The 115,343-nt window shown below is 61.9% G+C and carries 101 protein-coding genes and 1 tRNA gene (1 of these 102 running past the window's edge); 61 read left to right on the top strand and 41 right to left on the bottom strand.

Translation table 11 applies throughout. The features are described 5' to 3' along the window. Both OKC44_RS19665 and OKC44_RS19660 read right to left on the bottom strand, forming a co-directional pair. A protein-coding gene (locus OKC44_RS19665; protein ID WP_270814678.1) for an amino acid ABC transporter permease crosses the window boundary here: on the bottom strand, nt 1-577 show its 5' portion. 89 nt of this gene lie to the left of the window's left edge; the window shows 577 of its 666 coding nt (coding positions 1-577); its start codon is at nt 575-577; the stop codon falls past the left edge of the window. Next, complete coding sequence (locus OKC44_RS19660) at nt 574-1,785, bottom strand: threonine synthase (RefSeq protein WP_016349494.1); 1,212 nt, start codon at nt 1,783-1,785, stop codon at nt 574-576. Before OKC44_RS19660 ends, OKC44_RS19665 begins: the two co-directional genes overlap by 4 nt. Nucleotides 1,786-2,021: 236 nt before the next feature. On the opposite strand from OKC44_RS19660, the gene OKC44_RS19655 reads away from it, so the two are divergent. From OKC44_RS19655 to OKC44_RS19645, 3 genes are all read left to right on the top strand, one after another. Next, nucleotides 2,022-4,169, top strand: a complete 2,148-nt coding sequence (locus tag OKC44_RS19655) for a prolyl oligopeptidase family serine peptidase (protein WP_270814676.1) — start codon at nt 2,022-2,024, stop codon at nt 4,167-4,169. A 203-nt stretch (nt 4,170-4,372) separates the two neighbouring features. Further along, nucleotides 4,373-6,532: an AsmA family protein gene (locus OKC44_RS19650; RefSeq protein ID WP_270814674.1), complete on the top strand. Its 2,160-nt coding sequence runs from the start codon at nt 4,373-4,375 to the stop codon at nt 6,530-6,532. A gap of 175 nt (nt 6,533-6,707) precedes the next feature. After that, the gene (locus OKC44_RS19645) at nt 6,708-7,244 is read left to right on the top strand and encodes a GNAT family N-acetyltransferase (protein ID WP_270814672.1); all 537 of its coding nucleotides are present in this window, start codon (nt 6,708-6,710) and stop codon (nt 7,242-7,244) included. A 62-nt stretch (nt 7,245-7,306) separates the two neighbouring features. Here OKC44_RS19645 and OKC44_RS19640 read toward each other — a convergent pair whose 3' ends face one another. The 4 genes from OKC44_RS19640 to OKC44_RS19625 form a co-directional block, all read right to left on the bottom strand. Beyond that, nucleotides 7,307-8,398: a type I restriction endonuclease gene (locus OKC44_RS19640; protein WP_016349498.1), complete on the bottom strand. Its 1,092-nt coding sequence runs from the start codon at nt 8,396-8,398 to the stop codon at nt 7,307-7,309. 245 nt (nt 8,399-8,643) lie between these two features. Further along, nucleotides 8,644-11,517, bottom strand: coding sequence for a bifunctional [glutamate--ammonia ligase]-adenylyl-L-tyrosine phosphorylase/[glutamate--ammonia-ligase] adenylyltransferase (gene glnE, locus OKC44_RS19635; RefSeq protein WP_270814669.1), 2,874 nt, complete (start codon nt 11,515-11,517; stop codon nt 8,644-8,646). A 130-nt stretch (nt 11,518-11,647) separates the two neighbouring features. Next, nucleotides 11,648-12,088: a GNAT family N-acetyltransferase gene (locus OKC44_RS19630; protein ID WP_270814667.1), complete on the bottom strand. Its 441-nt coding sequence runs from the start codon at nt 12,086-12,088 to the stop codon at nt 11,648-11,650. A 77-nt stretch (nt 12,089-12,165) separates the two neighbouring features. Next, a complete protein-coding gene (locus OKC44_RS19625; protein WP_270814665.1) occupies nt 12,166-13,416 on the bottom strand; it encodes a methyl-accepting chemotaxis protein in 1,251 nt (416 codons plus the stop codon). A gap of 31 nt (nt 13,417-13,447) precedes the next feature. Here OKC44_RS19625 and OKC44_RS19620 point away from each other — a divergent pair, with 31 nt between their 5' ends. The 10 genes from OKC44_RS19620 (at nt 13,448) to OKC44_RS19575 (ending at nt 26,768) form a co-directional block, all read left to right on the top strand. Further along, the gene (locus OKC44_RS19620; protein WP_011704725.1) at nt 13,448-14,269 is read left to right on the top strand and encodes a potassium channel family protein; all 822 of its coding nucleotides are present in this window, start codon (nt 13,448-13,450) and stop codon (nt 14,267-14,269) included. A gap of 152 nt (nt 14,270-14,421) precedes the next feature. Next, a complete protein-coding gene (locus OKC44_RS19615) occupies nt 14,422-15,027 on the top strand; it encodes a TIGR04211 family SH3 domain-containing protein (protein ID WP_270814663.1) in 606 nt (201 codons plus the stop codon). A 269-nt stretch (nt 15,028-15,296) separates the two neighbouring features. Then, nucleotides 15,297-18,461, top strand: a complete 3,165-nt coding sequence (gene putA / locus OKC44_RS19610; RefSeq protein ID WP_270814660.1) for a bifunctional proline dehydrogenase/L-glutamate gamma-semialdehyde dehydrogenase PutA — start codon at nt 15,297-15,299, stop codon at nt 18,459-18,461. 200 nt (nt 18,462-18,661) lie between these two features. Then, nucleotides 18,662-19,441 (top strand): NAD(+) diphosphatase, encoded by a 780-nt coding sequence (gene nudC, locus OKC44_RS19605; RefSeq protein WP_270814658.1) that lies wholly within the window; start codon nt 18,662-18,664, stop codon nt 19,439-19,441. 142 nt (nt 19,442-19,583) lie between these two features. Continuing rightward, nucleotides 19,584-20,651: a uroporphyrinogen decarboxylase gene (hemE, locus tag OKC44_RS19600; protein ID WP_270814656.1), complete on the top strand. Its 1,068-nt coding sequence runs from the start codon at nt 19,584-19,586 to the stop codon at nt 20,649-20,651. 180 nt (nt 20,652-20,831) lie between these two features. Then, nucleotides 20,832-21,761 (top strand): ROK family protein, encoded by a 930-nt coding sequence (locus OKC44_RS19595; protein ID WP_044799224.1) that lies wholly within the window; start codon nt 20,832-20,834, stop codon nt 21,759-21,761. A 49-nt stretch (nt 21,762-21,810) separates the two neighbouring features. Then, a complete protein-coding gene (epd, locus tag OKC44_RS19590) occupies nt 21,811-22,821 on the top strand; it encodes an erythrose-4-phosphate dehydrogenase (protein ID WP_010635047.1) in 1,011 nt (336 codons plus the stop codon). A gap of 62 nt (nt 22,822-22,883) precedes the next feature. Then, nucleotides 22,884-24,047, top strand: a complete 1,164-nt coding sequence (locus OKC44_RS19585) for a phosphoglycerate kinase (protein ID WP_011704731.1) — start codon at nt 22,884-22,886, stop codon at nt 24,045-24,047. A 116-nt stretch (nt 24,048-24,163) separates the two neighbouring features. Next, nucleotides 24,164-25,243: a class II fructose-bisphosphate aldolase gene (gene fbaA / locus OKC44_RS19580; RefSeq protein ID WP_011704732.1), complete on the top strand. Its 1,080-nt coding sequence runs from the start codon at nt 24,164-24,166 to the stop codon at nt 25,241-25,243. A gap of 220 nt (nt 25,244-25,463) precedes the next feature. Further along, a complete protein-coding gene (locus OKC44_RS19575) occupies nt 25,464-26,768 on the top strand; it encodes an NAD(P)/FAD-dependent oxidoreductase (RefSeq protein WP_270814653.1) in 1,305 nt (434 codons plus the stop codon). A 180-nt stretch (nt 26,769-26,948) separates the two neighbouring features. Here OKC44_RS19575 and OKC44_RS19570 read toward each other — a convergent pair whose 3' ends face one another. From OKC44_RS19570 to cutA, 3 genes are all read right to left on the bottom strand, one after another. Continuing rightward, entirely contained in the window at nt 26,949-27,362 is a 414-nt protein-coding gene (locus OKC44_RS19570; RefSeq protein ID WP_270814651.1) for a hypothetical protein, read from the bottom strand. A gap of 123 nt (nt 27,363-27,485) precedes the next feature. Next, a complete protein-coding gene (locus OKC44_RS19565; protein WP_270814649.1) occupies nt 27,486-29,258 on the bottom strand; it encodes a protein-disulfide reductase DsbD in 1,773 nt (590 codons plus the stop codon). After that, on the bottom strand, nt 29,255-29,572 hold the full coding sequence (cutA, locus tag OKC44_RS19560) for a divalent-cation tolerance protein CutA (protein ID WP_039214661.1): 318 nt from the start codon (nt 29,570-29,572) through the stop codon (nt 29,255-29,257). Before cutA ends, OKC44_RS19565 begins: the two co-directional genes overlap by 4 nt. Nucleotides 29,573-29,765: 193 nt before the next feature. Here cutA and OKC44_RS19555 point away from each other — a divergent pair, with 193 nt between their 5' ends. Continuing rightward, complete coding sequence (locus tag OKC44_RS19555; protein ID WP_029302400.1) at nt 29,766-30,107, top strand: hypothetical protein; 342 nt, start codon at nt 29,766-29,768, stop codon at nt 30,105-30,107. 95 nt (nt 30,108-30,202) lie between these two features. Here OKC44_RS19555 and OKC44_RS19550 read toward each other — a convergent pair whose 3' ends face one another. Further along, nucleotides 30,203-30,640: a PACE efflux transporter gene (locus OKC44_RS19550; protein ID WP_011704738.1), complete on the bottom strand. Its 438-nt coding sequence runs from the start codon at nt 30,638-30,640 to the stop codon at nt 30,203-30,205. A 124-nt stretch (nt 30,641-30,764) separates the two neighbouring features. Between OKC44_RS19550 and OKC44_RS19545 the strand changes: the two genes are divergently transcribed. Beyond that, a complete protein-coding gene (locus tag OKC44_RS19545) occupies nt 30,765-31,643 on the top strand; it encodes a LysR family transcriptional regulator (RefSeq protein ID WP_011704739.1) in 879 nt (292 codons plus the stop codon). A gap of 13 nt (nt 31,644-31,656) precedes the next feature. Here OKC44_RS19545 and ygfZ read toward each other — a convergent pair whose 3' ends face one another. Next, on the bottom strand, nt 31,657-32,562 hold the full coding sequence (gene ygfZ, locus OKC44_RS19540) for a tRNA-modifying protein YgfZ (protein ID WP_270814644.1): 906 nt from the start codon (nt 32,560-32,562) through the stop codon (nt 31,657-31,659). A 113-nt stretch (nt 32,563-32,675) separates the two neighbouring features. On the opposite strand from ygfZ, the gene OKC44_RS19535 reads away from it, so the two are divergent. Then, nucleotides 32,676-32,945, top strand: a complete 270-nt coding sequence (locus OKC44_RS19535) for an FAD assembly factor SdhE (RefSeq protein WP_011704741.1) — start codon at nt 32,676-32,678, stop codon at nt 32,943-32,945. 19 nt (nt 32,946-32,964) lie between these two features. Further along, nucleotides 32,965-33,342 (top strand): protein YgfX, encoded by a 378-nt coding sequence (locus OKC44_RS19530; protein WP_270814642.1) that lies wholly within the window; start codon nt 32,965-32,967, stop codon nt 33,340-33,342. Nucleotides 33,343-33,565: 223 nt separating this feature from the next. Here the strand turns inward: OKC44_RS19530 and nadB are convergent, their stop codons facing one another. Next, the gene (nadB, locus tag OKC44_RS19525) at nt 33,566-35,173 is read right to left on the bottom strand and encodes an L-aspartate oxidase (protein ID WP_139703178.1); all 1,608 of its coding nucleotides are present in this window, start codon (nt 35,171-35,173) and stop codon (nt 33,566-33,568) included. Between the two features lie 182 nt (nt 35,174-35,355). Here nadB and rpoE point away from each other — a divergent pair, with 182 nt between their 5' ends. From rpoE to pdxJ, 10 genes are all read left to right on the top strand, one after another. Next, nucleotides 35,356-35,937, top strand: a complete 582-nt coding sequence (gene rpoE / locus OKC44_RS19520) for an RNA polymerase sigma factor RpoE (protein WP_005309371.1) — start codon at nt 35,356-35,358, stop codon at nt 35,935-35,937. A 22-nt stretch (nt 35,938-35,959) separates the two neighbouring features. Beyond that, the gene (locus OKC44_RS19515) at nt 35,960-36,550 is read left to right on the top strand and encodes an RseA family anti-sigma factor (RefSeq protein WP_029305152.1); all 591 of its coding nucleotides are present in this window, start codon (nt 35,960-35,962) and stop codon (nt 36,548-36,550) included. Nucleotides 36,551-36,569: 19 nt separating this feature from the next. Next, a complete protein-coding gene (locus OKC44_RS19510; RefSeq protein WP_016349517.1) occupies nt 36,570-37,550 on the top strand; it encodes a MucB/RseB C-terminal domain-containing protein in 981 nt (326 codons plus the stop codon). Nucleotides 37,551-37,643: 93 nt separating this feature from the next. Next, nucleotides 37,644-38,105, top strand: a complete 462-nt coding sequence (locus OKC44_RS19505; RefSeq protein ID WP_011704746.1) for a SoxR reducing system RseC family protein — start codon at nt 37,644-37,646, stop codon at nt 38,103-38,105. 120 nt (nt 38,106-38,225) lie between these two features. Further along, on the top strand, nt 38,226-40,019 hold the full coding sequence (gene lepA / locus OKC44_RS19500) for a translation elongation factor 4 (protein WP_016349519.1): 1,794 nt from the start codon (nt 38,226-38,228) through the stop codon (nt 40,017-40,019). A 3-nt stretch (nt 40,020-40,022) separates the two neighbouring features. Further along, nucleotides 40,023-40,946, top strand: a complete 924-nt coding sequence (lepB, locus tag OKC44_RS19495; protein WP_011704748.1) for a signal peptidase I — start codon at nt 40,023-40,025, stop codon at nt 40,944-40,946. Then, entirely contained in the window at nt 40,947-41,618 is a 672-nt protein-coding gene (gene rnc / locus OKC44_RS19490) for a ribonuclease III (protein ID WP_011704749.1), read from the top strand. Between the two features lie 61 nt (nt 41,619-41,679). Then, nucleotides 41,680-42,579 (top strand): GTPase Era, encoded by a 900-nt coding sequence (era, locus tag OKC44_RS19485; protein WP_011704750.1) that lies wholly within the window; start codon nt 41,680-41,682, stop codon nt 42,577-42,579. Continuing rightward, nucleotides 42,580-43,287, top strand: coding sequence for a DNA repair protein RecO (gene recO / locus OKC44_RS19480; protein ID WP_039214654.1), 708 nt, complete (start codon nt 42,580-42,582; stop codon nt 43,285-43,287). A gap of 162 nt (nt 43,288-43,449) precedes the next feature. After that, entirely contained in the window at nt 43,450-44,187 is a 738-nt protein-coding gene (pdxJ, locus tag OKC44_RS19475; protein ID WP_016349522.1) for a pyridoxine 5'-phosphate synthase, read from the top strand. 84 nt (nt 44,188-44,271) lie between these two features. Here pdxJ and ast read toward each other — a convergent pair whose 3' ends face one another. From ast to kbaZ, 9 genes are all read right to left on the bottom strand, one after another. Further along, a complete protein-coding gene (ast, locus tag OKC44_RS19470; protein ID WP_270814636.1) occupies nt 44,272-46,182 on the bottom strand; it encodes a thermostable cytotonic enterotoxin Ast in 1,911 nt (636 codons plus the stop codon). A 102-nt stretch (nt 46,183-46,284) separates the two neighbouring features. Further along, on the bottom strand, nt 46,285-47,139 hold the full coding sequence (locus OKC44_RS19465; protein ID WP_029305154.1) for a tagatose bisphosphate family class II aldolase: 855 nt from the start codon (nt 47,137-47,139) through the stop codon (nt 46,285-46,287). After that, nucleotides 47,130-48,329 (bottom strand): N-acetylglucosamine-6-phosphate deacetylase, encoded by a 1,200-nt coding sequence (gene nagA / locus OKC44_RS19460; RefSeq protein ID WP_270814634.1) that lies wholly within the window; start codon nt 48,327-48,329, stop codon nt 47,130-47,132. The genes OKC44_RS19465 and nagA overlap by 10 nt, the downstream gene beginning before the upstream one ends. Beyond that, complete coding sequence (agaF, locus tag OKC44_RS19455; protein WP_042064174.1) at nt 48,330-48,764, bottom strand: PTS galactosamine/N-acetylgalactosamine transporter subunit IIA; 435 nt, start codon at nt 48,762-48,764, stop codon at nt 48,330-48,332. It lies immediately after the preceding gene. Nucleotides 48,765-48,810: 46 nt separating this feature from the next. Continuing rightward, the gene (gene agaE / locus OKC44_RS19450; protein WP_017764753.1) at nt 48,811-49,689 is read right to left on the bottom strand and encodes a PTS N-acetylgalactosamine transporter subunit IID; all 879 of its coding nucleotides are present in this window, start codon (nt 49,687-49,689) and stop codon (nt 48,811-48,813) included. Next, nucleotides 49,679-50,455, bottom strand: a complete 777-nt coding sequence (gene agaW, locus OKC44_RS19445; protein WP_270814631.1) for a PTS N-acetylgalactosamine transporter subunit IIC — start codon at nt 50,453-50,455, stop codon at nt 49,679-49,681. Before agaW ends, agaE begins: the two co-directional genes overlap by 11 nt. 15 nt (nt 50,456-50,470) lie before the next feature. After that, the gene (gene agaV, locus OKC44_RS19440) at nt 50,471-50,944 is read right to left on the bottom strand and encodes a PTS N-acetylgalactosamine transporter subunit IIB (protein ID WP_005309404.1); all 474 of its coding nucleotides are present in this window, start codon (nt 50,942-50,944) and stop codon (nt 50,471-50,473) included. After that, nucleotides 50,944-52,113, bottom strand: a complete 1,170-nt coding sequence (locus tag OKC44_RS19435) for an SIS domain-containing protein (protein WP_017780936.1) — start codon at nt 52,111-52,113, stop codon at nt 50,944-50,946. The genes agaV and OKC44_RS19435 overlap by 1 nt, the downstream gene beginning before the upstream one ends. A gap of 12 nt (nt 52,114-52,125) precedes the next feature. Then, nucleotides 52,126-53,439, bottom strand: a complete 1,314-nt coding sequence (gene kbaZ / locus OKC44_RS19430; RefSeq protein ID WP_270814629.1) for a tagatose-bisphosphate aldolase subunit KbaZ — start codon at nt 53,437-53,439, stop codon at nt 52,126-52,128. A gap of 272 nt (nt 53,440-53,711) precedes the next feature. Here kbaZ and OKC44_RS19425 point away from each other — a divergent pair, with 272 nt between their 5' ends. Next, a complete protein-coding gene (locus tag OKC44_RS19425) occupies nt 53,712-54,509 on the top strand; it encodes a DeoR family transcriptional regulator (protein ID WP_005309410.1) in 798 nt (265 codons plus the stop codon). 69 nt (nt 54,510-54,578) lie between these two features. On the opposite strand, the gene OKC44_RS19420 is transcribed toward OKC44_RS19425, so the two are convergent. From OKC44_RS19420 to barA, 3 genes are all read right to left on the bottom strand, one after another. Next, nucleotides 54,579-55,499 carry an N-acetylmuramoyl-L-alanine amidase gene (locus OKC44_RS19420; protein WP_270814627.1) on the bottom strand — a complete coding sequence of 307 codons (921 nt, stop codon included), beginning with the start codon at nt 55,497-55,499 and terminating at the stop codon, nt 54,579-54,581. 3 nt (nt 55,500-55,502) lie between these two features. Further along, nucleotides 55,503-55,982, bottom strand: a complete 480-nt coding sequence (locus OKC44_RS19415; protein ID WP_043125137.1) for a DUF1456 family protein — start codon at nt 55,980-55,982, stop codon at nt 55,503-55,505. A 72-nt stretch (nt 55,983-56,054) separates the two neighbouring features. Then, on the bottom strand, nt 56,055-58,766 hold the full coding sequence (gene barA / locus OKC44_RS19410; protein WP_270814625.1) for a two-component sensor histidine kinase BarA: 2,712 nt from the start codon (nt 58,764-58,766) through the stop codon (nt 56,055-56,057). Nucleotides 58,767-58,919: 153 nt separating this feature from the next. On the opposite strand from barA, the gene rlmD reads away from it, so the two are divergent. The 14 genes from rlmD (at nt 58,920) to rpoS (ending at nt 73,547) form a co-directional block, all read left to right on the top strand. Beyond that, nucleotides 58,920-60,242, top strand: coding sequence for a 23S rRNA (uracil(1939)-C(5))-methyltransferase RlmD (gene rlmD, locus OKC44_RS19405; RefSeq protein WP_270814623.1), 1,323 nt, complete (start codon nt 58,920-58,922; stop codon nt 60,240-60,242). Between the two features lie 267 nt (nt 60,243-60,509). Beyond that, complete coding sequence (gene relA / locus OKC44_RS19400; RefSeq protein ID WP_016349532.1) at nt 60,510-62,720, top strand: GTP diphosphokinase; 2,211 nt, start codon at nt 60,510-60,512, stop codon at nt 62,718-62,720. An 84-nt stretch (nt 62,721-62,804) separates the two neighbouring features. Then, the gene (mazG, locus tag OKC44_RS19395; RefSeq protein ID WP_077096099.1) at nt 62,805-63,602 is read left to right on the top strand and encodes a nucleoside triphosphate pyrophosphohydrolase; all 798 of its coding nucleotides are present in this window, start codon (nt 62,805-62,807) and stop codon (nt 63,600-63,602) included. A gap of 141 nt (nt 63,603-63,743) precedes the next feature. Continuing rightward, nucleotides 63,744-65,381, top strand: coding sequence for a glutamine hydrolyzing CTP synthase (pyrG, locus tag OKC44_RS19390; protein WP_017410643.1), 1,638 nt, complete (start codon nt 63,744-63,746; stop codon nt 65,379-65,381). Between the two features lie 89 nt (nt 65,382-65,470). Beyond that, entirely contained in the window at nt 65,471-66,772 is a 1,302-nt protein-coding gene (gene eno, locus OKC44_RS19385) for a phosphopyruvate hydratase (protein ID WP_011704769.1), read from the top strand. Nucleotides 66,773-66,950: 178 nt separating this feature from the next. After that, nucleotides 66,951-67,268 carry a cell division protein FtsB gene (ftsB, locus tag OKC44_RS19380; protein WP_011704770.1) on the top strand — a complete coding sequence of 106 codons (318 nt, stop codon included), beginning with the start codon at nt 66,951-66,953 and terminating at the stop codon, nt 67,266-67,268. Further along, on the top strand, nt 67,261-67,992 hold the full coding sequence (gene ispD / locus OKC44_RS19375; RefSeq protein WP_270814621.1) for a 2-C-methyl-D-erythritol 4-phosphate cytidylyltransferase: 732 nt from the start codon (nt 67,261-67,263) through the stop codon (nt 67,990-67,992). The genes ftsB and ispD overlap by 8 nt, the downstream gene beginning before the upstream one ends. Next, the gene (gene ispF / locus OKC44_RS19370; RefSeq protein ID WP_065479376.1) at nt 67,989-68,465 is read left to right on the top strand and encodes a 2-C-methyl-D-erythritol 2,4-cyclodiphosphate synthase; all 477 of its coding nucleotides are present in this window, start codon (nt 67,989-67,991) and stop codon (nt 68,463-68,465) included. The genes ispD and ispF overlap by 4 nt, the downstream gene beginning before the upstream one ends. Further along, entirely contained in the window at nt 68,465-69,523 is a 1,059-nt protein-coding gene (gene truD / locus OKC44_RS19365; protein ID WP_043125122.1) for a tRNA pseudouridine(13) synthase TruD, read from the top strand. The genes ispF and truD overlap by 1 nt, the downstream gene beginning before the upstream one ends. Beyond that, the gene (gene surE / locus OKC44_RS19360) at nt 69,504-70,265 is read left to right on the top strand and encodes a 5'/3'-nucleotidase SurE (protein WP_270814615.1); all 762 of its coding nucleotides are present in this window, start codon (nt 69,504-69,506) and stop codon (nt 70,263-70,265) included. The genes truD and surE overlap by 20 nt, the downstream gene beginning before the upstream one ends. A 4-nt stretch (nt 70,266-70,269) precedes the next feature. Beyond that, nucleotides 70,270-70,887 (top strand): protein-L-isoaspartate(D-aspartate) O-methyltransferase, encoded by a 618-nt coding sequence (locus tag OKC44_RS19355; RefSeq protein ID WP_011704775.1) that lies wholly within the window; start codon nt 70,270-70,272, stop codon nt 70,885-70,887. After that, on the top strand, nt 70,884-71,465 hold the full coding sequence (locus OKC44_RS19350; protein WP_016349540.1) for a YqaA family protein: 582 nt from the start codon (nt 70,884-70,886) through the stop codon (nt 71,463-71,465). The genes OKC44_RS19355 and OKC44_RS19350 overlap by 4 nt, the downstream gene beginning before the upstream one ends. 10 nt (nt 71,466-71,475) lie before the next feature. Continuing rightward, on the top strand, nt 71,476-72,516 hold the full coding sequence (locus OKC44_RS19345) for a peptidoglycan DD-metalloendopeptidase family protein (protein ID WP_042064195.1): 1,041 nt from the start codon (nt 71,476-71,478) through the stop codon (nt 72,514-72,516). A gap of 47 nt (nt 72,517-72,563) precedes the next feature. Then, the gene (gene rpoS, locus OKC44_RS19340; protein WP_011704778.1) at nt 72,564-73,547 is read left to right on the top strand and encodes an RNA polymerase sigma factor RpoS; all 984 of its coding nucleotides are present in this window, start codon (nt 72,564-72,566) and stop codon (nt 73,545-73,547) included. Between the two features lie 84 nt (nt 73,548-73,631). Here the strand turns inward: rpoS and tsaD are convergent, their stop codons facing one another. After that, on the bottom strand, nt 73,632-74,645 hold the full coding sequence (gene tsaD / locus OKC44_RS19335) for a tRNA (adenosine(37)-N6)-threonylcarbamoyltransferase complex transferase subunit TsaD (RefSeq protein ID WP_024946180.1): 1,014 nt from the start codon (nt 74,643-74,645) through the stop codon (nt 73,632-73,634). A 179-nt stretch (nt 74,646-74,824) separates the two neighbouring features. Between tsaD and rpsU the strand changes: the two genes are divergently transcribed. The 5 genes from rpsU (at nt 74,825) to OKC44_RS19310 (ending at nt 79,726) form a co-directional block, all read left to right on the top strand. After that, complete coding sequence (rpsU, locus tag OKC44_RS19330) at nt 74,825-75,040, top strand: 30S ribosomal protein S21 (RefSeq protein ID WP_005309452.1); 216 nt, start codon at nt 74,825-74,827, stop codon at nt 75,038-75,040. 15 nt (nt 75,041-75,055) lie between these two features. Next, a complete protein-coding gene (locus OKC44_RS19325; RefSeq protein WP_016349543.1) occupies nt 75,056-75,499 on the top strand; it encodes a GatB/YqeY domain-containing protein in 444 nt (147 codons plus the stop codon). A gap of 88 nt (nt 75,500-75,587) precedes the next feature. Then, the gene (dnaG, locus tag OKC44_RS19320) at nt 75,588-77,375 is read left to right on the top strand and encodes a DNA primase (RefSeq protein WP_270814613.1); all 1,788 of its coding nucleotides are present in this window, start codon (nt 75,588-75,590) and stop codon (nt 77,373-77,375) included. A gap of 183 nt (nt 77,376-77,558) precedes the next feature. Continuing rightward, nucleotides 77,559-79,454 carry an RNA polymerase sigma factor RpoD gene (gene rpoD, locus OKC44_RS19315; RefSeq protein WP_263642045.1) on the top strand — a complete coding sequence of 632 codons (1,896 nt, stop codon included), beginning with the start codon at nt 77,559-77,561 and terminating at the stop codon, nt 79,452-79,454. Between the two features lie 195 nt (nt 79,455-79,649). Next, nucleotides 79,650-79,726 (top strand) — tRNA-Ile (locus OKC44_RS19310). A gap of 464 nt (nt 79,727-80,190) precedes the next feature. Here the strand turns inward: OKC44_RS19310 and OKC44_RS19305 are convergent. From OKC44_RS19305 to purH, 5 genes are all read right to left on the bottom strand, one after another. Continuing rightward, entirely contained in the window at nt 80,191-82,767 is a 2,577-nt protein-coding gene (locus tag OKC44_RS19305) for an alpha amylase C-terminal domain-containing protein (protein WP_270814611.1), read from the bottom strand. A 274-nt stretch (nt 82,768-83,041) separates the two neighbouring features. After that, complete coding sequence (locus OKC44_RS19300) at nt 83,042-83,596, bottom strand: cytochrome b/b6 domain-containing protein (RefSeq protein WP_103829262.1); 555 nt, start codon at nt 83,594-83,596, stop codon at nt 83,042-83,044. After that, on the bottom strand, nt 83,577-83,951 hold the full coding sequence (locus OKC44_RS19295; RefSeq protein WP_011704785.1) for a cytochrome b562: 375 nt from the start codon (nt 83,949-83,951) through the stop codon (nt 83,577-83,579). Before OKC44_RS19295 ends, OKC44_RS19300 begins: the two co-directional genes overlap by 20 nt. Nucleotides 83,952-84,214: 263 nt before the next feature. Next, complete coding sequence (purD, locus tag OKC44_RS19290; RefSeq protein WP_270814608.1) at nt 84,215-85,504, bottom strand: phosphoribosylamine--glycine ligase; 1,290 nt, start codon at nt 85,502-85,504, stop codon at nt 84,215-84,217. A 110-nt stretch (nt 85,505-85,614) separates the two neighbouring features. Then, complete coding sequence (purH, locus tag OKC44_RS19285) at nt 85,615-87,207, bottom strand: bifunctional phosphoribosylaminoimidazolecarboxamide formyltransferase/IMP cyclohydrolase (protein WP_041217117.1); 1,593 nt, start codon at nt 87,205-87,207, stop codon at nt 85,615-85,617. Nucleotides 87,208-87,618: 411 nt separating this feature from the next. On the opposite strand from purH, the gene zntR reads away from it, so the two are divergent. From zntR to OKC44_RS19270, 3 genes are all read left to right on the top strand, one after another. Beyond that, nucleotides 87,619-88,056, top strand: a complete 438-nt coding sequence (gene zntR, locus OKC44_RS19280) for a Zn(2+)-responsive transcriptional regulator (protein WP_005309469.1) — start codon at nt 87,619-87,621, stop codon at nt 88,054-88,056. Then, nucleotides 88,046-88,582, top strand: a complete 537-nt coding sequence (locus OKC44_RS19275) for a dihydrofolate reductase family protein (protein ID WP_139749697.1) — start codon at nt 88,046-88,048, stop codon at nt 88,580-88,582. The genes zntR and OKC44_RS19275 overlap by 11 nt, the downstream gene beginning before the upstream one ends. A 129-nt stretch (nt 88,583-88,711) precedes the next feature. Then, a complete protein-coding gene (locus tag OKC44_RS19270) occupies nt 88,712-88,930 on the top strand; it encodes an alternative ribosome-rescue factor A (protein ID WP_270814602.1) in 219 nt (72 codons plus the stop codon). 116 nt (nt 88,931-89,046) lie between these two features. Here OKC44_RS19270 and hemW read toward each other — a convergent pair whose 3' ends face one another. After that, nucleotides 89,047-90,192 (bottom strand): radical SAM family heme chaperone HemW, encoded by a 1,146-nt coding sequence (gene hemW / locus OKC44_RS19265; protein ID WP_016349551.1) that lies wholly within the window; start codon nt 90,190-90,192, stop codon nt 89,047-89,049. A gap of 134 nt (nt 90,193-90,326) precedes the next feature. Then, a complete protein-coding gene (locus OKC44_RS19260; RefSeq protein ID WP_011704791.1) occupies nt 90,327-90,923 on the bottom strand; it encodes an XTP/dITP diphosphatase in 597 nt (198 codons plus the stop codon). 222 nt (nt 90,924-91,145) lie between these two features. Between OKC44_RS19260 and OKC44_RS19255 the strand changes: the two genes are divergently transcribed. The 3 genes from OKC44_RS19255 to OKC44_RS19245 all read left to right on the top strand — a co-directional run bounded on the left by OKC44_RS19255 (nt 91,146) and on the right by OKC44_RS19245 (nt 94,022). Next, nucleotides 91,146-92,309: a multidrug effflux MFS transporter gene (locus OKC44_RS19255; RefSeq protein WP_024946189.1), complete on the top strand. Its 1,164-nt coding sequence runs from the start codon at nt 91,146-91,148 to the stop codon at nt 92,307-92,309. A gap of 108 nt (nt 92,310-92,417) precedes the next feature. Further along, the gene (locus OKC44_RS19250) at nt 92,418-93,467 is read left to right on the top strand and encodes an oxidoreductase (protein WP_270814600.1); all 1,050 of its coding nucleotides are present in this window, start codon (nt 92,418-92,420) and stop codon (nt 93,465-93,467) included. Between the two features lie 309 nt (nt 93,468-93,776). Beyond that, the gene (locus tag OKC44_RS19245; protein WP_005309486.1) at nt 93,777-94,022 is read left to right on the top strand and encodes a hypothetical protein; all 246 of its coding nucleotides are present in this window, start codon (nt 93,777-93,779) and stop codon (nt 94,020-94,022) included. Between the two features lie 102 nt (nt 94,023-94,124). On the opposite strand, the gene rimJ is transcribed toward OKC44_RS19245, so the two are convergent. Beyond that, nucleotides 94,125-94,676: a ribosomal protein S5-alanine N-acetyltransferase gene (gene rimJ / locus OKC44_RS19240; protein ID WP_270814599.1), complete on the bottom strand. Its 552-nt coding sequence runs from the start codon at nt 94,674-94,676 to the stop codon at nt 94,125-94,127. Further along, on the bottom strand, nt 94,676-95,230 hold the full coding sequence (locus OKC44_RS19235) for a GNAT family N-acetyltransferase (RefSeq protein ID WP_270814597.1): 555 nt from the start codon (nt 95,228-95,230) through the stop codon (nt 94,676-94,678). The genes rimJ and OKC44_RS19235 overlap by 1 nt, the downstream gene beginning before the upstream one ends. Nucleotides 95,231-95,581: 351 nt before the next feature. Between OKC44_RS19235 and OKC44_RS19230 the strand changes: the two genes are divergently transcribed. Further along, nucleotides 95,582-97,351 (top strand): M4 family metallopeptidase, encoded by a 1,770-nt coding sequence (locus OKC44_RS19230; protein WP_270814595.1) that lies wholly within the window; start codon nt 95,582-95,584, stop codon nt 97,349-97,351. 51 nt (nt 97,352-97,402) lie between these two features. Here OKC44_RS19230 and OKC44_RS19225 read toward each other — a convergent pair whose 3' ends face one another. Beyond that, nucleotides 97,403-98,302, bottom strand: coding sequence for a LysR family transcriptional regulator (locus OKC44_RS19225; protein WP_024946193.1), 900 nt, complete (start codon nt 98,300-98,302; stop codon nt 97,403-97,405). 208 nt (nt 98,303-98,510) lie between these two features. Here OKC44_RS19225 and mdtH point away from each other — a divergent pair, with 208 nt between their 5' ends. After that, nucleotides 98,511-99,704: a multidrug efflux MFS transporter MdtH gene (mdtH, locus tag OKC44_RS19220; protein ID WP_011704798.1), complete on the top strand. Its 1,194-nt coding sequence runs from the start codon at nt 98,511-98,513 to the stop codon at nt 99,702-99,704. A gap of 64 nt (nt 99,705-99,768) precedes the next feature. Here mdtH and OKC44_RS19215 read toward each other — a convergent pair whose 3' ends face one another. The 3 genes from OKC44_RS19215 to aspA all read right to left on the bottom strand — a co-directional run bounded on the left by OKC44_RS19215 (nt 99,769) and on the right by aspA (nt 103,950). Further along, nucleotides 99,769-100,860, bottom strand: a complete 1,092-nt coding sequence (locus tag OKC44_RS19215) for a porin (protein ID WP_016349559.1) — start codon at nt 100,858-100,860, stop codon at nt 99,769-99,771. A gap of 200 nt (nt 100,861-101,060) precedes the next feature. Next, nucleotides 101,061-102,380, bottom strand: coding sequence for an anaerobic C4-dicarboxylate transporter (locus OKC44_RS19210; protein ID WP_011704800.1), 1,320 nt, complete (start codon nt 102,378-102,380; stop codon nt 101,061-101,063). Between the two features lie 127 nt (nt 102,381-102,507). Further along, nucleotides 102,508-103,950: an aspartate ammonia-lyase gene (gene aspA / locus OKC44_RS19205; protein ID WP_011704801.1), complete on the bottom strand. Its 1,443-nt coding sequence runs from the start codon at nt 103,948-103,950 to the stop codon at nt 102,508-102,510. Between the two features lie 449 nt (nt 103,951-104,399). On the opposite strand from aspA, the gene OKC44_RS19200 reads away from it, so the two are divergent. Beyond that, complete coding sequence (locus OKC44_RS19200) at nt 104,400-104,876, top strand: FxsA family protein (RefSeq protein WP_270814593.1); 477 nt, start codon at nt 104,400-104,402, stop codon at nt 104,874-104,876. Nucleotides 104,877-104,899: 23 nt separating this feature from the next. On the opposite strand, the gene OKC44_RS19195 is transcribed toward OKC44_RS19200, so the two are convergent. After that, entirely contained in the window at nt 104,900-106,300 is a 1,401-nt protein-coding gene (locus OKC44_RS19195) for an MATE family efflux transporter (RefSeq protein ID WP_270814591.1), read from the bottom strand. 182 nt (nt 106,301-106,482) lie between these two features. Between OKC44_RS19195 and OKC44_RS19190 the strand changes: the two genes are divergently transcribed. The 5 genes from OKC44_RS19190 (at nt 106,483) to OKC44_RS19170 (ending at nt 111,247) form a co-directional block, all read left to right on the top strand. Further along, entirely contained in the window at nt 106,483-106,776 is a 294-nt protein-coding gene (locus OKC44_RS19190) for a co-chaperone GroES (protein ID WP_005309514.1), read from the top strand. Nucleotides 106,777-106,817: 41 nt separating this feature from the next. Continuing rightward, nucleotides 106,818-108,452 (top strand): chaperonin GroEL, encoded by a 1,635-nt coding sequence (gene groL / locus OKC44_RS19185; protein WP_011704804.1) that lies wholly within the window; start codon nt 106,818-106,820, stop codon nt 108,450-108,452. 95 nt (nt 108,453-108,547) lie between these two features. After that, nucleotides 108,548-109,045: a hypothetical protein gene (locus tag OKC44_RS19180; RefSeq protein ID WP_016349563.1), complete on the top strand. Its 498-nt coding sequence runs from the start codon at nt 108,548-108,550 to the stop codon at nt 109,043-109,045. 23 nt (nt 109,046-109,068) lie between these two features. Beyond that, nucleotides 109,069-111,000, top strand: a complete 1,932-nt coding sequence (locus OKC44_RS19175; RefSeq protein WP_039214446.1) for a putative bifunctional diguanylate cyclase/phosphodiesterase — start codon at nt 109,069-109,071, stop codon at nt 110,998-111,000. Between the two features lie 58 nt (nt 111,001-111,058). After that, nucleotides 111,059-111,247: a hypothetical protein gene (locus tag OKC44_RS19170; protein ID WP_073348952.1), complete on the top strand. Its 189-nt coding sequence runs from the start codon at nt 111,059-111,061 to the stop codon at nt 111,245-111,247. Nucleotides 111,248-111,320: 73 nt separating this feature from the next. On the opposite strand, the gene rluA is transcribed toward OKC44_RS19170, so the two are convergent. Together rluA and rapA are read right to left on the bottom strand one after the other, a co-directional pair. After that, on the bottom strand, nt 111,321-111,977 hold the full coding sequence (gene rluA / locus OKC44_RS19165; RefSeq protein WP_270814589.1) for a bifunctional tRNA pseudouridine(32) synthase/23S rRNA pseudouridine(746) synthase RluA: 657 nt from the start codon (nt 111,975-111,977) through the stop codon (nt 111,321-111,323). Nucleotides 111,978-112,086: 109 nt separating this feature from the next. Beyond that, nucleotides 112,087-114,954: an RNA polymerase-associated protein RapA gene (gene rapA / locus OKC44_RS19160; protein ID WP_270814587.1), complete on the bottom strand. Its 2,868-nt coding sequence runs from the start codon at nt 114,952-114,954 to the stop codon at nt 112,087-112,089. Nucleotides 114,955-115,343: the final 389 nt, after the last annotated feature.

Below are 115,343 nucleotides of genomic sequence, written 5' to 3'. Positions count from 1 at the left end.
TCAGCACCGCCAGCATCTCGTAGGTCTTGTAGTAGAGGGCGATGTAGTTCTTGGTGGTGTAGAGCAGCTCCGGCACCGCCACCGCCGAGGCCACCGTAGTTTCTTTGAGCAGAAAGATGAAGTTGGCAAACAGCGCCGGCAGGCTGGCGAGCCAGGCCTGGGGCAACTGCACGTGGCGCAGCAGTTGCCAGCGGGAGAGGCCGATGGCTCGCCCCGCCTCCAGCTGGCTGGGGGGGACAGCCTGAATGCCCGCCCGCAGCGCTTCGGTCAGGTAGCCGCCGCCGAGGAAGGTCATGGCGATCACCGCCGTGGCAAAGCCCGACAGAGACAGGCCGAGCGCCGGCAGCCCGAAGTAGAGAAAGAACAGCTGGATCAAGAGCGGCGTGTTGCGGGCCAGCTCCACATAGGCGCGGATCACCCTGTTCAGCCAGGGCCTGTGCAGGCTTTGCAGCGTCACATTGAGCAGCGCCACGGCGAGCGAGGTGAGGATCACGATGGCGCCGAGCTGCAGGGTGATCCAGACCGATTGGCCGAACGCCGGCAGGGTGGTGAGAACAAAGGACCAGTCGAAGCTCATGCCGGGATCCTCCCGTCGCGGCGCAGCCGCTGGGGCACGACAGTGATGGCGTCCGGGTACTTGATGCCGGCGCCGGTGTTGAGCACCACCACCCGCTCGCCCCCCTGGATCCAGCCCGCTTCCCGCAACTGGCGGGCGGCGGCGAAGGCGGCCGCCCCTTCCGGGCAGACGAAGCAGCCCTCCTGGGAGGCGAGCTGACGCAGCTCACGCTGGATGGCGCCGTCTTCCACCGCAACGGCGCAGCCCTCGGTGCGATAGAGGGCGTCCAGCACCAGAAAATCCCCCAGCGCCTTGGGCACGTTGATGCCGAACGCCAGGGTCTGGGAGTCGGGCCAGAAGCGCGATTCGCGCTCCCCCTGCTGCCAGGCCTGGACGATGGGGGCGCAGCCGCTCGCCTGCACCGCCACCAGGCGCGGCAGCGGCCCCTGCACCCAGCCCAGCTCCTGCAATTCCCGCAGCGCCTTGTAGATGCCGATGAGGCCGACTCCTCCGCCGGTGGGGTAGAGGATCACGTCCGGCAGGGTCCAGCCGAGCTGTTCGGCTATTTCGAACCCCATGGTCTTCTTGCCCTCGATGCGATAGGGCTCCTTGAGGGTGGAGGCATCGAACAGCCCCTGCTGCGCCACCGCCTCGGCCACCTGGCGACCGGCGTCGCTGATGAGACCGTCCACCAGATAGAGGCGGGCACCGGCCAGGGCGCTCTCCAGCCGGGTGATGGCAGGGGCCGCCTGCGGCTGGACTATGGTGCTGCGCAAGCCGGCGCGGGCACCGTAGAGTGCCCAAGCCGCGCCGGCGTTGCCGTTGGTGGGCATGGCGAAGTGGGTGACGCCGAGTTCGCGGGCGCGGGAGACGCCGACCGCGGCACCGCGGGCCTTGAAGGAGCCGGTGGGGGTGAGGCTCTCATCCTTCATCCAGAGATCCGGAATGCCGACCTGCTTGCCGAGGCGTGGCAGCGGCAACAGCGGGGTGAAGCCTTCCCCCAGGGTGACCACCTGGGCGGGGTCGCGTACCGGCAGCAGCTCGTGGTAGCGCCACAGACTGGCGGGACGACCCAGCAGGGCGGCCGGATGCCAGGCCTGCTTCAGGGCCTCGAGGTCGTAGCTGGCCAGCAAGGGGGCGCCGACCGGGCTCAGCTGCTGGGGCTGATCGGCATCCACAATCTCGCCGGTCTTGCTGCAACGCAGATGTGATAGGTAGCTGTACGGCATGCTTTATCCTGAAATGAGTCGAGATGGTCAGTCGCTTATTCCATCCTGTGACCCAAGTGCCGGATAACAAACAAAATAAACTGGCAAACCTAAGCGAAAAAATTCATATGACTCCGATTGGTCAGGGTTGTGGCGGCTTACCGCTCATGTCGCGTGTTCACCCGCTGGGGGGTTGGGCCGTCCGGCACTCTTTGCTAACCTGCCCGCTTCACCCGAAATCGCAGGGAGCCGCATCGATGCGAGCCATTGTCAGCCTGCTGGCCCTGTCACTGCTGTGTGCGTGCAGTGGCCAGTCAACCAAAGAGGATGCCATGTCAGGGAAAGCGCGCCTTCACTACCCCGTCACCCGCCAGGGTGAGCAGGTGGATCACTACTTCGGCCAGGCCGTGGCCGACCCCTATCGCTGGCTGGAGGATGATCGCAGCCCCGAGACCGAGGCCTGGGTCAAGGCCCAGAACGCCGTGACTCAGGGTTACCTGGCACAGATCCCGTATCGCGCCGCCATCAAGGAGAAGCTCGCCTCTTCCTGGAACTACGCCAAGGAGGGGGCGCCATTTCGCGAGGGGCGTTACCACTACTTCTTCAAGAACGACGGTCTGCAGAACCAGAACGTGTTGTGGCGCCAGCTGGAGGGCAAGCCGGCCGAGGTGTTCCTCGATCCCAATACCCTCAGCCCCGACGGCACCACGGCGCTGGATCAGCTGAGTTTCTCCCGCGATGGCCGCATCCTGGCCTACTCCTTGTCGCTGGCGGGCAGCGACTGGCGCGAGATCCACCTGATGGATGTGGAGAGCAAGCAGCCGCTGGAGGCGCCCCTCAAGGACGTGAAGTTCAGCGGCATCAGCTGGCTTGGCAACGAGGGCTTCTTTTACTCGAGCTACGACAAGCCCGACGGCAGCGAGCTGTCGGCCAAGACCGATCAGCACAAGGTCTATTTCCACCGGCTCGGCACGGCGCAGGAGGATGACCGGCTGGTGTTTGGCGCCATCCCGGCCCAGCACCACCGCTACGTGGGGGCGACCGTCACCGAAGATGACCGCTTCCTGCTCATCTCGGCGGCGAACTCCACCTCCGGCAACCGCCTCTATGTGAAGGATCTGAGCCAGGAGAACGCGCCGCTGCTGACGGTGCAGGGGGATCTGGATGCGGACGTGAGCCTGGTGGACAACCAGGGCAGCACCCTTTACCTGCTGACCAATCGGGACGCCCCCAACCGCCGGCTGGTGACGGTGGATGCCGCCAACCCGGGACCGGCCCGCTGGCGCGATCTCATCCCCGAGCGCCAGCAGGTGCTGACGGTGCACAGTGGCAGCGGCTACCTGTTCGCCGAATACATGGTGGATGCCACCGCCCGGGTCGAACAGTTCGACTACGAAGGCAAGCGGGTGCGCGAGGTGGCGCTGCCCGGCCTTGGCAGCGTCAGCGGCTTCAACGGCAAGCACGATGATCCCGCGCTCTACTTCGGTTTCGAGAACTATGCCCAGCCGCCCACTCTTTACCGGTTCGAGCCAAAAAGCGGCGCCATCAGCCTCTATCGCGCCTCGGCAGCGCCGTTCAAGCCGGAGGATTACGTCTCCGAGCAGCGCTTCTACCAGAGCAAGGACGGCACCCGGGTGCCGCTCATCATCAGCTACCGCAAGGGGCTGAAACTCGATGGCAGCAACCCGACCATCCTCTACGGCTATGGCGGCTTCGACGTGAGCCTGACTCCGAGTTTCAGCGTGTCGGTGGCCAACTGGCTGGATCTGGGGGGCGTCTATGCGGTGGCCAACCTGCGCGGGGGCGGCGAGTACGGCCAGGCCTGGCACCTGGCGGGCACCAGGATGAACAAGCAGAACGTGTTCGACGACTTCATCGCGGCGGCCGAGTACCTCAAGGCCGAGGGCTACACCCGCACCGATCGGCTGGCGATCCGCGGTGGCTCCAACGGCGGTCTGCTGGTGGGGGCTGTGATGACCCAGCGGCCGGATCTGATGCGGGTCGCCCTGCCGGCGGTGGGGGTGCTCGACATGCTGCGCTACCACACCTTCACCGCCGGGGCTGGCTGGGCCTATGACTACGGCACCAGTGCCGACAGCGAGGCGATGTTCGACTACCTGAAGGGCTACTCGCCGCTGCACCAGGTGCAGCCCGGGGTCAGCTATCCCTCGACCCTGGTGACCACTGCGGATCACGACGATCGGGTGGTGCCGGCCCACTCCTTCAAGTTTGCCGCCACCCTGCAGGCCGACAATGTGGGCCCCCATCCCCAGCTCATCCGCATCGAGACCAATGCCGGGCACGGGGCGGGTACGCCGGTGGCCAAGCTTATCGAGCAGAGTGCGGACATCTATGCCTTCACCCTGTACGAGATGGGCTATCAGCAGTTGCCGCGTCAGCCTTGATCCGGGCGAGACGGGCGCCAGCCATCCACTATCATCAGGGCCCTGCGGGGCCCTTTTCATTGCCGCGCGTTGGCAGGGCTGCGCTGGAAACACTCGCTGCGACCATCCCTGTCTCGCCGCAGGCCCGTTTTGGCAGACGGGCCCCATCTGTCATCCCCCCGGTGGTATAGTCAGCAACAAGATCCGCATTCAAGGAGTCCATCGTGAAGAAGATCATCTACATCCTGCTGGGGTTGGCGCTGGCGGCCGTGGTGGCCATCGCCGCCCTGGTGTCCCTCATCGATCCCAATCAGTTCAAGCCCCAGCTGGTGGAACAGGTGCGCAAGAGCACCGGTCGCGAGCTGGTGATACAAGGGGATATCGGTTGGCGTTTCTGGCCAAGCCTCGGCCTCTCCCTCGAGCAGGTGGCGCTGCGCAACCCCGCCGGCTTTGCCGAGCCCGACCTGGTGCGCTTCACCCGCGGGGAGGCCTCGGTGGGTCTGCTGCCGCTGCTCTCCCACAAGCTTGAGATCGGCAAGGTGACCCTGAGCGGCGCCCATCTGTTTATCCAGACCAAGGCTGACGGCAGCTCCAACCTGAGCGATCTGCTCAAGGCCTCCGCCGAGCCCAAGGGGGAGGCGGTGACCTCCGAGCCTGCCGCAACGACGCCCCCGCCCGCCAGTGACAAGCAGCCCTGGCAGATCAGCCTGCAAGGGGTGGAGCTGCAACAGGCCAGCGCCCTGCTGCAGGACGATCGCAACGGCACCGTCTCCCGCCTCGAGCAGCTGGACCTGAACCTGGGCCAGCTGGCCGTGGATCAGTGGGTGCCGGTGACCCTGGCCGCCAAGGGGGCCCAGGGTGAGCTGGCGTTTGATCTCAAGGGGTCGGCCCAGCTCAAGCTGGCGCCCGATGCCAGCCGCAGCGAGCTGAAAGATGTCGCGCTGGCGGGGAGCCTGAGCGAACCGACCCAGCGGCTGGATGCCTTCTCCCTCAAGGCCGACCGGCTGACGCTGGGACAGTGGAGCAGCCTCACCCTCAGTCTGCAGGGGGCACAGGGGGCGGCGGACAAGCCGACCCTGGCCGGTACGCTGGAGGGAACCCTCAAGGCGCGGCTCGATGAAAACCGGCAACTGCTGGAGGTCTCGGATGCCGTGCTGGCCGCCAAGCTGAGCGGTGATGCCCTGCCGCGCCCACAGATGCAGGTGAAGCTGGCGGGCTTTGCCCGCGCCGAGCTGGGCAAACAGGCTGTCACCCTCAGCAACCTGGTGATGGGGGTGGATGATGCCCTGCTGAGCGGCAACGGCAGCGTGCAGCTGGGCGCCGTGCCCAGGGTGGGGTTCGACCTCAAGGGGGAGAAGCTTGACCTGGACAGTTGGCTCGGTCAGCCGGCCAAGACTGCGCCTGCGACCGCTACCTCGGGCGCCGCAGCGCCGGCCGGAGCACAGGCGCAGACCGCCGCGCCCGCCACCAAGGCGCTCTCAACCCAAGAGCCCGACCTGACCGCCCTCAAGGCGGTGGACCTGGCTGGCCGGCTGCAACTGGGCAGCCTGCGATTGAAGGGGTTGGATCTGAGCGCCGTCGATCTGCTGCTGGCCCTGGCCGGTGGCCAGCTCACCCTCAAGCAGTTCAGCGCCGGGGTGGCCGGCGGCCAGGTGACCGCCAGCGGCGTGCTCGATGCCCGTCAGCAGCCGGCCCGCTATCAGGTGCACAAGCGGGTGCAGGGGGTCGATGTGCGGCCGCTGCTGCAGACCCTGGCCCAGACCGACCTGCTGGAAGGCAAGGGTGATCTGGAGGTCGAGGCGCAGGGCTCAGGACTCTCCGAGCAGGCGCTGCGCAGCCGGATGCAGGGCAAGGTGAGCCTCAGACTGAGCGATGGTGCCCTGCACGGCATCAACCTGGCGGAGATGATCCGCGAGGCGCGGGCCACCCTGACCGGCAAGGGGGCGGATCAGGTGAAGGAGGTGCGCAAGACCGATTTCAGCGCCCTCACCGCCAGCTTCCGGATTGCCGACGGGGTTGCCAGGAGCGACGACATCCAGCTGTTTGCCCCCGCCCTGCGGGTGAAGGGGCAGGGCCAGACCGCTCTGGTGCCGGAGACCCTCGACTTCCTGTTCCTCACCTCCGTGGTGGAGAGCAGCAAGGGGCAGGGGGGCAAGACGGTGGACGAGCTCAAGGACATCACCATACCGGTGCGCATCGGCGGCCACTGGCAGGTGCCGAGCTACCGGCTCGACGTGAAGGAATTGCTCAGCAACAACAAGCTGCTGGAGGAGAAGGCCCGCAAGGAGGCCGAGCGCGGTCTCAAGAAGCTGCTGGGTGACAAGGCCGACAACGAAGGGGTGAAGGGGGTGGCCGATCAGCTGCTCAAGGGCTTGTTCAAATAGCCCCAGCCTCTCGCTTTATCGCCATGCAGAGCCCGCCCCGTGCGGGCTCTGTGCATTTTTGGCTGCGCTTGGGCAAGGCATGAAAACTCGATGCAGCCTGCGCTGGTAGCGAAAGAGAGGGGTGTTTGGGCCGGACAAAGATGGTATCACTGTAGTTTTACCAAGGAGCAGATGAATGAGTCGAAGTGAAATCGCAAGAGAGGTATCCCATCCGGACTGGCCGCTGGTCTGGCAGATCTACGGCAGCAGCTTTCCCCGCTACGAACAGCGCCAGCCGCAGCATCAAGAGCTCAAGATGGGAGACTCCCGCTTTCACTGTCAGCTCTTTTATCAGGGCGAGCAACTGCTCGGCTTTATCTTCTGGTGGGACTGCGGCGAGCAGATCTACATCGAACACCTGGCCATCAACCCGGCCCTGCGTGGCCATAACCACGGCTCACGCCTGCTTGCCGCCTTCTGCGAGACGGCGGGGCACCCGGTCATCCTGGAGATAGATCCGCCAGAGGACGAGATCGCCCTGCGTCGGCTGCGCTTCTATCAGTCACTGGGTTTTTACCTGAACGAGCATGACCATGTGCACCCGCCCTATCAGCCGGATCATCAAGGCCATGTGCTGCGGGTGCTGAGCTATCCGGCCCCGCTCGATGAGCAGGGCTATCGGCGTTTCAACAAGGTGCTGGTGGAGACTGTGATGGATCACGACCCGATTTAAATAAGGTGACGGATATTTGTATTGTGAATTAAAGGGGGAGGAATCTCCCCCTAATAGCAGGATTATTCGTAAACAGCAGTGGTATGAAGTAATTGATCTGCAAAAGTGAAAATTTCATCTATTGAGTCAATCGGGTGTCTAGTTTCTTTCTTTTCAGCGTCAAACAGCCCTATATACTTTTGGCGAGAGTTAAAATGTAATCTGCAAAGTGGTTTTCGGTTATTATCATCAAGCAGAATCCCAAAATAACTCTGGGTATCCCTCGGCGCAATTCTGGCAACATCAAATTTCTGTCTGAGAATAGCTTTTACAACGTTGAATGCTTCCATTTCTTCAATAGTTGTATCTACTCTAGATTTTTCTTTGTTGTTATCATTTTCACTGTTGTCATTCGGTAGCTCACTCTCTGAGGCTGATGAGACAGACGAGGTGCTGACACTGTTACCTATTGCAGATTTCAATCTGGCATTGATGCTATCGTTGAGGAACTGATTCAGTGCTTTCTTGGTGATATCCGTGAACGACTGTTTTACCCTGGCAGTAAGTACACCATCATAAATTCGAGACGCAAAAAATTTGACAAAATCTTCCTCTGGAGAGGCGAACTGCTCAGCAAGTAGTTTCTTTATCTGGCTAAGATATTTAAGTTCTCCAGCAGCATCAACAACTGACTCAACATCGAAAGCTGTTTTAGTCAGTTTTAATACCTCAGGAACTACATGCTCATCTATGTCCTCAAGATCAAGTGTCAGAAAAGGTTTTTCATCCATTTTATTCGGCGCATCCAAGTCGGTATAAAACTCATATTGAGCGCCATTAGTGAGAATGCCAATTCTGGCATTGGTTACCGAGAAATAACGGAAGAGTTGACCTGAGTGCTTTGCAGACAGTTTTTCACTGTATTTTTTACATTCAACCAAAATTTGAACTTGACCATCCTTGAGGATGGCATAGTCAACCTTTTCTCCCTTTTTGATACCGGTGTCTGCGGTGAACTCAGGGATTACCTCGGTGGGGTCAAAGACATCGTAACCGAGAACGCGGTTAAGAAACGGCATGACAAAGGCATTTTTGGTCGCTTCTTCAGTCGTGATCATCGATGACTGTTGAGCAATTTTCTTGGATAGACTCTGTAGCTGTTCTGAAAAATCCATTTCTTCCTCTCTGTATGGCGGCAAAGTTCTACTTTTTAACGCTATATTCCCCACTATCATCCCTGGTCAGAATAATGTGGGGCAGATACTCATAACCTCTGCTTATATTCAGCAAAGCGCCATACGATTCCAAGGCTTGTATTCTTGAAACAGGATCTAGCTCACCGCTATTGAGTTTTATATGGAGAATATTTGTCCATTGTTGCCCCGAGCAATGAGAAGGGGCGCCTCGGCGCCCCTGCTGTTTATTCCCCCAGCAGGGTTTGCCAGACGGCGAGCACATGGCTGCGCTCACTCTGCAGCTGATCGTCGCTTACCTTGCGGGAGATCTCCGAAAGGTTGAGGCGATGGCCGAGGTTGCGGATCTCCAGATAGGCCTGTTTCAGCCCCTCCGCCTGCTCCAGGGTCAGCACCCCCGCCATCACGCACTCGTCGAAGATCCGCACGTTATCGGACCAGCGGGTGAGGGCATCGGGCTCGCCGCAGGCGTGGGCCAGCACCAGATACTGGGCGATAAACTCGATATCCACCATGCCGCCGGGGGACTGCTTGAGGTCGAACTCGCCGGCACCCGCCTTGAGCAGGTGATCCCGCATTTTGTGGCGCATCTCGCGGACCTCGCGGGCCAGAGTCGGCAGGTCGCGTTCCTTGGCCAGCACGGCGCGGCGGATACGGGCAAACTCGGCTTTGATCGCATCATCGCCATAGATGGGACGGGCCCGCACCAGCGCCTGATGTTCCCAGGTCCACGCCTCGTTTTGCTGATACTGCTCGTAGGCCGAGAGGGACGACACCAGCAGGCCGGAGTCGCCGGAGGGACGCAGCCGCATATCGATCTCGTAGAGAATGCCGGAGGGGGTGCGGGTGCTGAACAGGTGCAGGATCCGCTGGGCGAGGCGCAGGTAGAACTGGCGGCTGTCGATGGGCTTGCGACCATCGGTGTAGCTGTTGGGGTCGCCGCCGTGCAGGAACACCAGGTCGAGATCCGAGCCGTAACCGAGCTCGATGCCGCCCAGCTTGCCATAGGCCACCACCGCAAAGCCGCGCTGGCCGCTCACCGCCACCTCGGGCGGCACCCCGTAGCGCTCGCTCATCTGGGCCCAGGCCTGATTGACCACCTCCTCGGTGATCGCCTCCGCCAGCCAGGTGAGGTGGTCGCTCACCTTCATTAGCGGCAGGGCGCCGGCGATGTCGGCCGCTACGATGCGCAGCAGCTGCACCTGCTTGAACTGGCGCAGCGCCTCCATCTGCTGCTCCACGTCCTCTTCGGGGATGCGCAGCAGGAACTGGCGCAGTTGGGGCTTGTACTGATCGAGCGGGGTGGGGTGATAGAGGTGCTGGGGATCGAGCAACTCGTCCAGCAAAATGGGGTAGCGGGCCAGCTGCTCGCTCACCAGATGGCTGGCATCGCACAACCGCACCAGCTGGCGCAGGGCGCCCGGGTTCTCCGCCAGCAGCTGCAGATAGGCGCTGCGGGTGAAGATGCGGGTCAGCAGCTCGCACACCCGCTCGAACAGGCGGGCGGGTTGCTCGCTGGCCACCACCAGCCGCAGCAGCTCCGGCATCAGCCAGTCCAGCGCGATGCGCCCCTGCGGCCCCACCTGACGGCGCTTGTACTCCTCCTTGAAACGCAGCAGGGCGGCGCAGAGCGGGGCGGGCTCGGCCACCCCCTGCGTGGTCAGCAGTTTTTCCAGCTCGGCGGCATCGAGCTCGGTGCGCCAGAGATCGAGCCAGAGCTGCTCCAGATGGGCGGGGGCCTCCTTCTCTTCGCCAACAACGGCGGCAAACTCCTGATGGACGGCGGCCATCTCCTCATCCAGATGAGCCATAAAGGCGCCCCAGTCGGCAAAGCCGAGGGAGGCGATCAGCCGTTGGCGATCCCGCTCCTCGGTGGGCAGGGTTTGGGTCTGCTGATCGCCAATCTCCTGCAGAATGTTCTCTACCCGGCGCAGGAAGCGATAGGCATCCAGCAAGCGGTCGCAATGGGCGGATTCGAGGGCGCCGCACTGGGCGATGGCGGCCAGCGCCTCTGGCAGGTGGCGCACCCGCAGCGCCGGCTCACGCCCGCCGCGAATAAGTTGCAGCGCCTGGGCGATGAACTCCACCTCGCGAATGCCGCCAGCCCCCAGCTTGATGTTGCCCTCCAGCCCCTTGCGGCGCACCTCGGCGGCGATCATCGCCTTCATCTGGCGCAGGCCGTCGATGACGCCGAAGTCGATGTAGCGGCGAAACACGAAGGGGCGCAGCATCTCGGCGAGTTCAACGGCGTGCTCGCACTGGGGCCCCAGTACCCGCACCTTGACCATGGCGTAGCGCTCCCAGTTGCGGCCGTGGTGCTGGTAGTAATCCTCCATGGCGGCAAAGGAGATGGCGAGCGGCCCCGCGTCGCCGAAGGGGCGCAGCCGCATGTCGACCCGGAACACCTGACCATCCTGGGTGGGCTGGTGGAGGGCGTTGATCAGCCGCTGCCCCAGCTTGATGAAGAAGGGCTGGTTGGCCAGCTCGCGCCGTCCGCCGACCGTGTAGCCGTTCTCTGGGAAGGTGAAGATAAGGTCGATATCCGAGGAGAAGTTGAGCTCGCCACCGCCAAGCTTGCCCATACCAAGGATCAGCAGTGGCTGCGGGTTGCTGTTGCCGTCCATCGGGGTGCCCAGCTCGCCGCACTGTTTGGCGTAGAGCCAGTCGCGGGCGGTGCAGATCAGCGCATCCGCCAGCTTGGTGAGATGGATAAAGCTCTCTTCCACCGCCGCCTGGCCCAGCAGCTCGCGCCAGGCGATCACCAGCATGCGGCTGCGGCGGAACTGGCGCAGGATGCGCTTGAGCGCCTCTTCATCGCTTACCTCGGCGAGCAGGGCAGTGAGGTCACTCTGGTAGGCGGGCCAGCGTTCGGCCCGTTCGAGATCCCCGGAGGCGAGCAGCTCGGTCAGCAACTCCGGCTGTTTGAAGAGAGAGTCGGCGACAAAATCGGAGAGACCAAGCAGGGTCAGCAGGGGGTGGCGAACGGGCTCGGGCTGCGTGCCGTAGTCGGGGGCCAGTTCAATCAGCCGTTGCCAATGGCGCTGGGCCAGCTCCTGCAGCAGGGGGGAGAAGGCGGAGAAAGAGGGAGAGTGCTGGGCCACGGTTGCCGTCCTTGTGATTAACGAAACTGCCGGATAAAAAGCTGGCTGCCAATCTAGCACTGTCGGGCCCCCGCGTCACAGCGCAGGGGCGAGAAGCATGATCCGGCGGGAATTATCGGCAGCCAGTGATTCAGGTGCGCTGGTAGATATCGGGGTGGTAGATCTCCATCAGGCTGCCGGGGCTGGCGGGCGGTACGAAGCCGAAACCGGCGTAGAGGCCGTGGGCGTCGGAGGTGGCGAGGGAGAGGCGACGCAATCCCTGCAACTCGGGATGGTCGAGCATGGCCGCCACCAGCGCCTTGCTGTAGCCGCGGCCGCGATGCTCAGGCAGGACAAACACGTCGGCCAGATAGCCGAAGGTGGCCTTGTCTGTGATGACCCGGGCGAAGGCGACCTGCTGAGCGCCGAGGTAGCCGCCAAAACAGAGCGAATGGTTGATGGCCCGCTGCAGGGTGGCAAGGGGAATGCCGCGACACCAGTAGGCCTCCTCAGACAAGAAGCGGTGGATCAGCGGCACGTCGAGCCGTCCCTTGTCGGCGCTGATTTCAAGCGCAAGTTCTGTGGTCCGCATCCTGGCTCCTTGCCGCGATGAAAAAAAGAAAGGCCCCTCGTGGGGCCTTCCAGTCTAACCAGATTGCTGTGTGAAAGTCAGGCCAGTTTGAAGGCCTGAATATGGGTATCCAGGGTCTGGCTGTGGCGCTCCACCAGTTCGGAGGCCTCCTGCAGCTCGCGCAGGACGACCACGGAGCCCTCCACCACCTGCTTGACCTGCTCCAGGTTACTGCTCATCTCCTCGGCCACCGAGCTCTGCTGCTCGGAGGCGGCGGCGATCTGGCGGTTCATGTCGGCCACCCCCTGCACCCGCTGCACTATGGTGGCGAGCTGGTCGCCGGCCTGGGTCACCTGCTCCACCCCCTTGTCGGCCTGTTGCACGCTCTGGGCCATCAGTTCGGCGGCCTGGCGGGCGTTGCCCTGCAGTTGCTCGATCATCTTCTGGATCTCGACGGTGGCGGCCTGGGCCCGGTTGGCCAGTTCGCGCACCTCGGAGGCGACCACCGCGAAGCCGCGGCCGGCCTCGCCGGCGCGGGCGGCTTCGATGGCGGCGTTCAGTGCCAGCAGGTTGGTCTGCTCCGAGATGCCGCGAATGGTATCCACGACGGAACCGATCTGCTCGACCCCCTGTTCCACCTGATTGACCACGGTGGAGGAGCGCTGAATGTTGCCGGAGAGGGTGTCTATGGTGTTGACGGTGGCGGCCACGCAGCGGCTGCCCTCCTCGGCCAGCAGGCTGGTCTCGGCGGTGGCATGGGAGGCCTGCTCCGCATGGGCGGCCACCTCGCGAATGGCGCCCACCATCTGGCTCATGGCGCTGGCCAGCTGCTCAATCTGGGTGAACTCCTCGCTGATGGCCTCGTTGGCCTCCTCCATGCAAAGGGTGACCTGGGAGGCGATGTCGTTGAGCTCCTTGCAGGCGACGCGCTGGGTGCCGAACACCTCCTTGAGATTCTCCTGGGAGTGGGCCACCGCCTTGGCGATGTCACCGAACTCGTCACGGGACTTGAGCAGTACCCGGTGGCTCAGATCCTTGCGGGCGAAGCGCTCCAGCAGGCCTACCAGATAGTGCACCTGCTTGACCATCAGGCGCGAGCCGGTCAGCAGCAGCACCACGAACAGCAGCCCCATGATGGCGGTCTCCATCAACCCGGTCCAGAGCAGGCTGTTGGCGATAGTGTCCGCCTTGTCGGGCGCGATGCCTTCGCTGAGCAGGGTGGTTTCCAGATTGCTGGCGTCGAACCAGAGCTTGACCAGCAGCAGCACAGTACTGAACACCATGAGCAGTACCACTTTGGGTACCAGCCGGATATTGCTCATTCGCCTCTCCAGCGGGTTTAACTGCATAATATTTCTCCTTTTAATGACCGGTTTTCCTTTGTCCTCAGGACTATCGGCATTATCTTCCTTTTTATTAATTCGCACCGTGCCTAAAGTGGGAAAATGTATGCGACATCACTTAACTCATCTGCGCGCCATGGATCTGCTGATGGCGTTTCTGTCGGTGATCTCGGTTTTGCTGGTCACGGCCCGCTGGTGGGGACATGCCCAGCTCACCCCCCAGACCCTGCAGCTGTTCTATGACGTCGACAGCCTGATCTGTTACTTCTTCCTCGCCCACTTCGCCTATGGCTGGGCCCGCGCCTCCGACCGGATGGCCTTCTTCAAGGCCAACTGGTTCTATCTGCCGGGTAGCCTGCCGATGGTGGAGCAGCTGCGCTGGGCCCGTCTGCTGCAGCTGTGGCGGGTCTATCAGCTGTTCAAGGAGCACCCGGACCTCTGGGCCATGTTTCGTCGCGAGCGCAACGAGACCACCCTCTCCGGCATCCTGTTCCTGTTCTTCCTGTTGCTGGGGGTCGGTTCCGGGGTCATGTATCTGATCGAATCTGGCCAGCCCGGCAGCCAGATCCAGACGCCCTACGATGCGTTCTGGTGGACCCTTGTGACCCTGTCGACCGTGGGGTACGGCGATCTGGTGCCCAAGACGGAGCAAGGGCGTTTCGTCGCCAGCCTGCTGATCCTGTTCGGGGTCGGCCTGTTCGGCGCCATCAGCGGTTTCATGGCCAGCCTGTTTCTGCAGCCGGGGCGGGGGGATGGCGAGCTGGAGAAGTGGCGTCATCACCAGAGTGCGCAGCAGGATCTGTTGTTGCAGGAGCTGCGTGCCCTGCGGGACGAGGTGAAGGCACTGAAACAGAAATAGGCAGCGGCGTCCGGAATGGTCGCGTCGCGGCGCAGACAAGTTGCGAGCCAGCTCTCAGCTCGGGGGGCGCCACTTTTCTTTGCTTGTCCTTTGACCCGCAGGCGGCTTAACATTCGCCAGTCACCTAACCAAACGAAGAGAACCGATCGACCATGCGCGCCCTTCTCGGGATCCTGATCTGCTTGTGTGCCCAACAGGCACTGGCCGATACCCGTTATGTTTCAGACAACATCTTTACCTTTATTCACAATGGTCCGGGTACCCAGTACCGGATCCTTGGCAGCGTCAAGGCGGGTGAGCCGCTGGACGTCAAGGCAGTGAACAACGAAGCCGGTTTCACCCAGGTGGTGGATGGTCGTGGCCGTGAAGGCTGGATCAAGAGCAGCGAGCTGCAGGGCGAGAGCAGCCTGCGCGAACGGCTGCCCCAGGTGCAAAAAGAGCTGGAAGAGGCCAAGGCCCGCCTGCTGAACCTCAACGGTGACAACGAGAAACGCTTCACCGAGAAGGATGGCAAGATCGCCGAGCAGAGCAAGGAGATCGCCAGCCTGAAGGCTCAGCTGGCCAGCCAGAGCGAGGAGATGGGCAATCTCAAAGAGCAGAACGACGCCCTGACCCAGAGCTACGACAACCAGGAGCACGACATGCAGATGGACTGGTTCATCCGCGGTGGTGCCATGGTGGGTGGCGGCATCCTGCTCGGCATCCTGTTGCCCATGCTGCCCCGTCGTCGCAGCCGCGGCGATCGCTGGATGAACTGACAACGGCTGTCGGAAGCAGAGTGAAGGGTCGCCATGGCGACCCTTCTTTTTTGCCTTGAGAAAAATTGTATACAAAATAAGGCCATGAATTTTGTCTGGTTAGCATATGGCGCCGATATCGTGCGTCATATGAGCCAATCAGCGATCTTTGTTAATAACAGGCAACAATTTCATTTCATCTATGGGTTGATATTGTATACATTATCGGCGTTTCGGCGGCACGGCCGCCTTCGTCGATATCAGCCCTAGGGCGTACAGGAAGACCCCATATGTTCAAAGCTACCCAAGTGCTTGCCGCTGACTATGTTCCCTCCGATCTGGCCGCCCTGCGCGAAGCCATCACCCAGAACTACGTGGTGGATGAAAATGCCTATCTGGCCGAGCTGTCGGCCATGCTGCCGGGGGATGGCGCCTCGCTGGAACGGGTGACCCAGCGTGCCCGCACCCTGGTGACCAAGGTACGCAAGGAGAGTGGCTCCGGCGATGGCATAGATGCCTTCCTGCAGGAGTACAGCCTGGACACCCAGGAGGGGATCATACTGATGTGCCTGGCGGAGGCGCTGCTGCGCATCCCGGATGCCGAGACCGCCGACGCCCTGATCAAGGACAAGCTCTCCGGCGCCAACTGGTCGTCCCATTTTCGCAAGAGCGACTCCACCCTGGTGAACGCCTCCACCTGGGGGCTGATGCTGACCGGCAAGATCATCAAGCTGGACAAGAAGCTGGACGGCAATCCGGCCAACATGCTGGGCCGCATGGTCAACAAGCTGGGGGAGCCGGTGGTGCGCTCCGCCATGTACGCCGCTATGAAGATCATGGGCAAGCAGTTCGTGCTGGGGCGTGACATGAAGGAGGCCCTGAAGGCGAGCCGCAAGTCCCGCGAGAAGGGTTACACCCACACCTATGACATGCTGGGGGAATCTGCCCTGACCCTGGCCGATGCGGACAAGTATTTCGGCGACTACCAGCGCGCCATCGAGGCGGTCGGCAATGAGCGCATCAGCGACGGCGGCCCGGCCCCGTCCATCTCCATCAAGCTGTCGGCGCTGCATCCGCGCTATGACGTGGCAAACCGCGAGCGGGTGCTCGGCGAGATGAGCGAGCGACTGGTGGGGCTGGTGCGTCTGGCCCGTGACAAGGACGTGGCCATCAGCATAGATGCCGAGGAGATGGACCGCCTCGAGCTGTCGCTGGATCTCTTCGAGCAGCTCTATCGCTCCGAGGCCAACCGTGGCTGGGGCAAGCTCGGCATGGTGGTGCAGGCCTACTCCAAGCGTGCCCTGCCGGTACTGTGCTGGTTGACGGGGCTGGCTCGCGAGCAGGGGGATCTGATCCCGGTGCGGCTGGTGAAAGGGGCCTACTGGGACAGCGAGCTGAAATATGCCCAGCAGGCCGGCCTGCCCGGCTACCCGCTGTTTACCCGCAAGGCGGGCACCGACATCTCCTACCTCGCCTGCGCCCGCTACCTGCTGAGCGAGCCGACCCGCGGTTTCATCTCGCCCCAGTTTGCTACCCACAACGCCAATACCGTGGTCAGCATTCTGGAGATGGCCGGCGATCGCCAGTTTGAATTCCAGCGCCTGCACGGCATGGGGGAGGAGCTGCACAACGCCGTGCTCAGCGAATGTCCCGGCCTGCACTGCCGCATCTATGCGCCGGTCGGTGCCCACAAGGATCTGCTGCCCTACCTGGTGCGCCGCCTGCTGGAGAACGGGGCCAACACCTCCTTCGTCCACAAGCTGGTGGATCCCAACACCCCGGTGGACAGCCTGGCCGAGCACCCGCTGCGCACCCTGAAGCGCTATGGCAGCCTGGCCAATGACCGCATTCCGCAGCCGGTGAACCTGTTCAGCGACCGCAAGAACTCCAGCGGCGTCAACATGAACATCGTCTCCATCCAGCGTCCCTTCTTCGCCAAGCTGAAGGAGCTGGAGAGCAAGCAGTGGCTGGCCGGCCCCATCGTCGATGGGGAGACCCTCAAGCGCAGCGAGGCCCGTACCGTGCTGAGCCCGCAGGATGTGAGCCAGCTAGTGGGCAAGATCCACTGGGCCGACGAGCAGGCGGTGGAGCAGGCGCTTGCCTCGGCTCATGCTGCCTTCCCGCGCTGGCGCGAAACCCCGGTGAGCGAGCGCGCCGCCGCGCTGGAGAAGCTGGCGGATCTGCTGGAAGCGAATCGCGAGCAGTTCATCTCCCTCTGTACCCGCGAGGCGGGCAAGCTGCTGCAGGACGGTATCGACGAGGTGCGCGAGGCAGTGGACTTCTGCCGCTACTACGCGGTGCAGGCCCGTGGCCTGATGGGGCAGGCGACCCTGCTGCCCGGCTACACCGGCGAGCAGAACGAGCTGTTCCTGCAGGGCCGTGGCGTGTTCGTCTGCATCAGCCCATGGAACTTCCCGCTGGCCATCTTCCTCGGTCAAATCGCGGCGGCGCTGGCCACCGGCAACACCGTCATCGCCAAGCCGGCGGAGCAGACCGGTCTCATCGCCTATCTGGCGGTGACCCTGGCCCATCAGGCCGGTATTCCGGGTGACGTGCTGCAGCTGTTGCCGGGTGATGGCGCCACCGTGGGCGCCAAACTGACGGCGGATGCCCGCATCGGCGGCGTCTGCTTCACCGGCTCCACCGAGACCGCCAAGCTGATCAACATGACCCTGGCCCAGCGTGATGGCGCCATCCTGCCGCTCATCGCCGAAACGGGCGGTCAGAACGCCATGATAGTCGACTCCACTGCCCTGCCGGAGCAGGTGGTGCGCGACGTGGTGAGCGCCGCCTTCCAGAGCGCCGGTCAGCGCTGCTCCGCCCTGCGGGTGCTCTACCTGCAGGAGGAGATAGCACCGCGGGTGCTGGAGATCCTGACCGGTGCGCTGCAGGAGCTGAAAGTGGGCAATCCGGCCGAACACAATACCGATGTGGGCCCGGTCATCGATGCCGAGGCCAAGGCCGGGCTGGATGCGCACCTGGTGCACATGATCCCGCGCTCACGTCTGATCGCTCAGGCCCCCATGCCATCCGCAACGCTGGCGGGCCACTTCGTGCAGCCGACCGCGCTGGAAATCGGCTCCATCCGCGAGCTGGTGAAGGAGCAGTTCGGCCCCATCCTGCACGTGGTGCGCTACGCCGCCAAGGAGCTGGACACTGTGATCGCGGATATTAACGGCACCGGCTACGGCCTGACGCTGGGGATCCACAGCCGCAACGAATCCCATGCCGAGGAGCTGGCCAGCCGCATCAACGTGGGCAACGTCTACATCAACCGCAACCAGATAGGCGCCATGGTCGGGGTGCAGCCGTTCGGTGGGCAGGGCCTCTCCGGCACCGGTCCCAAGGCGGGCGGCCCCCACTACCTGAGCCGTTTCATTACCGAGAAGACCCGCACCATCAACACCACGGCGGTGGGCGGCAACGCCTCCCTGCTGGCGATGGGCGACGCCTGAACGACCGTGACCGACATCAGGCCGCCTGCGGGCGGCCTTTTTCATGGGCGTTCTCATGAGCATTGAAAAGCCGCCATCTTGGGGTCGCCACCCGGCTTGCCGCGTCTTAATATGGTGGCCGGTTGTCGCTTTCATCCGTCACCGCCGCCCAGCCCCGGGCGCGCATCCCGACCGACGTCACAACAAAGAGTGCTGCATCTATGCCATTAACCGAACAGGCCCACTGGTTCGTGCTGGGGGGCGATCACCTCGTCCTGCTGGATGACCAGGGGCACATTCCACAAGGCCCCCGTGCCTGTCTGCCCAGCCACTTGCAGCATGCCGCCTTTGAGCGCTTTGACGAGTGGGACGGGCTGCCCTGCCTGCTGCTGGATCTGGGGGAAGCGGCCGACACCGCGACCCTGATTCCTCTGCGCCAGCTGATGGTAGCCGGGGATGAAACGGGCTTTCAGCTGGCCGGCCGCGCCTGGCAACTCGCCACCTTTCGCCACACCCACCGCTTCTGCGGCGAGTGCGGCGCCCCCATGAGCCCGAAGGCGGGGGAGTGGGCGCAAGGGTGTCGCCATGGCCACGTCGTCTATCCGCGCATCTCCCCCTGCATCATCGTGGCGGTGCGCAAGGGGCCCGCCATCTTGCTGGCGGCCCACCGTCGTCACTATCAGGCCGAGGATCCCATGTATACCGTGCTGGCCGGCTTCGTGGAGGCGGGGGAGAACCTCGAGCAGTGCGTGGCGCGGGAGGTGTTCGAGGAGAGTGGCATCCGGGTGACCAATGTGCGTTACGTGGCGAGCCAGCCCTGGCCGTTTCCCCACAGCCTGATGATGGGCTTCACCGCCGATTATGAGAGTGGCGAGATCCGGGTGCAGGACGAGGAGCTGGTGGCGGCCGATTTCTTCGAGGCCGACGGGCTGCCAAGGCTGCCGCCCCATGGCACCATAGCGCGGCGGCTCATCACGCTCTGCCTCGGCGACCAAGCCTGAGGGATGCAAAGAGGGGCGCTTGTTTGCGCCCCTTCACATCTTTGCACTCCAACGGCGGCGGCAGGCGTTTGAGCCGCCCCCCGCCGCGCACAAAGTGGTATCATATCCGCCATTTTATGCTGGATATGACTCAGGAACTGGGATGAAAGAGCTGAAGAACGATCGTTACCTGCGTGCCCTGCTGCGCCAGGAAGTGGACATGACGCCGGTATGGATGATGCGCCAGGCTGGCCGCTATCTGCCGGAATACAAGGCCACGCGCGCCCAGGCGGGGGATTTCATGTCCCTGTGCCGCAACGCCGAGCTGGCCTGTGAAGTCACCCTGCAGCCGCTGCGCCGCTATCCACTCGATGCCGCCATCCTCTTCTCCGACATCCTCACCGTGCCCGATGCCATGGGTCTGGGTCTCTACTTCGAGCAGGGTGAAGGCCCGTGCTTCGAGCGTCCGATCACCTCCATGGCCGATGTGCAGGCGCTGCCGGTGCCGGATCCGGAAGATGAACTCGGCTACGTGATGAACGCGGTGCGCACCATCCGCCGCGAGCTCAAGGGCGAAGTGCCGCTTATCGGCTTCTCCGGCAGCCCCTGGACCCTGGCCACCTACATGGTGGAGGGGGGCAGCTCCAAGGCGTTCACCAAGATCAAGCAGATGATGTATGCAGAGCCCATGACCCTGCACCTGCTGCTCGACAAGCTGGCCGACAGCGTGATTGCTTATCTGAACGCCCAGATCAAGGCGGGTGCGCAGGCGGTCATGGTGTTTGACACCTGGGGCGGCGTGCTCACCCCGCGCGACTACCGCGACTTCTCCCTGCAGTACATGCACAAGATCGTCGACGGCCTCATTCGCGAGCACGACGGTCGTCGCGTGCCGGTTACCCTGTTCACCAAGAACGGTGGTCAGTGGCTGGAGCAGATCGCCGCCACCGGTTGTGATGCGCTGGGTCTGGACTGGACCACCGACATCGCCGACGCCAAGCGCCGGGTCGGTGACAAGGTGGCGCTGCAGGGCAACATGGACCCCTCCATGCTCTACGCCAGCCCGGCCCGCATCCGTGAAGAGGTCGCCTCCATCCTGGCCGGCTTCGGTCACGGCAACGGCCATGTCTTCAACCTGGGGCACGGCATCCATCAGGATGTGAACCCGGAGCATGCCGGCGTGTTCGTCAACGCGGTACACGAGCTGTCCGCCCAGTACCACGGCCGCTGAGCGCCGTCGACAGCACAGTGAACAACGGGGCCTGCAGGCCCCGTTTTGCTGCCTGCGGCGGGGGCTGCATCCTGACCGCCGCTCGGGTTACACTGCAACCCGGTAGCGGGCGATCGACTGCAGGCGGGCACGGCAACGTGCACCCGGGCCTGACGCCCCAAGGTCATGGCTGGAGGCAGGATGAGCAACAGGTTGTTGGATTGGGGTATCGACCTTGGCGGTACCAAGTGCGAATGCGTGGTACTGGAAGGGGACGAGGTGCTGCTGCGCCATCGCATTCCCACCGAGCGTGCCGGCGGTTATGACCACATGATCGGCCAGATCGCCAAACTGGTGGCAGAGTGCGCCGAGAAGATCGGTCAGCGGCCGACCCTCATCGGCATGGGGACGCCGGGGGCGCGGGATCCGCAAACCGGCCTGATGAAGAACTGCAACACCACCGAGCTCAACGGCAAGCCGTTCAAGGAAGATCTGGAGCGCCGGCTCGGCGTGCCGGTGCTGATCGCCAACGACGCCAACTGCTTCGCGCTGGCGGAAACCCATCTGGGGGCGGTGCGTCAGCACCATCCTGATGCCAAGGTAGTGTTCGGCATCATCATGGGTACCGGGGTCGGCTCCGGCATCGTCATCAACGGCCGCATCCTCAACGGTCATCACGGCATCGCTGGCGAGTGGGGCCACAACGTGCTCTCACCCGACGGCCCCGAGTGCTACTGCGGCAAGCGCGGCTGCGTCGAGACCTTCATCAGCGGCCCGGCGCTGGAGGCCTGGTACGAGGCCAAGGCCAAGCGTCACCTCTCGCTGGCCAAGATAGCGGCGGCGACGGCTCATGATCACGTGGCCAAGCTCACCATCGACCGGCTGCATCTGCTGTTTGGCCAGGCGCTGGCCAACGTGGTCAATATTCTGGATCCGGATGTGATCGTCATCGGAGGCGGGGTCGGCAACGTGCAGAGCCTGTACAGTGTGGGACGGGAGACTATTTTGCCCTTCCTCTTTAATCCCCGCTTCGCCACCCCCATTATTGCTCCAGCCCTGGGGGACAGCGCCGGGGTATTCGGGGCGGCACTGCTGGCCCGCGGTGAATTTCAGGATGCCCTGCTGTCGTGAGTCAGCCATCCGCTTGTCCCTTTGTCCCAGCTAAGGACCCAGAGTTTTCATGATCAAGATTGCCATCAACGGGTACGGGCGGATCGGCCGCAACGTGCTGCGGGCCCTCTACGAGAGCGGCCGCGACAAGAACATCAAGATAGTGGCCATCAACGAGCTGGCTGCCCCCGAGGCCATGGTGCACCTGACCCGCTTCGACACCAGCCACGGTCGCTTCCACCATCCGGTGCAGCTGGCCGGCAACAGCATGCTGGTGGGGGAGGATCTCATCTCCCTGTTCGCCGAGCGGGATCCGTCGCGGTTGCCGTGGCGGGCGCTGGGGGTGGACGTGGTGCTGGACTGCACCGGGGTGTTCGGCTCGCGGGCCGATGCCGAGCTGCATCTGGCGGCGGGGGCGGGCAAGGTGTTGTTCTCCCATCCGGCCGAGGCGGACGTGGACGCCACCATCGTCTACGGGGTCAACCATCAGGTGCTGACCGGGCGCGAGCGGATCGTCTCCAACGCCTCCTGCACCACCAACTGCGTGGTCCCCGTCATCGAAACATTGCATCGAGAATTCGAGATAAATTGTGGTACTATTACGACAATTCATTCGGCCATGCATGATCAGCAAGTCATCGATGCCTACCACAGCGACTTGCGTCGAACCCGCGCTGCCAGCCAGTCCATCATCCCGGTGGATACCAAGCTGGCTAAGGGGTTGGAGCGGATCCTCCCACACTTCGCCGGCAAGTTCGAGGCGATCGCGGTACGGGTACCGACCATCAATGTAACGGCAATGGATCTGAGTATTACTGTTCGTAAAAAAGTGACGGTTACTGACGTAAATCAAGCCCTGCAACGGGCATCCAGAGGTACATTAAGCGGTATTCTGGATTACACGGAAGAGCCACTGGTCTCCGTAGACTTTAATCATGATGCTCACTCCTGCATCATTGATGGTACCCAGACCCGGGTCAGCGATGCCAACCTCGTCAAGATGTTGATGTGGTGTGATAACGAATGGGGCTTCGCCAACCGCATGCTGGATACCACCCGGGCCATGATGGCCGCAGGCTGAGAGCCTGCACCGGGCGCAAGGTTACTGTTTTTAACATTACCTGAAAATATAGAGGACTGAATATGTCTGTTATCAAGATGACTGACCTGGATCTGGCGGGCAAACGCGTTCTGATCCGTGCTGACCTGAACGTGCCGGTAAAAGACGGCAAGGTCACCTCCGATGCACGTATCGTGGCGACTCTGCCGACCATCAAGCTGGCTCTGGAAAAGGGCGCCAAGCTGATGATCACCTCCCACCTGGGTCGTCCGACCGAGGGTGAATACAACGAAGAATTCTCCCTGGCTCCGGTTGTCAACTATCTGAAAGACGCACTGTCCTGCCCGGTTCGTCTGGCCAAAGACTACCTGGATGGCGTAGAAGTCGCCGCCGGTGAGCTGGTTGTGCTGGAAAACTGCCGCTTCAACAAAGGCGAGAAGAAGAACACCGAAGAGCTGGCCAAAAAATACGCCGCCCTGTGTGACGTCTTTGTAATGGATGCGTTCGGTACTGCTCACCGCGCCGAAGGCTCCACCTACGGTGTGGCCCAGTTCGCACCGGTCGCCTGTGCCGGCCCGCTGCTGGCGGGTGAACTGGAAGCCCTGGGCAAAGCCATGCTGAAGCCTGAGCGCCCGATGGTTGCCATCGTTGGCGGCTCCAAGGTTTCCACCAAGCTGACCGTACTGGAATCCCTCTCCAAGATCGCTGACCAGCTGGTAGTCGGTGGTGGCATCGCCAACACCTTCATCGCTGCTGCCGGTCACAACGTCGGCAAGTCCCTGTGCGAGCACGACCTGATCGACACCGCCAAGAAACTGGCTGCCGAAACCAACATCCCGGTGACCACCGATGTTGTTGTCGGTGCCGAGTTCTCCGAGTCCACTCCGGCCACCATCAAGTCCGTCGCTGACGTGACCGACGGCGACATGATCTTCGACATCGGCCCTGACTCTGCCAAGGCCCTGGCCGACATCATCATGAACGCCAAGACCATCCTTTGGAACGGCCCGGTCGGCGTGTTCGAGTTCGACCAGTTCGCTGAAGGCACCAAGGTGATCGCCGAAGCCATCGCTGCTTCTCCGGCCTTCTCCATCGCTGGCGGTGGTGACACCCTGGCTGCCATCGACAAGTTCGGCATCGCCGACAAGGTCTCCTACATCTCCACCGGCGGCGGCGCCTTCCTGGAGTTCGTGGAAGGCAAGGTACTGCCGGCTGTTGCGATTCTGGAACAGCGCGCCAAAGCCTAATTGACCCGAGACGGGGGGCAAAAGCCTCCCGTTTCGTTTATCATGTGCCCGCTGTGCCGGTTCATGATGAACCCCCCATTTTTTATTAACGGCATACGAGAACAGGACGATTAAACATGTCTAAGAAAATTTTCGACTTCGTAAAACCCGGCGTGATCACTGGTGATGACGTTCAGAAAGTGTTCGCCATCGCGAAAGAGAACGGCTTCGCTCTGCCGGCCGTCAACTGCGTCGGTACCGACTCCGTCAACGCCGTACTGGAAGCTGCCGCCAAGGTGAAAGCACCGGTTATCGTTCAGTTCTCCAACGGTGGTGCCGTGTTCACCGCCGGTAAGGGTCTGAAACTGGAAGGCCAGCAAGCTGCCATCATCGGTGCCATCTCCGGTGCCAAGCACGTTCACGCCGTTGCCGAAGCCTACGGTGTACCGGTCATCCTGCACACCGACCACGCCGCCAAGAAGCTGCTGCCGTGGATCGACGGTCTGCTGGACGCGGGCGAGAAGCACTTTGCCGAAACCGGCAAGCCGCTGTTCTCCTCCCATATGCTGGATCTGTCCGAAGAGTCTCTGGAAGAGAACATCGACATCTGCTGCGAGTACCTGACCCGCATGGCCAAGATGAACATGACTCTGGAGCTGGAACTGGGTTGCACCGGTGGCGAAGAAGACGGCGTCGACAACAGCCACATGGACCAGTCCGCCCTGTACACCCAACCGGAAGACGTGGCCTACGCCTACGAGCGTCTGTCCAAGATCAGCCCGCGCTTCACCATCGCTGCCTCCTTCGGCAACGTACACGGTGTTTACAAGCCGGGTAACGTCAAGCTGACCCCGTCCATCCTGGACGCTTCCCAGAAGTACGTTTCCGAGAAGTTCGGCATCCCTGCCAAGTCTCTGGACTTCGTATTCCACGGTGGTTCAGGTTCCACTCTGGAAGAGATCCGCGAATCCATCTCCTACGGCGTGGTGAAGATGAACATTGACACCGACACCCAGTGGGCGACCTGGGAAGGCATTCTGGGCTTCTACAAGAAGAACGAAGCCTACCTGCAAGGTCAGCTGGGCAACCCGGAAGGCGCTGACAAGCCGAACAAGAAGTTCTACGATCCGCGTGTATGGCTGCGTGCCGGCCAGACTACCATGATCGCTCGTCTGGAGAAGGCTTTCTCCGACCTGAACGCCATCGACGTACTGTAATTCGTTACGGTAGTTTGATTGCATGAAAAGGCGCCCTGCGGGGCGCCTTTTTCATTGCAGCATGGCGGGGTCGCCAGCGGACGTGAACAAGGTGTCTTTCGAGGCACCTTTTGCATTTCTGTGATCCCTGCGGGCTGGATTGGCGGCGGGTGGCTGAGTATTATCGATGACAGGCCGTTTATTTTAGTAAACGCAACGCTATCAAGGCAGGATGCTGAGCATGCAGGCAGGAAAGCACTACCCCCATCAGGAGCACATAGCCTCCTATTACGCGGCTACCCGCAACGACAATCAGCAGTGGCCTGAGCTCAGTGGCGAACTGAATGCCGAGGTCTGCATCATCGGCGGCGGTTTCAGCGGTCTCAACACCGCCATCAATCTGGCCGAAGCCGGCTACAAGGTGGTATTGCTGGAGGCCAACCGCATCGGCTGGGGCGCCTCCGGGCGCAATGGCGGTCAGCTCATTCGCGGTATTGGTCACGACACCAGCCAGTTCGCCCGCTGGATTGGTGACGAGGGAGTGCGCGAGCTGGATCTGATGGGGCTGGAGGCGGTCGAGCTGGTGCGCGAGCGGATCGAGCGCTTCAACATCGACTGCGACCTGCGCTGGGGCTACTGCGATCTCGCCACCCGTCAGCGTCATCTGGCCGGGTTTGCAGAGGAGGCGGCGCACCTGGCGAGCCTCGGCTACCGGCATGAGGTGAAGCTGGTGGCACGGGAGGATATTCACAGTGTGGTGGGCTCGGATCGCTACATCGGCGGCATGATCGACATGGGCTCCGGCCACCTGCACCCTCTCAATCTGGCGCTGGGTGAGGCGCGCGCGGCGGCCAGCCTGGGAGTGGCCCTGTTTGAGCAGTCCAGAGTGGTGCACATCGACTATGGCGATCGGCTGCAGGTCACCACCGCTCATGGCCGGGTCAGCGCCGACTACCTGGTGATCGGCTGCAACGCCTATCTCAACGACCTCAACCCCGAGCTGGGGGGCAAGGTGCTGCCGGCGGGCTCCTACATCCTCGCCACCGAGGTGCTGGAGAAGCGGCTGCGCCAGCGCCTGCTGCCGCAGAACATGGCGGTGTGCGATCAGAACGTGGCGCTCGACTACTACCGCCTCTCCGCCGACGGCCGGCTGCTGTTTGGCGGTGCCTGCAACTATTCGGGCCGGGATCCTCGCGACATCAAGGCCTTCATGCTGCCCAAGCTGCTGCGGGTGTTTCCCGAGCTGGTGGATACCGCCATCGAATTCCAGTGGGGCGGCATGATAGGCATCGGGGCCAACCGGTTGCCCCAGATTGGCCGTCTGCCGGAGCAGCCCAACGTCTTCTATGCCCAGGCCTATTCCGGCCACGGTCTCAATGCCACGCACATGGCGGGCAAGCTGGTGGCGGAGGCGATCAAGGGGGAGAGCCGGGGTTTCGATCTGTTTGGCAGCGTGCCCCACATGACCTTCCCTGGTGGCCCGGCGCTGCGCTCGCCATTACTGGCGCTCGGCATGCTCTGGTACCGCTTCAAGGATCTGTTCTAAGGGGCGCTGGGTCGGTATACCAGCCGGCTTGATCCTGCAGCTTTTTGCAGGAATAGAGAGGGCAGTCAAACAATCAGCGTCCGCCCATCCCGTGTGTTGAATGGGCTGCACGCCGGATAGCAAGAGGATAGGGTGGATACCCAGGCCTGAGTCAGCCTGGGTATTCTGGCTGGCTAAGCGTCAGTGCGCGGGCTCGGCCAGACGCCAACCCTGCTCGGTTTTCATCATCCACACTTCGGCCTGCTGCGGCAGCACCTGGCCCGCCTCGAACTCGCCGTATTTGCGCTCCAGCTCCATCAGCCCCATCTCCTGCTGGAAGGGACCAACCCTGTCATAGACCAGATCCTCGTCGTGCAGCACCTGCAGCTGTTCCATCCCCTGTTTGAAGTGGAGCAGGTAGCTCACCTTGACCAGATAGACCCCCTCCATGCGCTCTTCCTTGTCCAGGATGGCGAAGTCACTGATCTCGAACAGATTGGCGTCGGTGTCTGCCTGCAGTTTGGCGGTGACCTGAGTCCGGATTGCCTCTTCACCTGGACCTGCGTAACAGCCATACAGACAGAGGGCCAGCAGGGGGATGAACCACTTTTTCATCAAAACTCCGGACGAACGAGACGGGAAAGCGCAAATATTGCCACGCTGTCGATCATATACAAGGGATTGCCGGAAAAATGGCGGTCAAACCGGGGCCCGCACGATTGCACGGGCCACCCGGCCTCAGCGCAGCTTGTCCAGCTGACCGAGAAATTCGGTGGGCCCCATAAAGCCGGTGACCCGCTGGCCGCTTACCTCGTTGCCGGTGCGATCGAAGAAGATGAGGGTCGGCAGCCCCAGCACGTTGAGGCCATTGAGCAGTTCCACATCGGCATCGTCGTTGGCGGTGACGTCCGCCTGCAGCAGCACCATCTGGCTGAACCGCTCGCGCACGGCCGGGTCGCTGAAGGTCTTGTGTTCAAACTCCTTGCAGGCCACGCACCAGTCGGCATAAAGATCGAGCAGCACCGGCTTGCCGCGGGCGGCGGCCAGCTGGGTCTTGAGATCGTCCAGCGTCTTGATGCGAATGAAGGCTGGCGCCTCGGCCTGAGCGGCTGCGCTGGCACCCTGGGGTGGCAGCAGCAGATCCTTGCCCACCACCACGGCGCTGATCATGGCCAGCAGCAGCACGAAGCCGCGCAGGCTGCGCCCCACCGAATGGCCCTGATGCTGGTTGTGATGATAGAGGTAGCCGCACAGCAGCAGCCCCCAGCCGAGCCAGGCCAGGGTGGTGACCTGATCGCTCCAGAGCCTCGAGAGCAGCAGGATGGGCACCGCCAGCAGTGCAAACCCGAACAGCTGCTTGATCACGTCCATCCAGGCGCCCGCCTTGGGCAGCAGCTTGCCGCCCGAGGTACCGAGCAGCAGCAGTGGCAGCCCCATGCCGAGCGACAGGGCATAGAGGGCCGCGCCGCCGAGCCAGAGATCGCCGCTCTGGGCCACGTAGATCAGCGCTCCCGAGAGCGGTGCCGTGGTGCAGGGGGAGCAGACCAGGCCGGAGATCATCCCCATGATGCCGACCCCGAGCACGGAGCCGCCCTGCTGGCGGTTGGAGAGGCCGGACAGCCGGGTCTGCAGGCTGCTCGGCAGCTGCAGGGTGTAGAGCCCGAACATGGAGAGGGCCAGCAGCACGAACATCACCGAGATGCCGATCAGCACGTAGGGGTGTTGCAACGCGGCTTGGAATTTCAAGCCTGCCGACGCCACCACCAACCCGAGCAGGGTGTAGGTGACCGCCATCCCCTGCACGTAGACGAAGGAGAGCAGGAAGGCGCGACGGGTGGAGAGGTGATGGCCGGCCCCGGCGATGATCCCGGTCAGGATGGGATACATGGGGAAGACGCAGGGGGTGAAGGCGAGGCCGAGCCCGAGTGCGAAAAAGGCGGCGACGCTGAGCCAGAAGCCCTGGCTGCCGAGGGCGGCTGCCAGCTGATCCTGCTGGCTGCTGGCCGGTGTGGGCTGGTCAGGTTGCTCGCTCTGCTGGGCGGTGAGCGGCTGGATGCTGATCAGCTTGTCGGTGGGGGGGTAGCAGAGGCCGTCGGTGCAGCCTTGATAGCTGATCTTGAGGCTGGGCTGCTGGCCGGCCTCGGTCAGGGTGACGGGGATCTGCACCTCCCGGTAATAGACCTGGGTCTTGCCGAAGAAGTCATCTTCATGCGCGGTGCCGGCGGGCAGCACCGGCTCCTCGAAGGCGAGGTTTTCCCCCTTGAAGCGGAAGCTGTGGCGATAGAGGTAGTAGTCGTCGGCGATGCGCAGGTGCAGCAGCAGCCGATTGCCCTGCTGTTCGCTCTCGAGGACGAACGCCTCGTCCACTTTCAGAAATTTGGGCTGGGCGCTGGCCTCGATGCCGAGGGCACTCAGCAGATCCGTGCTGCTGGCGCGGGCCGGCAGTGAGCCCAGGCCGGCCAGCAGGGCACAGAGCAACAGCAGGGGAAAGAGCAGGCGAGACGGTGTCATGAGGTTTCCTGTTTTATCCAGTCGAGATAGGGCTGATGGCCCTGGCTTGTGGGCAGCGCCAGGATCTCCGGCACCTCATAGGGGTGATGAGCAAGAATGCACTGGCGCAGCGGCTCGAACAGGGCGGCGTGCGACTTGATGATGAGCTGGATCTCCGTGGCCCGTTCGATCTGGCCCTGCCAGCGATAGACGGAGGTGAGGCCGGGCAGCTGGTTGATGCAGGCCGCCAGCCGCTGGTTCAGCAGTTGTGCGCAGATGAGGTCGGCACTGGCCTCATCCGGGCAGGTGCAAAGCACCAGAATGGTGTCGGTCATGGTGAAATATCTCGTCCGATCGGGGCGGCTCGGCGCCCGTAAACCAGTGGCTACTATACCTAGCGACGGGTCAAATAGCATCTGGCGCACTTTGCGGCTGCGACATGAAAATAAGTGGGGGGCATGAGATAGACGCTGTCAGAGCGACAAGGCAGAATGAGCGGGCTTGTTCCCATTCGACGTAAGGAAATGTATGACCCAACAGAATGAGCAGCAGAGAAACCGCATGTTGAGCCTGTTGCGCGAAGGTGAGCGCCGTATGTTGGTGCAACTGGCCGGTCTGCTGCGTACCAGTGCCGATGAAATCAATGCCGAGCTGGAAAAAGAGGAGTTGCTGGATACCCTCGAGCAACCGGTCACGGTGGAGTATCTCAACGGCGTGGTGCAGCACCATCTGTTCGAGCGCCTGCACAAGGGTGACATGGTCGCCGCCCAGCGACTGCTGACCCAGTACCAGAGCGACATCGAGGCCATGCTGACGCAGGAGTCGGCCGAGGCAGAGACCCCGACCGAAGAGCTGAAGGCACAAGCCTGAACGCCGCGGCAGGCCCGCCGGGCTTGTCCTCCCCCAGCACCATCATGCCCCTTGCATGATGGTGCCTCGTTTTTCCTGCCGTTTTTTGCCGTCGTTCAACCCAGTGCGTTCTGCTGCCACTGGCCCGGGATCGGGTACACCTTGTCATAGCTCCAGTTGTAGATGAATGCGTAGACCAGATAGAAGGTCACGAAGCCGATGTTGAGCGCCAGTGCCGCCAGCAGGGCGAGATCCAGCCACCAGGCGATCACCGGCAGGGTCAGCGCCATGAAGCCCCCTTCAAAGCCGAACGCATGGACCACGCGCTGCCACAAGGTCTTGTGCGGGTGACCCTGGTACTTGAGCAGCAGCTTGTCGAAGCCGATGTTGTAGACATAGTTCCAGACGGTGGCCAGCACCGAGAACAGGATGGCCAGCGGCCCCATGTGGCTGAGCTCGATACCTGTGACCCAGCTGGCCAGGGGGGCTGCGATGAGCAGACCTATCACTTCAAAGCCGATGGCATGGCGGATACGGTCGTTGCGGGTACGCATAAATTCCTCTCTTTAAACAGGTATGTTGACTGACTGGTTGGCAATCTATCCCTATTTTTTGATAGTTTCACGTTGGTATCCATCGCTAAAATAGATAGGTGACCGCATTTGCAGGAGCAGGACGATGAATCCATCGCTGGAACAACTCAGGGTATTGCTGGCCGCCGCACAGGCGGGCTCCTTTTCGGCGGCGGCGCGCCAGCTGGGCAAGGCGCAGTCGGTGGTCAGCACCGCCATCGCCAATCTGGAGATAGATCTGGGGCTCGAGCTGTTCGATCGCAGCGGCCGCTATCCGGTGCTGACCGAGGCGGGCGTGCGCATCAGCCAGGAGGCCGGCATTTTGCTGGCCCAGAGCGAGCGCTTGCAGGCCATCGCCGGCGAGCTGGCCACCGGTGTCGAGTCGCGCCTGACGCTGGCCATCGACGATGACTCCCACCTGCCCTGGCTCGGCTCCGTACTGGAGGGGTTCGCCACCCGCTATCCGACGGTGGAGCTGGAGCTGTTGTTTCCCTTGATGGAGGATCTCACCGAGATGCTGACCAGCGGCCGTGCCCAGCTCGGCATCAGCTACCAGAAGGAGCACCCGCAGCGGGAGATCGTCGCCCGCTCGCTGGGGGGCGTGCCCATGCCGCTGGTGGTCTCCCCCGAGCATCCGCTGGCCCACAAGGCGCCGCTGCGGGAGAGCGATCTGCAGGGCGCGCGCCAGCTGATGGTGACGGGGCGGCGGGAAGGAACGGAGCGTCATCGCTTCCGCCTGTCGGCGCAGGTGTGGTGGGTCGAGGGGGATCTGGGGGTGCTGGAGCTGGTCAAGCTGGGGCTGGGCTGGGCGGCGGTGCCCGATTTTCTGCTGCACCGGCCGCTGGCCCGGGGCGAGGTGGTGGTGCTCAAGCCGGACTTCATTACCCAGCCGGAGCTGGCACTGGAGCTGCAGTGGCATCGCGCCCGCCCGCTCGGGCAGGCGGGGCGCTGGTTGAAGGAGGCTCTGCTGGCGCGGGCGCGCTAGCAGGGCTCTTCGCTTACTCGGTCAGCTGATAGGGGAGGGGTTGCAGGCTCAGGCTTGAGCCCTCCTCCTGCTTGAGCCGGAAACGGGCGTCGGCTTCGGTGTCCTTGGGCAGCACGGCGGTAAGCCACAGCTCGCCATCCTGCTGCCAGGCGTTGAGCACCATGCCGCTGCGGCGCCAGTTGTCACCGAGCTGGATCTCCAGGGTGTCGCCGCTGGCAACCGGCGTAGTGGCGGTGCCGCTCAGCACGAACAGGGCGCGGTTGTTGGCGCCACGATACTTGGCGCGGGCCACCGTCTCCTGCCCCATGTAGCAGCCCTTGGTGAAGCTGATGCCATCGAGCGCCTGCAGGTTGAGCATCTGGGGGATGTATTCACCCTGATGAACCGCCTCCAGATGGGGGATACCGGCCTTGATCTCCAGTCCCCACCAGAGTGACTCGGGGCCGCTGGGCAGAGTCAGCGCCAGCGGCTGTTCGCTGACCAGCAGCCAGCGATCGGCCTCGATTCGCACCGCCATGCCACCCTCGATGAGACCGCTCTCCTGCAGGCCGTATTGTCCTGCGATCCAGCCATCGGTCCCCTGACCAGCCACGCCGACCGCCTGGCCGTGATTTTCGCTGATCTCGACCTTGGCAAAGATCGCGAACTTCTTGAGTTCGGGCAGCTGGCGGGCCAGTACAGACGGCTTGGTCAGCATCAGCAGACGATCGCTCAGGCAGAGCAGGCGAAAATCGCTCCACAGCTTGCCCTTGGGATCGCAGTGACCACCCAGGGTGTGCTGGCCCGGCTGCAGGGCGTTGACGTCACAGGTGACCTGACCCTGCAGGTATTTGGCGCGATCCTGGCCGCTCAGGCTGGTGATGGCCAGATCGGTCAGAGGGAACAGGGTTGGCTCGGCGGGAAGGGTTGGCAGGCTCACGATGGCATTCCAGAGACAGAAAGTATGTGACCTGCATGGTAAAGACGTAAGGAATGTTTGTCAGCCGGAAAATCCAGCTGTTACCATCGCCGGGTCTTTGTAAGGAGAGTTCCATGTTGAGCCCAATTGAAAAATCCCGCCTGAAGTGGGCCTGCCGCCGTGGCATGCTCGAGCTGGATGTGATCTTTATGCCTTTCTTCGAACACGAGTTCGACGGTCTGAGCGAGGCGGAGCAGCAAACCTTCATCCGCCTGCTGGAGTGCGAGGATCCGGAGCTGTTCCGCTGGAGCATGGGCCACGGCGTGCCGGAAGATCCCGCGTTTGCCGCCATGATCCCGCTGATCCTGGAGCGCAATCAGGCCCGCCACGATCGCCAGCGCTGATCTGCCCGTACGGGTGTCGATGCCCGTCACCGCCTCCAGGCAGCAGCGCCTGCTGCTGTTGTCGCTGTTTCTGCTGATCCTGTGGCCGCTGGCCGCCCTGATCCACGGCTGGCAGTGGGCTCTGCTGCTGCCCTGCTGGGGGCTGGGGTTTTGGCGCGCTTGGCTTGGCGCCAGCCGGATGAGCGGTGTGCTGGAGTGGGACGGGCAGTGGCTCACCTGGCAGGGTCGTCGTTACCAGCTGGGGACCGGCAGCCGCATTTGGCCCGGGGTGCTCTGGCTGCAACTGGTCGCGGCGGAGCGTCCCGCCATCCGGCTCTGGCTGTTCAGCGATGCGCTGGCGCCAGCCCATTACCGCACGCTGGCCCGCGCCATCCACTTCTCCCAGCCGACCCGCTAGTTCTCTTCCCCATAAAACAGATGACCCCGCCGGAGCGAGGTCATCTGGGGGATGCGGATCGATTAATCCCTATCCATCGTCAGCAATGCTGGTTCATGGCGGGCAGGATCAATCCTTGTCCGGCGTCAGCACGGTCGGCTTGGAGTCCGGTTGCATGTCCGGGTAGTCCGGGTTGCAGCAGTGCAGGCCGCGTGACCCTCTGGCTCATTACTGAACGAAAGGGTTAGTCCCGCTCCGGCGTCAGCACGGTCGGCTTGGAGTCCGGTTGCATGTCCGGGTAGTCCAGGTTGTAGTGCAGGCCGCGGGACTCCTTGCGTTGCAGGGCGCAGTTGACGATGAGTTCGGCCACCTGCAGCAGGTTGCGCAGCTCCAGCAGGTTGTTGGAGACCCGGAAGTGGGCGTAGTACTCCTGCACCTCCTGCTTGAGCAGGTCGATGCGGCGCTTGGCCCGGGCCAGGCGTTTGTTGGTACGCACTATCCCCACATAGTCCCACATCATCAGCCGCAGCTCGTGCCAGTTGTGCTGGATCACCACCAGTTCGTCCGAATCTTCCACCTTGCTCTCGTCCCACACCGGCAGACGGGGCGGCTCCACGCTCATCGGCAGCTTGGCCAGGATGTCGGCCCCCGCCTGATGGGCATAGACCACGCATTCGAGCAGGGAGTTGGAGGCCATCCGGTTGGCGCCGTGCAGGCCGGTGTAGGTCACTTCGCCGATGGCGTAGAGGCCGGGGATGTCGGTCTGGCCGTTGTTGTCGATCATCACGCCGCCGCAGGTGTAGTGGGCGGCAGGGACGATGGGCATCGCCTCCTTGGTGATGTCGATGCCGACCGCGAGGCAGCGCTCATAAATGGTCGGGAAGTGCTTGATGATGAAGTCGGCCGGCTTGTGGCTGATGTCCAGATACATGCAGTCGGCGCCGAGCCGCTTCATCTCGTGGTCGATGGCGCGGGCGACGATGTCCCGTGGCGCCAGTTCGGCCCGCTCGTCAAACTCCGGCATGAAGCGGCTGCCATCGGGACGGCGCAGGTAGGCCCCTTCGCCGCGCAGCGCTTCGGTCAGCAGGAAGTTGGGGTCATCGGGGTGGAACAGGCTGGTGGGGTGGAACTGGTTGAACTCCAGGTTCGCCACCCGGCAGCCGGCGCGCCACGCCATGGCGATGCCGTCACCGGAGCTGACGTCCGGGTTGGAGGTGTACTGGTACACCTTGGAGGCGCCGCCGGTGGCCAGTGCCACGAAACGGGCGCGGATCACTTCGACCTGCTCGGCGTTGCGGTTCCAGACATAGGCGCCCAGCACCCGGTTGCCCGGCAGACCCAGCTTGCGGGTGGTGATGAGGTCGACCGCGTTGAAGCGCTCCATCAGCTGGATGTTGGGGTGAGCGCGCACCTGATCGATCAGGGTGAGCTGCACCGCCTTGCCGGTGGCATCCGCCGCGTGGAAGATGCGGCGATGGCTGTGGCCCCCTTCCCGGGTCAAGTGATAGTGGGATTCGCCCTCGGCGTCCTCCTCCTGATCGAAGGGGACTCCCTGCTGGATCAGCCACTGGATGGACTCGCGGGCGTTGCGGGCGGTGAACTCCACCACGGCCGGGTCACACAACCCGGCCCCGGCGTTGAGCGTGTCGCTCACGTGGGATTCGATGCTGTCGGTCTCGTCGAACACGGCAGCGATGCCTCCTTGCGCATAGAAAGTGGCCCCTTCACTGATGGGCCCCTTGCTCAGAACCAGGACTTTGGCCTGGTCTGCCAATCGCAACGCGAGAGACAAACCGGCGGCACCGCTGCCAATGATCAGTACGTCGCAAAGGTATTCAACACTTGCTTTCATAAGTATCATTGGCCTGGATTAAGAACTGGCACCATGGTAGCCCAAGCGAGGGTGGTGATGCAGCCTGCGTCACATTTTTTTCAATGCAAGCGAACTTTCCCTGATTCCTCCTGTCTGAACTTGTGCGCTTAGGAAGGGCCGGAAAAGAAAAACGATAACCTGATGGGGGTTTTACGGCTCTGATGAGCGACCAGAATCTACTGGACGAACAGCTGGTTGAACGGGTCCAGCGTGGCGATAAAAATGCATTCAACCTGTTGGTAAAAAAATACCAGCACAAGGTGGTCAACCTGGTGGCCAGGTATGTCAACAACCCGGGCGATGTACCGGATGTGGCGCAGGAGGCATTCATCAAAGCCTACCGTGCGCTGCCGACATTCCGTGGCGAGAGCGCGTTTTACACCTGGTTGTACCGGATCGCCGTGAACACGGCCAAAAATTATCTGACCTCTCAAGGGCGCAGGCCGCCCAGCAGTGACGTAGAGGCGGAAGAGGCAGAATACTATGGCGGTGGCGAAGCCTTGCAAGAGGTGGCTACCCCGGAAAACCTGACGCTGACCGACGAGATCAAGCGCACCGTGTTTTCTGCCATAGAAGCTTTGCCGGAAGACTTGAGGACAGCTATCACCCTTCGCGAACTGGAAGGGCTGAGCTACGAAGAGATTGCCGAAATCATGGATTGTCCGGTGGGTACGGTGAGATCCCGCATCTTCCGGGCGAGGGAAGCAATCGATAAAAAGCTGCAACCTCTGATCGAGAATTAACTGGGGAAAGACAGGTTAACTTATGGCAACTAAAGAGCAACTCTCGGCCCTGATGGACGGTGACTTGAGCGATGTTGAGGTTCTGAACGAGCTGGGAACGGATCCGGCTCTGCAAGACACCTGGTCTCGTTACCACCTGATTGGTGATGCCATGCGGGGGGACCTGCCGGTCAATCTGCAACTGGATCTGAGCGACAGCATCATGGCTGCGCTGGAAGATGAACCCACCATCCTGGCGCCCAAGCCGGTGGAGAGCAAGCCCGCCTCACCGCAGCCGGGGACCGCCAAGGTCGTGCCGTTTCTGCGCCGTGCCGGTCAGCAGGTGGGGCAATACGCCATCGCCGCCTCGGTCGCTGCCGCCGTCATCTTCGGGGTGCAGCAGTATCAGGGGCAGGATGGTCTGCCGACCAATCCAGTACTCAACACTATCCCCGTTGGTGGCAGTGCCTCACCGGTGAGCGTGCACTACCCGCAGGATGGCAACCGGGCTACTGCCCGTCAGCAAGGGCTGAGCGAGCAGCAGATGCAGGAGCAGCGCGAGCGCATCAATGCTTTCCTGCGTGACCACCAGTTGCAACAGCGTCTGCTGCAAGACAAGCAGATTCAGGAATAACGGATTTAGGGATCAGAACGTGCGCCAGTCCAGCCGTATTTTGCTGGCCTCTCTCCTGCTGATCAGTGCCAAGGCCTCGGCCGACGACAAGTCGGCCGAGGCCTTGTTGCAGCAGATGCAGAGTGCCGTCTCGCAACAGAATTTTGAATTGTCCATGGTCAAGGCCCGGCAGGGGCGCCTCGAACCCATCCGCTTCAGCCATGGCGTGATCGATGGCAAGGAGGTGGCTCACCTCAGCTATCTCGATGGCAAGACCATCGAGTATCTGCAGCGCCAGGATGAGTACACCTTCTTCGAAAATACCCACGAACCCTACACCCTCAAGGGAGCCCGCTTCCCCGGCGTATGGGCGAGCCTGGTCAGGATGCCGCTGCCACGGGTGCTGGAGAGCTATGACCCCGTGCTGGCCGGTCGCAGCCGGGCGGCCGGGTTGGTGGCTCAGGTCGTGCGGCTGGTGCCCAAAGAGGCCGACAAGTACGGCTTCGTGCTCTGGATCGACGAGCAGAGCCACCTGTTGGTGCGGGTGGACATGGTGGATCGGGAGGGCAATCTGGTGGAACAGGTGCTGGGGGTGGATCTGGACAGGCTGCCTGCCCCGGCGCCCTGGCTGGTGAAGCTGGCTGGCAGCAAGCTGCCTCAGGCACTGGCACTGGAAGATGCCTACCCGGCGCCGCAGCAGCAGCTGAACTGGCACCTGACCTGGTTGCCGGAGGGGTTCAAGGTGCTCTCGCGGGATCGGCATCAGCTGGTCACCACCAGCCTGCCGGTGGATTACATGATGCTCTCCGACGGGCTGGTGGATCTCTCGGTCTACGTTGCCCGGGTCGACCCCAAGCAGGCGGTGCGCCAGCAGTTGATCCGCCAGGGCGCCACCTCGCTGGTGAGCTATGTCAATGACGTGGGGGTCGAGATCACTGTGGTGGGTGAGGTGCCGGCCGACACCGCCAAACGCATCGCCGAGTCGGTGCAACCGCTGGCCCGCAACGAGACCGTCCAGTAGTCGCCGATGCACTGTTGCTTGCCCAATCCGGGCAGTCATGTTCAGATTGGGTCAATCTCTGTCTAGTTAATGTGGAACCGTCTTGTGAGTGGAATGAGCGAAGAGCTGGCAACCGTAGTGGCCATTGATGGACAACATGCCTGGGTGGAATGCGAACGGCGCTCCGCTTGCAGCGGTTGTCATCAACAGTCCAACTGCGGTACCGGCACGGTAGCCAAGGCGTTTCCGTTGCAGGCGCAGCGGCTGCGGGTGGCACTCACCATCGAGGTGAGCGTCGGCCAGCAAGTGAGGCTCGGCATCCCCCAGGCGAGCATTCTGCAGGGGGCGGCGCTGGTCTACGTGCTGCCGCTGTTCTGTCTGCTGGCGGGAGCCCTGCTGGGGCAACTCTGGCTGGCTCCCTTGCTGTCAGCCGGGGAGGGGGTCACCATCCTCAGTTGCCTGCTGGGCGGCCTTATCGGATTTTCACTGGTTCGTTACTTTTCCAACCGGCTCGATCAGGGGGCTTATGGTCCCCGCATGCTGGGTGTGGTCCTGCCCACCCGCCACCTCTCCTGACACTGTCCAGGCCTGTATTTCTGGTGCTTCGTCGACTAAAGATTGGCCGTCGACCGGGTTATCCAGTAAAATCCTGCCTCCATATCCGGCCCTAACCTAATTTTGAGTGATTCTTGCTCGATGAAACACATTCGTAACTTTTCGATTATTGCGCACATCGACCACGGTAAATCGACCCTGTCGGACCGTCTGATCCAGACTTGTGGCGGCCTGTCCGACCGCGAGATGCAGGCTCAGGTGCTTGACTCCATGGACCTGGAGCGCGAGCGCGGCATTACCATCAAAGCACAGAGTGTGACCCTGAACTACCAGGCACAAGACGGTAACACCTACCAGCTGAACTTTATCGACACCCCTGGCCACGTGGATTTCTCCTACGAGGTCTCCCGCTCGTTGGCGGCCTGTGAAGGGGCGCTGCTGGTGGTGGATGCCGGCCAGGGGGTTGAGGCACAGACTCTGGCCAACTGCTATACCGCCATGGAAATGGATCTGGAAGTGGTGCCAGTGCTGAACAAGATCGACCTGCCGGCCGCCGAGCCGGAGCGGGTTGCCGAAGAGATCGAAGACATCGTCGGCATCGATGCGGTTGATGCGGTGCGCTGCTCCGCCAAGACCGGCCTGGGTGTTGACCTGGTGCTGGAAGAGATCGTGGCCCGGATCCCGGCGCCGGAAGGTGATCCGGATGCGCCGCTGCAGGCGCTGATCATCGACTCCTGGTTCGACTCCTATCTGGGCGTCGTGTCGCTGGTGCGGATCAAGAACGGTTCTCTCAAGAAGAACGACAAGATCAAGGTGATGAGCACCGGTCAGGTGTGGGGTGTCGATCGTATCGGTATCTTCACGCCCAAGCAGGTGGACACCATGGGGCTGGGTTGCGGCGAGGTAGGTTGGGTTGTCTGCGGTATCAAGGACATCCACGGCGCGCCGGTGGGCGATACCCTGACCCAGGCCAAGAACGGTGCCGAGAAGGCGCTGGCTGGCTTCAAGAAGGTGAAGCCGCAGGTGTATGCGGGCCTGTTCCCCATCTCCAGCGATGACTACGAGTCGTTCCGCGACGCCCTCGACAAGCTCTCCCTGAACGATGCCTCCCTGTTCTTCGAACCGGAGAGCTCCACCGCGCTGGGCTTCGGCTTCCGTTGCGGTTTCCTCGGCATGCTGCACATGGAGATCATCCAGGAGCGGCTGGAGCGTGAATACGATCTGGATCTCATCACCACGGCGCCGACCGTGGTCTACGAGATCGAGCTGACCGACGGTACCACCATCCACATCGACAGCCCGGCCCAGATGCCCGCCATCACCAGCATCAAGGAGATGCGCGAGCCGATCGCCGAGTGTCACATCCTGCTGCCGCAGGAGTACATGGGCAACGTGATCACCCTCTGTATCGAGAAGCGCGGCGTGCAGACCAACATGGTCTACCACGGCAAGCAGGTGGCACTGACCTACGAGATCCCGATGGCGGAAGTGGTGCTCGACTTCTTCGACCGCCTGAAGTCCACCAGCCGCGGCTATGCCTCGCTGGACTACGGCTTCAAGCGCTTCGAGACCTCCGACATGGTCCGTCTGGACATCATGATCAACGGCGAGCGGGTCGACGCCCTGGCCATCATCACCCACAAGGAGAACGCCCAGTACCGCGGTCGCCAGGTGGTGGAGAAGATGCGCGAGCTGATCCCGCGCCAGATGTTCGATATCGCCATCCAGGCTGCCATCGGCAACCAGATCATCGCCCGCAGTACCGTCAAGGCGCTGCGCAAGGACGTGACCGCCAAGTGTTACGGCGGTGACGTGAGCCGGAAGAAGAAGCTGCTGAACAAGCAGAAAGAAGGTAAGAAGCGGATGAAGTCTCTGGGCCGTGTCGACGTGCCGCAGGAAGCTTTCCTCGCAATTCTCCACGTCGGAAAGGACTAATAGATGGCAAGCACGTTTTCCCTGATCCTGGTGGTGGTCTGCGCGATCACCGGTGTTATCTGGTGTCTGGACAAGATGATCTGGTCCAAGCAGCGGGCCGCCAAGATTGCCGTGGCCCGTGCCCACGGCGGCGCCCATCTGGACGAGAAAACCCTGGCCAAGGTGGCGCCGGTGCCGGTCTGGATCGAACAGACCGCCGGGGTATTCCCGGTCATCACGCTCGTGCTGATCCTGCGTTCGTTCATCTTTGAACCGTTCCAGATCCCGTCGGGCTCCATGATGCCCACCCTGCTGGTGGGCGACTTCATCCTGGTGGAGAAGTTTGCCTATGGCCTCAAGGATCCGGTGACCAACACCAAGTTCCTCGAGACCGGTGAGCCCAAACGCGGCGACGTGGTGGTGTTCAAGTATCCGCTGGATACCCGGGTGGACTACATCAAGCGCGTAGTCGGCATGCCGGGGGATCGGGTCATCTATCGCAACAAGGAGCTGATGATCCGGCCCAAGTGCGATGAGCAGGAAGGGAAAACGTGCCCGGGCTTCCAGAAGCTCGACGTCAAGTTTGAACAAAGGGGTGAATTTACCCAGATGGGGATCCCGCTTGACCGCTATACCGAGCAGCTGGGCGAGGTGTCTCACGAGACCCTGCGCAACCCGCTGATGCCCGATATGGTCGGCCGTTACTACCGCCAGCCCGGTACCTACCCAGACGAATGGGTAGTGCCGGAAGGCCAGTACTTCGTGATGGGTGACAACCGTGACAACAGTACCGACAGTCGTTTCTGGGGCTTCGTGCCCGAGCAGAACCTGGTCGGCAAGGCGGTCGCTATCTGGATAAGTTTTGAATTCGAGCGCGAAGAAGGCTCCCTGCTGCCAGGCTGGGTACCGACAGGGGTGCGCTTCAACCGCATTGGCGGAATCAAGTAAATGAATATCAAGATGAACAGACTGCAGTCCCGTCTCGGGCATGTCTTTCAGGATCAAGAACTGCTGACCCGGGCGCTGACTCACCGCAGCGCCGGTTCCCGTCACAACGAGCGACTGGAATTCCTGGGTGACTCCATTTTGAGTCTGGTGATTGCCGATGATCTCTTCCACCGCTTCCCGCAGGCGGCGGAAGGGGATCTCAGCCGCATGCGCGCCACCCTGGTGCGCGAGAAGACCCTGGCCGAACTGGGCCGGGAGTTTGACCTCGGGGATCACCTGATCCTCGGGCCGGGCGAGCTGAAAAGCGGCGGTTTTCGCCGTGAATCGATTCTGGCCGACACGGTCGAGGCGGTGATCGGTGCCGTCTATCTGGATACCAATCTTGAGACGGTACGGACGCTGCTGCTGGGCTGGTATGCCAGCCGCCTGGACGAGATCAAGCCAGGCATAGAGCAGAAGGATCCCAAGACCCGTCTGCAAGAAATTCTGCAGGGAAGCCGCAAATCCCTGCCGACCTACACAGTGACCAACGTCAAGGGCGAAGCCCACAACCAGGAATTCACCGTCCAGTGTGACGTGGAAGGCCTGGATGGTCCGCTGGTCGGGGTCGGCACCAGCCGTCGCAAGGCCGAACAGGCCGCTGCGCAGCAAGCATTGGAAAAACTGTCATGACAGATACTACCCATTCAACAAGGCGCGGTCTTTTGACACAACAGGCATTGGAAACACTGGCATGACAGATACCACTTATTGCGGCTTTGTCGCCATCGTGGGCCGCCCCAACGTGGGCAAGTCCACCCTGCTCAACAAGCTGCTTGGCCAGAAGGTCAGCATCACCTCGAAGAAGCCCCAGACCACCCGTCACCGGATTCTGGGGATCGACACCGAGGAGAACTACCAGACCATCTATGTCGACACGCCGGGTCTGCACATCGAAGAGAAACGGGCCATCAACCGCCTGATGAACCGCGCCGCCACCAGTTCGCTGGGGGACGTGGCCATGGTGGTGTTCATGGTCGATGGTACCCATTGGACCAAGGACGACGAGATGGTGCTGGGCAAGCTGCGCCACCTCAAGTGCCCTGTGGTGCTGGCGGTCAACAAGATCGACAACGTCAAAGAGAAAGAGGATCTGCTGCCGCACCTCGAGTGGCTGGGTCAGCAGATGAACTTCGCCCACATCCTGCCCATCAGTGCCGAGAAGGGCACCAACGTGGAGAAGATCCGCGAGTGGGCCAAGGATCTGCTGCCGGAGAACGTCCACTTCTTCCCGGAAGACTACGTGACCGACCGCTCCTCCCGCTTCATGGCCTCCGAGATCATCCGCGAGAAGCTGATGCGCTTCACCGGTGAGGAGCTGCCCTACTCGGTGACGGTGGAGATCGAGCGCTTCAAGGTGGAAGAGAACGGTCTTTACCATATCCATGGCCTCATTCTGGTGGAGCGCGATGGCCAGAAGAAGATGGTCATCGGCAACAAGGGCGAGAAGATCAAGACCATAGGCACCGAGGCGCGCCTCGACATGGAGCGGCTGTTCCAGAACAAGGTGCACCTGGAGCTGTGGGTCAAGGTCAAATCCGGTTGGGCTGACGACGAGCGTGCCCTGCGCAGTCTCGGCTACGGTGACGACTGATTGCTGACCCCGGCTTTCGTCATCCACAGTCGGCCCTATCGGGAGACCAGCCAGCTGGTCGAGGTTTTCACCCAAGATAGTGGCCGTTTTACTCTGGTGGCTCGCGGTTCTCGCGGGCCACGCTCGCCTCTGAAGGGGCTGTTGCAACCCTTTACCCTGCTCACCATCGCCTGGCGTGGCAAGGGCGATCTCAAGAATCTCACCCAGGTCGAGTGCCCGGATCACTCCTTGCGGCTCGGCGGCGATCGCCTCTTCTACGGCCTCTATCTCAACGAGCTGGTCTACTACCTGCTGGAAGCCCACACCCCGTTCCCGGAAGTGTTTGACGCCTATGCCCGTGCCATCATGGCGCTGGCCGACGGCGAGACACCGGAGCTGCCCCTGCGCCGCTTCGAATTCCTGCTGCTGCAGGCGCTCGGCTACGCGGTGGACTTCGAATATGCCGCCGACGACGAGTCGCCGATCCAGCCCGAGCTGCTGTACGGCTTCGAGCGTGAATTGGGCTTTGTCGCTTGCGAGCGGGCGCCGGATCCCCGTACCCTGTTTCTCGGCGCGCACCTGCTGGCCTTTGCCGAGGGGCGCTTCGACAGTCCGCCCCTGCTGCAGGCGGCCAAGCGTTTCAGCCGGCTGGCGCTGCAGCCCTATCTGGGGCGGCGCCAGTTGAAGAGCCGGGAGCTGTTTTTAAAACGCCGTAATAGCTTGGGTTAACCGCCCTGCGGCGTTACCCGACACGGCAAGAATGTTACCTAGGTCCGATTACGCTGCGCTAATCGAACCTACGAGCTGCCACACACGTGACATATGGATATCGGCGCTGACGCCAAGGCGGCAGTTGCACAGTTAACAGCGAAGAGTTTCAAGGAGTCCTCAATGAGTGAAATCTATCTGGGTGTGAACATCGATCACATCGCCACCCTGCGCAACGCCCGCGGCACCCAGTACCCGGATCCGGTACAGGCCGCCTTCGTGGCCGAGCAGGCCGGTGCCGATGGCATCACTGTGCACCTGCGCGAAGATCGCCGTCACATCACCGACCGCGACGTGGAGATCCTGCGCCAGACCATCCAGACCAGAATGAACCTGGAGATGGCGGTGACCGAAGAGATGATCGGCATCGCCTGCCGCATTCAGCCCCACTTCGTCTGCCTGGTACCGGAGAAGCGCACCGAGGTGACCACCGAGGGGGGTCTGGACGTGGCCGGTCAGCTGGACAAGGTGACTGACGCGGTGGCCCGTCTTGCGGCTGTCGGTGCTCAGGTATCCCTCTTCATCGATGCGGATCCGCTGCAGATCGATGCTGCCGCCGAGAGCGGTGCTCCCTTCATCGAGATCCACACCGGTCGTTACGCCGATGCCACCACCGATGCCGAGCGCAACGCCGAGTTCAAGCGCATCGCCGCCGGCGCCTCCTACGCCGCCGGCAAGGGCTTGAAGGTCAATGCCGGCCACGGCCTGCACTACCACAACGTCAAGGCCATTGCCGCCATCCCCGAGCTCTATGAGCTCAACATCGGCCACGCCATCATCGGCCGCGCCGCCTTCGACGGCCTGGCCAAGGCGGTCAGCGACATGCGCCTGCTGATGCAGGAAGCCCGTCAGGGGATCTGAACTGTCGGCAGGGGCTGGGCCCCGCGGCACGAAGAAAAAGGGACGCCGCGGCGTCCCTTTTTGTCAGGTCAAACTTGGTCTGGGTCAGGACTTTTTCGCAGCCGCGGGTTTGGTTCCCGCCGGGGTCAGCTCCAGGGTGATCAGCTGCAGCGGCGCCAGGGTGATGAGGCGGGGGGCATCGAGGGTGGCCGGTACGCTGGCATTGCTGCCGTAGCGGGGCTGCACCGTGAAGCGGGTGGCCTCGCCTGACGGGATCTCCAGCTGGCGTTGAGGCTCCAGCAGGAATGTCTGCGGCTTACTGGAGGGGTTGCGCAGGGTGATGAAGGCGCGGCTCGGACTCCAGGCCGCCCAGCCATACACCGCCAGCAGGGTGGGGTCGCCGCCGATCCAGTGGCTGTCGAACAGCACGGCCTGGTTCTGCTGCGACCAGAGCGCCGCCTTGGCCAGCAGGTCCCAGTCCTGGCCGCTCAACAGTTCCGGCGTGAGATAGATCTCCTGCAACTGGGTGCCGGTGGCGAAGTAGCTCCAGGCCTGATCGGCGAAGTCCTGCGGTGACTGCCGATCCAGATGCTTGGCCTGTTTGGCATAGACCAGCCCGTGCAGCATCAGGGAGTTGAGCGGGAACAGGGGGCCGTTCTTGACGATGGAGCGATAGGTTTCGGCATCCCGGTAGGTGATCCACTGTTGTACCCTGGAGCCGGGTCCGTAGAAGTTGATGTCATCGCCGCCGCGCCAGATGGAGTCGGCAAAGAACAGCCAGGCGGGGGAGGCGGTGGTGCCGGTGGTCAGGTTGATGAACACCTTCGGATTGGCGGCTCGCGCATCCGCAATCAGGTGGATGGCGGCATCGAAGTCACTGGTGAAGCGGCTCCCCTCGATCAGCTTGTCCGCATTGCCGGTCCCGTCGAACTTGAAGTGGCTGACCCCCTGATCCTTGATGAGGGACATCACCTTCTGGTGGAAGTTCTGGTAGTAGACCGGACCGGAGAGGGCGAACTTGCCATCGCTCAGCTCATAGCCGAACTCGGCGGCATGGGAGACCCGCTCATCCCTTGGCTTGTTGTAGCCACCCCAGGGGGAGAGCCAGATCCCGAGCTGGGCATGGTAGCGTTCGGCCGCGCGCTTGAGTTTGCTGAAGCCGTTGGGGAAATCCTTGCTGAAACCCCAGTTGCCCAGTCGATCGTCCCAGCCGTCGTCAAACAGAAAGCCGTTCATGGGTACGCCGCGCCGGCTGATCAGCGCCTCGCCGAACTGATCGATGCGCTTGAGTGCCTCGGCCTCCGTGTAGGGATTGAAGAAGCCGATGTCGAGCCAGGAGTTGTAATGCAGATAAGGAGCGTAGGGGCGATCGCGGGCCTCGTTGAGGAAGCGGTTGAAGTCGCGCCTTAGCTGACCCTCGCCAAAGGTGCCGACATAGGTGCGGTAGCTGAGCGGCTTGCCCTCGGCGAGCGGCAGCTTGAGCGGGATCAGCTGGCTGACACCACCCTCGTAGGCCCGGGTATTGACCAGCGGATTCTGGGGGGTAATGAAGAAGCTGTCGCTGACGATGGGCGAGCTGTTGATGGCGCCATAGACAAACGGCGCCTGGGAGTGGAAGGGAAGCATGGAGAAGCCGTTGATCTTTTTGCCGTTCTTGAGGGTGTCGAGGGCAAAGTCGATGCTGGCGTAGCGCTTGTCCCGGCCCAGCCGGATAGCGCTCTTGACCACGAAGTCGGCATTTTCCAACGCCATCTCGATCCGGTCACCGCTCTTGGTGAATGCGGTGACCTTGAAATCGGCGGAGGGGGTCAGCCGATCATCCGTCCCCTTGATGTCGAACAGGTTGTCAGAGCGAATGAGATCGCCGTTGGCGGTATTGGTGAAGGTCAGCTCCCGGAACTTGCCGGCATCGGTTTCGACCTTGATACGGTACTGGTCACCCTCCAGCGACAGGGTTTCGGCCTGGGCGAAGGGGGTCAGCATGAGCAGCAGCGTCATGGCGGTACGTGCGTGCATGGTTGTCTCCACGTGTTGATGTGAGTGAGGTGTGAGTCGGCAGAACCTCGCCTGTGATACCGGGATGGAGGCAGGCCCGCCGCAGCGGGCTCGCCTTTGGGATTACAGCTTGCCGTCGCTCATGCACATGCGGATCTTGGCGGCGACCACCTCCTCCATGGCAGCCATGGCGGGCACCAGATACTGGCGCGGGTCGCTGGCGTCGGGGTGGGAGGCCAGGAACGCCTTCATGGCGTCGGAGAAGGCGATCTTGAGTTCGGTGGCCACGTTGACCTTGCACACCCCGAGCTCGATGCAGCGGCGCACGTCCCGGTCGGGAATGCCGGAGGCGCCGTGCAGCACCAGCGGCACCGCGACCCTGGCCCGGATGGCGGCGAGGCGCTCGAAGTCCAGGCGCGGCTCCTCCTTGTAGAGGCCGTGGGCCGTGCCGATGGCGACGGCCAGGGAGTCGATGCCGGTGCGCGCCACGAACTCGGCCGCCTTGTCCGGGTCGGTCAGATGGGCATTGGCGGCGTCCACGATGAGGTCATCCTCCTGCCCGCCGAGCTGGCCCAGCTCGGCCTCCACGCTCGCCCCCATGCGGTGGCAGAAGGTGACGACCCGCTGCACCTTGGCGACGTTCTCCTCGAACGAGAGGTGGGAGGCGTCGATCATGGCGGAGTGGATGCCAGCCTCGACCTTGTAGTGGATATCCTGCTCGTCCTCGTGGTGGTCCAGATGCAGCACCAGCGGGATGCGGTACTGATGGGCTGCCGAGGCGCAGATGGAGACCAGGTACTCGACCCCTGCATGACGGTAGGTGCCCGGCGTGGCGGCCAGGATCACCGGGGAGTTCAGCTTGGCGGCGGTGCGGGCCACCACCTCGACGGTCTCCAGGTTGTGGATGTTGAAGGCGGGCACCGCATAGCCGCGGCGCTGGGCATCTTTAAGCATTTCGTGGGACGAGATCAGATACATGAGGACTCCTTGGCACCCTGGCGGGCACCAGCTTCAGGGAAAGAGAGCGGGGCTGGGGCGGGGAGGATCTCCCGGCCCGCCACCCAGATATGTTGTTGATTGAGTTCCGCGGTCAGGGCGAGCAGGTTGGCCTGCTTGCCGACGGCCAGCGAGCCGAGGCGATGTGCCATCCCCAGCATCCGGGCCGGTGCCAGCGAAGCCATGGGGATGGCCTCGTCCAGCGGTACGCCGGCCAGCTGCACCATGTTGCGCACGGCGCCGAGCAGGGTGAGGGTGCTGCCCGCCAGGCCGCCGGTGTCGGTGCGCACCACCCCGTCCTTCATCTCCACCCGGTAGTCGCCGAGCAGGTAGTGGCCGTCCGGCATGCCGGCGGCGCGCATGGCATCCGTGATGAGCAGCAGGCGATCCCTGGCGCAGCAGTGACAGAGTCTGAGCACGCTCGGGTGAACGTGGTGGCCGTCGGCGATGAGCTCCAGCCAGGCATCGGGATGCACCAGGCCGGCGCCGACCATGCCGGGTTCTCTGTGGTGCAGGCCGCGCATGCCGTTGAAGCAGTGCACCAGCCCGGAGGCTCCCGCCGTCAGTGCCGCCATGGTGGTGTCATGGTCGGCGGCGGAGTGACCCAGCATCACCCGGATGCCGGCCTGCTTGAGATGACGGATGGCGGCCAGCGCCCCGGTTTTCTCGGGGGCGAGGGCGACCACCTTCAGGGTGCCTCGCGCCACCTGTTGCAGCCGGTCGAGCTCCGTCAGGTCCAGCTCCCGGAACAGGGCCGGGTCATGGGCGCCCTTGTTGTCCGGGGTGAAGTAGGGCCCCTCCAGATAGCTGCCGAGCAGCTGTGCGCCCGGCAGGGGGCTCGCCATGGCATCGGCGATGCGACCCAGGGTGCTGAGGATGGTGGGCAGCGGGGCGGTGACCGTGGTGGCGAGGAAGGCGCCCACCCCTTCTGCCGCCTTGGCAAGGGAGAGGCGGGCCAGGGCGTCGGCCGCCTCGTCCATCACGTCGACGCCGGCCCCGCCGTGGACGTGGCCATCGATGAGGGCGGGCACCAGCAGCTCGACCTCCCGCACCGGGTCGTCGGCCGGGATGGGGTCGATGGCAGTAATAATGCCGTCTTCATGGGTCAGCACCTGATGCGCCAGCCAGCCCTGCTCGGTCAGCAGGCGGCGGGCGTGGATCCGCTCTGCCATCTAGATCCCCTCCTCGGCCAGGGTATCCGCCCGCTCGCGCGCCAGCTCGTCCACCAGGCTGGTGAGGCCGCGATGACCACAGCACAGCGCCTGTTCACGAAACTGGGACGGGGTCAGCTCGCCGCGTTCCATCACCATCTCCAGCAGCAGCTGCAGATTGGTGCCGGTGACCACCTCCCGCCCGGGTTGGCGCAGCGCCAGGGTGGAGGCGACCCGAAACGGGGTTCCCCCCAGCAGGTCGGTCAGAAAGACCACCCCATCCCCTCGCTCAACCTGGGTCAGGGCGGTTTCGCACTGATCCTGCAGCAGGGCCGTGGTGGAGGACTCGGGAAAGTCGATGGCGACCACCGCCTCCTGCTCGCCGAGGATCTGCAACATGGCCTGTTCCATGCCGCTGGCGAAGCCGCCGTGTCCGCAAATGATGATGCCCAACATAATCTGTTCCTTTACAGCAAAGGGCCGGCCTGGTGCCGGCACCGGATTAGAGGAAGCCTGCAAACTTGCCGACGATGCCGAGCACGACCGTGATGACGATGAGGCGCAGCGGGCTCCAGCCGCGGCGGATCAGCCCATACATGGCCAGGGTGTAGAGCAGCGGCAGGAAGGCGGGCATCAGCTTGTCGAGCACGTCCGCCTGCAGTTTCACCACCGCATCGCCGGCGGTGATCTCCAGGGTGGTGCCGAGCCGCACATAGGTGGCGACCAGGGCGCCGATCACCGTCATGCCGACGATGGAAGCGGCATGGCCCACCTTGCGGGTGTTGGCCTTGATGAGCGGAATGGCGGCCACCCCCATGCGGTAGGCGTAGTGCGCCAGCCCGAAGCGCAGGCCGAAGTGCACCAGGTTGAACAGCAGGAAGAAGACCACAGCCCCCATGATGGAACCCTGTAGGGCAAGATCTGCACCGATGCCGCCGCAGATGGGCAGCAGGGTGAGCCAGAACATGGCATCGCCGATCCCGCCGAGCGGGGCACCGACCGCGATCTTGGTGCTCTGGATGCTGTTGACGTTCTGCTTGGAGCGCTCCATCGCCAGCACGATCCCCATCACGAAGGTGACCAAGAAGGGGTGGGTGTTGAAAAAGCCCATGTGGCCCTTCATCGCCCGGGAGAGATCCTTGGGATTGGTGTGGATCTTTTGCAGGGCTGGCAGCAGGCCGTAGAGCCAGCCGGAGGCCTGCATCCGCTCGTAGTTGAAGGAGGCCTGCAGCAGCAGGGAGCGCCAGGCGAAGCGGTTGATGTCCTGGCGGGTCAGCTCGGCCCCCAGTTGCTGATCTTCGTAGACGTCGTCGGAGACGGTGCGGGTCGGTTGCGGCTCGGCCGCCTGGGCCAGCCGGGTGGCGGTGTTGTTAGATGCTATCTTCAGTTTCCTCCTGGGTGGGGCGGGCTTGTGGCGCCGGGTCCTTGCGCATGAAATCGATCAGGGCCATGGCCAGGGCGGCCGCGGCGATGGCCAGCACCGGCAGCTTGAGCCAGGCGGCGGCGACGAAACCGAGGATGAAGTAGGGGATGTAGACGTTCTTCATCATGATCTTGAGCAGCACGGCGAAGCCGATGGCGGGCATGATGCCGCCGGCGACGCCGAGGCCGTCGATGAGACGGGCGGGCAGCACGTCGATGGCGGTTTTGGCGTGTTCGGCCCCGAAGTAGGTGGGCAGGAAGGCGCACAGGAAGTAGAAGGTGCCGAGCGCCAGCAGCGCCAGGTAGTTGACCCGCTCGATGCCGCGCACATCCCCCTGTTCCGCCATCCGGTCACAGCGGGACATGACCCCCGACATCACCGAGAAGAGGAAGGTGATCCCCATCTGGACCGCCACCGCGAACGGTACCGCGACCCCGACCGCCACATCCGGCTTGACCCCGGTGGTGATGGCGAAGGTGGCGCCGACTATGGTGCCGATGATGACGTTGGGCGGCTGGGCGCCTGCCAGCGGGGCCAGCCCCATCCAGACCAGCTCCAGGGTGCCGCCCACCAGAATGCCGGTGGGCAGGTCGCCGAGGATCAGGCCTACCAGCGGGCCCAGTACCACGGGCCGGTGGAAGTGGGTCAGGCCGTTGAACAGGTCAAGCCCGGCGAAGAACGCCAGCATGCCCAGCAAGAGCCCTTGCAACAAACTGATTTCCATCACAATTGTCCTTAATCAGATGAGGTTGAAAATGTCCTGTGCCGGTTCGGTCGGCACCCCCTGGACAAAGCAGGCGACGTGGGCGTCCTGCAGGGCGCGAAACGCCGCTATGTCCGACTCGTCCACCGATACCGTCTTGTGGATCTGACGCTTGCCGTCGGCGTAGTGCATGTTGCCGACGTTGATGCGGGGGATGGGCACCCCGCCCTCCACCAGGGTGCGAAAGTCCGCCGGACTCTTGCACACCAACAGGATCTTCTGGCGATCGGCGGCCTTGCCGATGTTGTCGATCACCTTCTGCAGCGGCCAGAAGCGCACTGCGATGCCCTCCGCCAGCACCATCTCCATCAGGTTCTGCTGGATGGGGTCCTCTGCGACTTCGTCATTGGCTACCAGCACCAGATTGGCGCCGGCGAAGCCGACCCATTGCACGCCGACCTGACCGTGGATCAGGCGCTCGTCGATACGGCTCAGCACTATGTTCGGCATCAGACGCCTCCTTGCTGGTTGAACGGATAGATGTTGACCCCCTGCACGACCCGGTTGACCCGCCCGCTCGGGCAGGGATTGTCCGGGGTGATGCCCAGCACCAGCGCGGTGTGGAAGGCGTAGTACTGGGCGTAGAGCAGGTAGCAGAGCGCCAGCTCGGCGTCGTCACCGTTGAGGGGGGTGGGCAGATAGATGTGTTCGCCGGCGCTGATGAGCGGATCCGGCCGGTCGGCCAGGGCGACCACCCGGGCGGCATGGCCGTCCTGGCGCAGCTCGCCGAGCAGGTCCAGATCGTACTGGCGGGTATAGGGATCGTTGGACACCATCAGCACGATCAGGGTCTGCCGATTGATGGCCGACTTGGGCCCGTGGCGAAAGCCGGTGGGGGAGTCGTGCATGGCCATCACCTGGCCGGCGGTGAGCTCCAGCAGCTTGAGGGCTGCCTCCTGGGCCACCCCCTGCAGGCTGCCGCTGCCAAGGTAGATGACCCGCTCCGGCAACGGTCGATCCCACTCGGGCACCTTCAGCTCGGCCTGGGGCAGAATGGCGTCCCCCAGCGCGATGAGCGGCTGGCTGGCGATCGGGTTGAACTGGCGCGGCAGGAATACCGCCAGACAGCTCAGCATCATGCTGGTGAGGCTGCTGGTCATGGCAAAGCTGCGGTCGTGGGTCTGGGGCGGCATCAGCAGCGCCAGGGAGCGGGCATCCTTCTGGCAGCGGCGATAGAGCTCCCCCTCACCGTTGCAGGTCAGCACCAGGTGGTGGCACTCGCTCAGCAGCTGGCTGGCCAGCTCGACCGCCGCCACGCTCTCCGGGCTGTTGCCGGAGCGGGCGAAGGAGATGAGCAGGGTCGGGCAGTCCTGTGCCAGGTATTCGCCCGGATCGGTGACGATGTCGGTGGTGGCGATCGCCTCGAAACGGCCGTTGAGGCGGGCACTGAGATAGGGGGCGAGGGCGCGGCCGGCAAAGGCGGAGGTGCCGGCCCCGGTCAGGATCACCCGCAGGTTGCCCCGCGACAGCAGGGGCAGCAGGAAGCGCTCTATGGTGGCGCGGCACTCCTCCACCATGGTGAGGGTCTCCCGCCAGGTGGCGGGTTGCTGGCGAATTTCACGGGCGGTGGCCAGGCCGTTGGCCGACCGCAGCGTCTCTTCTGGATAACCAAGGATCATCTCTACAACTCCTTATACAACCGGGGTCAGCCGGGAGTGGCTGGCGGGGGCGGTGCTGCAGGCCGCCGCGTATTGGCGCAGCACCTCCTGCACCTGATCGAGAATGAGGTCGTGAACCCGGGGCGACAGCGTGCCCTGGCGCACCTTGCGGTATTGCAGCGGCAGGTGCTGGCTGAGCAGCGGCAGGGGAATGGGTTCGGCGGCCAGGTTGGCCAGCAGCCGGGCGTAACGGTCGTCGACCCGGCTGTCGGGCCAGTAGTAGCGAATGCGATCGGAGTAGCTGTAGCCGCGGGCCAGCCGGCACTCGTTGGGGCTGCCCTGATAGTGGCTGCGCCAGAAGTCGGGGCGATCCAGCATGGTCTCTTCCAGCACCTGACGCAGGCCCGAGCAGGCCTTGGCCACCACCAGCTCCTCCTCGATGGCGGCAAGGGCAAACAGTGCCTCGCGCAGGGCAAAGGTGAGGGCCGGGCCGACCTTGAGGATGGCGAAGTGATCGCGCACCAGCTGGCGGTAGGCGTCCGGGGTCTGGTAATCGGTGGAGTGGGCCTCGAACACCAGATGGGGATAGGCCTCGATCATCCGGCTCAAGGGGGCGGCCCGCTCGGGGCGGTAGTCGATGACGTGGGTGTGGTCGAACTCCACGCCGGGCTGCACCACCAGACCGATCACCCGCGGCCAGATCTGGGCCAGTCCGGCCTGCTCGAAGGCTTGCTGGTGGGCGGCCAGGGTGTGGCGCGCCGCCTCCGGCGTGGTGACCGCCAGCTCGGCCAGCTCTTCGTGGGCGCCGCCCGGTACCGGCACTTCGGTGCCAATCACATAGACCAGGTCGCTGTGGCCAAACTGCCGGATGGCGGTCTGCTCGGCCACGTTTGCCAGCCGCGCGGCGCGCGCCGCCACCAGCTCGTCGGTCAGCGGCACCGGATCCCCCTGGCAGGACATGCTGCAGTCGAGGTGGATCTTCTTGAAGCCGGCCGCGACATAGCTGGCGATGAGATCCTCGGCATGGGCCATGGCCTGTTCGGCGGGCTCGCTCTGCCAGCGGTTGGGGCCGAGGTGATCGCCTCCCAATACCAGTCGCTGCACGGGAAAGCGGCACTCGGCGGCGAGCCGGTGCAGCAGGTCGCGAAAATCGGCCGGCGTCATGCCGGTGTAGCCGCCAAATTGATCCACCTGATTGGAGGTGGCCTCGACCAGCAGCAGCTGGTCCCCTTGCGCCGCCAGTCGCAGGGCCGCCTCCAGTACCAGCGGATGGGCGGAGCAGACGGCGTAGATCCCGACCTGCTCCCCCTGCTTGTGTTGTGCGACCAGATCCAGCATTGATTTCATTTCCCTCTTCCTCTTGGCCTGAACAAGATGCTTTGCTTTCGATTTCTTTCTTTACCCTAGGCGCACGGCGTTCGAAACGAAATAAAAGCGTGTTCACATCTTGAGCAAGATCACAAAAAGAAATGAATCGAAAGGCTTGTGGCTTTTTTAGGGAGTCTGACGGCACTTTTCAATTCAATGAAAGCTTGATTTGCCATCGAGGCTGAGTGTTAATAGGGAAACGTAACGAAGTGAAAGCTCTACTTTCACCACAGGACTCCGGCAGAGAGACTATGCAAATCACCGAAAAGAGCGTGCTCGGCACCAGCGAGCGACGGGAGCGCATCATTCAGCAGCTGCGCAGCAATGGCAGCGTTCAGGTCAACGAGCTGGCCGGCCACTATCAGGTCTCTACCGTCACCATCCGCAACGATCTGGCATTTCTGGAGAAACAGGGGGTGGCGGTGCGCGCCTACGGCGGTGCCCTGTTGTGTGAATCCGGCCAGCCGGTGGCCGAGCGCACCATTGCCGACAAGAGCGTGCTCAACACCCCGGTCAAGCAGCGCATCGGCGCCATGGCGGCGAGCCTGGTGCAGCCCGGTTGCCGCCTCATTCTCGACTCGGGCACCACCACCCTGGAGGTGGCACGCCACCTGCGCGATCACCAGGAGATAGTGGTGATGACCAACGGCATGAACGTGGCGAATGCCCTGCTGGAGGCGGAAGGGGTGGAGCTGCTGATGACGGGGGGGCACCTGCGCCGCAAGTCACTCTCCTTCTACGGCGCCCAGGCGGATCTCTCCTTGCAGAACTATCACTTTGACCTGCTGTTTCTCGGGGTGGATGGCATCGATCTGGAGCGCGGCGTCAGCACCCATCATGAAGACGAGGCCAGGCTCAACCGCTGCATGTGCCACGTGGCCGAGCGGATCATCGTCGTGACCGACTCCAGCAAGTTTGGCCGGCTGAGCCTGCACAAGATCATCGATACCCGGCGCATCCACACCCTGATCACCGACGACGCCATCGCGGCCGAGACCCTGGCCGGTCTGCGTCAGGCCGGGATAGAGGTGCTGCTGGTGGAGGCGTGAGCCGGCACTCGACTGAGAATGCGAAAGAGGGACGCCGCGGCGTCCCTCTTTCGTGGTCGGGGGCGAAGCTCAGCGTTGCTCGGGAAAATAACGCTCCAGCAGGGCAGTGAGGATGGCCTGGCTCTCGGCATCCGCTTCACCGCTGACCAGGGCGGGTCGAAAGTGGAGCTGGAAGGCGCGCAGGGCGGCGCGGCTCTGTTCGTCCCAAGTGCCGCTCGGGGCGACGCCGTAGCCGTAGCGGGCCAGCCGTTGCTGCCAGCCGAGGGCATCCCAGGCCGGCGCCGGCTGCTGGCGCAATTCGGCCAGCCGGGTTTCGTCGGGCCAGGCTCCCACCCCATAGTGCAGGGCCAGCTCGCGCCAGGGGAAGTGGGGGCCGGGATCCTGCTTGCGCTCGGGGGCGACATCGCTGTGAGCCAGCACCTGGGTGGGGGGGATCTGGTAGCGCTCGACCAGTTCGCGGGTGAGGGCGCCGAGGGCGGCTATCTGTGCCTGGGTGTAGGGCTGCCAGCGCCGCTGGTGGGCGGGCAGCAGCTCGTCTTGTGGCGGGTAGCCGAGGTTGACTATCTCGATGCCGAGCGAGCTGGCGTTGAGCCCCGCATATTGATGCCAGCGACTGCGCCCGGCATGCCAGGCGCGCTGGCTGTCGGGCACCAGCTGGTAGACCGGCAGCGGCCGTGCATCGGTATCGCGCGGGATCAGGTAGTGGGCGCTCACCTGATGGACCGGCTCGGTCAGCAGGCGCAGGGAGTGGCCATCGTCTTCGTCCGTGTAGTGCAGGATCAGAAAGGCTATGCGCTCGTTCTGGCTGGCGCTCTGATAGTCGTTGTTGAACCGATAGGGGGCGGGCTGGCAGGCACAGAGCAGCAGGGCGAAGCAGAGCGCAAACCCGTGGCGACGAGTGTGCGGGAGGTGAATACCCAGTTGCCATGGCCGGCGCCACCCACCGGCCGCCTGCTGGCGGGATGACGGTGAGTGCAGACGCCGGCCCATGGTTCAGCCGCGATACTTGGCGGTGAGACCGATGAGGAAGTTGCGCAGGATCTGATCCCCGCAATCCTGATAGTGCTTGTGGTCCCGTGAACGGAACAGGGCGCTCAGCTCGGACTTGGAGAGGTTGAAGTGGGCCAGCTTGAGGGTGCCCAGCATGTCCTCTTCCTTGAAGTTGAGGCCGATGCGCAACTTGCGCAGGATCATGTTGTTGTTGATCCGGTTCGGGATCACCTGGGCTGGCGCATCTTCCCGCGCGCCGCGGCGCGCCAGGATGAAGCCGTCGAGGAACTGGCTCAGGGCCGAATCCGGACAGGCGGCAAAGCCCGCTTCCTGCTCTTCCCCTTCCTCCGCCTCTTTGATCAGCCAGCCGTGCAGCTGGGCATGGGTGACGGTCAGGTTGCCCTTGGCAAACATGTCGACCATCTGGTCGTTGCTGATGCTGAGGGCGTAGCGCAGGCGGCGCAAAATATCGTTGTTGGTCATGTCGACTCCTGTGGAAACGGCGCAACTTTACCATCTGGCGGGGCCCGCGTCAGAAAAAGCGGGTTGCCCGGTTCAGGATAGATAGCGTGGCGCCTCCTGGCGTACCTGCTCCATCGCATCCTGCAGCTCCAGCAGCTCGGGCTCGAGTTCGGCCACCGGCACCCCGTCGCGCAGTTGCTGTTCCAGCTGGGAGAGCAGCCGTTGCAGGCCGGGGACGCCGGAATAGGCGCAGCCGCCGTTGAGGCGATGGAGCTGGGCCAGCACCTCGCTATCCTCCACCTGGCCGGCAAGCGCCGCCTCCAGCACCGGATCTACCTCGTCGAAACTGGCCATCAGCATGGTCAGCATCTCCTTGGCCAGATCCAGCTTGCCCGCCGCCTGGCGCACCGCCAGTGACCAGTCGATCTGCTGGCTGGCGTGATTCTGGTGGCGACGATGGGCGAAGTCGGTGATGAGCTTGGCCAGCATGGCCTCGTCGATGGGCTTGGCCAGGTAGTCGTCCATGCCCTGGCGGATCAGCCGCTCCCGCTCGCCGGGAATGGCGTGGGCGGTGACCGCGACGATGGGCGTCTCGGTGTTGAGCGACTGGCTGCGAATCGCCTGGGTGGCGCTGATGCCGTCCATGATCGGCATCTGGATATCCATGAAGATGATGTCGAACGGCTGGCTCTGGGCCAGTCTGACCGCCTCCTTGCCGTTCTTGCACACCACCACCTGGCTCACCATCTCCTTGAGCATGGCGGCGATGAGCTTGAGGTTGGCGGCGTTGTCGTCCACCGCCAGCACCTTGATCTCCTGCACGCTGCGCGGGGAAGGGGTCGGCAGCGGAGCGCTGCGGAGCGCCTCGGGGGAGAGCAGGGCATGCAGCAGCTTGCGATGGTTGATGGGTTTGGAGAGACAGTGCTGGGCGCCGTGGGCCAGCATGGCCTCGTAGAGGGAAGGCTCGTGGCTGCTGAGCAGCACTATGGTGTTCTGCTGGCGATCCAGCCCGTCGAGGCGCGCCACCACCTGCTGCGGGCTGTGCTGGGTGCCGCTGCCGATGATCACCATGTCCTGGCTGCTCATGTCGGGCCAGGGGGCGTCGCTGGTGAGGGATTGCACCTCCAGCTGCCACTCCGCCAGCAGGGCGCAGAGGGCCGAGTGGCTGAAGGGATCCGGCTCCAGCAGCCAGACCCGCTTGCCCTGGATGCGATCCAGCGGCAGCTTGTCGGTCTGGGGCAAGGGAGAGACCTCCAGATCCAGACTGAAGGAGAAGACAGAGCCCTTGCCGAGCTCCGATTCGAACCGGATCTGGCCACCCATCTGCTGCACCAGCTTCTGGGTGATGACGAGACCGAGGCCGGTGCCGCCATAGCGGCGGGAGATGGAGGAGTCGGCCTGGTTGAAGGCCTGGAACAGCTGGCGCTGCTGCTCTTCCGAGATGCCGATGCCGGTGTCGCGGATCAGCACGTTGAGCCGCACCTTGCTGCCGCTGGCACTGCCGATCTGTTCGATGCGCACATCCACGTTGCCGTGCTCGGTGAACTTGATGGCGTTGCCGGTGAGGTTGGTCAGCACCTGCTGCAGGCGCATGGGGTCGCCGGTGAGGTAGTCCGGCACCTTGGCATCCACCTGCAGGGAGAGCTCCAGCTGCTTGTCGTGAGCGCTCGGGCCGAGCAGGTGCATGGTCTCGTTGAGGGTGTCGCGCAGGCTGAACGGGATGTGCTCCAGTTGCAACTTGCCCGCCTCCAGCTTGGAGAAGTCGAGGATGTCGTTGATGATGCCGAGCAGGTTGCGGGCCGACTTCTCGATGGTCTGCATGTAGTCGGTCTGGCTCGGGGTCAGGCTGGTCTTGAGCAACTGGCGGGTAAAGCCGATGACCCCGTTGAGCGGGGTGCGCAGCTCGTGGGACATGTTGGCGAGGAACTCCGACTTGACCCGCGCCGCCTCCTGCGCCCGCTTCTTGGCCATGTCGAGCTCGACGTTCTGGATCTCGATCTGCTCCAGCGTCTCGCGCAAGTCGGAGGTGGCCTGATCGATGTTCTGCTGCATCTCCTCGTGGTATTCCGAGAGCGCCTTGGCCATGGCGTTGATGCCGTTTTTCAGCATGTCCAACTCGCCGGTGAGCTGACCGCTGACCCGGGTATCGAGCCGCCCCTCCCTGATCTTGTGCACCGCCTGCACCATGTCGGTGATGGGCTGGGTCACGCTCTTGACCAGCCTGAAGCCAAACAGGGTACTGAAGGCGATGCCGATGAGCACCATGATCACCGCGAAGAAGGTGTCGCGGTATTGCAGGATCATGGCCCGGTCGGTGGTCATCTGCATGGAGATGTAGCCGATCATCGGCGGCTCCACGTCGCTTGGCAGCGGGAAGCCGTCCATGCTGGTCTCGGCCTGGATCGGGGTGCGCAGTATGATGTCGTCGCCATAGAGGGTGACGCTGGTGAGCTCGGGGATCTGGCTGCCGTCCGGCAGCCGCAGCCGGGTGAAGTCCCTGTGGTAGTTGGACGTCACGAACAGCTGGTTGTCCTGGGTGAAGACGGCGATGGACTTGATGAGCGGCGAGTTCTTGCGGTGGGTGAGGCCGATCAGCCGCTTGAGCGACTCGCGGCTGTGCTGGGTCATCCCGTATTCGCTGGCGATGGCCAGTGGCTCTATGATGTTGATGCCCTGATCGATGAGGTTGTTTTCCAGCTGCTGATAGCGGTGGAAAGTGAAATAGCCGGCCATCAGGCCGCCGATGATCAGGGTCGGCAAGATGGTAAAGGCCAGCACACGCGCCCGAAGGCCGTATTTGGTCATGCGGATGGTCCCCCGATGAGCAGGGTTGGCAATGGCGTAAACGAGCGGGAGCGGGCCCACAGGCCGTATTTGGTCATACTATTATTCTTGTGGGACAATAGCCTGCTGCAGATTCCACAATCATGACATAGCCACCTATAGGCACCAAGTTTTATGGCCCAGTTTTTCAAGCCCCAAAAGAAATCCACCCAGCCCCAACGCATTGAATTTACGGTAGACAGCCTGGATCACCACTGCGTCGGGATCGGCCGCCACCAGGGCAAGGCGATCTTCATCGAAGGGGCGCTGCCCGGTGAGCAGGTCAAGGCCCGCATCCTCGAAGACAAGAAGCAGTATGCCCACGCCGCCCTGCAACAGGTGGTGACCCCGGCGGCCAATCGTATCGCCCCCTTCTGCAGCCACTACCGCGAGTGCGGCGGCTGCAGTGCCCAACACCTGGCCGAAACGGATCAGCGCGCCGCCAAGGAGGCCGGCCTGGTCAGCCTGTTCGAACGACTCGGCAACATCCAGCCCCCGGCGCTGGAGTCCGTGCTGGGCGGAGAGTCCCGCGCCTATCGCCGGGTCTGCCGGCTGGCCATCAAGTTCGACAAGAACGGCCGCTGCACCCGGGTGGGCTTTCGTCGCCGTCAGTCGAACGATCTGGTGGAGATCGGCGGTTGCCCGGTGCTGGCCGAGCCGCTCTCCGTGCTGATCAGCCCGCTGCGCGAGTGTCTCAACCGTCTCAAGAGCCAGCGCGAGCTGGGCCATGCTGAGCTTATCCAGGCCGAGCAGGGGATCCTGATGCTGCTGCGTCATACCGGCCGGCCGACCGAGGCGGATCGGGCGCAGCTGATCGAGTTTGCCAGGGCGCAGGGGATCGACCTCTATCTGCAGGCGGCCGACGAGCAGATTGAGCCGCTGCACCAGCAGTTTGCCCCCTCCTACTCGCTGGATGGCCTGTCTCTTGCATTCGCTCCCGGTGACTTCATTCAGGTCAACGCGCCGGTCAACCAGCGCATGGTGGAGCAGGCGCTCTCCTGGCTGGAGGCGGGCAAGGATGACAAGGTGCTCGATCTGTTCTGCGGCATCGGCAACTTTACCCTGCCGCTGGCCCGTCAGGCCCGCGAAGTGGTAGGGGTAGAAGGGGAGCTGGCCATGGTGGCGCGCGCCGAAGAGAACGCCCGTCGCAACGGCATCAACAATGCCCGTTTCTACAAGGCGGACTTGAGTGGCGACATCGCCGGCATGTCCTGGGCACGGGAAGGCTTCGATCTGGTGCTGCTGGATCCGGCCCGTCCCGGTGCGTTCGAGGTGATGGAGCACGTCGTGAAACTTTCACCCAGACGAGTGGTCTACGTTTCCTGTAATCCGGTCACCCTGGCGCGCGACAGCCAGGTGCTGGTGAAAGGGGGCTACCGGCTGGTGCGCCTCGGCATGCTCGACATGTTCCCCCACACCGGCCATCTGGAGTCCATGGCGCTGTTCGAGCGCCAGTAACGGGCGCTGCGGGGCAGATGAAACGCTATGGCCAAAGGGGGCGTCGGCTCGCCAGGTTGGGTGGCATTTGCCCGGTCCATAACGCTGTCTGGGCGGCCATGATTGGGGTAATCTAGACCCTCGTAAATCGGCAGGGGCTGGCGGAGAACTCTATTGTCTTTCTTGACAATATGCCTTGAAAAAATCTCCGCATATCCCCATTTGAGGCATTCTCATGAGGGGGAGGGGGCGACAGCCTTCGGCCCAATAATTTAAAGGATTGATACCATGGTTGCGGTTCGCGATATTCATTTGAAAGACAACTTCACCCTGGAGGAGTGGGTCAGCTCGCTCACCCTGAGTGACAGTGACAAGGATCAGCTGCGAACCGTCTACCAGTACTGTCTGACGCTCGGTGACGAAGCGCTCACCAACCGCCTGCTGGTACGCGGGGTCGAGATGGTGGGCATCCTGCTGATGCTCAGCATGGATCTCGGCACCCTCAAGGCCGCCATCATCTACCCCTTCGTCGAAGCCGGTCTCATCAGCCAGGAGCGGATGGACGAGGACTTCGGCCCCAAGATCGCCAAGCTGGTGGAAGGGGTGCTGGAGATGGAGGCCATCCGTTCCCTGCAGACCCTGCACCGCAGCGAAACCTCGCCGGAACAGGTCGACAACGTGCGCCGCATGCTGCTCGCCATGGTCGAGGATGTGCGCGCCGTGGTGATCAAGCTGGCGGAGCGGATCGCCTGCCTGCGGGAAGCGAAGAAGGCGGATGAAGAGACCCGGGTGCTGATGGCCCAGGAGATCACCAACATCTACGCGCCGCTGGCCAACCGGCTCGGCATCGGTCAGCTCAAGTGGGAGCTCGAGGATCTCGCCTTCCGCTACCTGCACCCGGATACCTACAAGCAGATCGCCAAACAGCTGGATGAGAAGCGGCTCGATCGGGAACGCTACATCCGCGAGTTCGTGCAATCCCTGCGCGATGCCCTGAAAGAGGCGGGGGTCGAGGCCGAGGTCTACGGCCGGCCGAAACACATCTACAGCATCTGGCGCAAGATGCAGAAGAAGCACCTCGAATTCAACGAACTGTTCGACGTGCGGGCGGTGCGGGTGGTGACCAAGCGGCTGCAGGATTGTTATGCGGCGCTCGGCATCGTTCACACCCACTTCCACCACATTCCCCGCGAGTTTGACGACTATGTCGCCAACCCCAAACCCAACGGCTACCAGTCCATCCACACAGTCGTGGTGGGGCCCGAGGGCAAGACGGTGGAGATCCAGATCCGTACCGACCAGATGCACCAGGATGCCGAACTCGGCGTCGCGGCGCACTGGCGCTACAAGGAAGGGGCTCAGGCCGGCGGCAAGGCCAACACCTTCGAAGACAAGATCGAGTGGCTGCGCAAGTTGCTCGCCTGGCAGGAAGATCTCTCCGAGAGTGGCTCCCTGCTCGAAGACCTGCGCAGTCAGGTGTTCGAGGACAGGGTCTATGTCTTCACCCCGAAAGGGGATGTCATAGATCTGCCGGCGGGCGCCACCCCGCTCGATTTTGCCTATCACGTGCACAGCATGATCGGCCACCGCTGCATCGGCGCCAAGATCGACGGCCGCATCGTGCCGTTCACCTATGCGTTGCAGACCGGCGATCAGGTGGAGGTGATCACCCAGAAGGAGCCGAACCCGAGCCGCGACTGGATGAACCCCAACTCCGGCTTCCTGCGCTCCAGCCGGGCGCGGGCCAAGGTGGCCACCTGGTTCAGAAAGCTGGATCGGGACAAGAACATCGCCGCCGGCAAGGAGCTGCTGGAGAAGGAGCTGGACAGGCACAACCTGACCCTCTCCAAGGTGGACAAGGTGGTGCTGGAGCGCTTCCATGCCGACGAGCTGGAAGATCTGCTGGCCGGTATCGGCAGTGGCGACATCCGCATCAACCAGCTGCTCAACTACCTGGACACCCGCTACAACAAGCCGACGGCGGAAGAGGAAGATCGCCGCCTGCTGGAGAAGCTGGAGCAGAAGGCCAACGTGCCGTTCCGGCCCAAGCCCAAGGATCACATAGTCGTGGAAGGGGTCGGCAACCTGATGACCCACATCGCCCGTTGCTGCCAGCCCATTCCGGGGGACGGCATCCAGGGTTTCATCACCATGGGGCGCGGCGTATCCATTCACCGCGAGGATTGCGAGCAGCTCAAAGAGCTCTCCCGTCGCAACCCGGAGCGGCTGATCGACGCGGTATGGGGGGAGAACTACTCCGGTGGCTACGGCCTCACCATCCGCATCCTCTCCAACGACCGCTCCGGCCTGCTGCGCGATATCACCACCGTGCTGGCCAACGAGAAGATCAACGTGATGGGGGTGCGTTCGCGCTCCAACGTGCGCGAGCAGACCGCCGAGATCGACATGGAGCTGGAGATTTACAACATCAACGCCTTCAACCGGGCGTTGGCCAAGCTCAGTCAGCTCAACGACGTGATCAGCGCCAAGCGCCTCTGATTGTCATCAACAACCAACTCGTGACCGACCGCCAGGTCGGTCACTGTTTTTCCCCTGCGTTACGAATCAAGAAGCGAATATCCCATGTCCCAACGTTACGACCTGCCTCAACTGCTCGACATCATGGCCAGATTGCGCGACCCGAACGGGGGTTGCCCATGGGATCTGAAGCAGAGCTTCCAGACCATAGTGCCGCACACCCTGGAGGAGGCCTACGAAGTGGCCGATGCCATCGAAACCCAGGATTGGGACGGATTAAAGGGTGAACTGGGCGATCTGCTGTTCCAGGTGGTGTTCTACGCGCAGCTCGGCAAGGAACAGGGGCTGTTCGATTTCGCCGATATCGTGGATACGGTGAGCGAGAAGCTCATTCGCCGCCATCCCCATGTCTTCTCCGATGCCGACCTTGGCGACGAGCAGGCGGTGAAGGTGAACTGGGAGGCAGAAAAAGCCAGAGAGCGGGCCGCGCTCGACAAGGAGAGCGTGCTCGACGACATCCCCCTCTCGCTGCCGGCCCTGACCCGCGCCGCCAAGATCCAGAAGCGCTGCGCCACAGTCGGCTTCGATTGGAAGACGCTCGGCCCGGTGGTGGACAAGATCCACGAGGAGATCGACGAGGTGATGGAAGAGGCGCTGATGGCCGACGTGGACGAAGAACGGGTGAGCGATGAGCTCGGCGATCTCTTGTTCGCCACCGTCAATCTGGTGCGCCATCTGGGCAAGGATCCGGAGCAGGTATTGCGGGGCGCCAACGCCAAGTTCGAACGCCGGTTTCGTCAGGTTGAGCAGTTTATCGCCGCAGAAGGGCTGAAAGTGAGCGATTGTTCGCTGGAAAAGCTCGATGCCGCCTGGGACAGGGCCAAGGAAACCGAACAAAGTTGATTTGGCGCAAGATGGGGGCGCCGGGAGCCTGATAGATTTTTGTTCATTGTTTGGGAGAGGGGGTTTTGGTATACTGTTTCCCCGTCCTGCTTCATCCCCGAAGCACCCCTTAAAATTCCCTAAACTTCTTTCAGGTTCAGCATGACGACAAAATATATTTTTGTAACTGGTGGCGTTGTTTCATCCCTCGGCAAAGGCATTGCCGCAGCTTCTCTGGCAGCCATTCTGGAAGCCCGTGGTCTGGATGTGACCATCATGAAACTGGACCCCTATATCAACGTGGATCCGGGCACCATGAGCCCGACCCAGCACGGTGAAGTGTTCGTAACCGAGGACGGGGCCGAGACCGATCTGGACTTGGGCCACTACGAGCGTTTCATCCGCACCAAGATGACCCGCCGCAACAACTTCACTACCGGTCGCATCTATGCAGACGTGCTGCGTAAAGAGCGCCGTGGTGACTATCTGGGCGCCACCATTCAGGTGATCCCGCACATCACCAACGCCATCAAGGAGCGGGTGATTGCCGGTGCCGAAGGCCATCAGGTTGCCATCGTCGAAGTGGGCGGTACCGTAGGTGACATCGAGTCCCTGCCGTTCCTCGAGGCCATTCGTCAGCTGGCTGCCGAAGTGGGCCGCAACAATGCCATGTTCATGCACCTGACGCTGGTTCCTTACCTGGCTGCCGCCGGTGAAGTGAAGACCAAGCCGACCCAGCACTCCGTCAAAGAGCTGCTCTCCATCGGTATCCAGCCAGACGTGCTGATCTGCCGCTCCGACCGTGCCATTCCGGCCGTTGAGCGCGCCAAGATCGCCCTGTTCTGCAACGTGCCCGAGCGCGCCGTCATCTCCATGAAAGACGTCGACTCCATCTACAAGATCCCGGCACTGCTCAAGTCCCAGAATCTGGACTCCTACTTCACCGAGCGTTTCGGTCTGGAGTGCAAGGAAGCCGATCTGGCCGAGTGGGAACAGGTCATCTATGAAGAGGCCAACCCGACTGCAGAAGTGACCATCGGCATGGTCGGCAAGTACGTATCCCTGCCGGATGCCTACAAGTCCGTCAACGAGGCGCTCAAGCACGGTGGCCTGAAGACCCGTCTGTCCGTCAACATCAAGTACATCGATTCCCAGGACATCGAGACCCGTGGCGCCGAGCTGCTGGAAGGTCTGGACGCGATCCTGGTGCCGGGTGGCTTCGGTGAGCGTGGCGTGGAAGGCAAAATTCAGGCCGCCCAGTATGCTCGCGAGAACAAGATCCCCTACCTGGGTATCTGCCTCGGCATGCAGGTCGCCATGATCGAATTCGCCCGCAACGTGGCGGGGATGGAAGGGGCTCACTCTTCCGAGTTCAAGAAGGATTGTGCCTATCCGGTGGTGGGTCTCATCACCGAGTGGGTGGATGACGAAGGCAACGTCGAGACTCGTACCGAGAAGTCCGATCTGGGCGGTACCATGCGTTTGGGTTCCCAGCTCTGCCACCTGGTCGAAGGTTCCAAGGTGCGCCAGATGTACGGCAGCCCGACTATTTACGAGCGCCACCGTCACCGTTATGAAGTGAACAACAAGTTGCTGCCGCAGATTGAAGCAGCAGGCCTGAAAGTGACCGGTCTCTCCGCCGACAAGAAGTTGGTGGAAATTATCGAGATCCCGGATCACCCTTGGTTCGTGGCCGCGCAGTTCCACCCGGAGTTCACCTCGACTCCCCGTGATGGCCACGCCCTGTTCGCCGGTTTTGTGAAGGCGGCAGGCGAGTATCAGAAGCGTAATCTGAAGTAATTGAAAATAAATGCGGTTGGGGCCCTGTGCCGCAGCCGCTTTTTTTGGCATATTTTTGTTGTTTTTTTACGAAACCTGAGGAAATACACATGTCCAAGATCGTTAAAGTGATCGGTCGTGAAATCATCGACTCCCGTGGTAACCCGACCGTTGAGGCCGAAGTTCACCTGGAAGGTGGTTTTGTTGGTATGGCAGCCGCTCCGTCTGGCGCGTCCACCGGTTCCCGCGAAGCGCTGGAACTGCGTGACGGCGACAAGAGCCGTTTCCTGGGTAAAGGCGTGCTGAAAGCCCTCGAAGCCGTAAACGGCCCGATCGCTCAAGCTCTGCTGGGTAAAGATGCCAAGGACCAGGCCACTGTCGACCAGATCATGATCGACCTCGACGGTACCGAGAACAAATCCAAGTTCGGCGCCAACGCCATCCTGGCTGTTTCCCTGGCCAACGCCAAAGCTGCCGCTGCTGCCAAAGGCATGCCGCTGTACGCCCACATCGCCGAGCTGAACGGTACCCCGGGTGTCTACTCCATGCCGCTGCCGATGATGAACATCATCAACGGTGGTGAGCACGCCGACAACAACGTCGACATCCAGGAGTTCATGATCCAGCCGGTTGGCGCCAAGACCCTGAAAGAAGCTGTCCGCATGGGCGCCGAAGTGTTCCACAACCTGGCCAAAGTGCTGAAGTCCAAGGGCTACAACACTGCCGTTGGTGACGAAGGTGGTTTCGCTCCGAACCTGAAATCCAACGCCGAAGCGCTGGAAGTGATCGCCGAAGCCGTTGCCGCTGCCGGTTACAAACTGGGCACCGACATCACCCTGGCCATGGACTGCGCTGCTTCCGAGTTCTACGACGCAGAGAAGAAAGAGTACAACCTGAAAGGCGAAGGTCGTGTCTTCACCTCCAATGGTTTCTCCGACTTCCTGGCTGACCTGACCACCAAGTTCCCGATCGTCTCCATCGAAGATGGCCTGGACGAATCTGACTGGGACGGTTTCGCCTACCAGACTGCCGAACTGGGCAAGAAAATCCAGATCGTGGGTGACGACCTGTTCGTAACCAACACCAAGATCCTGAAGCGCGGTATCGACAACGGCATCGCCAACTCCATCCTGATCAAGTTCAACCAGATCGGTTCCCTGACCGAAACTCTGGCTGCCATCAAGATGGCCAAAGACGCTGGCTACACTGCCGTCATCTCCCACCGCTCCGGTGAGACCGAAGACGCGACCATCGCCGACCTGGCTGTTGGTACCGCTGCTGGCCAGATCAAGACCGGTTCCATGAGCCGTTCTGACCGTGTTGCCAAGTACAACCAGCTGATCCGTATCGAAGAAGCGCTGGGTGCCAAGGCTCCGTTCCGTGGTCTGAAAGAAGTGAAGAACCAGGCTTAATTTTCGCCTGCTTCCACGCTTTGCAAAGCCCCGCCAATCGGCGGGGCTTTTTCGTTTCTGCCGCCGCCACGGCGGGTTTCTGCATTTTTTATTCCGGCCCAACCCATCCGGGGCACAGGCTTTCTTTTGTCTTGCCTGCGAATATGGGAAACTAGGCCGCTTGAAGGAGACTCAGTGCATGCGGCTACTCACTCTTATCCTGCTTCTCCTGTTGGGGGGGCTTCAATATGACCTCTGGCTGGGGAAGAACGGTCTGTCTGACTATCATGAGCTGTCCGATGCCATCACCCGGCAGCAGCAGGACAATCTGGTACTCAAGGATCGCAACAACCTGATTTATCGCGAGATCGACGATCTGACCTCGGGCCTGGAAGCCATCGAGGAGCTGTCGCGCAACGATCTTGGCTACATCAAGCAGGGCGAGACCTTCTATCGGATCATCCCCAAGGACAAAGACAAGGGTTCCAGCTCCGGAGACGCAGCCTACGATGACTGATCGCCGCCCCGGGCTGACCGCCATCGTCCCGGCCGCGGGCATCGGCAGCCGAATGGGGGCCGAGTGCCCCAAACAGTATCTGCAGCTGGCGGGTCGAACCATTCTGGAACATACCCTGACCCGGCTGCTCTCCCACCCGGCCATCACCCAGGTGATCGTGGCGCTGGCTCCCCATGACCGCTGGTTCGACACCCTGGCCGTGGCCGCCGATCCGAGGATCCTGCGAGTGGAAGGGGGCGCCGAGCGGGCCTTTTCCGTGCTCAATGCGTTGCATGTGGCCGCAGGGGAGTGGGTACTGGTGCACGACGCCGCTCGTCCCTGTCTGACCCACGGCGACCTAGATGCCCTGATTGCCACCGCCATGGCCTGTGATGGCGCCATCCTCGGCAGCCGGGTGCGCGACACCATGAAGCGCTCCGACGGGGCGGGCAATATCCTCGCCACCGTCGATCGCGAGCAGCTCTGGCATGCCCTGACCCCCCAGATGTTTCCCACCAGACCGCTCAAGCTGGCACTGGAAGAGGGGCTGGCGCTGGGGGCCACCATCACCGACGAGGCCTCCGCCATGGAGCTCGCCGGTTTCACGGTGCGGATGGTGGAAGGACGAGCCGACAATATCAAGGTGACCCGGCCGGAGGATCTCTCTCTGGCGGGGCTCTATTTGCAGCAACAGAACGCGCGCCAGCCGGCGCAACCCGATTCACCCACAGAGGAGCTGGCATGATCCGGATTGGACATGGTTTTGATGTACACAAGTTTGGTGGGGTTGGCCCCTGCATGCTGGGCGGGGTGGCGGTGCCGTATGAGCAGGGCCTGCTGGCTCACTCCGATGGTGACGTGGTGCTGCACGCGGTGAGCGATGCGCTGCTCGGCGCCATCGGTGCCGGCGATATCGGCCGTCACTTTCCCGATACCGCGGCCGAGTTCAAGGGGATCGACAGCCGCATACTGTTGCGGGACGTGTTTGCCCGGGTGCAACAGTCGGGCTATGCCATCGGCAACCTGGATGTGACCATCATTGCCCAGGCGCCCAAGATGGCGCCGCATATCGACGCCATGTGCGCCGTGCTGGCCGCCGATCTGCAATGTGACTTGAACCGGGTGAACGTCAAGGCGACCACCACCGAACAGCTGGGATTCACGGGGCGCAAGGAAGGGATCGCCACCGAAGCCGTCGTCTTACTGGTGAAACAATAATGCTGGAACAACTTGCCTATCTGCACGGGGCGCCGACTGCCCGTGGCATCCTCAAGGCGCAAGCCGCCGATTTCGTGGTCAATGAAGATCTCGGGTTTGAACCCTGTGGCGAGGGGGAGCACATCTTCGTCCGGGTGCGTAAAACCGGGGAGAATACCGCCTGGGTGGCTGGCCTGCTGGCCGATGCGGCCGGGGTCAACCGCAATGCGGTGACCTGGGCCGGGCTGAAAGACCGCCATGCGGTGACCGAACAGTGGTTCGGCATTCATCTGCCAGGCAAGGCGGAACCGGATCTCTCCGTCATCGAGAGCGACAGCATCCAGATCCTGCAAGTGAAGCGCCACAACAAGAAGCTGCGGGTCGGCTATCTCAAGGGCAACCACTTCATCCTGCGCCTCACCGGGCTGGAGCAGGCCGACGGTCTGGAATCCCGCCTGCAGGCCATCGCTGAGCAGGGGGTGCCCAACTATTACGGCGAGCAGCGTTTCGGCCGGGGCGGCAACAACCTGGAGGCGGCCAAGGCGATGTTCGCCGGCAAGCGGATCAAGGATCGCAACAAGCGCTCCCTCTATCTCTCCGCTGCCCGCAGCATGCTGTTCAATGCCATCGTCAGTGCCCGCATCGAGCAGGGACTGGCCCATCAGCTGCTGGCCGGCGACTGTGTGATGCTCAAGGGCAGCCACTCCATCTTCAGCGAAGAGGGCGTGACCCCTGAGCTGGAGGCGCGTCTGGCTTCCGGCGACGTGCAGCTCACCGCGCCCCAGTGGGGCCGTGGCCGGCTGGCCAGCCAGGGTGCCGCCGCCGAGTTCGAACAGAGCGTGCTGGCCCCCTATCACGATTGGTGTGACGGCCTGGAAAAAGCCGGGCTGGACCAGGACCGCCGCCCGCTGCTGCTCAAGCCGCAAGCCATGAGCTGGCAGCTGGAGGGGGCCGTGTTGACCCTGTCGTTCTTCCTGCCGGCCGGGGCGTTTGCCACCAGCGTAGTGCGCGAGTTAATGCAGGCCGAAGAGGCCGATCATGGTTTCAGGAATCAGTCCGATGAGAATTCTGGTCAGTAATGATGACGGTGTGCATGCGGAGGGCATAAGAGCCCTCAGCGAGGCGCTGGCTGCCTGTGGCGAGGTCATCGTGGTGGCGCCGGATCGCAACCGCAGCGGCGCAAGTCATTCCCTGACGCTGGAAGTGCCGCTGCGGGTTACGCGCCTTGGCGAAACCGGCTTTAATGGCAGCGAGAGTTATGCGGTGAAGGGCACCCCGACCGACTGCGTGCACCTGGCGGTCAACGAGCTGGTGCGCCCGGAGCCCGACATGGTGGTGGCCGGCATCAACCACGGCGCCAACCTGGGGGATGACGTCATCTACTCGGGCACGGTGGCGGCGGCAACCGAGGGACGCCACCTCGGCTTCCCCTCGCTGGCCATCTCGCTGGTAGGCAAGACCCATTTCGCCACGGCGGCCCACTACGCCGCCCAGCTGGTGAGGGGCATGATGGTGCACCCGCTGCCCGCCGATCAGATCCTCAACGTCAATGTGCCGGACCTGCCCCTCGACCAGATCAAGGGGATCAGGGTGACGCGCCTTGGCAACCGCCACCGGGCGGAGTCGGTCATATGCAGCAAGGATCCCCGTGGCCAGCCCATCTACTGGATTGGCCCCCCCGGCAGCCAGCAAGATGCGGGCGAAGGCACGGATTTCGCCGCCATCGAGCAGGGCTACGTCTCGATCACCCCCCTGACCATCGATATGACTGCCTACAGCAGTCTGGCGGGGCTGGGGGCTTGGTTGGACCTGCAGGGATGAAGGTGTGATAGTACAGCGCCTGTTAAACCAGCTGATCGCGCAGGACATTCGCGATTTCCGCGTACTCGCGGCGATTGCCAAGGTGCCGCGCCAGTTGTTCGTGGATGAAGCCATGGCCCACAAGGCCTGGGACAATACGGCGTTGCCCATCGGCCACGGTCAGACCATCTCGCAACCCTACATGGTGGCGCGGATGACCGAGCTGCTGATCCAGAACGATCCGGCCCATGTGCTGGAGATCGGCACTGGCTCGGGTTACCAGACGGCGGTGCTGGCTCATCTGGTGGAGCACGTCTACACGGTGGAGCGGATCAAGTCGCTGCAGTTCCAGGCCCGGCGCCGGCTGCGTCAGCTCGATCTGCACAATGTCTCCGCCAAGCACGGCAATGGCTGGCTGGGCTGGCCCAACAAGGGGCCCTTCGACGCCATTCTGGTGACGGCTGCCGCCAGCGAGGTGCCGACGGCCCTCACTGACCAGCTGGCCGACGGCGGCCGGCTGGTGTTGCCGGTGGGGGACAGCCAGCAGACCCTGCAGCTGATCGAGCGGTCGGGCTCCCAGCTGACCAGCCGGATCCTGGAGCCGGTCCGTTTCGTCCCCCTGATTGACGGAGATGTCGAGTGAAGTTGTTTTCCCGCCTCTATGTGCTGGTGATGCAGTGGGCACGCCACAAGTATGCCCCCTGGTATCTGGCGATCACCGCCTTCATCGAGTCGGTGTTCTGGCCCATTCCGGTGGACGTGATGCTGGCCCCCATGGCGCTGGCCAGACCGCACAAGGCCTGGCACTACGCCGCACTGGCGACCCTGTTCTCAGTGCTGGGCGCGCTGTTCGGCTATCTGCTCGGTTATGCCCTGTGGGAGCCGGTGGTCCAGCCGCTGGTGGTCTCGGTGGGTTATGAAGACAAGATTGCCCTGGCCCGGCAATGGTTCGAGCAGTGGGGCATCTGGGTGATTTTTATTGCCAGTTTCACGCCGATCCCCTACAAGGTGTTTACCGTGACGGCCGGCCTGTTGCAAATGGCACTGCTGCCCTTCATCGTGACCTCGCTGATCGGGCGTGGCATGCGCTTTTTCCTGGTAGCAGGCCTGATGCGCTGGGGTGGCGAGAAGATGGAGCGCAAGCTGATGCACTATGTGGATGTGCTGGGTTGGCTCTGTATTGGTTTGGCCGTTGTGGCCTATTTCTGGTTTAGTCGTTAAAGGATCCACTATGCGTTCGCGTGTTTGGCAAGGAAGCAGTGTCGTCGTGTTGTCATGGCTGCTGCTCGCTTGCTCTTCCAGTAAGACTGCTGCTCCGGTACAAGGATTGGGCAATGATGGTCTCGTCTCTACCATTCCGGCTCGCCAGATGGCGGCCCAGCCCGCCATTCAGGGCAACAGCTACACGGTGAAAAAAGGGGACACCCTCTACTCCATCGCCTTCAATTCGGGCAATGACGTACCATCGCTGGCCAGTCTCAACGGCATCAGCCCCCCCTACAACATCTATCCGGGCCAGCAGATCCGGCTTGATGCCTCCGGCAGCACCATGGCCGTTACGCGCAGTGCAGGTACCTATCAGGTCCGCCCAGGGGATACGTTGAGCAGCATTGGACGCCAGTTTGGCATGTCGAATCAGACACTGGCACAAAGCAACAATCTGCAGGCACCCTTTGCCCTGCAGGTCGGGCAGGTGCTGAATGTGCAGTCCACCAGCAGCGGCAGTGGCCAGATGGTGGCGGCGACTCGCCCGGTGGTGACCCAGAGCTCCGGCCCCAAACCCCTGGCGCCGGCGACCTCAGGTACGACCACTCCATTTATCAAACAGAAAACGATTGCTCAACCATCTTCAAAAGAATACGCTCAGGTAAAAGAACAAAAATCAGACAATTCCTACAGCAAGCTATCTTGGCACTGGCCTACCAAGGGTCGGATCGTCGAAGGTTTCTCTGTTGCAGAACAGGGTAACAAGGGCATAGATATCGCCGGTCAGAAGGGGCAACCTATCTACGCGGCGAGCGGCGGCAAGGTCGTCTATGCCGGTAGCGCACTGAGGGGTTATGGCAAGCTGATCATTCTCAAACATGATGATGACTACCTTTCTGCTTACGCCCACAATGACGAGTTGCGAGTGAAGGAAGGAGACAGCGTCAAAGGCGGATCAGTCATTGCCAACATGGGTAGCACGGACGCGCCGGATGTGCGATTGCACTTTGAAATCCGGTACAGAGGCAAGTCGATTAACCCGATGAGCCATTTGCCAAAGCGTTAGACCCAGAGAGTTAAGTCTTACTCTGGTGCCGGTCAGGGAGACACGCCATGAGCCAAGAACAACTGGTTATGCAGGATGCAGAGTTAGAGTTCGACGAAGAGCTGGAGACCCACGAAGAGGAAGAGGTTCAGGAAGTCGCGGCCGAGGCCGAAGAGACGATTTCCGATGAACTGATGGCACCTGAACTGAACAAGGTGATGGACGCCACCCAGCTCTATCTCGGGGAGATTGGCTTCTCCCCGCTGCTCACCGCCGAAGAAGAAGTCTATTACGCCCGTCGTGCCTTGCGAGGTGACAAAGCTGCCCGCAAGCGCATGATCGAGTCCAATTTGCGACTGGTGGTCAAGATCGCCCGTCGCTACAACAATCGCGGCCTGGTGTTGCTCGATCTCATCGAAGAGGGCAACCTCGGCCTCATCCGCGCAGTCGAGAAATTCGATCCCGAGCGCGGTTTCCGTTTCTCTACCTATGCCACCTGGTGGATCCGTCAGACCATAGAGCGGGCCATCATGAATCAGACCCGTACCATTCGTCTGCCCATTCATGTGGTCAAGGAGCTGAACGTTTATCTGCGCACCGCCCGCGAACTATCCCATCGGCTCGATCATGAACCGACGGCAGAAGATATCGCCTTCGCGCTGGATCGCTCGGTAGACGATGTGAATCGCATGCTCAAGCTCAACGAGAAGATCACCTCGGTCGATACCCCTATCGGTGGCGATCGCGACAAGGCGCTGCTGGATGTGCTCTCCGACGAGCGCGGCATGGGCCCTGAGCTGGAGTCCCAGGATGACGACATGCGGGCCAGCATCGTTCACTGGCTGGAGGAGCTGAACCCCAAGCAGCGCGAGGTGCTGGCCCGTCGCTTCGGTCTGCTCGGCTATGAGCCGGCGACTCTGGAAGACGTGGGTGCCGAGATTGGTCTGACCCGCGAGCGGGTTCGCCAGATCCAGGTAGAAGGGCTGCGCCGCTTGCGGGAGATCCTGCTGGGGCAGGGGCTCTCCATCGAGGCGCTGTTCCGTACCAACTAAGGGTTGCTAGTGAGTGGAGATGCTTACCAAGCAAAACAAAAAGGGGCCAAAGGCCCCTTTTTCATGTCGGCAGGATCCGCTGGATCAAACCGGATCCAGGGTGTCCAGCGGCCAGCGCGGTACGGCCTTGACCGCCAGTGGCTCGAACACCCCGGCTTTCAGGCGCTGCATGCCGGCATAGGCGATCATGGCGCCATTGTCGGTGCAATATTCGGTGCGCGGGTAGAACACTTCCCCCTTGAGGCTCTCCATCAGCTCGGCCAGCTGGGCGCGCAGGTGACGGTTGGCGCTGACGCCGCCGGCCACCACCAGGCGATTGAGGCCGGTCTCCTTCAAGGCACGGCGACACTTGATGGCCAGGGTGTCGACTACCGCGTCTTCAAACGCTCGGGCAATATCGGCACGGGTCTGTTCATCATCACCGTTGGCGGCGATGGTGTTGGCGGCAAAGGTCTTGAGGCCGGAGAAGCTCATGTCGAGCCCGGGGCGGTCGGTCATGGGACGCGGGAAGGTGAAGCGTCCAGTGGTGCCCTTCTCCGCCAGCCGGGAGAGCAGCGGACCACCCGGGTAATCCAGTCCCATCAGCTTGGCCGTCTTGTCGAACGCCTCGCCGGCAGCATCATCGATCGACTCGCCCAGCAGCTGATAGCTGCCGATGCCATCGACCCGTACCAGCATGGAGTGACCGCCGGAGACCAGCAGGGCCACGAAGGGAAATTCGGGGGCTCGCTCTTCCAGCATGGGCGCCAGCAGGTGGCCTTCCATGTGGTGCACGGCAATGGCTGGTTTGTTCCAGGCCATCGCTAGCGAGCGGCCTATGGTGGCTCCCACCAGAATGGCGCCAACCAGGCCCGGACCTGCGGTGTAGGCGATGCCGTCGATGTCGTCCTTGCCCAGTCCCGCCTCTCGCAACGCGGCCTGGATCAAGGGGATCGTCTTGCGGACGTGATCCCGGCTGGCCAGCTCGGGAACGACGCCGCCGTAGTCCGCATGCAGCTTGACCTGGCTATACAACTGGTGGGAAAGGATCCCTTTTTGATCGTCGAAGATCGCGATCCCGGTTTCGTCACAGGATGTCTCTATGCCCAATACACGCATTGCTAAAAAATTTCACTGCTAAAATGAGACGGCTATGGTAACCTTCGCGGGTTTTTTAAACCAGAGCGATCTCTGCGGGTTTACTTTCATTCCCTGTCCAGAGTATAATTTCGCACCATTTTAAGACATGCTGATCGATTGAAGGTCAGCTAACAATTTATCACTGAGGTGAAAGGCACATGCCAGTAATCAAAGTCCGTGAAAATGAGCCGTTTGACGTTGCTCTGCGTCGCTTCAAGCGTTCTTGCGAAAAAGCCGGTATCCTGTCCGAAGTTCGTAGCCGTGAGTTCTACGAGAAGCCGACTACCATTCGCAAGCGTGCCAAAGCGTCTGCCGTTAAGCGTCACGCCAAGAAGCTGTCCCGCGAAAACGCACGTCGTATCCGCCTGTACTAATCAAGGGTTCATGCCGTGTCGCTGAAGGATCAACTCAAGGATCAACAAAAACTCGCCATGCTTGCCAAAGACAAGGCTCGCTTGGGAGCGATCCGTTTGTTGATGGCTGAAATCAAGCAACGTGAAGTTGATACCCGTGTCGAGCTCAATGATCAGGATATCCTCGCTGTGGTCACCAAAATGGTCAAACAGCGTCGTGATTCCATCAGTCAATTTGAAGCTGCCGGTCGCCAGGATCTTGCCGACAAAGAGTCCGCAGAGATCGTTGTGTTGCAGGAGTTCCTGCCGCAACAGCTGACTGCAGCCGAAATTGCCGCACTGATTGAGCAAGCCATCGCTGAAAGTGGTGCTGCCGTCATGGCTGACATGGGCAAAGTCATGGCTGTCTTGAAGCCGAAAATTCAGGGGCGTGCCGATGTCGGCGCCGTCAGTGCTCAGGTGAAAACCCGCTTGGCGTAACAGGCAACTCTCTTGTTTGGTCAAAGAAGCCGTGCTTCCCTGGGAATGCGCGGCTTTTTTATTTTCTATGCAATGAAACAGGACGGTTATGGCAGGCAGGATCCCACAATCCTTCATCGATGATCTGCTCGTACGCACCGATATAGTCGAGTTGATCGACTCGCGGGTGCGGCTGAAGAAAGCCGGTAAGAACTACCAGGCTTGCTGCCCTTTTCATAACGAAAAAAGCCCCTCTTTTACTGTCAGTCAGGAGAAGCAGTTCTATCACTGCTTCGGCTGTGGCGCTCACGGCAATGCCATCGGCTTTGTCATGGAGTATGACGGGCTCGAATTTCCCGATGCCATTGAGGAACTTGCCAGCCTGCATGGCATGCAGGTTCCCCGTGAGCAGACAGCAGGTGGGGCCAGCAGCAGCCAACCTGCGGTCAGCAAGGATCTGTTCGAGCTGATGAACCAGATTGCCCGTTTCTACGAGAGCAATCTCAAGAACGCGCCGCAGGCGGTGGAATACCTGAAGGGGCGCGGTCTGACTGGTGAAGTGGTCAAGCGCTTCAACATTGGTTATGCCCCTGCCGATTGGGATCAGGTGCGTCGGCGCTTTGGCGCGAGCCGGGAGCACGAGCAGTTGCTCATCTCGGGCGGCATGCTGATCACTCGTGACAGCGGACCCGGCAGCTATGATCGCTTTCGCGATCGCATCATGTTCCCGATCCGTGACAAGCGTGGCCGGGTCATCGGGTTCGGTGGCCGGGTGCTGGGGGAGGGGACGCCCAAATACCTGAACTCGCCGGAAACACCCATCTTCCACAAGGGACGGGAGTTGTTCGGCCTGTACGAGGTCAAGCAGGCACACAAGGATCCGCGCCGGATCCTAGTGGTGGAAGGCTATATGGATGTGGTGGCGCTCGGCCAGTACGACATCGATTATGTGGTGGCGGCACTGGGTACCGCGACCACCAGCGACCATATCCATACCCTGTTTCGCACCACGGCCGAGGTCGTCTGCTGCTACGACGGCGACAATGCCGGTCGGGAAGCGGCCTGGAGGGCGCTGGACAACGCGCTCTCCCACCTGCAGGACGGCCGTGAACTCAAGTTCGTGTTTCTGCCGGATGGGGAGGATCCTGACTCGCTGGTGCGCCAGATCGGCAAGGAGGGGTTCGAAGCTCTGCTCGACCAGGCCCAGCCGTTCGCTGACTTCATGTTTGAGCGCCTCGGACGCGATGCGGCACTTTCCGGTGAGGCTGGCAAGTTCGAAGTGGCCAACAAGGCCGCCGAGCTGATCCGGCGAGTCCCGGAAGGGTTCACGCGCGAAGGGTTGATCACCCGACTCTCCAGCATGATGCGTTGGGGCGAGAACAAGCAGCGGATCGCCGAACTGTTTGCCCGCAACAGTCAGCCGAAGGGCGAGGTCAACAAGCCCAAGGCGACCAAGCTGACGCCGCTGCGCCGGGCATTGGCACTGATGGTGCAGTATCCGGCGATCACGGCCGAGCTGCCGGCCATGCCTGAACTGGCCGGACTGCGCCTGCAGGGCATCAGATTCCTGCTGCAGCTGCATCAACAGATCCTGACTCAGCCTGGGGTCACGACGGGCATCCTGCTGGAGCACTGGCGTGGTACCAAAGAGGGAGAGATCCTGGCACAACTGGCGATGCACGATCTGTTTGAAGAGGTAAAACTCGACCAGGAGCCGGATATTCTGGGAGAATTGCAGGATACTTTCGTCGGTTTCATCAACCTGTTCCTGAAGCAGCGCATCGAGGAATTGCAGGCCAAGGTGGCGCAGGAAGGGCTAAGCTCTGAGGAAACTCAAGAACTGATGATGCTGATCAGAGAGGTGCAAATTGAGAAAAGAAATGAGAGTGGGGCTTGATATTTGAGTGATTAACCCCAATATGAATAGCGTTGCCCGAATCAACGGGATTAAAAGCAAACATTTTATAACCGCCTGGCCCCGACAATACTGCGGGCAGGGGTTTCTCATGACCGACGCCGCAACCAGACATAGCATGTCTGGCGGTTTTCTATTAGAATTGGCTATTTGCGCAGCAGCGCACTGTACGCGCAACCTAGCAACACCAACCGGATGAGTTCTATGGAGCAAACCCCGCAGTCTCAGCTTAAACTCCTCGTTGCCAAAGGTAAAGAACAGGGCTACCTGACCTATGCCGAGGTGAACGATCACCTCCCGCAAGACATTGTCGACTCTGACCAGATCGAAGACATCATCCAGATGATCAACGACATGGGCATTCAAGTGGTGGAAAACGCCCCGGATGCCGATGACCTTATCATGGCTGAAGGTGGTACCGCCGATGAGGACGCTGCCGAAGCAGCGGCCCAGGCACTGGCATCTGTTGAATCCGAGATTGGTCGTACGACCGATCCCGTCCGCATGTACATGCGGGAAATGGGTACCGTCGAACTGTTGACTCGCGAAGGCGAGATCGACATCGCCAAGCGCATCGAAGACGGTATCAACCAGGTACAAAGCTCCGTCGCCGAGTACCCGGAAGCGATTACCTATCTGCTTGAGCAATACGACAAATACGAAGCGGAACAGCTGCGTCTGTCCGATATCATTTCCGGCTTCATCGATCCCAACGAGACTGACGACGTCGCACCGACCGCCACTCACATCGGCTCCGAGCTCAGCGAGGAAGATCTGGCTGACGAAGATGAAGACGAAGATGAAGACGAAGACGGTGATGGCGATGATTCCGACGATGATGGCGACGGTGGCCCGGATCCGGAAGTCGCTCGCGAGAAGTTCGGTGATCTGCGCGCCCAGTACGAAGTAACTCGTCTCTCCATTCAGCAGAATGGTCGTGCGCACGAAGATACTCAGGCTGCGATTGCCCAGCTGGCCGATGTATTCCGTCAATTCCGCCTGATGCCCAAGCAGTTCGATCGCCTGGTCAACAACATGCGCGAGATGATGGAGCGGGTCCGCGTGCAGGAACGCATCATCATGAAACTCTGCGTTGAGCAGGCCAAGATGCCGAAGAAGACCTTCGTCGCGGCCTTCACCAACAACGAGTGCGAAACTGCCTGGTTCGAATACCAGAAGCAGGCCGGCAAGGCCTGGTCACCGCGTCTGGTCGAGATGGACGAAGATGTGCTGCGCGCCATCGGTAAGCTGCAGCAGATCGAGGAAGAGACCGGTCTGTCCATTGCCCAGATCAAGGACATCAACCGTCGCATGAGCATCGGTGAGGCCAAGGCCCGCCGCGCCAAGAAAGAGATGGTCGAGGCCAACCTGCGTCTGGTTATCTCCATCGCGAAGAAGTACACCAACCGCGGTCTGCAGTTCCTGGATCTGATCCAGGAAGGCAACATCGGTCTGATGAAGGCGGTAGACAAGTTTGAATACCGTCGTGGCTACAAGTTCTCGACCTATGCGACCTGGTGGATCCGTCAGGCCATTACCCGCTCCATCGCGGATCAGGCCCGTACCATCCGTATCCCGGTACACATGATCGAGACCATCAACAAGCTCAACCGTATCTCCCGTCAGATGCTGCAGGAGATGGGTCGCGAACCGAACCCGGAAGAGCTGGCCATGCGCATGGGCATGCCGGAAGACAAGATCCGCAAGGTACTGAAAATCGCCAAAGAGCCCATCTCCATGGAGACGCCCATCGGTGATGATGAAGATTCCCACTTGGGCGACTTCATCGAAGATACCACCCTGGCCCTGCCGGCCGATGCGGCCACCAGCGAGAGCCTACGCAACGCCACCCGCGAAGTGCTGGCCGGTCTGACCGCCCGTGAGGCCAAGGTACTGCGCATGCGTTTCGGTATCGACATGAACACTGACCACACCCTCGAGGAAGTGGGCAAGCAGTTCGACGTTACCCGTGAGCGTATTCGTCAGATCGAAGCCAAGGCGCTGCGCAAGCTGCGCCACCCGAGCCGCTCCGAAGTACTGCGCAGCTTCCTGGACGAGTAATCCCGGACGGGGCCAACCCGTAACCGCTGTCAAAAAGCCCCGCCATGCGGGGCTTTGTTTTATCCGTGGCGATGGGGGTATGAAGATGAGCCACGGAACCGCTTGAATATGGATGAAATCTCGCCAAGTGGTTGATATGCCTATGGACGGGGTATCCGCCATCCCCTATAATCCACGCCGCAAACCAGTATCAATGGCCCCTTAGCTCAGTTGGTCAGAGCAGTCGACTCATAATCGATTGGTCGTGGGTTCAAGTCCCCCAGGGGCCACCATTTTCAGACAAAGCCGCTCTCTTGAGCGGCTTTGTCGTTTCTGGCGTTCACCGGCGCCGGCCCTGGGCATGCGCTCCATGGTGCGGCCTAGAGTGCGGCGTATAGTGCAATTCAAACAGCCAGAACCGGACAAGGTTTTGCACCGTGAGGCATCGCAAAGCCTCGCTGTGGCGGCTTTCTGAACGAGGAAGGGATAGCCTGAACCTCTCGTCCGAGCCTGCCGGGCAGGCTTGTCATGTGGTCATGCCGTTCAGCTTGCGTGCGATGCACTGTGACCTTGAGCGCGCCTTTTCTCGGCGTCGAGGGATGGCATGGTTTGGGATGAGCCTGGGCATGGTGCCAGGTCATCAGCCTGCGGAGCTGCCGGCTGGAGGCGGTGGCATGACGCCATAAAAAAGGCCTCCCGCCGATGGTGGGAAGCCTGGTTCAGTGCTTCAGGGTCTGGTGACCGAGCGTATTGAGCCTTACTGGGCGTTCAGACTGTAGGCCAGCGTCTGGTCGTTGAAGCGCACCACATAGACACCGACCACTGCCGTGGTGATGTCAGCGCCGGCCTGCTCGGCGACACCATCCTTGTTGGTGTCGCCGTAGTTCTGGGTCCAGTCGCTCTTGACGTCGAACTTGAAGCGCTGACCGCCGTTGCCATCGCCGCTACCGGTGAAGGTGACGCTGGCCTGCCAGAGGTGATCGCCTACCAGCGACATGGGGGTGGACCCCCAGTTGTTGGTGGTGCCGCGAATGTTGAGGCTGGCGAAGTTCTTCGCGTAGCCGACGCTGACCGGGGTCAGGCTGTATTGCAGGGTCTGATCGTTGAAGCGTACCCTATACTGGCCGGTAACCGAGGTCAGGATGTCACTGCCGGCCAGTTCGGCCACTCCATCCTTGTTGGTGTCACCATAGTTCTTGCTCCAGTCCCCCTTGACGTCGAACTTGAAGCGCTGGTTTGCCTGACCATCGAAGGTGACCAGAGCCTCCCACTGATTGTCGGCGACCAGCGTCATGGCAAGGGAGCCCCAGGCATTGGGAGTGCCGCGGAAATTCAGGGTGGGCAGCACGCTGGCGTAGGTGCCGTTGTCGTCGATGACGGTCACGGTAGCGCTGGCACTGGCAGTCAACCCTTCTGCATCGGTCACGGTGACCGTCACGGTATGGGTGCCCGGGGTATCGAACCGGACCGTCTCGGTGGCGGCGGTGCCGCCGCTGGACCAGCTGTAGCTCACCACGCCCCCGTCGTCGCGGGAGGCGGAGGCATCGAACACCACGCTCTCACCCGCCTTGACGCTGAGGGTCTTGGGAGAGAGGGCGGCGACCGGCGCCTGGTTGCTGGTGAGGGGGGTGACCGTGTAACGCAGATCGCTTTCGTTCAGGGTGATGCGGTAGGTGCCCGCCCCGCTGACCAAGATATCCTTGTTGCTGCCCTTGTCGGCGATGCCATCCCCTTCGTTGTCGCCGTAGTTTTCGGCCCAGTTGCCGAAGACGTCGAACTTGAAGCGCTGGGCGCCGGTGGCATCACCGTTGCCGGTCAGGGTGAGGGTGGCTGACCAGACACGGTTGGCATCGACGGTCATGGGGGTGTTGCCCCAGGCGTTGTGGGTACCGCGCAGGTTCATGCTGCTGAACTTGGTGCCCGGCAGGGCGGAACCACCGCAGGGGCTGGCCTTGGTACAACCGGCGATGATGGCAGCCGCCTTCATGCCGGGCACGTTCAGGCTGGCCTTGCCAGTGCCGTCGACGGTGACATAGCCGCCGCTGCAGTAGTCATTGCCGCCCAAGAGGTTGCAGTAGTCACCGGCCGGCAGACCGGTCTGCAGCGAGGCCACCAGGCTGCCGCTCTCGTTGTTGATGGCGATGAAGCCCTTGTCACCGCGGCCGAAAGCGATCTGGTTGTTGCCGTTGTCCCACCAGTTGCTGACCGGCTGGCCTTCGGTCCGGTTGTGGAACAGGGCCATGTTCATGATGGTCGGCCGGCGCTGTTCGCAGTTCCACTGGCTGTCCGTGCAGGGTGTGCTGCCCGGTGCCCCCTTGTCGGTTTCATAGGTGCTCATGTTTTCGAAGCGATAGCCCGACATCACCTGCTTCCAGCCATAGGGCCAGGCCATCATGAAGGTGTTGGCCAGATCGTAGCGAGCACCGCTCATAAAGGTGAGCATGCCGCCCCCGCCGTGGCCGCGTTCGCGGTCGTGGTTGACCACGAAGACGAAGGCCTTAGCGGAGGGGAGCAGGCCCCAGCTCTCGCCTAGCGTCTTGAGGTTCTTGATCTGGCCGTTGAAGTTGGCGGCCAGATCGGTGCCGTATTTGAAGTCGGTGACGGTATCGATGTAGGTGTAGCGCCCGGGCTGGATGTCGGGAGACTCCCCGCCTGCGCCGATCACTTCCAGGTAGGCCTTGGGGCCGCCCGCCTTGTCGAGGATGGCCTTCAGGTCGGTCGGGGCCATGTGCTTGGCCGCATCGATACGAAAGCCGGCCACGCCCCAACCGAGCAGGGTCTTCATGTAGGTGGCGATCTGATCCTGCACGTAGGGAGAGCCGGTATTGAGGTCCGGCATGCCGTAGAGGGCGCCGTTCCAGACGTTGTTGCTGTCGCCGTAGTTGGTGATGTCGCCGCTGTGGTGGAAGTCGTTGTAGCCGAACTGGGGATACTGGTACTGCCCCGCGTTGTAGCTGCCGCCACCGGTGGCGGTGCCTGAGCCCGATGCCAGCTGGTTGAAGACCGCGTCGGCATAGACCTTGACCCCGGCTGCGTTGCAGCGGGCGATCATGCTTCTGAGTTCCGCTTCGCTACCGCCGAAACTGTTGAAATTCTTGAAGCTGACGGGTTGATAGACGGTCCACCAGACCTGGCTGCCTTGCTTGTGTTCGGCGGGTGGGGTGATCTGGACGCCCCCGAACCCCTTGGGCCCGAGCACGGTTTCGCACTCGTTGGCGATGTCGTTGAACTTCCATTGGAACAGGTGAACCATGACCCCTTCGGCGGTGGCAGTGTGGCTGAAAGAGCCGAGTGCCGCCGTCAGCAGGGCGGTTCGAAGCAGTGTGCTGTGCATGACGATTTTCCCTTCGATCTTGTTATTGACATATCACTGTCGTGTAGTCGAACGGACAACGAACAACCTCGTTCAGCTCAGTAGCATTCATGAAATCGCAGTGGTTGAAAATCGAACAGCCTGAATTAATTAAGAAATGTGAGTGAAAATGCTTTCATGGCCCATAGCTATGCAGGTGGCGAAAGAGAGGGCAAGAGCCGGGGACCGGCGGGTAGTGTGGGATCAGGGGAGTGGCAGAGCAATGAACAGGGGCCCAGCAGGGCCCCATGAGTATTCAGGCGTCGGATTCCTGCGGCAAGGCTCGGGCCTTGCCGCGGCGCCTTGGCAACATGCGCTTCACCAGATTGCTGCGCTGGCGCCAGGAGGTGAACAGGATGGCCAGCAGGTGCAGCGCTATCATGCCCTGCAGGGCCCAGGTACACCAGACGTGCCAGTCGTCCGCTCCCAGCTCGAACCCCATCTCGGTATTCTGGAACCAGCCGGTACCGGCGGTGGCCAGGATCAGCAGCCAGAGCGTCCAGACCGCCAGCTTGCCGCTGCCGTGGTGACCGGGGGCCGGTGGCGTGCGCTCGCGCAGCTCCACCGCTTGCTGGCGAAAATCTTCCCGGCTTGGGATGAGGGCTCGCAACCGGGCATGGCCCTTGGCAAACGAGAGCCCCCACGCCAGGCGCAGGCTGATCAGGGCGATGGCCAGGTAACCCAGCCGCTCGTGCCACTCCTCGCCAGCCTCGTTGAGCCAGAGGTTGCCGATACAGATGGCCGCCACACCCCAGTGGGTGAGGCGGACCAGACTATCCCAGTGGAAGGGATCAGCCTTTTTGCTTGGCATATTTGTGATACTCCTTCTTCAGGTCGTTGACCTTGGCCAGGTGCTCGCGCGCCTTGGCTTCGTCACCCGCCTTGAGGGCTGCCAGGCTGGCATCCAGCTCGGTCTGCACTTCGTTCATGCCTTCCAGGAACTTCTCTTTCTTGGCGGCCGGCATGTTCTTCTGCTTGGCGATGTCGAACTGCGCCTTCATCTCGTTGATGTATTTTTCCATGGTGGCGGCATCGTCGGCCTTGACCGCCTGCTTGTAGTTGAAGCCGATCTTCTTCATCGGCTGTTCCAGCTCACCGGCCATGGCGGGCAGGGTCATCAGGCCAAACATCAGGGGCAGCAACAGGGGGCGAACAGTTTTCAACATGGGATTTCCTTATTTAAACGACATGCTTATCGATCTTGTGTGGCTTCTTATGAACCCTTGTTTGGATTCATTACAGGCATGATGCCATGACAGTGCGTGAACTGTTTGTGAATATTGCTGTTTTTTGTCACAAAGGGTAACAGGGAAGGGGGAGATGTAAGGAAGTTGCTGAGTCAAGCGAACCAGGCCATTCGAGCCATCTGCCGGGCTGCGTGACCGCGAGATACGCCGGATGAAGAGAGGGCCCTTGCGGGCCCTGTTGATTACTGCTGCTGTTCACGCTCGATGGCGCGCCAGCCGATGTCGTGGCGGTAGAAGACGCCGTCCCACTTGATGCGACCCGCCAGCTGATAGGCCCGTTTTTGCGCCTCGGCCACGCTGTGACCGAGGGCAGTGGCGCACAGCACGCGGCCACCGGCGGTCACCACGGTATCGCCTTCCAGCTGCGATCCGGCGTGGAATACCTTCTCGCCGCTCGCCTCTTCCACCGGCAGGCCGCTGATCGGCTTGCCCTGCTGGTAGTCGCCGGGGTAGCCGCCCGCCGCCAGCACCACGCCGATGGCGACGCGGGGGTCATAGATGGCTTCGACCTGATCCAGCTTGCCGGCACAGGCCGCCAGGCAGAGCTCCACCAGATCGGAGCGCATGCGCAGCATGATGGGCTGGGTTTCGGGATCGCCGAAGCGGCAGTTGAACTCGATCACCTTGGGGTTGCCCTGGCCGTCGATCATCAGACCGGCGTAGAGGAAACCGGTGTAGACGTTGCCCTCGGCCGCCATGCCGCGCACCGTCGGTATGATCACCTGCTCCATCACCTTGCGGTGCACGTCGGCCGTGACCACGGGGGCGGGGGAGTAGGCGCCCATGCCGCCGGTGTTGAGGCCGGTATCGCCATCACCGACCCGTTTGTGATCCTGGCTGGTGGCCATCGGCAGCACATGTTCGCCGTCCACCATGACGATGAAGCTCGCCTCTTCCCCATCCAGAAACTCCTCGATCACCACCCGGGCCCCGGCGTCGCCAAAGGCGTTGCCAGAGAGCATGTCGCGTACCGCTTCTTCGGCCTCGCTCAGGGCCATGGCAACGATCACCCCCTTGCCGGCGGCCAGGCCGTCAGCCTTGATGACGATGGGGGCGCCCTTCTCGCGCAGGTAGGCCAGCGCCGGCTCCACCTCGGTGAAGTTCTGGTACTCGGCGGTCGGGATGGCGTGGCGGGCCAGAAAATCCTTGGCAAACGCCTTGGAGCCTTCCAGCTGGGCGGCGGCGGCGGTCGGGCCGAAGATAGCCAGCCCCTCGGCGCGGAACGCATCGACCACCCCTTTCACCAGCGGCGCTTCCGGCCCGACGATGGTCAGACCGATGCGCTGCTCCTTGGCAAACGCCAGCAGAGCCGGGATGTCGGTGGCCGAGATGGCCACGTTCTCGATGCTCCCTTCGTGGGCGGTGCCGGCATTGCCGGGGGCGACGAAGACCCGGGTCACCAGGGGGGATTGCTTGGCCTTCCAGGCCAGGGCGTGTTCACGGCCGCCGTTGCCAATGATCAGTACTTTCATCGTATCGCTCGCTTCTATTCGGGGTCACGGGCGGGCCTGGGGCCTGCGCCGGTGAAAATAGCCAGGTGAAAAGAGACAACAAAAGGGCCGCCGGCGGCGGCCCTGATCCATCAGTGACGGAAGTGGCGCATGTTGGTGAACAGCATGCACATGCCGTGTTCATCGGCGGCGTCGATCACCTCCTGGTCGCGCATCGAGCCACCGGGCTGGATGACGCAGGAGATGCCGGCTGCCGCTGCGGCGTCGATGCCGTCGCGGAACGGGAAGAAGGCATCGGAGGCCATGACGGAACCCGCCACGGTCAGCCCTTCATCCTCGGCCTTGATACCGGCGATCTTGGCGGAGTAGACGCGGCTCATCTGGCCGGCGCCGACGCCGATGGTCTGGCCGTCTTTGGCATAGACGATGGCGTTGGATTTGACGAACTTGGCCACCTTCCAGCAGAACAGCAGGTCGTTCAGTTCGGCCTCGGTGGGCTGACGCTTGCTGACCACGGTCAGATCCCCGAGCGTCACCATGCCAAGGTCGCGCTCCTGCACCAGCAGCCCGCCGTTGACGCGCTTGAAGTCAAAGCCTTGCGCCGGTGCAGTCCACTGACCGCACTCGAGCAGCCGCACGTTCTGCTTGGCGGCGACCGCGTCACGGGCCGCCTGACTGACGGTGGGGGCGATGATCACCTCGACGAACTGGCGCTCGACGATGGCCTTGGCGGTGGCGCCATCCAGTTCACGGTTGAAGGCGATGATGCCGCCAAACGCGGAGGTGGGGTCGGTCTGCCAGGCGCGCTCGTAGGCGCTCAGCAGGTCGCTGCCGATGGCCACGCCGCACGGGTTGGCGTGCTTGACGATGACACAGGCCGGCTGGTCGAACTCTTTGACGCACTCAAGCGCCGCGTCGGTGTCGGCGATGTTGTTGTAGGAGAGGGCCTTGCCCTGCAGCTGGGTGGCGCTCGCCACCGAGCCCGGTGCGGCCTGCTCCTCGGCATAGAAGGCGGCGGCCTGGTGGCTGTTCTCGCCGTAGCGCATGTCCTGCTTCTTGATGAACTGGCTGTTGAAGGTGCGCGGGAAGCGGGACTCCTCGTCACCCTCCTTGTTGTCACCGTAGGAAGGAACCATGGTGCCGAAGTAATTGGCGATCATGCCGTCGTAGGCAGCGGTGTGTTCGAAGGCGGCAATGGCCAGATCGAAACGGGTGGCCAGTTTCAGGCTGTTGCCGTTGCCATCCATCTCGCGGATGACGCGGTCATAGTCGGCAGCCTTGACCACGATGGCCACATCTTTGTGGTTCTTGGCGGCGGAGCGGACCATGGTCGGGCCGCCGATGTCGATGTTCTCGACCGCATCGGCCAGGGTGCAACCGGGCTTGGCGACGGTCGCGGCGAAGGGATAGAGGTTGACCACGACCATGTCGATGGGGGAGATGGCGTGCTGGGCCATGATGGCGTCGTCTTGCTCGCGTCGGCCGAGAATGCCGCCGTGGACCTTGGGATGCAGGGTCTTGACCCGGCCATCCATCATTTCAGGGAATCCCGTGTAATCGGAGACCTCGGTCACCGGCAGACCGGCGTCGGCCAGCAGCTTGGCGGTACCGCCGGTGGAGAGCAGGGCCACGCCACGTTCGTTGAGTGCCTTGGCAAATTCCAGGATGCCAGTCTTGTCAGACACACTCAGCAGTGCACGGCGAATGGGTCGAGCTTGTTCCATCACACTATCGTCCTCAGCATAACGGGGACCGTTCCATGGGAGGCGAGGCTCAACACAGAGAGTCCCCAAATAAATGGAAGTGGGGGATTTCGCAAACCGCTCTCGCCTGAAAAACCTGCCGACAGGCAAAAGCGTTTTAGGAAATGCCCGCTTGACGCGACGCTCTCTTGTGGGCGCGTATTCTACACAAAAAATGTGACCCGTGGTGGATTTTTTAAAGTGACAAAGCCTTGCCTGGTGCGGTGTTAAACGTTTTCTGGTTGGTTTTTGTGAAACGTTTGTCTTTTCAGTCTCTTGATGGCAAAAGGGTGGCCGCGCCCTCTTTCCTGCTGCCGGCTGGCAATCGCCGGGCAAAGGGGCGATAGTGGGGGCCGGTTGTGGCTGTGTGGCAAATTCAACGGGAGAAAAGGCATGTATCGGATCGGGGAGCTGGCCAAGGCGTGCGGGGTGAAGGCGGATACCCTGCGTTTTTACGAGAAGAATGGTCTCATCTCGCCAGGCATCCGCAACGAGTCCGGCTATCGCCTCTATGGCGAGCAGGACAAGCGGCGGCTGGAGTTCATCATCCGCGCCAAGTCGGTGGGGTTCTCGCTGGCGGACATAGGCGAACTGCTGGATCTCGATACCAACAAGGCCAAGGTCACCTGTCAGGAGGTGAAGGCGGTGGCCGACACCAAGCTCGAACAGGTGGAGCAGAAGATCGTCGAGCTGACCCGTTTTCGCGACAACCTGCGCGAGCTTTCCAACATCTGCTGCGGCGGCCCGCGCTCGGCGGAGCACTGCGCCATCCTAGAGACGCTGGAGTCCGGCGCCCCCTCCCGTCATGAGCACCACGACCATGAGCACTGAGCTGCGCCGGCCCCGGGTATCCGCCTTTCTTGCCCTCTCCCTCGACGGCTTCATTGCCGGGGAGGGGGGCGATCTGGCCTGGCTTGAGCCCTACAACGGCGACTCCCAAGAAGAGACCGGCTACAGCGCGCTGATGGCGAGTGTTGATACCCTGCTGATGGGGCGCAACAGCTACGACACTGTGCTCGGCTTTCCCGAGTGGTTTTATGGCGACAAGCCGGTGGTGGTATTGACCCACAGACCCGCCGCTCCCCGTGAGCATGTCTCCTTCCGGCAGGGGGCGCTGGCGCAGGTGCTGGACGAGCTGTGGCAGGCGGGCAGCCGCCATCTTTATCTGGATGGCGGCGAGGTGGTCAGGCAGGGGCTGCAGGCCGCGCTGGTGGACGAGCTGATCCTGTTCTGGGTGCCGGTCACCCTGGGGGGCGGGGTGCCGCTCTTTGCAGGGCCGCTGCCCGGCGCGCTGGTACCGGTGTCGAGCACCGTGCTGCCGAGCGGGCTGGTGCGGGTCGTCTACCAACCGACCTGAGGATCCCGCCGGCCCCCTTGCAGGCGGGCCGGGAGAGGTGCACAATCGGCACGTTTTTTCGCCGCCTGCCCCGGATCTGTGGTGGCAGGGGCGATGGGCGAACACGACCAACCGCATCAAGGAGCCGACATGGCCAAGAAGAAGGTGACCCGGGGCACCACCGAGCCCGCCTGCGAACATCAGCGCGGCATCATTCAGGACAACCACCTCAAGGCACTGGTGACCTCTCCCCTGTTCCAGGCCCGGGTCGAACCGAGCAAGAAAGGCAAGGGCAGCTATCAGCGCAAGGCCAAGCACGGCAAGCGGTGGGAGCCCGGTCAACAGCAGATGGTAAGCGTCTGCTGCTGAGCGGGTTCCTGCCGCAAGGCATCAGCTAACACAATCAGGGCGCCAATGGCGCCCTGATTGTTTCTCTATTCGTTGGTGCTGATTCACTCTCTTGCCACAAGAGAGTGAATCCGTGCTCACTCGTCCATAAAGAGCTCGAGCAGCACGTTGAGATAGCGATGGCCGAGGGGGGTGAGCTGCCAGCTGTCGCCGAGATCCTCGATCAGCTCCTTGCTCTGGGCGATGGTCAGCATGGTCTCTACCCGCTCCAGCGGCAGCCCGGTATAGGCCTCGAACTCCGCCTTGGGGGCCGGTTCAAACAACCTGAACCGGTTCATGAAGTACTCGAGCGGCAGATCGTCCGCACTCACTTGCCACTGTTCGTCCAGATAGGGGCGGCTCGGATCCAGATACCCTTTCGGATGCTTCACCTTGGCGGTGCGCAGGATCTGCTGGTTGGCAAGATCCGTCACCTTGCCGTGGGCGCCGCAGCCGATCCCCAGATAGTCGCCGAAGCGCCAGTAGTTGAGGTTGTGGCGACACTGGTAGCCCGCCTTGGCATAGGCCGAGATCTCGTACTGCTGATAGCCGTGGGCGGTGAGCATGGCGTGGCCCTGCTCGTAGATGTCCCACAGGGTATCATCCTCCGGCAGGGTGGGCGGCTTGGATGCAAACGCCGTGTTCGGCTCTATGGTGAGCTGATACCAGGAGAGGTGCGGCGGCGCGCAGTCGATGGCCTGCTGCAGATCCGAGAGTGCGTCCGCCAGGCTCTGATCCGGCAGGCCGTGCATCAGATCCAGGTTGAAGGTGGGCAGTTTGATGGCGTGAGCCAGTGCGGCGGCCTTGCGCGCCTCTTCCGGGCCGTGAATGCGGCCGAGCCGGGTCAGCTTCTCCTGCTGGAAACTCTGCACCCCGATGGAGATGCGGTTGATACCGGCCCGCTGGAAGCCGGCGAACTTGTCCGCCTCCACCGTGCCCGGGTTGGCCTCCATGGTGATCTCGCAGTCCGCGGTGAGTTCGATGCGCGCACGCACCCCGTCCAGCAGCGCCTGCATGGCCTCCACGGAGAGCAGACTCGGCGTACCGCCACCGATAAAGATGGAGGAGAGGGGGCGCCCCTGGGCCCAGTGCAGATCCTGATCCAGATCCTCCAGCAGGGCGGCCACGTATTCGAGGTGGGGCAGCTCTCCCTTCTGGGCGTGGGAGTTGAAGTCGCAGTAGGGGCACTTCTGGACACACCAGGGCACGTGGATATAGAGGGAGAGGGGCGGCAGTTGCAGCATGGGGTTTCCAGTATTCAAAAAATCACCAGGGGTCGGGTTGCCCTTGTCGTCGATGACAACGGGCCGGGGCGCCGCGAACGAAACGGGGGCCGACGGCCCCCATTGTAGATGACAACGCGGCGGGAGACAGCGCTTTAGTTGACCGCCGCCAGGGCCGCTTTGAGCTTGGCCAGCGCCTGACCGCGATGGCTGAGCTGATTCTTGAGCTCGGCCGGCATCTGGGCCGAGGTGCAGTCGTGGTCGGGCACGAAGAACACCGGGTCATAGCCGAAGCCGTGCTGACCGCGCGGTTCGTCGATGATCATCCCTTCCCAGCTGGCCTGGCAGATGATGGGGGTGGGATCGTCGGCGTGGCGCATGTAGACCAGCACACACCAGAAACGGGCGCTCTTGAGATACTCGGGGGCGCCTTTCAGCTCACCCAGCAGCTTGTCGATGTTGTCCTTGTCGCTGGCACCCTCACCGGCAAAGCGGGCGGAGTAGACGCCGGGACGGCCGTGCAGCAGATCCACTTCCAGGCCGGAGTCGTCGGCAACCGCCGGCAGGCCGGTGATGCGGGCGGCGTGGCGGGCCTTGATGATGGCATTCTCGACGAAGGTGGTGCCGGTCTCTTCGGCATCGGAGACCGCAAACTCGCTCTGTGGGATCACCTGGATCTTCATATCGGCCAGCATGGCGGCCAATTCCTTCACCTTTTTCTGGTTCCCTGTTGCCAGGACAAGCTTGTTCATCGAGCACCTCCGCAAAAATAATCTGCGCATTCTATGCGGGGCTGGCGCCCAGGAAAAGCGCCAATTGCCCTGGATCACCCTCACCGGGGTCATGGCAAGATGCGGATAAAATGAATGTTTCCTGAATGGAATAACAGAAGTGATTAAATACCATTTCAATTCATTACTGTGAGCCAGTAGACTCGCGCCCCAATCTAATTTCCCCATGCCACGAGGTGACTGATGCCATTGATTCTTTTGCTTGTCCTACTGGTGCTGTTCAGTCCGCTGGCCATCGACATCTACCTGCCCGCCATTCCGCAGATGGCCGAGCAGCTGGGGGCCGAGGTGACCCTGATGCAGGGCACCATCACCTGGTTCCTGTTCAGCATGGGACTGGGGCAACTGCTGGTGGGACCGCTGGCCGATCGCTACGGCCGCAAGCCCATCGCCCTGGGCGGCGTGCTGCTCTACGGTCTGAGCGCCCTGGGTGCCGGCTTTGCCGCGAGCCTGGGTGAGCTGATGCTGGCGCGGGTGCTGCAGGGTTTTGGCGCCTGTGCCACCTCGGTGGCCGCCTTCTCGGTGGTGCGTGACAGCTATGGCCCCAAGAAGAGCGGTCAGATGATCTCCTACCTGAACGGTGCCATCTGCTTTATTCCGGCGCTGGCCCCCTTGCTCGGTGGCTGGCTCACCGCCAAGGCGGGCTGGTCGGCCAACTTCTGGTTCATGGCCGGTTATGCGGTTATCGTCGGTAGCTGGCTGCTGTGGCGGATGCCGGAAACCCGCCCGGAAGAGACCAGCAGCAGCGGCCCGCTCATCAGCTGGTCGCGCTACAGCCCGGTGCTGCGCTCCCCGAGCTTCCTGTTCAACGCGACGCTGTGCATGCTGGCGATGGCGGTGATCCTGGCCTATGTCACCGCGGCGCCGGTGCAGCTGATGGTGAAGCTGGGGCTGGACATGAGCGGCTTCAGCTACTGGTTCACCGCCAACGCGGCACTTAACATCCTGGCCTGCTTCCTGGCACCCCGTTTCATCGCCAGAGTGGGGCCAAGACGCACCCTGCGCATCGGCCTGCTGGTACTGCTGCTCTCCGCCATCGCCTTGACCCTGGCCATGCACATCGAGCATCCGCTGGCCATGATGGGCCCGGTGTTCCTCTCCAGCATCGGCTTTGCCATGATCCTGGGCGCGGCCGCCGGCATGGCGCTGGCACCGTTCGGCCACTGCGCCGGCACCGCCGCCGCCCTGCTCGGTCTGTTCCAGATGAGCGGCTCCGGTGCGCTGGTGGGCTTCATCGGCGTGTTGATGCATGACCCGCTCAGCCAGTTGGCGCTGCACATGTGGCTGCTGCTGCCCCCTTTGCTGATGCTGATGACCCGCCAGGGCCGGCGCTTGTGTTTGCAATAAATCCTGTGCTCTGATGGGCACACTCAGGGGGCCTTGGGCCCCCTTCTCTATTTGGCAGGCAAGGGTTTGCCTGCGCCCCGTGACACAGCTACCCGTGGAGAAAACCGGATGAGCCACACAATCAATGCCGCCCTGGTGGGCTACGGCTTTGCAGGCCAAACCTTTCACGCCCCGTTTCTGACCAGCACGCCCGGGCTCTCCCTCGGCTGGGTGGTGAGCCGCGATGCCGCCAAGGTGCAGAGCGATCTGCCCGGTTGCCGGGTCGGTTCGCTGGCCGAGGTGCTGGCGGACCCGTCGGTCGATCTGGTGGTGATCGCCACCCCCAACGACACCCATGCCCCCATCGCCCGTGAGGCCCTGCTGGCCGGCAAGCACGTGGTGATCGACAAGCCGTTCGCCCTGGATCTGGCCGAGGCGAAGGCGCTGGTTGAGCTGGCGGAGAAGCAGCAGCGGCTGCTCAGCATCTTCCACAACCGGCGCTGGGACGGTGACTTTCTCACCGTACGCCGCCTGCTGGCGGAGGGGGCCCTCGGTCAGGTCGCCCAGTTCGAATCCCACTTCGATCGCTATCGTCCCGAGGTGCGCCAGCGCTGGCGCGAGGCGGGCGGTCCGGGCTCCGGCCTCTGGTTCGATCTCGGCCCCCACATCCTCGATCAGTCGCTCCAGCTGTTCGGTCAGCCGGACTGGCTGCAGGCGGATCTGGCCCAGCAGCGCCCCGGAGCCCTGGCGGATGACTACTTCCACGTGGTGCTCGGCTATGGCGAGATGCGGGTCGTGCTGCACGGCAGCTGCCTGGTGTCGGCCACCATGCCGCGTTTCGTCATCCACGGCAGCGAGGGTTCCTTCATCAAGTTCGGCATGGATGTGCAGGAGGAGCAGCTCAAGCTCGGCAAGCGGCCGCCGGCGGCAGACTGGGGAGTGGACAACGAACCCGGCCAGCTCAGCCGGATCCGCGACGGTCAGCTGCAGCAGCAGAGCGTGGCCGGCGAGGCGGGGGACTACGGCGCTTACTATCGCGGTGTCTGCGCCGCCATTCGTGGGGAAGGCGACAACCCGGTACCGGCCAGCGAGGCACTGGCGGTGATGGCGCTGCTGGACCTGGCCCGCGACAGCGCCCGCGAGGGCAAGCGGCTGGCTTGTCAGATCCTGTCTGATTGAGGCGCAGTCCGCGCGTGGTTGCCGGCACAATGCAATAGCCGTTTATTGCCAGCAACCACGGGGCCTGTGGCGTTTTATTGTACAAAACTGCGCCGTTTACAGTGTTTTGTATTAATGTTTGTCGTTGTAGTAGTTCTTTTCATCCAGCCAACGAGAAAATATCATTGTGATACTCGTTTTCATTGGGCGCGTATGGGGATATATTTCGCGCGCCTCTTGGCTCCCGGCATATGGTTTTTTCACCGGGTGAAAGGACGCACTGTGATGGTTGTACCAACCATCTCTCCATATTTTTCTGAGGGTATGCACATGAACAAAGTACTGGTAGCCGGTATCCTGGGTCTGATGTTGACCGCTTGTGGTCAGAAAGAAGAAGCCGCCGCTCCGGCTGCTACTCCGGCCGCCGACGTTGCTGCAACTGTTGAGAAAGCCGCTAGCGAAGCCACCTCTACCGTAGAGAAGGCCGCTTCCGAAGCGACTGCAACCGTTGAGAAGGCTGCCGCTGACGTAGCCACCAAGGCGGAAGCCGCAGTGAGCGATGCCAAGGCCAACTAAGCCTGCACCTCATCTGAAGAACGGGCCCGAAGGCAACTTCGGGCCCGTTTTTTTATGTCCGTTCCCCGCCTTTGACGGGATTCTTGCTGGCTCGGGAACCGGCTAGAGCGCCGGGTTGAGGCGCGCGGTGAGGATATGATCCTCCCAGCGGCCGTTGATCATCAGGTAGTCTTTGGCGTACCCCTCCCGCTCGAAGCCGAGCCGCTCGAGCAGGGCGCCGCTGCGCAGATTCGACGGCATGTAGCCAGCCATGATGCGGTGCAGGCCGTGTTCCCGGAACAGGTAGTCGATGCCGGCCTCGACGATCTCCTGCATCAGTCCCTGTCCCTGATGGGCCTGGTCGATGGCGTAACCCAGATGGCAGGCCTTGAAGGCGCCCATCAGGATGTTGGTGAAGTTGCAGGTGGCAATCACCTGCTCACCATGGGGATCGAGCGCCACCAGATGTACCCCGCTGCCATTGAAGAACTGGCCATAGCTGTCGCGCAGCCGGCCGTGCCAGTGGCTCAGGGTGTAGAAGTTCTCGTCCCGGCTGGGCTCCCAGGGGGCGAGGTGGGCGCGGTTGCGCAGATAGAAATCCAGCATCAGATCGGCCCGCTCGGGGGGCAGTATGGTGAGCTGGCAGCGGGCCGTGCACAGGTGTGGCAGCGCCATCAGTGATCCCTCTGCCTGAGCCACTCATCGCGCAGCAGGCTGTAGTGAACGTGGTCCATGACGCGGTCGGCCAGCCGCTCGGCACGACGGGTGATCCCCTCCTGCTGCATGCCGAGGCGCTCGCAGACGGCCCGGCTGGGCTCGTTGTCGGTGGCGGCGCTGATCTCCACCTTCTCCATCCCCATCTCCTCGAAGGCGTGATGGATCAAGGCCTGGCAGGCGCGGGTGATGATGCCGTTGCCCTGCCAGCGCTCGGCCAGCCAGTAGCCGATGTTGACCTTGGCCAGCGCCCGGTCGATCTGGTTGTAGCCGATGACGCCGACCACTTCTCCCTGATACTCGATGGCGGTGGTCAGCCCCTCGCCGCGGGCAAACTTCTCGATGGCGTGGCGGATGAAGGTGGCGCTGTCGGCGGGCTGCTGAATGTAGGGCGGCCAGGGCAGCCACTGGGTCAGGTAGTCGCGGTTCTCCCGACACAGGGCAAAGAGCTCGCTGGCCATATCGGGCTGCAGGAACAGCAGCGCCAGCTCGTCGTCCAGTTGCCATGAAAACATCCGTACCTCCCCTCCAGTCAGGGCCCGAAGCGGGCCGCCAAACCGCCAATGTAGCCAATCAACCCCTTGTACGCCAAGGGTTTTCCATCTGTTCTTGCGCCCCGCCATCCCCATATGGAGGGGCGATTGGCGGCGGCCAGAAAGCGCCTGGCCATTGTTCGGCTTTTTTTGGTGTTATTCGCCATTTTGATCTCTTCTCACGCTACCAAACAGGGGCAACAGCAGATCCTGCTATGGGTTTGTGCTGCTCTGTCACATATGACAGGCAGCAATCTTGAACGTGCCAACTAGTGTAGGAGCGCCGGGCAACGGACCCGACGTGTAATCTTCATCGACTTAAGGAAAAGACGGATGAACAAAGTCTATTTGGCCGTGGTATTGGCCTGCTGGGGAAGCGCAGCGCTGGCTGCAGAACAGGTGGATGTGCATCAGGTCGCGGGCATTCAGGGAGCGCCGAGCGGCGCTGCCGGGGTAAGCGCGCTGGCAGGGGATGGCGAGTTTCGTCAGGTGCGGGCGGTCAAGCTGCCCAATGGTCAGCAGCGGGTGCGCTATGAGCAGACCTGGCACGGGATCCCGGTCTGGGGCCAGGTGCTGGTGGCCGAGCAATCCCTCGGCGGGCAGATAAGCCAGGTCTCCGGCCAGATCCTGCGCCAGATCGATGCCGACGTGGCCAGTCCGACCGCCGCCCTGTCGCCGGCCGATGCCGCCAGCAAGGCGCGGGCCGGGGCCAAGGGCAGCAACGAGCGGGTCAAGCTGTTCGTGATGCAGGATGAGGCAGGTCAGGCCCGCCTGGTCTATCTGGTCTCCTGGCTGGCGGCGAGCGATGAGCCGAGCCGCCCCTTCGTGGTGATCGATGCCCAGAACGGCAGCGAGCTCAAGCGCTGGGAAGGGATCAACCACAAGGACGCCACCGGCCCGGGTGGCAACGTCAAGACCGGCAAATATTTCTACGGCGCCGACTTCGGCCCGCTGCTGGTGGATGACAACTGCCGGATGACCAGTCCGAACGTGGACACCCTCAACATGAATCACGCCACCACGGGCGGCGCCATTCATCAGTTCACCTGCCCGGAGAACACGGTCAAGGAGATCAACGGCGCCTACTCGCCGCTCAACGACGCCCACTACTTCGGCAACGTGGTGTTCGACATGTACCGCAACTGGTACAACACGGCGCCGCTGACCTTCAAGCTGAAGATGCGGGTACACTACAGCCGCAACTACGAGAATGCCTTCTGGGACGGCAGCCAGATGACCTTCGGTGACGGCGCCACCACCTTCTATCCGCTGGTGAGCCTGGACGTGGCGGCCCACGAGGTGAGCCACGGCTTTACCGAGCAGAACTCCGGGCTGGTCTACTCCGGTCAGTCGGGCGGCATCAACGAGGCCTTCTCCGACATGGCGGGGGAAGCGGCCGAGAACTTCATGAAGGGCAGCAACGACTGGCTGGTGGGCGCCCAGATCTTCAAGGGCAACGGCTCGCTGCGCTACTTTGAGGATCCGACCCGGGACGGCAGCTCCATCGGTCATGCCAGCGACTACTACGATGGCATCGACGTGCACCACAGCTCCGGTGTCTACAACCGCGCCTTCTACCTGCTGGCCAACACCAGCGGCTGGAATACCCGCAAGGCCTTTGAAGTGTTCGTGCTGGCCAACCGCCTCTACTGGGGCGCCAACACTACCTTCGATCAGGGCGCCTGCGGGGTGACCAAGGCCGCCACCGATCTGGGCTACAGCGTGACCGACGTGGCGGCAGCCTTTACCACAGTGGGGGTCAATGCCACCTGTGGCGGCACCACGCCGCAGCCGGGCAGCGTGCTGCAAAACGGGGTGCCGGTGAGCGGTCTCTCCGCCGCCAAGGGTGGCAAGCTTAACTTCACCATCGACGTGCCGGCCGGCAAGAGCCAGCTGGTGATCGCCAGCAGCGGCGGTACCGGCGATGCGGATCTGTATGTGAAGTTCGGCAGCGTGCCGACCAGCAGCAGCTATGACTGCCGCCCCTACAAGAGCGGCAGCGCCGAGACCTGCACCCTGAATTCGCCCAAGGCGGGGACCTGGAACGTGCAGCTGAGCGCCTACAGCGCCTTCTCGGGGGTGACCCTCAAGGCCAGCTACTGAGCCTGAGTCACCGTAACAGAGATAGAGCGCCGGACTTGTCCGGCGCTTTTTTTATGCGGATTTGCCCGCCCAGCGCCGGGCCAGGGTGCGGGCGGCCTCCAGCACCCGCTCCTTGGCGGGATTGGGCCGTTTGCCGCTACGCCAGGCCATCATCACATCCCAGTGATCCGGCGGCAGATCCACCACGTCCAGCTGCACCAGCCGGCCGAACTCCAGATCCCGGGCGATGGCGAGCGCCGGCATCAGGGTGATGAAGCCGTGTTCCAGCGCCAGCTCCCGCGCCGCGCTGGCGGGCTGGATGGCGTGCAGCGGGCTGGCCACCTGGCGTAGCAGGCGCAACTGCAGGATCAGCTCGTCGCAGCCGGTACCCCACTGCTGGGGGGCCAGCCGCTCGTTGGCGATGTCCTGCAGGGTCAGGCCCTGCCGCCCGGCCAGCGGATGGGTGGCGCAGGCCACCGCTATGATGGGGGAGCGGTAGAGCAACTCGAGCTGGATGCCGGCGATGGCCGGGCACTTGAGGATGAAGCCGACGTCGGTCTCGCCGGTCAGCAGCTCCTGCATGATGATGCCGGAGTGATCCGTGTTGCAGCGGATCTCGAAGGTCTCGTCGACCAGTGCCAGCAGCAGGGGGCCGAACACCACGGTCGTCAGGGAGGGCAGGCAGGCGAGCCGAATGCGCGGCAGGGCGGGCGCTCCCTGCATCGCCAGGCGACCCCCTTCCAGCGCACTCAGTGCCGCACTCGCGGCAGGCAGGAACTGCTCGCAGGCCGGGGTGGGGGTGGCGCCGCGCCGATGGCGACGAAACAGGGGCTGGCCCAGATCCTGTTCCAGCACGGCGATCCGCTGGCTCACCATGGGTTGTGACCAGCCGCGCACGGCGGCCGCCTTGCTGAAGCTGCCGCGATTGACCACATCCAGCAGCAATTGCAGATCGTCGAGGGTCATAGCCATAACATAATCCAATATAAAATATAGCCAGTTGTCGGCTACCACTATATCTGGCGTCCTTCCAGAATAGCAGTATCAATCGTTGTGCTTTGGCATATTGCCATATCGGTTCAGGGGCTTGTTGCACCTTGAGCCCGTTTGGTGACGGCGTCATTCGGGCGATGAGACGAATTAATCGGAATGTCATCAGAAAGCAGGGGGACGGGTAGTCATGGTGGAGCGGGCGAGGCGGTTGGGGCGGTGGTTTTTGGCGTTGGATTCCCTGTTGGTGATCCTGGGGTTCTTCGTGGTGATGCCCATGATCAGCCTGCGCTTCGTGGATCAACTCGGCTGGGCGGCCGGGGTGGTGGGGCTGGCGCTGGGATTGCGCCAGCTGACCCAGCAGGGGCTGGGCATTCTGGGCGGTTCGCTGGCGGACAAGTTCGGCGCGCGGCCGCTCATCGTGGGCGGCATGCTGCTGCGGGCGGCGGGGTTTGCCAGCCTGGCCTATGCCCAGAGCGGGCTGGAGCTGATCCTCTCCTGCGTCATCTCGGGGCTGGGAGGCTGTCTGTTCGATCCGCCCCGCGCCGCCCTGGTGATCAAGTTCACCCGGCCCCGCCAGCGGGGGCGCTACATCTCGTTGCTGATGATGCTGGAGAGCGCCGGCGCCGTGGTGGGGGCCCTGCTCGGCAGCTGGCTGCTCAACTTCGACTTCGAATATGTCTGCCTGCTGGGGGCCGGCCTGTTTGTCTGCGCCGCGCTGTGCAACCTGCTGATCCTGCCCGCCTACAAGCTCTCGGTGCGGCCGACCCCGATCCGCGCCGGTCTCGGCCAGGTGCTGGCGGACAAGGCGTTCTGCCGGCTGGTGCTGATCCTGAGCGGCTACTATGCGCTCTGGGTCCAGGTGATGCTGATCTTCCCCATCCTGGTCAAGCAGATGGCGGGCACCACCACCGCGGTGGGCTGGATGTATACCCTGGAGACCGCCATCTCGCTGGCGCTGCTCTATCCGCTGGCGCGCTATGGCGAGCGCCACTTCAAGCTGGAGAGCCGCCTGATGGCCGGGGTGCTGCTGATGACCACCGGCATCGGGCTGGTGGCCTTTGCCAACACCCTGCCTGCGGTGTTCATGCTGCTGGCCTGCTTCTATCTGGGGATCGTCATCGCCGAACCGGCGCGGGAGACGCTGATGACCAAGCTCGCACAACCGGGAGCACGCGGCAGCTACATGGGCTTCAGCCGGCTGGGGCTGGCGCTGGGGGGCATGACGGGTTACGTGGGGGGCGGTGCGCTGCATGACTACGCCATGCTGCAGGGTCAGCCCTGGTTACCCTGGCTGGTGCTGGGCACGGTCGGGGTGACGACCTTGCTGCTGCTGGTGAACTGCTTTCACCGCGAGCCGAGTCTGGCGCGGGTCAACATCTGACGGGCAATAAAAAACCGGCCGCTGGGCGGCCGGTAAAAAATACAGTAGGCAATTCAGGGAAGACTTAGAAGTTGTACTGCAGGGCCACGGCGACCACGTCGTCGGTGTTCTTGCCCAGCGAGTTGGTGTGGGTACCGTTGACGTTGTCCAGCAGGTTGATCTTGTAATCAACGTAGGCGTTGAAGTTGTCGGTGAAGTTGTACCAGGCACCGATGGAAACGTACTCGGTGGCGGTGTCATCGATGCCGCGAGCGTTGTCCTTCACGTCGGTACGCAGGTAGGCCAGGGACGGCTTGAACTTGCCGAAGGCGTACTGGGCGACGGCTTCGTAGCCATCCATCTTCTCGGCGTAGCCGTTGAAGGTGCTGACGTACATGTGGTCTTCACCGTGGGAGTAGGTGGCAGCCAGGTAGAGGTCGCCGACGGCGTACTTGGCACCGACACCGTACAGTTTGGCGTCACGGTCACCACCGAAGGCGGCGTTGGCGGCCTGCTCGTCGGTCTTGCCAGCCTGGTTGTAGGCGGTACCCAGGCTCAGGCCCATGTCGAAGTCATAGTTGGCGGACACGGCGAAGCCTTCAGCAGAACCCTTCGGATTCCAGGTGCTGTTGGTGCCAGTCAGGTTGGAGCGATCGGCATTCTGCGGATCGTTGTTGCCGGTGAACTGGGCACCCAGGGTCAGGCCCTGATAGGTGTAGATATACTGGGCCAGGCCGTTGGTACGACCGGTACCGAATATTTCGGTGTCCTTGCCCAGACCGTCACCACCCCACTCTGGCAGCACGTCGGTGTAGTTGTTCACGGCTTTGGTGAACAGACCATCCTGACGGCCGTAGCTGAAGGCACCGAAACGATCGTGCTTGATGCCGGCGTAGGCATAACGCAGCTCGTCGTTGTCGGAGCCGGAGACCGGCAGGTTGTATTCAGCGAAGCCGAACGCGGTCAGCTCGTTGTCGATCTTGGTTTCGCCGGCAACGTGCAGACGCAGGTAGCTCTGGTCACCTTCAGAACCGTTGTCATCAGTGCCGTAGTACATGCCTTGAGCGCGACCACCGATGTCGAGTTTGGTGTCGTTCTGGTTGTAGACGGTAGCGGCTTGCGCACCACCGGCCAGCAGCACGCTGGAGATGGCCATGGTCAATGCTGTCTTTTTCATTGTTCGTTCCTCTGGTGTAAACACTGTCGGACCTGTGCTCGGCCCTGTTGATCGGTTTCTGTTCCGATACCCCAGAGTAGATCTGCGAACCTTGATAGAAACTGAAGCGCACAAGGATTAATTAATGATTTGACCTGAAAAGCAGGCATAAAAAACGGCCCGAACAGGGCCGTTTGCGTGTTTGTGGAATTAAATGCTGGTTAGAGCATCATGCCACCGAAGAAGAAGCCCAGCGCCACGGCGATGGCGATGGTGGCGACACCCGGTACGAAGAAGGGGTGATTGAATACCGCCTTGCCGATACGGGTGGAGCCGGTGTCATCCATTTCGACCGCGGCCAGCAGGGTCGGGTAGGTCGGCAGCACGAACAGGGCGCTCACGGCGGCGAAGGAGGCGATGGCGGTCAGCGGGCTGACACCCAGTGCCAGAGCGGCCGGCATCAGGGCCTTGGTGGTGGCACCTTGTGAGTAGAGCAGCATGGCGGCGAAGAACAGCACCACGGCCAGCAGCCAGGAGTACTGGTTCAGCAGGTCGCCGGCGATCAGCTGGATGGTGTCCATGTTGCCTTTCACGAAGACGTTGCCCAGCCAGGCCACGCCCAGTACGCAGATACAGGCGGACATGCCGGACTTGAAGGTCGGCATGTTGGTGACCTGGGTGGCGTCCAGCTTGCAGACCAGGGTCATGATGGTGGCCGCGGCCAGCATGATGCCCATGATGGCGCCATCACGGGGGATCGGCGGGTTGGCGATCAGGCCCACTTTACCGGAGATGGCGGTGGCGTAGGCCATCACGGCCACGATGGCGGCGATGAAGATCCAGACCGACACCTTGGCGTAAGGCTTGAGCTCCAGCTTGGTGGTGCCGCGCAGCTTGATCAGCCCTTTGGCCTTGCGCTCCAGGTAGACTTCGTCCTGGTCGAGCGGCTTGCCCAGCATGTTGGCGACGAAGGCGCCGAGGATGCAGGCGATGAAGGTGGAGGGGATGCAGATGGCCAGCAGGGTCAGGTAATCCACGCCAAACGGCTCAAGCATGCCGGAGAAGGCAACCACGGCCGCGGAGATGGGCGAGGCGGTGATGGCGATCTGGGAGGCGATGACGGCGATGGAGAGCGGACGGGACGGACGAATCCCCTGTTCCTTGGCCACTTCGGCGATCACCGGCAGGGTGGAGAAGGCGGTGTGACCGGTACCGGCCAGCATGGTCATCAGGTAGGTGACGACCGGCGCGGCGAAGGTGATGTATTTGGGGTTCTTGCGCAGGGCTTTCTCGGCCAGGGAGACCAGATAGTCCATGCCACCGGCCAGTTGCATACAGGCAATGGCGCAGATGACGGACGCGATGATCATGATCACGTCCCAGGGGATGTAGGTGACCAGCTGGTCGCTGGGAATTGGCATCCCCAGACCCCAGGTCAGTACCAGTACCCCCAAACCACCGGCAAAGCCGATGCCGATGCTGCCTATCCGGGCCCCCAGATAGATAGCGGCGAGCACGACAAGTAACTCGATTCCAATCATAGCGAACACTCCATTTTCCAGTTTTTTTAGGTTTTATTTGGCAGAAAAGCCAATTCCCGATGGGGCTGGGCAAGACCTATCGGGAACTGACTTTATGGGCCGGGATAAGCCCGGCCCATTTGCTCGCTTATACGGTGGCTTCGCGGGTATAACGCTTGGCTTTGTATTGCGGGTTCATCAGGTTCTCGATGGAGAGAATTTCATCCAGCTGCTCGGCGGTCAGCAGGCCGCGCTCCAGCACGACTTCACGGACGTTCTTGCCGGTCTGGGCACAGATCTTGCCGACGATGTCGCCTTCGTGGTGGCCGATGAAGGGGTTCAGGTAGGTCACGATGCCGATGGAGTTCAGCACGTGGTTCATGCAGATTTCCGGGTTGGCGGTGATGCCTTCCACGCACTTCTCGCGCAGGGAGATGCAGGCTTTTTCCATCAGGCTCAGGGATTCGAACATCGCCTGACCGATCACCGGCTCCATGACGTTCAGCTGCAGCTGACCGGCTTCGGCGGCGAAGGTGATGGTGACGTCGTTGCCAAAGACCTTGAAGCAGGACTGGTTGACCACTTCCGGAATGACCGGGTTGACCTTGGCCGGCATGATGGAGGAGCCAGCCTGCATTTCCGGCAGGTTGATCTCTTTGAGTGCAGTGCGCGGGCCGGAGGAGAGCAGACGCAGGTCGTTACAGATCTTGGAGAGCTTCATCGCCATGCGCTTGATGGCGCCGTGCAGCATCACGTAGGCGCCGCAGTCGGAGGTCGCTTCGATCAGATCTTCCGCCGGAACATAGGCACGACCGGTGATCTCGGCCAGGCGCTTGATGGCCAGGGCGGAGTACTCGGGCGGGGTGTTCAGGCCGGTACCGATGGCGGTGGCGCCCAGGTTCACTTCCAGCAGCAGCTCCTGACAACGCTTGATGGACTTGATCTCTTCGCGCAGGGTGACGGCGAAGGCATGGAACTCCTGACCCAGGGTCATCGGCACCGCATCTTGCAGCTGGGTACGACCCATCTTCAGGATGCCCTTGAACTCGGCGGCCTTGGCATCGAAGGCGGCGATCAGTGCTTCCAGCGCGTGCAGGGTGGTGTCGGTGCTGTTGACCACGGCCACGCGGAAACCGGTGGGGTAGGCATCGTTGGTGGACTGACACTTGTTGACGTGGTCATTGGGGTTGATGACGTCGTAGCGGCCCTTGGCCAGGCCCATGATTTCGAGGGCGATGTTGGCCAGTACTTCGTTGGTGTTCATGTTGACGGAGGTGCCGGCACCACCCTGGTAAACGTCGACCGGGAACTGGTCGAAGCATTTGCCGGTGTTCAGCATCAGGTCGCAGGCTTCTACGATCTTGTCAGCAATTTCAGGACGGATGGTACCCAGTTCGCCGTTCGCCAGGGCGGCGGCCTTCTTGGTCAGTACCATGCCGCGGACGAATTCCGGAACGTCAGAAATCTTCTGAGTGCTGATCTTGAAGTTCTCAACGGCGCGCAGGGTATGCACACCGTAGTAGAGATCGTTGGAAACTTCTTTGGTGCCCAGCAGGTCTTCTTCAATGCGGACGTTCTTGATGTCGCTCATTGTAATGCCTCAGAAATCAGATAAATGGAAACGATCCTCACCGAGTGGTCGCGAGTTCCTTACGCACGGTTCATCCTGAAGCACCACACATCGAGTGGGGCGGTTGGGGGCTTTTTTGCTCCCTTAATTACTGGCGTCGATATTACCCCAATTGAGGTATCTGATATTAGACCTGGATCACTAAATTTGAGACAACCTCAAATAACTTGTGGTCATTAAACAGATATTGCAATCAACCGATTTACTTTGACAGAACAATGACTTCAATCACAGTCTGGCAAGCCGGTTTTTCTGTGGATCCGGCGCCTCGTCACCCTGTGGACTTGAAAAATGCGCGTCACCCCCCATTTTAATCAACAGGAACCGATACCATGGCGGGTTGGCAACGGCATCAACGGTTGTCGCACTTCGCCAGCGGTTCATTCACATTCATCCGCACTGAGGTTGTTATGGGCAAGTTGTTTCTATTGTTGGTCGGTCTGGTGGTGCTTGAGCTCACCGTGATGATCGAAGTCGGCTCCGTGATCGGTGCCTTGCCGACCGTCGGCTTGCTCATTCTGACGGCGGTGCTGGGCTCCTCGCTGGTGCGCAGCGAAGGGATCAAGACCCTGTTCAACGCGCAGCAGAAGATGCAGCAGGGGGAGATGCCGGGACGTGAGGTGATGGGGGGCATGATGCTGGCGCTGGCCGGTCTGCTGCTGATCATCCCGGGTTTCGTGACCGACTTCTTCGGCATCCTGTTGCTGCAGCCCTGGCTGCGCAACAAGCTGGCCGACAAGCTGATCGGCAGTAACCAGTTCAAGATGCAGATGAGCGGTTTTCAGGCTCGTCAGCAGCCGTTTGACGAGGTGCCGGGCAATGACCAGCCGGGCCAGGCTCCGCGCAGCGGCACCACCATTGAAGGGGAGTTCGAGCGCAAGGAGTAACTGCTGCGCTTACTTTCCTGCCATCAGGGCCTGCCCTGATGGCACAACTGCTCGAAGCGGTGGCGGGCATACCACCAGGCCAGGGTGCCCGCCGCCAGATTGGCCACGAGAATTCCCAGATAGATCCCCTGCTCCCCTCCCAGTTTCGCCCCCAGCCAGGCCCCTGGCAGCAAGAAGACAAACAGCCGCAACCCGTTGAACAGGAAGGAGACGCTGGAAGCCCTCACGCCATTCAAGGCGGATGCGAGCAGCATCACCATGCCCTGAAAGCCGTAGCCGATGGGTACCAGGTGCAGATAGAGCACGATGAGGCGCACCACCTGCGGATGACTGCTGAACAGCTCGGCGATGAAGGGGGCCAGCAGCCAGGTTAGTGCGTATACCGCCAGCTGGAACAGCAGGGCAAAGCGCATGCAAAACTGCAGCGCCGCCTTTGCGCGGGCCGGGTTGCCCGCCCCGCAGTTCTGCGAGATGAAGGGCGCCAGCACGGAGGAGAGCGCCATCATCACGATAAGCAACAGGGCTTCCACTCTCGATGCGGCGCCGTAGGCGGCCACCACTTCCGTCCCCAGCCCGGCGAAGATGGTCATCAGCACGGCGTTGGCCAGCGGGTTGAGCATGTTGGTGAAGGAGGCGGGCACCGCCACGTGCAGCAGGGCACGCCAGTGGGCCAGCAACTGCGGACGAGGGGAGAGGCGCCAGCACAGCAGTCCTTCCCGGTGGCGCAATATATAGAGGCTGACCAGCATGGCCATCAGCCAGGAGAGGGAGGTGGCGATGGCGGCGCCGCGGATCCCCCATGCGGGGAAGGGGCCTATGCCGAAGATGAGCAGGGGATCCAGCACCCCATTGACCAGCCCGGCCACCGTCATCACCAGGCTGGGGGTCTTGGTATCGCCGGTGGCCCGGATGGCGGCATTGCCCACCATGGGCAGCACCAGCATGGGGACGGTCAGATACCAGATCAGCATGTAGTCGTAGATGAGGGCGATCAGCTCATCGCTGGCGCCGAGCAACCGGAACAGCGGGTGTATGGTCAGCGCGCCCGCCAGTGCGATGAGGGCGACCAGCAGCACGGCCAGAAACAGGTTGTCGGTGGTGATGCGGGCGGCTTCATCATGCTTGCCCTGGCCGAGCGCATGACCCATCACCGCAGAGAGACCGGCTCCCAGTCCCATCGCCAGCGAGGTGACCACGAAGGTCACCGGAAAGGTGAAGCTGATGGCGGCCAGCGCCTGGGTACCCAGCATGCCGATGAAGAAGGTGTCGACCAGGTTGAAGGCGAGAATAGCGACGATACCGAGGATCATCGGGCCCGTCATGCGCAGCAATACGGACGTCATGGGGGCAGTCAGCAGGGGATTGGGTCGGGTCACGGGCTCGTCTCTGTACGTCTGGCGGAGTTCTGGCTGCGGGCAGCACAAACCGGTTTCCTGACCGGGACTTCGGGAGATCCATCGAAGACGTTCATAGTACGTGAAAATATTTTTTTTGTATTTGCCCTTGAAGGGTTAACAAACGTGCCCCACATCGGAGACATATCTAATTTGGCCAGGAATGGCCATTCCTCAAAGCAACACAGAGACTCATTTTGGGAGAGTTATCGATGAAAATTCGTCCACTGCACGACCGCGTCATCATCAAGCGCATCGAAGCTGAAGCCAAATCCGCTGGCGGCATTGTCTTGACTGGTACTGCGGCCCAGAAGTCCACCCGTGGTGAAGTTCTTGCCGTGGGGACTGGCCGAATTCTGGATAATGGCGATGTCAAAGCCCTCGCCGTCAAGGTTGGTGACAAGGTGATCTTCAACGAAGGCTACGGTGTGAAGACCGAGAAGCTGGATGGTCAGGACGTACTGATCCTGTCTGAAACCGACATCCTGGCGATTGTCGAAGAGTAATCCACCCTTTCCCCCTGCGAATTGATTGAAGGATTGAAGAAATGGCAGCTAAAGAAGTCAAGTTTGGCAACGAAGCACGCAGCAAGATGCTGGAAGGCGTAAACATCCTGGCCGATGCCGTCAAGGTAACCCTGGGCCCGAAAGGCCGCAACGTGGTACTGGACAAGTCCTTCGGCGCACCGACCATCACCAAGGACGGTGTCTCCGTTGCACGCGAAATCGAGCTGGAAGACAAGTTCATGAACATGGGCGCCCAGATGGTCAAGGAAGTTGCTTCCAAGGCCAATGACGCCGCCGGTGACGGTACCACTACCGCTACCGTACTGGCTCAAGCCATCGTCAACGAAGGCCTGAAGGCCGTTGCCGCCGGCATGAACCCGATGGATCTGAAGCGTGGTATCGACAAGGCCGTAGTAGCCGCCGTTGCCGAGCTGCAAGCGCTGTCCCAGCCGTGTGCCGACAACAATGCCATCGCTCAGGTCGGCACCATCTCCGCCAACTCCGACGAGAAAGTCGGCAAGCTGATTGCCGAAGCCATGGACAAGGTAGGTCGTGACGGCGTCATCACCGTTGAAGACGGTCAGGGTCTGGACGACGAGCTGGCCGTGGTAGAAGGCATGCAGTTCGACCGTGGCTACCTCTCCCCGTACTTCGTCAACAAGCCGGAAACCGGTGCCGTTGAGCTGGACGATCCCTTCATCCTGCTGGTCGACAAGAAAGTCTCCAACATCCGTGAAATGCTGCCGGTGCTGGAAGGCGTAGCCAAAGCGGGCAAGCCGCTGATCATCGTGGCCGAAGACGTAGAAGGCGAAGCGCTGGCGACCCTGGTGGTCAACACCATGCGTGGCATCGTGAAAGTCGCTGCCGTCAAGGCACCTGGCTTCGGTGACCGTCGCAAAGCCATGCTGCAGGATATCGCCATCCTGACCGGTGGTACCGTGATCTCCGAAGAAGTGGGCATGGAGCTGGAAAAAGCGACCCTGGAAGACCTGGGCCGTGCCAAGCGCATCGTCATCACCAAAGAGAACACCACCATCATCGATGGCGTGGGTGATGCATCCCTGATCGAGAGCCGTGTGGCCCAGATCCGTCAGCAGATCGAAGAGACCTCTTCCGATTACGACCGTGAGAAGCTGCAAGAGCGCGTAGCCAAACTGGCTGGCGGTGTTGCGGTGATCAAGGTTGGCGCTGCCACCGAAGTTGAGATGAAAGAGAAGAAAGCCCGGGTTGACGACGCCCTGCACGCGACTCGCGCCGCAGTAGAAGAGGGTGTGGTTGCCGGTGGTGGTGTTGCGCTGGTACGCGTGGCCGCCAAACTGGCCGGCCTGCGTGGCGACAACGAAGATCAGAACGTGGGTATCAAGGTCGCTCTGCGCGCCATGGAAGCCCCGCTGCGCCAGATCGTCATCAACGCCGGTGAAGAGGCCTCCGTCATCGCCAACGCGGTGAAGAACGGTGAAGGTAACTTCGGTTACAACGCCTACACCGAACAGTACGGTGACATGCTGGCCATGGGTATCCTGGATCCGACCAAGGTGACCCGTTCAGCCCTGCAGTTCGCCTCTTCCATCGCCGGCCTGATGATCACCACCGAGTGCATGATCTCCGAGCTGCCGAAGAAAGATGCCCCTGCCATGCCTGACATGGGCGGCATGGGCGGCATGGGCATGATGTAATTCAGCCCTGGTTACCAAACGGCTCGCTATTGCGGGCCGTTTTTTTTATGGCGACTAAACTGAGTCTATTGTCAGTGACTTAATCAGAGGTGAGTATGCGTGTACTGGGTTTGATTCCATTACTGTTTTCTCTGGCCATGCCGGTGATGGCACTTGAGGCGCCACAGGGGCCCGTCATTTTGAAGGTGACCGGCAATGTGCTGCCGGCCGAAGCGACGGAGGGGGTGGTCTCCTTCGATCTCGCCATGCTCAAGGCCCTGCCGCAGCATGAGATAGTGACCAGCAATCCCTGGGTCGACAAACCGCACAAATATGTGGGACCCAAGCTGGCGGATGTCTTGGCTGCCGTCGGTGCGGATGGCAAGGCGATCACCTTGACGGCCTTGAACAGTTTTCAGATCAGGATCAACTGGGATAAGGTCAGGCAATACGACCCGATTCTGGCCTGGCAAGATGACGGGGTCACCATGCGGGTACGGAATAAGGGACCGCTTTGGTTTATCCTACCGCTGGATCAGTATCCCGAGCTGAAACGCTCGGAGTTTACCGACATGATGATTTGGCAATTGAACGCCATTGATATTCAGCATTGATGTAGTGGCTTGCGGGAGTACGAGTGAAAGCAAAGACCAAGGCGTGGCCTTTACTCATCGTTCTTTACCTATCTATCCTGTTGTTCACGGGAAGCACCCTCTATTGCCTCGCGCAGATACAGAATGCGACCCGAGTGATGGAGAGGTATACCTATGACGTCTCCTGGGCCCTGATGCAGTTGCAACTGGAGTTGGGGCGCTTCCTCAACTCCGTCGAGATCTACCATTATGGCGGCATCGATCACGATACCCTGATGCTGCGCTACGACATCCTGTGGAGCCGTACCCCCATCCTGCTCAGTGGCCAGTTGCGCCAGAGCATGAAGGACAAGCAGAAGACTCTGCGGCTGGTGCAGCTGATCGAAAGCAACATTCGCGAGATGGAGCCCAATATCACCAATCTGAAGGCGGGGACACCCGATTATCAGCAGATATTGATGCGCCTGGTTCCTCTGCAGGAGCCACTCTCCTATTCTCTCGCCTCCGTGATGCAGAAGAACATCAACGTCTATTCAGGCAATGACAAACGCTTTGGCCAGCTGCGCAATGCGCTGCTGTTCATGGTGTCAGGGCTGGTGCTGTCAGTGATGCTGTTGAGCGGTTTGTTGATCCGCGAGGCCCGCCGTCATTTCAGGGCGGCGCGGATCGATCCCCTGACCGGGCTCTCTAACCGGTTGGCCTTGCTGGAGAAAATGGAGTCCTACGCCACCAAGGAGACGCCGTTTGGCCTGGTGCTGGTGGACATCAACGATTTTCGCGACATCAACAGCAAGTTCGGCTACAACACCGGTGATTTCCTGCTGCAGGAGCTGGCAAAGCGAATGCGCAGTTTGTGTGAAAACGGTGAGTGGGTGGCCCGGCTGGGCGGCGATCAGTTTGCCATGATCCAGCGTGAAAGCAGTGACCTGCGCCAGGTGAGGGAGCTAGTGGCCCGCCTGCTGCATGCGCTCAAGCAGGACATCATCATCGACAACTACCCGTTCCGCCTGGAGGTGGGCATCGGTATCGCCTTCTTCCCGATGGACAGCAAGCATACTCAGGAGCTGCTCAGCCGGGCCGAGCAGGCCTTGTTTCACAGCCGCAAGACCCATGTGCCATACGTCATCTATGACAACTCGTTGCTCAATGAAACGGCGCGCCGCAAGCATTTGGCAAGCGACATGATCATGGCGCTCGAGCACAATGCACTCGAGCTCTATTACCAGCCCATCGTCAATCTCGAGAGTGGCCGCTGCGAGGCGGTGGAAGCCTTGCTGCGCTGGCGTCACCCTGAATTGGGTTTCATTCCACCCAACGAGGTGATCCAGGTTGCCGAGGAGTTCCAGCTGGCCGAGAAGCTGGGCAGCTGGGTATTGAATACGGCCTGCGAGCAGCTCTATCAGTGGCAGCAACTGGGTTTGGTTGATTTGCAGATGTGCGTGAATATCTCGCCCGGCATGTATCAGCGCAATCTGTTGAAGCTGGTTGCCAAGGCCTTGATGGACCACCATATTCCGGCCGCCAGTCTGGTGCTGGAGGTGACGGAAGACACCACCATGCGCGAGGTGAAAAACTCCCTGCAACTGATGCAGGATCTCAATCAGCAGGGGGTACAGCTGGCACTGGATGACTTTGGCACCGGCTACTCCTCGCTCAGCTATCTGCAGAAGCTGCCGGTCAGCAAGGTGAAAATCGATCGCTCCTTCATCCAGGGGATTGATACGTCCATCGAGGCATCCGAGCTGGTCGCCAATATTTGCCGGATGGGCTCCATGCTGGGCAAGAGTCTGGTGTGTGAAGGGATAGAAACTCAGGCGCAACTCGACGTGTTGCGCACCCTCACTGATATTCATCTCTATGGTCAGGGCTATCTGTTCAGCCGTCCAGAACAGGCAGAGAAGGTTTATCAAACCTTGCTGGAGATGGAAGAGGAGTGGCTGGAGCGACGCCAACCCGACAAGGCGTATTTAATTTAGCCAAAATGGCTCATGCTTGGTCCAAGATGGCCGATAGTCTTAAAGCAGGAGGTACACCATGGATATATCTAGTTCTGCATCTGCGTCATTTGGTTCTGCATTGATGACGGCCAGCCTGGCCAAGAAACAACAGACCCAAGAAGGTGAATCTGCATTGAAACTGCTGCAAACAGCAGCTCAATCAGCACCGGTTGCACCGACATCGGCCAACGCTTCTTTGGGAAGTAACATCGATATTCGCGTCTGACCCTAACGAAAAAGCCCCCATCCAGTCGATGGGGGCTTTTTTATGTCTGCGATATCGCGATGTCTATGTTGGCTCAGACCGGAAAGGGGGCTGGCGCCTCGAAGGTCATCCGCTCGCCGCTGCGGGGGTGGCTGATGGTCAGGCTGGCCGCATGCAGGTAGAGATGGGGGGCCGCCGCCAGCGCATCCGGATGGGCGTAGAGGTTGTCACCCAGAATCGGGTGTCCCAGCTCCAGCATGTGGACGCGCAGCTGGTGCGAGCGACCCGTGATGGGGGTCAGCTTGATCAGGCTGTTGCCATTCTCCACCTTCAGCTTCTGCCACAGGGTCAGAGCATGACGCCCCTCCTCGTGGTCAACCTTCTGTTTCGGCCGGTTGGGCCAGTCGACGCAGAGCGGCAGGTCGACCTGACCCGACGCTGCCTTCGGCTCGCCCCACACCCAGGCGAGGTAGTGCTTTTCGGTCTCCCGCTCGCGAAATTGCCGACTCAGCTCCCGATGGGAATTGGGATTGAGGGGAATGACAATGACGCCAGTAGTGGACATGTCGAGGCGATGAGCCGCCGCTGCCTTGGGATGCTGCTGCTTTACCCGATGCAGGACGCTGTCTTCATTCTCGGGGCCGCGCCCGGGGACGCTCAGCAGGCCAGTGGGCTTGTTGACCACCATGATGTCCTTGTCCTTGAACAGGATATCGAGCCAGGGTTCCAGAGGCGGTGAGTATTCAAACATAAATGTCTCGCATCAGAAGGTGGGGGCAAGCCCCCATCAGTTATGAGTAACCACAATCATAAAGGGCATGGCATCCGGCATGAGCCGGTCATGTCTCTTCAGTATCGCGTCAGTTATGGGTGACCACGATAAAGCGGATGGCATCCAGCTTGAGTTGGGTCTGATCGATCAGGTGGTGCAATTCTGCCTGCAGATTGCGCAGATAATCCAATTCGCTGTCACGCACGTTCGGGTTGACCGCCTTGAGCGCTTCCAGCCTGTCCAGATCCTGTTGCAGGGTCTGCGCCATCTGGGCGCGGGCCTTGTCGACAATCCCGCCTTTCAGCTCTTCGGCAATGGCCTGGCCCTTGCCAATCAGACCGTGGATCACCGGTTGGGACGCGGTGACCAGCTTGCTGCCGAGGTGGCGATTGACCGGGGTCAGCTGGCGGTTGAAGGCATCAAACGCCACTTTTTCACCCAGATTCTGGCCGTTCTTGTCCATCAGCAGACGGATCGGGGTCGGCGGCATGAAGCGATAGAGCTGGGGATGGGATGCAGACTCGGCAACAAAGATCAGCTCAAGCAGGATGGAGCCGATGGGCAGCGCCTTGTTTTTGAGCAGTGCGACCGAGGTAGCACCAATTTCGGAGCCCAGGATCAGGTCGATACCGCCGCGCATCATGGGGTGATCCCAGGAGAGCAGCGCCATGTCATCTCGCGACAGGGCGGTGTTGCGATCGAAGGTGATGGTCATGCCATCTTGCGGCAGGCCCGGGAAGCTGGAGACCAGCATGTGATCCCCCGGGGTCAGCACCAGCGCGTTCTCGCCACGGTCATCCTGATTGACGCCGATCTCGTCGAACATCTTGAGAGCGAAGGAGATCATGCCGGTGTCGTCATCTTCGGCGGCCAGTTTGTCGACCAGCTGCTGGGCGGCGGCGCCACCGCTGGAGTGGATCTCCAGCAGGCGATCGCGACCCTGTTCCAGCCGGGCCTTGAGCGGCTCGTGCAGTTCGCGAGTCTTGACCAGCAGGGCATCGAGGGGTTCCTGATCGCCGGTGTTGGCGGCCAGCAGCTCGAACAGCTCGTCACGTACCGCTTCGAATACCGGGCGGGCAGTCGGGCAGGTCTGCTCGAATGCATCCAGACCATCGTGATACCAGAGCTGCAGGGCGCGCTGGGCAGTCCCCTCCAAGTAGGGCACATGGATCTCGACGGTATTCTGCTGCCCGATACGGTCCAGTCGACCGATGCGCTGTTCCAGCAGATCCGGGTTGAGCGGCAGATCGAACAGCACCAGATGGCTGGCAAACTGGAAGTTGCGACCCTCTGAGCCGATCTCGGAGCAGAGCAATACCTGAGCGCCTCCCTCTTGTTGGGCGAAATAGGCGGAGGCCTTGTCCCGCTCGAGGATGGACATCCCTTCGTGGAACACGGCACCACGGATCCCTTCACGGGTACGCAATGCCTCTTCCAGCGCGATGGCGGTGGCCGCTTCGGAGCAGATCACCAGCACCTTCTGCTGGCGGGCTGAGAGCAGCAGCTCCAGCAACCATTCAACGCGCGGGTCGAACTGGGTCCAGGTGGCGTTGTCGCCTTCGAATTGCTGGAAGATCTTCTCGGGATAGAGGTAGCGCAGGGCGCGGGTCTGCAGATCGCCGCCATTGCCACCCATCATGCCCATTACCTTGATGGCTGTCTTGTACTGCTCCGGCAGCGGCATGGGGTAGACGTTGAGGTGGCGCTCCGGGAAGCCCTGAATATTGGCGCGGCTGTTACGAAACAGCACCCGGCCGGTGCCATGCTGATCCAGCAGCTTGGCGACCGCCTGTTGACGGGCGGTGGCATCGCTTAAGTCCAGCCCTTCCAGCTGGCTGGCAAGGATTCTTTTAGCTTCATCGCTCAGCGTCTCGCCATCCAGCAGCTCTTGCGCTGCGCTGGCGACCTGACCGTAGGCTTGCTCCTCGGCGAGGAAGGCGTCGTAGTCGTAGAAACGCTCCGGGTCGAGCAGGCGCAGACGGGCAAAGTGGCTCTGGTGGCCCAGCTGATCCGGGGTGGCGGTCAGCAGCAGCACGCCCGGCACCTGTTCGGCCAGCGCTTCGACCATCTCATAGGCACGGCTCGGCGCCTCTTCGCTCCACTCCAGATGGTGGGCTTCGTCGACAACCAGCAGATCCCACTCGGCTTCCAGCACCTGTTCGAAGCGACGACGCTTCTTGCGCAGGAAGTCGAGACTGCAGATCACCAGCTGTTCGGTCTCGAAGGGATTCTCCGCATCGGCGAACGCCTCGATGCAGCGCTCCTCGTCAAACAGGGAGAAGTGCAGGTTGAAGCGGCGCAGCATTTCAACCAGCCACTGGTGCTGTAAAGTCTCGGGCAACAGGATCAGCACCCGATGAGCGCGGCCGGAGAGCAGTTGCTGATGAATGATCATGCCCGCTTCGATGGTCTTGCCCAGACCCACCTCATCGGCCAGCAGTACGCGCGGGGCGTAACGGTGACCCACTTCATGGGCGATATAGGTCTGGTGCGGGATCAGGCTGACCCGGCCACCGGCCAGACCACGAGTCGGGTTGCGGCGACGTTGGTGCTGGTTGATCAACGCCTCGTAGCGCAGGGTAAAGCGGGACATCCGGTCAATCTGGCCGGCGAACAGGCGATCCTGCGGCTTGTTGAACTTGATGAAGTTGTTGAGAAACACTTCCTTGAGGGCAACGGGCTCATCATTGTCGGTACGCACACCGACATATATAAGCAGGCCGTCTTTCTCCTGCACTTCTTCGACCGTCATGGTCCAGTCTTCGTGACTGGCTATCTGATCGCCCACATTGAAGCTGACCCGGGTCACCGGCGCCTCTTCTTTGGCATACATGCGGTTTTCACCGGTAGCCGGAAACAACAGGGTAACCATGCGTCCTTCAACAGCAACGACAGTCCCCAACCCCAGATCCGTCTCTGTATCACTAATCCAACGCTGGCCAAGTGCAAAAGGCATTAAACTCTCCAAAGCCCAAGAGTGTGTGAATCGCAAAGGGGCGCTATGTTACCCGAAGGCGTGAGCGCGATCACCATGGATATAGATGTGGCAGGCGTCATTCATCGGGTGGGTCGAACCGGCGTGCTCACCTATGGCTAAAGATAGAGGGATGTCGCTATATGGAGGCAGAATTGCTGAATAAGCCATCTATCTGGGTGATTGTTGAACGGTTGAGCTGATTTCTCGAATTTAATTCGAAAGTCCTCTTGCAAGCGTGATCCAGATCCCTATAATGCGCCCCATCGACACGGCAAGCGGCAACGCAAACAACCGGGTCGGTCGCCTCGAAAAGCCTTTGCAAATAAGGCTTGACTCGAGAAGGCGGTTGAGTAGAATGCCACTCCCGC

The organism is Aeromonas sp. S41-2, from assembly GCF_027705845.1.
Classification (GTDB): Bacteria; Pseudomonadota; Gammaproteobacteria; order Enterobacterales; family Aeromonadaceae; genus Aeromonas; species Aeromonas hydrophila.
Note: the sequence above shows the minus strand (reverse complement) of the source record. Positions and strands in the feature narration are given on the sequence as shown.

Coding starts and splice junctions, on each gene's coding strand:
- kbaZ (WP_270814629.1), bottom strand. CDS start 53,439: ATGAAATCAATGCTGGATCTGGTCGCACAACACAAGCAGGGGGAGCAG.
- lepA (WP_016349519.1), top strand. CDS start 38,226: ATGAAACACATTCGTAACTTTTCGATTATTGCGCACATCGACCACGGT.
- OKC44_RS19565 (WP_270814649.1), bottom strand. CDS start 29,258: ATGACACCGTCTCGCCTGCTCTTTCCCCTGCTGTTGCTCTGTGCCCTG.
- OKC44_RS19555 (WP_029302400.1), top strand. CDS start 29,766: ATGACCCAACAGAATGAGCAGCAGAGAAACCGCATGTTGAGCCTGTTG.
- OKC44_RS19625 (WP_270814665.1), bottom strand. CDS start 13,416: ATGCAGTTAAACCCGCTGGAGAGGCGAATGAGCAATATCCGGCTGGTA.
- OKC44_RS19215 (WP_016349559.1), bottom strand. CDS start 100,860: ATGAAAAAGACAGCATTGACCATGGCCATCTCCAGCGTGCTGCTGGCC.
- OKC44_RS19275 (WP_139749697.1), top strand. CDS start 88,046: ATGAGCACTGAGCTGCGCCGGCCCCGGGTATCCGCCTTTCTTGCCCTC.
- OKC44_RS19530 (WP_270814642.1), top strand. CDS start 32,965: ATGCCCGTCACCGCCTCCAGGCAGCAGCGCCTGCTGCTGTTGTCGCTG.
- rlmD (WP_270814623.1), top strand. CDS start 58,920: ATGGCCCAGTTTTTCAAGCCCCAAAAGAAATCCACCCAGCCCCAACGC.
- OKC44_RS19465 (WP_029305154.1), bottom strand. CDS start 47,139: ATGTATCTGATCTCGTCCCACGAAATGCTTAAAGATGCCCAGCGCCGC.
- barA (WP_270814625.1), bottom strand. CDS start 58,766: ATGACCAAATACGGCCTTCGGGCGCGTGTGCTGGCCTTTACCATCTTG.
- agaV (WP_005309404.1), bottom strand. CDS start 50,944: ATGCCGAACATAGTGCTGAGCCGTATCGACGAGCGCCTGATCCACGGT.
- OKC44_RS19640 (WP_016349498.1), bottom strand. CDS start 8,398: ATGGATTTTTCAGAACAGCTACAGAGTCTATCCAAGAAAATTGCTCAA.
- OKC44_RS19615 (WP_270814663.1), top strand. CDS start 14,422: ATGCGCGCCCTTCTCGGGATCCTGATCTGCTTGTGTGCCCAACAGGCA.
- rnc (WP_011704749.1), top strand. CDS start 40,947: ATGAATATCAAGATGAACAGACTGCAGTCCCGTCTCGGGCATGTCTTT.
- purD (WP_270814608.1), bottom strand. CDS start 85,504: ATGAAAGTACTGATCATTGGCAACGGCGGCCGTGAACACGCCCTGGCC.
- OKC44_RS19505 (WP_011704746.1), top strand. CDS start 37,644: ATGAGCGAAGAGCTGGCAACCGTAGTGGCCATTGATGGACAACATGCC.
- ast (WP_270814636.1), bottom strand. CDS start 46,182: ATGCACGCACGTACCGCCATGACGCTGCTGCTCATGCTGACCCCCTTC.
- OKC44_RS19420 (WP_270814627.1), bottom strand. CDS start 55,499: ATGGGCCGGCGTCTGCACTCACCGTCATCCCGCCAGCAGGCGGCCGGT.
- tsaD (WP_024946180.1), bottom strand. CDS start 74,645: ATGCGTGTATTGGGCATAGAGACATCCTGTGACGAAACCGGGATCGCG.
- pdxJ (WP_016349522.1), top strand. CDS start 43,450: ATGAGTGAAATCTATCTGGGTGTGAACATCGATCACATCGCCACCCTG.
- rluA (WP_270814589.1), bottom strand. CDS start 111,977: ATGTTTGAATACTCACCGCCTCTGGAACCCTGGCTCGATATCCTGTTC.
- OKC44_RS19260 (WP_011704791.1), bottom strand. CDS start 90,923: ATGAACAAGCTTGTCCTGGCAACAGGGAACCAGAAAAAGGTGAAGGAA.
- OKC44_RS19660 (WP_016349494.1), bottom strand. CDS start 1,785: ATGCCGTACAGCTACCTATCACATCTGCGTTGCAGCAAGACCGGCGAG.
- OKC44_RS19585 (WP_011704731.1), top strand. CDS start 22,884: ATGTCTGTTATCAAGATGACTGACCTGGATCTGGCGGGCAAACGCGTT.
- purH (WP_041217117.1), bottom strand. CDS start 87,207: ATGGAACAAGCTCGACCCATTCGCCGTGCACTGCTGAGTGTGTCTGAC.
- OKC44_RS19575 (WP_270814653.1), top strand. CDS start 25,464: ATGCAGGCAGGAAAGCACTACCCCCATCAGGAGCACATAGCCTCCTAT.
- rpoE (WP_005309371.1), top strand. CDS start 35,356: ATGAGCGACCAGAATCTACTGGACGAACAGCTGGTTGAACGGGTCCAG.
- OKC44_RS19210 (WP_011704800.1), bottom strand. CDS start 102,380: ATGATTGGAATCGAGTTACTTGTCGTGCTCGCCGCTATCTATCTGGGG.
- zntR (WP_005309469.1), top strand. CDS start 87,619: ATGTATCGGATCGGGGAGCTGGCCAAGGCGTGCGGGGTGAAGGCGGAT.
- OKC44_RS19645 (WP_270814672.1), top strand. CDS start 6,708: ATGAGTCGAAGTGAAATCGCAAGAGAGGTATCCCATCCGGACTGGCCG.
- eno (WP_011704769.1), top strand. CDS start 65,471: ATGTCCAAGATCGTTAAAGTGATCGGTCGTGAAATCATCGACTCCCGT.
- OKC44_RS19170 (WP_073348952.1), top strand. CDS start 111,059: ATGGATATATCTAGTTCTGCATCTGCGTCATTTGGTTCTGCATTGATG.
- cutA (WP_039214661.1), bottom strand. CDS start 29,572: ATGACCGACACCATTCTGGTGCTTTGCACCTGCCCGGATGAGGCCAGT.
- agaW (WP_270814631.1), bottom strand. CDS start 50,455: ATGGAAATCAGTTTGTTGCAAGGGCTCTTGCTGGGCATGCTGGCGTTC.
- rpoS (WP_011704778.1), top strand. CDS start 72,564: ATGAGCCAAGAACAACTGGTTATGCAGGATGCAGAGTTAGAGTTCGAC.
- epd (WP_010635047.1), top strand. CDS start 21,811: ATGATCAAGATTGCCATCAACGGGTACGGGCGGATCGGCCGCAACGTG.
- hemE (WP_270814656.1), top strand. CDS start 19,584: ATGAAAGAGCTGAAGAACGATCGTTACCTGCGTGCCCTGCTGCGCCAG.
- OKC44_RS19630 (WP_270814667.1), bottom strand. CDS start 12,088: ATGCGGACCACAGAACTTGCGCTTGAAATCAGCGCCGACAAGGGACGG.
- OKC44_RS19425 (WP_005309410.1), top strand. CDS start 53,712: ATGCAAATCACCGAAAAGAGCGTGCTCGGCACCAGCGAGCGACGGGAG.
- aspA (WP_011704801.1), bottom strand. CDS start 103,950: ATGAGCGACATCAAGAACGTCCGCATTGAAGAAGACCTGCTGGGCACC.
- rpsU (WP_005309452.1), top strand. CDS start 74,825: ATGCCAGTAATCAAAGTCCGTGAAAATGAGCCGTTTGACGTTGCTCTG.
- nudC (WP_270814658.1), top strand. CDS start 18,662: ATGCCATTAACCGAACAGGCCCACTGGTTCGTGCTGGGGGGCGATCAC.
- ispF (WP_065479376.1), top strand. CDS start 67,989: ATGATCCGGATTGGACATGGTTTTGATGTACACAAGTTTGGTGGGGTT.
- OKC44_RS19515 (WP_029305152.1), top strand. CDS start 35,960: ATGGCAACTAAAGAGCAACTCTCGGCCCTGATGGACGGTGACTTGAGC.
- agaF (WP_042064174.1), bottom strand. CDS start 48,764: ATGTTGGGCATCATCATTTGCGGACACGGCGGCTTCGCCAGCGGCATG.
- truD (WP_043125122.1), top strand. CDS start 68,465: ATGCTGGAACAACTTGCCTATCTGCACGGGGCGCCGACTGCCCGTGGC.
- OKC44_RS19655 (WP_270814676.1), top strand. CDS start 2,022: ATGCGAGCCATTGTCAGCCTGCTGGCCCTGTCACTGCTGTGTGCGTGC.
- OKC44_RS19190 (WP_005309514.1), top strand. CDS start 106,483: ATGAAAATTCGTCCACTGCACGACCGCGTCATCATCAAGCGCATCGAA.
- OKC44_RS19305 (WP_270814611.1), bottom strand. CDS start 82,767: ATGCACAGCACACTGCTTCGAACCGCCCTGCTGACGGCGGCACTCGGC.
- OKC44_RS19545 (WP_011704739.1), top strand. CDS start 30,765: ATGAATCCATCGCTGGAACAACTCAGGGTATTGCTGGCCGCCGCACAG.
- ftsB (WP_011704770.1), top strand. CDS start 66,951: ATGCGGCTACTCACTCTTATCCTGCTTCTCCTGTTGGGGGGGCTTCAA.
- hemW (WP_016349551.1), bottom strand. CDS start 90,192: ATGCTGCAACTGCCGCCCCTCTCCCTCTATATCCACGTGCCCTGGTGT.
- OKC44_RS19255 (WP_024946189.1), top strand. CDS start 91,146: ATGCCATTGATTCTTTTGCTTGTCCTACTGGTGCTGTTCAGTCCGCTG.
- rapA (WP_270814587.1), bottom strand. CDS start 114,954: ATGCCTTTTGCACTTGGCCAGCGTTGGATTAGTGATACAGAGACGGAT.
- OKC44_RS19345 (WP_042064195.1), top strand. CDS start 71,476: ATGCGTTCGCGTGTTTGGCAAGGAAGCAGTGTCGTCGTGTTGTCATGG.
- rimJ (WP_270814599.1), bottom strand. CDS start 94,676: ATGGCGCTGCCACACCTGTGCACGGCCCGCTGCCAGCTCACCATACTG.
- OKC44_RS19295 (WP_011704785.1), bottom strand. CDS start 83,951: ATGTTGAAAACTGTTCGCCCCCTGTTGCTGCCCCTGATGTTTGGCCTG.
- OKC44_RS19595 (WP_044799224.1), top strand. CDS start 20,832: ATGAGCAACAGGTTGTTGGATTGGGGTATCGACCTTGGCGGTACCAAG.
- dnaG (WP_270814613.1), top strand. CDS start 75,588: ATGGCAGGCAGGATCCCACAATCCTTCATCGATGATCTGCTCGTACGC.
- OKC44_RS19570 (WP_270814651.1), bottom strand. CDS start 27,362: ATGAAAAAGTGGTTCATCCCCCTGCTGGCCCTCTGTCTGTATGGCTGT.
- groL (WP_011704804.1), top strand. CDS start 106,818: ATGGCAGCTAAAGAAGTCAAGTTTGGCAACGAAGCACGCAGCAAGATG.
- OKC44_RS19250 (WP_270814600.1), top strand. CDS start 92,418: ATGAGCCACACAATCAATGCCGCCCTGGTGGGCTACGGCTTTGCAGGC.
- pyrG (WP_017410643.1), top strand. CDS start 63,744: ATGACGACAAAATATATTTTTGTAACTGGTGGCGTTGTTTCATCCCTC.
- era (WP_011704750.1), top strand. CDS start 41,680: ATGACAGATACCACTTATTGCGGCTTTGTCGCCATCGTGGGCCGCCCC.
- OKC44_RS19550 (WP_011704738.1), bottom strand. CDS start 30,640: ATGCGTACCCGCAACGACCGTATCCGCCATGCCATCGGCTTTGAAGTG.
- OKC44_RS19300 (WP_103829262.1), bottom strand. CDS start 83,596: ATGCCAAGCAAAAAGGCTGATCCCTTCCACTGGGATAGTCTGGTCCGC.
- OKC44_RS19245 (WP_005309486.1), top strand. CDS start 93,777: ATGAACAAAGTACTGGTAGCCGGTATCCTGGGTCTGATGTTGACCGCT.
- OKC44_RS19435 (WP_017780936.1), bottom strand. CDS start 52,113: ATGATCCTTGGTTATCCAGAAGAGACGCTGCGGTCGGCCAACGGCCTG.
- OKC44_RS19180 (WP_016349563.1), top strand. CDS start 108,548: ATGCGTGTACTGGGTTTGATTCCATTACTGTTTTCTCTGGCCATGCCG.
- relA (WP_016349532.1), top strand. CDS start 60,510: ATGGTTGCGGTTCGCGATATTCATTTGAAAGACAACTTCACCCTGGAG.
- OKC44_RS19225 (WP_024946193.1), bottom strand. CDS start 98,302: ATGGCTATGACCCTCGACGATCTGCAATTGCTGCTGGATGTGGTCAAT.
- mazG (WP_077096099.1), top strand. CDS start 62,805: ATGTCCCAACGTTACGACCTGCCTCAACTGCTCGACATCATGGCCAGA.
- mdtH (WP_011704798.1), top strand. CDS start 98,511: ATGGTGGAGCGGGCGAGGCGGTTGGGGCGGTGGTTTTTGGCGTTGGAT.
- OKC44_RS19230 (WP_270814595.1), top strand. CDS start 95,582: ATGAACAAAGTCTATTTGGCCGTGGTATTGGCCTGCTGGGGAAGCGCA.
- nadB (WP_139703178.1), bottom strand. CDS start 35,173: ATGAAAGCAAGTGTTGAATACCTTTGCGACGTACTGATCATTGGCAGC.
- OKC44_RS19535 (WP_011704741.1), top strand. CDS start 32,676: ATGTTGAGCCCAATTGAAAAATCCCGCCTGAAGTGGGCCTGCCGCCGT.
- OKC44_RS19270 (WP_270814602.1), top strand. CDS start 88,712: ATGGCCAAGAAGAAGGTGACCCGGGGCACCACCGAGCCCGCCTGCGAA.
- putA (WP_270814660.1), top strand. CDS start 15,297: ATGTTCAAAGCTACCCAAGTGCTTGCCGCTGACTATGTTCCCTCCGAT.
- nagA (WP_270814634.1), bottom strand. CDS start 48,329: ATGGCAGAGCGGATCCACGCCCGCCGCCTGCTGACCGAGCAGGGCTGG.
- OKC44_RS19235 (WP_270814597.1), bottom strand. CDS start 95,230: ATGTTTTCATGGCAACTGGACGACGAGCTGGCGCTGCTGTTCCTGCAG.
- surE (WP_270814615.1), top strand. CDS start 69,504: ATGAGAATTCTGGTCAGTAATGATGACGGTGTGCATGCGGAGGGCATA.
- ispD (WP_270814621.1), top strand. CDS start 67,261: ATGACTGATCGCCGCCCCGGGCTGACCGCCATCGTCCCGGCCGCGGGC.
- OKC44_RS19200 (WP_270814593.1), top strand. CDS start 104,400: ATGGGCAAGTTGTTTCTATTGTTGGTCGGTCTGGTGGTGCTTGAGCTC.
- OKC44_RS19415 (WP_043125137.1), bottom strand. CDS start 55,982: ATGACCAACAACGATATTTTGCGCCGCCTGCGCTACGCCCTCAGCATC.
- lepB (WP_011704748.1), top strand. CDS start 40,023: ATGGCAAGCACGTTTTCCCTGATCCTGGTGGTGGTCTGCGCGATCACC.
- fbaA (WP_011704732.1), top strand. CDS start 24,164: ATGTCTAAGAAAATTTTCGACTTCGTAAAACCCGGCGTGATCACTGGT.